This window comes from Streptomyces sp. NPDC058534 (genome assembly GCF_042717365.1).
Lineage (GTDB): Bacteria > Actinomycetota > Actinomycetes > Streptomycetales > Streptomycetaceae > Streptomyces.
This window is the reverse complement of record NZ_JBHXNW010000020.1, coordinates 1-111,662: the sequence shown is the minus strand read 5'-3', so window position 1 is coordinate 111,662 and position 111,662 is coordinate 1. Positions and strand designations below refer to the sequence as shown.

The following is a 111,662-nucleotide window of genomic DNA, read 5'->3' as shown; positions in this document are numbered from 1 at the left end:
CGTCGGGGACCGGCGGTACCTCCCACCCGGTGACCTCGCGGGCCAGCGACTCCGGGTCCGGCACCCCGTCGAGCAGCACGGTCCGCGCCCCCGGTACGACCTCCGTCACCGGCGGCAGGGTCCCGGCGGCGCGCCGGCGCAGCACTTCGGCGTGGAAGGCCGCTGTGTGTTCGGCGTCGGGCAGTTCGACGAGGAGTGCGTGACGGCCGGCGGGGCGCGCCGCGCGGGCCCGGCCGCCCGTCATGCGAACGCCCCGATCCCTGCCCCGGCCGCTTCCAGGGCCTCGCGGACGTGCGCCGCGATCCGGGCCGCGCCCGGGGTGTCGCCGTGCACGCACAGCGAACGGGCGGCGACCGCGACGGTCGTGCCGTCCACCGCCGCGACCTCGCCCCGCACCGCGAATCCCAGCGCGCGGCTGACCACCGCGTCCGCGTCGGTCACCACGGAGTCCGCCTCGCCGCGGGGGACGAGGGTGCCCCGCGCGGTGTAGGCGCGGTCCGCGAAGGCCTCCGGGACACCGGTGAGACCCGCCTCCCCGGCGGCGTCGAGCAGTCGCGAGCCCGGCAGACCCAGCACGGGCAGCGCGCCGCCCGCCAGCCGTACCCCCGCCACGACGGCACGGGCCTGCTCGGCGTCGTGGACGGTGCGGTTGTAGAGGGCGCCGTGCGGCTTCACGTAGGCCACCTCGGACCCGGCGGCCTCGGCGAACACCCTGAGCGCGCCGATCTGGTAGGCGACCTCGGCCGCCAGCTCGCCCGCCGGTACGTCCATGGCGCGCCGTCCGAAGCCCGCGAGGTCGCGGTAGGACACCTGCGCCCCGATCCGGACCCCGCGCTCGGCGGCGAGGGCGCAGACGCGCCGCATCACGGAGGGGTCGCCCGCGTGGAAGCCGCAGGCGACGTTGGCGCTGGTGACGACGGAGAGCAGGGCGTCGTCGTCGGTGAGGGTCCAGCGGCCGAAGCCCTCGCCGAGGTCTGCGTTGAGGTCGATCACACGTCGAACGTAGACGATCGTTGAACGATCCGACAAGAGAGCGATGCTGGCGTCCGGGTGGCGGGAGAAATCCGCCCCTTGTTAGATCGTTGAACGATCGCTAGTGTCCGTGCATCTGCCACGTATCTGGAGCTATGGTCCGGGGACCGCTGAAGCCACGGCCCCGGAGGCTCCGGATCCGTGCTGCCCCGCCCCCTCATGCCTGAAGAAGGCCACCGAATGATCGTTCTCCTCGGTGTGGTCGTGGTGATCCTCGGATTCGTCACGCGCCGCAACCCCGTCCTCGTGGTGGGCGTCGCCGGAATCGTCACCGGACTGCTCGGCAAGATGGACCCGCTGGAGGTCCTCGCGGCCTTCGGCCGGTCCTTCGCCGACAGCCGCTCGGTCACCGTCTACGCCATCGTGCTCCCGGTGATCGGCCTGCTGGAGCGCTACGGCCTGCGCGAACAGGCCCGCAACCTCATCGGGCGCCTGGGCAGGCTCAGCGCCGGCCGGTTCCTCACCGTCTACCTGCTGGTCCGGCAGGTCACCGCGGCGTTCGGGCTCAATAGCATCGGCGGCCCGGCACAGACCGTGCGGCCCCTGGTCGCGCCCATGGCCGAGGCCGCCGCCGAACGCTCCACGGGGGCGAAACTGCCCGACCGGTGGCGCGAGAAGGTGCGCTCCTACTCGGCCTCGGCCGACACCGTGGGTGTCTTCTTCGGCGAGGACTGCTTCATCGCGATCGGCTCGATCCTCCTGATCACCGGCTTCGTGAACTCGACGTACCACCAGGACATCGAACCGACCCAGCTGGCCCTGTGGGCGATCCCGCTCGCCGTCTGCGCCTTCGTCATCCACGGTGCCCGGCTGCTGCTCATGGACAGGCAGTTGGAGCGCGAGATGGCGGTCGCCGCCGCCGAACACGACCTGCCGCTTCCCGAGGGGGCCGACAAGTGATCAAGGTCGAATGGCTGTACTGGCTGATAGGCCTCGTCTTCGTCGTCATGGCCGTGCAGATGGCCGCCGACCGCAGCAACCCCAAGCGGTGGACGTCCGCCGCGTTCTGGGGACTGCTCGGCCTCACCTTCCCCTACGGCACCGGCGTCGCCAACGCCACCGCGAAGAACGGCGACTGGACGCTGCCCGCCGAACCGCTCGGCGTCGCGGTCCTCGCCCTGATCGTGCTCGCCGGCTTCAACTTCCTCGGCAAGGGCGTCCCGGTCACCACCACCGGTGAGCAGCGTGAGGCCTCCGCCGGCCGGCTCGGCAACAAGATCTTCGTCCCGGCGCTGACCATCCCGCTCGTCGCCATCGTCTGCGCCTCGGTGCTGGACGAGTCCGGGCTGTTCGAGACCGGCAAGGCCACCCTGCTCGGACTCGGCCTCGGCTGCATCGCCGCGCTCGTCGTCGGCATGCTGGTGACCGGCGAGAGGAAGCTCTCCGTCCCGGTCCACTCCGGCCGCTCCATGCTGGAGGCGATGGGCTCCGCCCTGCTGCTGCCCCAACTGCTGGCCGTGCTCGGCTCGATCTTCGCCGCCGCCGGGGTCGGCACCCAGGTCGGCAAGATCGTCGACGACGTGCTGCCGGACAACTCCAAGTACCTCGCCGTCATCGCGTACTGCGTGGGCATGTTCCTGTTCACGGTCATCATGGGCAACGCGTTCGCCGCGTTCCCCGTCATGACGGCGGCGATCGGCTGGCCCGTACTGATCCAGCAGATGCACGGCAACGAGCCGGCCGTCCTCTCGATCGGCATGCTGGCCGGGTTCGCCGGCACCCTGTGCACCCCGATGGCCGCCAACTTCAACATCGTCCCGGCCACGCTGCTCGAACTGAAGGACCAGTACGGCCCGATCAAGGCACAGCTCCCCACGGGCATCGCTCTGCTCGGCTGCTGCACCGCCATCATGGCGCTCTTCGCCTTCTGATCCCGGCCCACCCGACCGCACGGCAAGGAACGCCCATGACCCGTGTCCTCATCACCGGCTTCGCCCCCTTCGGCGGAGCGCGCGTGAACCCGTCCTGGCAGGCGGCGTCCCTGGTGGCCGCCGAACCACCCGCCGGGCTCACGGTCACCGCCGCCGAACTGCCCTGCGTCTTCGGCGAGTCCCTCGACGCCCTGCGCGACGCCGTCCGGGTGGCGGCCCCCGACCTGGTGCTCTGCCTGGGCCAGGCGGGCGGACGCCCGGGCGTCACCGTCGAACGCGTCGGCATCAACGTCGACGACGCGCGCATCCCCGACAACGCCGGCGGGCAGCCCATCGACGAACCGGTGGTCCCGGGCGGTCCCGCCGCCTACTTCTCCACCCTTCCCGTCAAGGCGTGCGTCGCCGCGATGCGCGAGGCGGGCGTGCCGGCCGCCGTCTCCAACACGGCCGGCACCTTCGTCTGCAACCACGTGGCCTACGGCCTGGGGCACCTCATAGCCACCGAGTTCCCGCATGTTCGGGGCGGGTTCGCGCATGTGCCCTGGGCGCCGGAACAGGTCGCCGACGGCAGTGCCCCGTCCCTGCCGCCCGCCACTGTCGCCCACGGTCTGCGCGCCCTGCTGGCCACCGCCGCCAGCACCCCGGCCGAACACGACCTGCGAGTCACCGAAGGAGCCACCCACTGATGCCGCTCGGCGCCCACGCGGCCCCGTTCGCCAGGATCGCCCTGGCCAACATCACCCGCGAGTACCCCAACTTCCCGGCCCACCTGATCACTTCCGCGCAGGAGAACTCCGCGCCCAGCTCCCTGCACCCCGCCTTCTACGGCGCCTACGACTGGCACTCCTCGGTGCACATGCACTGGTTGCTCGTCCGCGTGCTCCGCCGCCACGGCGGCACCCCCGAGCTACCGGACACCGCCCCGGCCCTCGACGCACTGGACCGCCACCTCACCCCCGACAACCTGGCCGCCGAGGCCGCCTACCTCAGTGACCATCCCTCCTTCGAGCGGCCCTACGGCTGGGCGTGGCTGCTCGCTCTGGCTGCGGAGTGCCGCGCCCACGACGCCGCGGCGGGCACCCGCTGGACCGCGGCCCTGACCCCCGCCGTCTCCGCCGTCGACCGGCTGCTGGCCGACTGGCTGCCCAAGGCCACCTATCCCGTACGCCACGGCAACCACCCCAACAGCGCCTTCGCGCTGAGCCTCGCGCTCGACTCGGGGGAACTGCCCGCCGAGACCGACCGGGCCGTACGGGAACGTCTGCTCACCTGGTTCGCCGACGACCACGACGCGCCCGCGCACTGGGAACCGTCCGGCCAGGACTTCCTCTCCCCGGCGCTGAGCGAGGCCGACGCGATGCGCAGGGTGCTCCCGCCGGACCGGTTCGCGGCATGGCTGGACCGCTTCCTGCCCTCGCTCACCTCCGGTGCGCCCTGCCCGCTGCTTGAGGTACCGGTGGTCTCCGACCACGCCGACCCGCAGATCGGCCACCTGCTCGGCCTGACGCTCAGCCGGGCGGCCGCGCTGCGCGCTCTCGCGGACGCCCTGCCCGACGGTCCGGTCCGCGCCCGCCTGGACGCGGCGGCTGCGGCACACCTCGCGGCGGGCATGCCGGCGGTGGAGCGCGGCGACTTCACCACCGACCACTGGCTGGCGACGTTCGCCGCCCTGGCCCTCGACCCGGTCGCCCGGCCCTGACGCCGGGTCACCCGCTGCGGCGGCGGATCGGCATCATCGTCTCGACCGCCGCCTCCTGCGCGAGGTGGTCCAGGACCAGCCCGTTGACCAGGGCCGGCTTCTCCAGCGGCACCAGGTGGGAGGCGCCGGGCAGCACGGCCAGCCGCGCGTCGGGAAGCGCGCGGTAGAGGGCGGTCGTGTGCTCCAGCGTCATCAGGTCGTCGTCGCCGGCCACGACCAGGGTGGGCGCGGTGACCCGGCCCAGCTCCCGCGCGGTGAGGGTGGGCTGGGTGCGCCACATGTCGATCACCTTCACCGCCACCACCGGCCAGTGGTCCGCACCGTCCGGTGAGGCGGCCTCGTACATCTCGCGGAAGAACTCCATGTCCGGGCTGCCGGGTGTCATCGCGTCCAGCATCTCCGGCTCGACGAAGCACTCTCCGGCGGGCCGGAAGTTGGCCCCGATCAGCACGACCCGGCGCACCATGTCCGGCCGGGCGAGGGCGACGACAAGCGCGACGACGGCCCCGTCGCTCCAGCCGACCAGGTGCGCGGGTCCGCCCACCACCGTCTCCAGGAACGCCACCGTGTCGTCGGCCATGTCCTGGTACGTCAGCGGCCCGTCGACGTCGGGGGTGTGCCCGTGCGCGCGCCGCTCGGGCAGCAGGACGCGGTACGCGGCGGCGAGATCGGCGCGCTGTGCTCCCCAGGTGTCGTTGGTGCAGAAGCCGCCGTGCAGCAGGATCAGCGGATCGCCGGTCCCCTCGCTCTCGTACCAGGTCCTCACACCAGGAAGGTCCGCGTAGTCACCCATCGTCCAGGCCCTCTCCGGCCGGCTGCCAGTCCCGGCCAGTGTCCGCCGGGGCATGGGCGGCTGCAACGCGGGGACCTGGCGGCGGCGCGATGCGCCCCTGGGCCTCGCTCAGTCCTCCGGCCGCAGCAGGCCCCGACGGTAGGCCGGCACCAGGTGCGGGACCAGGTGGGTCAACCCGTCCGCCGTCACAGGCACCAGGGCGGGCGTGCTCTCCTTCCACCCCGACGCTACATAAAAACCATGTTCATTGGGAATCGGGTGCGATCCGCCGCACCGCCCGCACCAGCGCCTCGACCCCCGCCTCCGCCTTGGACCGGGGGCACCCGACGTTGAGCCGCACCAGCCCCGGGGAGCCGTAGGCGGCCCCCGGCATGACGGCCACCTTCTCCACCTCCACCAATTCGCGCTGGAGCGCGTCGTCGTCGACCCCGAGGGGCCGCAGGTCGATCCAGGCCAGGTATCCGGCCTGCGGGGGCTCCCAGCCCAGCCGCGGGAACGCCGCGCGCAGCCGGCCGGCGACCATCGCGAGGTTGCCCGCGAGATACCCGCGCAGGGCGTCCAGCCAGGGTGCCCCGCTCCGGTACGCGGCGATGTGACCGACCAGCGACAGTACGGCAGGGGAGGAGAGACCGTCGGCGTCCTTGAGCTGCCGCAGGTACGCGTCGCGGGAGGGCGCGTCGCCGATGATCCCGTAACTTCCGGTCAGCGCCGGGATGTTGAAGGACTTGGACGCTGAGCTGAGCACGGCCCAGCGGCCCTCGCCGCCGTGCCGGACCCAGGGGCGGTGGACGTGCGGGGCGTACGCCAGGTCGGAGTGGATCTCGTCGCTGATGACCGCGACGCCGTGCCGCGCGCACAGCCGCGCCATCCGGTCCAGCTCCGCCGCGTGCCACACCCGGCCCGTGGGATTGTGCGGCGAGCACAACAGCAGCACGGCCGTGTCGGGCAGCGCCAGGAGCCGTTCGAACTCCGCCCAGTCGTCCAGGGGGCACTCCCGCAGCCGGCGCCCGTTGGCCGCCACCGTCCTGGGGAACGCGTCGTACATCGGGGTGTGGGCGACCACGCCGTCACCAGGCCGCGACCACAGGCGCAGCAACTGCGAGATCTGGTAGACGACGGAGGGGGCGTACAGGATGGACCCGGGGTCCACCTCCGTGGCGTGCCGCGTGCCGTACCAGTGCACGATCGCGGAGAGGAAGTCGCTCTGGCGCCAACGCGAGTAACCGAGCACCCCGTGGTCCAGGCGGTCCCGGAGCGCGGTAAGGATCTCCGGGGCCGTCTCGAAGTCCATGTCGGAGATCGTGAAGGGCAGCAGGTCAGGCACGCCGAACCGGTCCTGGACGTAGTCCCACTGCGTGCACCAGGTGCCGCGCCGGTCCACCGGCGTGTCGAAGTCGTAGGGCGGTGACGAGGCCATGGTCAGCCCACCGGGATCATCGTGGCGATGGCGTCCTTCACGGACTGGACCTGCGGGCCGATGATGACCTGCACGTTGTGGCCGTCGAGCTTGATGACCCCCACGGCGCCCAGCTTCTTCAGCCGTGTCTCGTCGACCCGTTCGGCGTCCTCGACCGTCATGCGCAGGCGGGTGATGCAGTTGTCCAGCGACCGGATGTTGTCGGCGCCGCCGATCGCGTCGAGGATGGCGACGGCGTCGTACTTCCCCGCGACCAGCTCACGCGGGGGCGCGGCCTTCTCGGCGGAGCCGGTGGACGCCGCACCGTCCTTCTCGTCCCGCTGCTCGGCGCCTTCCTCCGCGCCCTCGTCCGGGTCGTCCTCGCGGCCGGGAGTCCTGAGGTCGAAGCGCCTGATGGCCCAGCGGAAGAGGAAGTAGTACACGGCGAACCACACCGCCGCGATGACCGGCACCAGGTACCACTTGGTCGTCGAGCCCTGCAGCACGCCGAAGACCAGCCAGTCGATGACGTTGCCGTCGGTGTTCCCGATGTAGACGCCGAGCACGGCCGCCGTGAGGAACCCGAGACCGACGAGGACCGCGTGGATGGCGTACAGCCACGGGGCGACGAAGAGGAACAGGAACTCCAGCGGCTCGGTGATGCCGCCCACGACGCAGGCGACGACGCCGGACACGAGCAGGGCCTTGATCTCCGGGCGCATCCGTCGCTTCGCGCAGTGGTACATCGCCAGCGCGGCGCCCGGCAGACCGCCCAGGTAGGCCGCCATCTTGCCCTGCGAGAGGAAGTGCGTCGCGTCCGTGACCGCGGAGTTGGGTGCGGCCGAGCAGTCCAGCTGGGCGTAGAACATGTTCAGGGCGCCGGAGACGTGGTCGCCGCACACGGCTCCGGCACCGCCGACGTCGGTGAAGCGGAACATGGCCACGAGGATGTGGTGCAGCCCGATCGGCCGCAGCAGGACCTCGCCCATGCCGAAGAAGAACGGCCCGAAGACCCCCGTGTGTCCGATGCCCCGGCCCACCGCGGTGATCCAGCCGTTGAACGTCGGCCAGACCAGCGGGATGAGGAGACCGAGCACGCTCAGGACCAGGGCCGAGACGATCGGGACGAAGCGCAGCCCGCCGAAGAAGGCGAGCGCGTCAGGCATCCGCTGGGTACGAAAGCGCCGGTGGAGCAGGCTGACAACGATGCCAACGGCCACGGCGCCGAGCAGTCCCGTGTCGATGGACTGCACGCCCAGCACGTCGGCTATGCCGTAGTGCTCGATCGCCTTCTCGTCCTCGAAGTCGACGCCTTTCGCGGTGAGGTAGAAGTTCACCGCGAGGTTCATGGCGGCGAACCCGACGAAGCCCGAGAAGGCCGCCACCCCCTTGTCCTCACGCGCGAGGCCGAGCGGAATCGCCATCGCGAAGAGAACCGGGAGGAACGTGAAGGCGACCAGGCCGGTGTTGGCCATCCAGGTGAAGACGAGGTGCCAGCCCTCGCCCTTCAGAAAGGCAACGTTGTCAGTGACGGCCTCGCTGGACAGGGAGGAGCCGATGCCGAGCATGATGCCGCAGAACGCGAGCAGGGCCACCGGGAGCATGAACGTCTTGCCGAGCCCCTGGAGGAATTCCCAGAGTGCGGCCTTGGTCTTCTGCATGTGTACGGAACTTTCGAGCCTGGGGGGACGGACCCGTCCGTCCGCCGGACGGATCACATCACAGCAGGTTGGCGACTGTCCATGGACCCGATCAGCCCGAGGTCTCCACGCGCACCCCGGCGAGCCAGCCGCCCCAGCCGTCCTCGGGCAGGCTGTCGGAGAAGCGGAGGTACAGCCCGTTGCCGTCGCCGCCTGCCTGTTCGCGCAGCTCGGCGACGTCCAGGCTTCGTTGCTCACGGTTGGACTGGAACATCACGGGATCCGGCTCCCGCAGGACGCTCGTCCAGTCCGTGCCGTCGGTGGACGCCTCGACCAGGAACTGGTTGGCGATGTCCAGGGTCACTGTGCCCCGGCTGTCCCCGGGCACGGGGAGCCGGTAGGTGAAGGAGCGGTCCGCGTCGGCGTAGCGCGCCCACGCGTCGGCGCCGTCGCCGGTGACCTGCGAACGGTCGTCCGCCACTAGGACGCCGGCCTCCGAGTCGGTGCCGGGTTCGATCTCGGTGACGTCGCCCACCACCCGCGCCGTCCCCCGCCCGGTAACGGTCCAGCCGTCCCAGGTCGCCGTGGCCCGGATCGACGCGGTGCCCGGAGTGGCGTCGGCCGGGGCCGTGACGCGGACGGGGACCGTGACGGACCCGCCCGGCGCCAGCTCGTCGACGGCGGTGCGCTCGGGGTCGGCGGTCCAGCCGGCGGGCGCATCGAACGCGAGCCGGGGCGACAGAGGCGTGTCACCGCCGTTGGTCACCTTGACGTCGACGGACCCCGTCGCCCCGGCGCGCAGGGCGACATCCCCGACGGCCACCACGACCGGCGTGACGGGAACCGTGTCCCGTGTCAGCAGCTCGGCCTCCGCGAGGGACACCGTCCGCTGTTCCCCGCCGGTGATGATCCGCAGCCGGTACTCCCGCATGCTCGCGGGGTGTTCGACCTTGAAGGGCCGGGTCTGCCCCCGCCACCGGAACTCCTCCCCGCGGCGGCGGTCCAGCTCCTTCCAGTGCTCGCCGTCGTCGGAGCCCTCCAGCACCCACCGGTCCGGATCCTGTCCGGCGGACGCGTCCGAGGAGGTGAGCGTGTAGTAGGTGACCCGGGTGTCGTCGCCCCCGTTGACGCGGTAGCGGATCTCCGGGTCCACGCCGTCGAGGGCGACGGAGGTCCGGGAGGTGTCGTCGAACGGAGCGGACACGTCCTGACCGGTCGACGACGAGGCGGCGCCGCGGTCCTCGCCCGTCACGTCGTGCGGCGGGCGGGGTCGCTCGCCGGCGGAGGTCGGGGAGTCCGGTACGTCGTTCCGGCCGGTGCCCCAGGCCGACGGCTTGCGCTCATGGTGAAGCGCAGCCTGCCGCCGTCGGCGAGTTCGTCGTGCGTGACGGTGGTGGACGTGTGGCGCTTCCCGTCGACGGTCAGACCCCGCACGTAGATGTCGCCCTCGTCGGTCCCGGGCGCCTCGATGACGAGCCTGCCGCCCGGCAGGTGGAGCGTCGCCTTCTCGAAGAGCGGGGAGCCGACGACGTACTCGCCGCTCGACGTCTGGAGCGGGTACAGGCCGAGCGCGCTCAGCACCCACCACGCGGACGTCGCGCCGTTGTCCTCGTCGCCGGGGTAGCCCTGCCCGATGTCGGAGCCGAGCCAGCCGCGGTCCAGCGCCTGCCGTACCAGCCGCTGGCCCTTCCAGGGCTGCTGCGTGTACGCGTACATCCACGGGATGTGGTGGGACACCTGGTTGGGGATGCTCCACTGCCCCAGCCTCAGGTCACGCGTCTCCCGCATCTCGTGGATCGTGCCGCCGTAGGAACCCGGACGGTCGGCCTTCTCCGGCGTGGCGAAGAACGCGTCGAGCTTGTCGGCGAGCGCGTCACGCCCGCCGTACAGCTCCGCCAGCCCTTGACCGTCGTGCGGGGCCGGGAAGGCCTCGTTCCACCCGTTGGCCTCGGTGTAGTCGTGGTCGTTGCCCCATGTGCCGGGGTCGTAGCGGTCCGCCGGGGTGGTCCACTCGCCGTCCTCGGACCTGCCCTGGAAGAAGCCGGTGGCCGGGTCGTACAGGTCTGCGTAGCCGGCCGAGCGGTCGCGGAAGTACTCCGCCTCCTCCCGCAGCCGGTCCCGTTCCTTCGCCGGAGTACCGCGCCGCCCGGCCATCTTCTCGGCCATGGCCGCGATCGCGGAGTCGTTGACGTAGCCGTCCAGGGACCAGGAGAAGCCGGCGGGCACGTCGCCCGGCACGTAGCCGCGGAAGGTGGAGCGCTCCAGGTTGTCCCGGCCGACGCTGCTGTCCGGGGGACGCACTGTGGCGTTCTTGAGCGCGGCGTCGTAGGTGTCCTCGGCGTCGATTCCCGGCACGCCCTTGGTGTAGGCGTCGGCGAAGGCCGACACCCAGCCGCCGTCCCGGTACTGCTGGACGAAGCCGTCGACCAGTTCGCCCGCTGTCTCGGGCCACAGCAGGGAGTAGGCGGGCCAGGCGGCACGGAAGGTGTCCCAGAAACCGGTGTTGACGAAGACCTTGCCGTCGGCGATCTCCGCCCCGGTGCGCGTGGGAGTGCTCGCCGGGGGAGTCCAGGATCCGCTCGACTGCACGGCGTGCCGGTAACGGGGCCTGGCCTTGGTGCCGGTGTTCTCGTACCCCGAGTTGGGATACAGGTTCATGCGGTACAGGTTCGAGTAGAGCGTGGTGAGCTGGTCGTCCGTGCCGCCCTTGTCGATCTCCACGACCTTGAGCCGTTCGTTCCACGCGTGCTCGGCCCGTGCCGCGACCTGCTCCAGGCTGTCCCGCGCGCCCGTCTCCAGCTCCAGGTTCCGCTTCGCCTGGTCGACGCCGATGAGGGAGGTGGCCATGCGCAGGGTGACGGTCCGCGACGCGCCGCCGTCGAACGACACGTAGCCGGTCGAGGGCCGGTTGCCCTCCGGCAGCATGCCGCTGCCGGTCACGGGCTGGTCGAAGGTGCCGTACATGAACATCCGGCTCATGCCGGTGGAGATGGTGCGGCTCTCCGACCAGCCGGAGACCGTGCCCTTCGCGGCGTCGATCGTCAGTCCGGACCGGTCGTCGACGTTGTCGAGGACCAGCTTGCGTCCGCCGCCCTCGGGGAAGGTGAAGCGGAGCACGGCCGAGTGGTCGGTCGGTGCCATGTCGGCGCGCAGACCGTTGGTGAACGTGACCCCGTAGTGGTGGGGCAGCGCCGTCTCGTCCTCGTGCCGGAAGGCCAGCGCACGCTCCTCGCGGCCGGCGTCCGGAACGCCCTCGGCGGTGGACGGCATGACCTGGAACGTCTGCCGGTCGCCCATCCAGATGCTGGTCTCGTGACTGGCCGCGAACGCCTGGATCTCGGGCAGGTTCTCGGCGTTGTTCTGCTGGTGGTAGCTGTACAGGGTGCCCAGCGACCCGGCGTCGGTCACGGGGGTCCAGAAGTTGAAGCCGTTGGGGACGGCCGTCGCGGGGAAGTTGTTGCCGCGCGAATAGTCGCCGCTCGACTGCGTGCCGCGCGTGGTGACGACCCAGTCGGCGGGGGAGTCGCGGCGTGCCCGCTCGGCCTGGTCGCCGAGCGAAAGGGCGGATTTCTGGGGCCAGTTGGGCCATGGCTCTGGGCCGCGGCGTGGTTCCGGGGGCCGGGTGGTGGTGTCTACGATGCGGAAGGCGTCGGAGCGTCGCGAGTGGCGGAAGGTACCTCAGCAGCTACGGAAAGAGCAGCGTCGGAAAGAGCAGCTACGGAAAGGCAGGCACGCATGCACCGTCTCCTTGCCCGAATACTCGGCCCCGCCCGGACTCGGCCGGCCAGAGGCGTCGCGGTCGCCATGGCGGCCACGCTGGCCTCGACGGTCCTCGCCGCGTCCGCGACGACCGCGGCGGCTCCGGCCTCCGCCGACGCCGCTGCGGGCCGGCACCCCGGGAACAATGCCTGGTTCACCTCGTGGGCCGCCTCCCAGCAGAGCCTCGCCCCCACACCGCTGCGCGACCAGTCCGTCCGCATGATCACCCACCTGAGCCAGGGAGGCGACGCGGTCCGCGTCCGCGTCCAGAACACGTTCGGCGAGACCCCCCTCACCGTCGACGCGGCGACGGTGGCCCGCAGCGGCGGCGATGACGCCGCGACCCAAGGCCGCCCGCGCCCCGTCACGTTCGACGGCCGGCGCCAGGTCGTCGTCCCGCCGGGCGGCGAGGTGTGGAGCGACAGCGCCGCACTCAGGACCACGGCCCAGGACGACGTCGCGGTCTCGCTCTCGGTCTCCGGCACCGTGACTCCGGGCCGGCACGACAGCGCCTTCCGCACCAACTACCTGACCCCGCCCGGTTCCGGCGACCACACCGCCGACGCCACCGGCGCCGCCTTCACCGAAACGACCGGCTCCACCTACCTGGTCAGCGCCGTCGACGTACACAATCCGCGGCTCCGGGGCACTCTCGTCGGCTACGGCAGCTCGGTGGTCGACGGCACCGGGTCGACGGACTGCGGACCGGGCTGCAGCCGACCGGGCGCCGACCTGCGCTGGACGGACGTCCTCGCCCGGCGCGTCACGTCGGAGCTGCCTGCCGCACGGCAGTTCGCCGTCGCCAACGCGGGCATCGGCGGCACCACGAGCGCCGGCACCTGCCCGAACACCGGCGAGGCCGTCCGCGGCCTGGACGCGGCGACCCGGCTGGAACGGGACGTCCTGTCCCTGCACGGCGTCACGGGAGTCCTCTACTACTACGGCACCAACGACCTCGCCGCCGGATGCGACGCCGCGCAGATCCTGACGAGCTACCGCGAGGTCTTCCAGCGGCTGCGGGCGGCGGGGATCAAGGTGTACGTCACGCCCATCACGCCCCGCCCGGGCTACAGCGACCAGAACAACCGCGACCGGCACACCGTCGGCACGTTCGTGTCGAAGTGGAACAACTGCGGTGGCACCTGCGACGGCGTCCTCCCCTTCGACCAGGTGCTCAAGGACCCGGTGAAACCGAACAGCATCAACCCGCCGTACGACACGGGCGACGGCGTCCACGCGAACATCGCCGGCCAGCAGGCACTCGCCGACATCGTCTCGCTGCCGATGCTCACACGGTCACGGGCACGGTGACGGTGCCGCCGGACGCGGGCGTCGACCACGAGCGCGGGCAGGCGGCTCCGGTTCGCACGCGAGGCCGCGTACTAGGCGCGGGCGGTGTCCGACCGCAGGAAGGCCAGGACGAGGGAGACCACCTCGTCGGGGAACTGGTCGTGCGGGTAGTGTCCGGCGCCCTCGATCGTCTCCAGGCGCCCGAGGCCGGACGGCAGGGCGTCGACGATCGCCGTGCCCTCGGCGTGCGGGTCGGCCCAGTCGGGGTCGAGCGTGCCCATCACCACCAGCACGGGGCAGCGCACGTTGGCCAGTTGGGCGCCGGCGTCGGTCGGGGCACTGCGGCCCATGCCCTGCAGCGCCTTCATCCGGCCCGGCTCGCGCAGCAACGCGTCGATACGGCCCAGGCGTTCCGCCCAGTCGGCCGGCTTCACCCCGGGGTAGGCCACGTCGAGGTACGAGCGCCACAGCGGCAGGCTGCCGAGAACGCCGGCACCGAGCAGCCGCGGCATGCCCCGCCGTACGCGCCGCACGCGCAGGTCGCCGAGGCGGATCGACTGCTTTCGGGTGAACGGCGCCAGCTCGACGACCGAGGTGACCATCGATGGCTCCCGGGCGGCCGCGATCGTGGCCGCGCCGCCGGAGACCGAGTGGCCGACCAGCACGGCCGGGCCGCCCAGGTGCCGTACCACGGCGAGCAGGTCGCCGGCGATGTCGGTGCGGCTCCAGGCCGGCCAGTCGACGCTGGACTCGCCGCAGCCGCGCAGATCGACCGCGGCGACCCGGAAGCCCGCCTCCACCAGGGACGGGACCATCGAACGGTACGCGGCGCGGCTGTCGCCCATGCCGTGCGCGAGGACGATCAGCGGGCCGGATCCCGACACCTCGTACGCGATCGTGCCGCCTTCGACGGCCAGGTACTCGGTCATGACACTTCCTTTGGTGACCAGCAATGGCTAACGGTGTTAGCTTCAAGCTATTCCTGTTAGCCATGCCCTGTCAACGGCGCGCGGTGGGGGTATGGGCCCGCGTTGCTATCCGTCGCTCTCCGCGGCGTGTCGGCCACGTTTCGCGCCCTCGGGGCGGGGGGCCGGTGTCAGGGCCGGGGCCAGGGGCCGTGCGGCGCGTTCCACGGCCAGTTCCAGCTCCCGGCGCGGTACACCCGTCTCGTCGGAGAGGGCGGTGATGCCCCGGGCCAGTGCGGCGGTGGCGTCGGACCAGACGGCCAGGGCGATCGTGGCGTTGTCTCCGGAGTTGTTGCGATAACGATTCTCTGCCGCCTCGACGGCCAGCTTGAGTTCGATGAGGCGTCTCGGGATGTCCATGGTCGCAGAGCCTAGGAGCACAAGTCGTGGCGCTCAGTGTCTCGTCGAGCGCCCTTGCTCAGCGGTGAGGGCAATGATTTCTGCCCTCACGACCATTCGGACGGCTCAGGCGCGGACCGCGTGACACCCACCCAGTGTGGACTCCCTGGCCTCCAGCCAGTGCGGCGCCACGTGAACCTCGAACGGCAGCGGTGCCTGTGACCGTATCCGCGCCGCCAGGCACTTGACGGCCAGTGCGGCGATGGCCGCCTTGTCGGGGACCACGGAGGTGAGGGAGGGGGTGCTGTACCGCGCCTCCTCGGAGCCGTCGATGCCGGCCACCGCCACGTCGCCGGGGATGTCCAGGCCCGCCTCGTGCAGCGCGCGTTGGGCGCCGACCGCGAGCAGGTCGCTGAAACAGAAGACCGCGTCGGGCCGTTCGGCGGCGGGCAGGGAGGCGAGAGAGCGCATCGTCAGCAGTCCGTTGCGGCGGTCGAACTCGTCCACCCGGGGCGCCAGCCGGGGGTCGAAGGGCAGCCCGGCGGCGTGCAGGGCCTGCTGGAATCCCTCCAGGCGCTGCCGGCTGGTCGCCGAGCCCTGGTGGTCCACCCCGATCGCGGCGATCCGGCCACGCCCCAGCCCGATCAGGTGGGCGGTGATGTCACGGGCCGCGGCGACGTTGTCGATGAGGACGTGGTCGGCGACCACCCGGTCCCGTCCGTAGGTGCGCTCACCGAGCAGGACCAGCGGGAACTCGTCCGTGACGGCGGCGAGTTCGTCGGGGGTGACACGCAGCGGGGAGAGGATCACGCCGTCGAGCAGCGACGCGCCGACCCCGTTGGCCGGCCGCAGCTCCTCCGCGGTGTCCCCCAGCGACTCCTCCGTCAGGACGGTCAGGCCCAGTAGGGTGGCCTCCCTGCGCACGTGGTGGGCGAGTTCGGCGAAGTACGGAGTGGCCAGCTCGGGGACGACGAGGGCGATCAGGCCGCTGCGCCCCGTACGGAGCCTGCGGGCCGAGGGATTGGGTCGGTAGCCGAGTTCGTCCACCGCCCGCAGCACCCGCGAGCGGGTCGTGTCCGACACCCGCGGGACGCCGCGTACAACGTTGGACACCGTCTTGATCGATACCCCCGCGCGCTCCGCCACGTCCTTGAGTGTCGCCGCGGCCACTGTCCGTCCCCCTCACAAGTTTTCGCAGATTATGCCCCCGCGGGCCCCCTTGTCAGTACGCGGGAAACGACGTCGAGTCTTTTCCGGACAGAGGGTTGACCTTGCGGACGCACGCCGGTTACAACGTTGGAACACGATAGCAAGCGGTTGCTACGAGGTGCTTCGGCAGCGCCGACGCGCCCGGTGACCCGAAACCGGCGCCGCCCCACATCAGCACATCACCCCTGTGCCCGCAGTGCCCCGCCCGTCCGGCTCACGAGAGGGTCCGCATGTCTTCGCACGTTTCGCCCGCACCACTGCGTACGGCGGTGGTCGGTACGGGATCCATCGCGCGGTCCAGTCATCTGCCCGCCCTGCGGAAACTGGCCGCCGACGGCGAGGTGGAGATCGTGGCCGCGGTGGACGTGGACGGCGGCGCGGTGCGCGCGTTCGCCGACGAGTACGGGATCGCGCTCGCGTCCACGGACCTCGACGCGATGCTGACCGAGGTACGTCCGGACCTCGTCGTGCTGTGCACCCCGCCCTCCGTGCACCGGGACCAGTCCGTGTCCGCGCTCCGGGCCGGCGCCTGGGTGTGGTGCGAGAAGCCGCCCTGCCCCTCACTGGCCGACTACGACGCCGTCGAGGCGGCCGAAGGGGGAGACGGCGCGGCGCCGTACGCCTCCATCGTCTTCCAGCACCGCTTCGGTTCGGCGGCACGGCACGTCCGCGCGCTGCTGCGCGGCGGTGCGCTGGGCCGGCCCCTGGTGGCCCACTGCCAGACCACCTGGTACCGGGACAAGGCCTACTACGCGGTGCCGTGGCGGGGCCGGTGGGCCACCGAGGGCGGCGGCCCGGCCATGGGCCACGGCATCCACCAGACCGACCTGCTCCTCGACCTGATGGGCCCGTGGACCGAGCTGCGCGGCATGGCGGCCCGGCTCGTGCACGACGTGGAGACCGAGGACGTCTCCACCGCCCTGGTCCGCTTCGCCGGCGGAGCCGTCGCCACCCTCGTCAACAGCGTGCTGAGCCCCGACGAGGTCAGCCGGATACGCATCGACTGCGAACTGGCCACGATCGAGGTGACCCACCTGTACGGCTACCGCAACGCCGACTGGCGCATCATCCCCGCACCCGGCGTCCCCGAGGAGACCGTGGCGGCCTGGCGCGACTTCGGCGCCGACGAACCCAGTTCGCACCTGGCCCAACTGCGCGCCCTGGTCGACGACATCAGGAACGGCCGGCGCCACGCGACCAGCGGCGCGGGCGGCCGTCGCACGCTGGAACTCATCACCGCCCTCTACAAGTCGGCCTTCACCGACACGACCGTGCGCGCGGGCGACATCGGCCCCGGCGACCCGTACTACACCGAACTGCACGGCGGCGCCCCGGGCTGGGCGCCGACCGGTACCCGCGAGGAAGAGGACCACGCATGACGCTCTCACTCACCCACGTCCACGGCGACCGCATCACCGTGGCCCACGGGACGGCCGGCACCGAGCTGTTCTCTTACGTGTACCGGCCCGAGGCCGACTGGGAGGCGCCGAAGCCGTACCTGCACCCGGTCCGCACCCTCTCCGGCGGCCTCGTCACCGACTACCGGCCCAACGACCACCGTTGGCACAAGGGACTCCAGCTGACCGCCTCCCACCTGTCGGGCCAGAACCTGTGGGGCGGCAACACCTACGTGCACGGCGACGGGTACCTCGCCCTGCCCGAGAAGGTCGGCTCGATGGCCCACGTGTCCTTCGAGGAGGTCAGCGCGGCGGGCGACCGCGCCGTCATCGCCGAGCGGCTGACCTGGCACCCGCACGACGGCGACCTGTGGGCCGAGGAGGAGCGCCGGGTCGAGGTGCGCGACGTCGACCCCGAGACCGGCAGCTGGACGCTCACCTGGACGTCGGCGGTGACCAACCGGCGTGACGAGGACCTGCGGTTCGGCAGCCCCACCACCCACGGCCGCCCCGCCGCCGGATACACCGGCCTCTTCTGGCGCGGCCCCCGCGCCTTCCGCGACGGCCGGGTCTTCACCGCCGAGTCCGCCGAGTCCGCCGAGCCCGCCGAATCCGCTGATTCGTCCGAGGGCGACCTGATGGGCACCCAGGCTCCGTGGCTCGCCTACGTCGGCGAGCACGACGGACGGGACGGCCATGCCACGGTCGTCTTCGAACACGCGTCCTCCAACGACCACTTGGGAGAGAAGGGCACGCACCCGGCGCACTGGTTCGTGCGCAGCGACCCGTTCGCCGCGGTCGCCCCGTCCTGGGCGTTCCACGAGGAGCTGGTCCTGCCGCCCGGCGAGACGCTCGCCCGTGCCTACCGCGTGGTCGTCGCCGACGGCGCCTGGGACCGCGCACAGGTCGCCGCACACCTGGAGGGACTCACGTGGTGAGCACGGCGTACGACGGTTTCCCCGGCGCGGTGGGCGTGTCCCGCCTGACCGTGTACGACTGGCCGACCGTCGAGGGACTGCCCGGCGGCGGTACCCCGCACCTGCACCTCACGTGCAGCGAGGGGTACGTGGTCACGGCGGGCCGGGGCGCCGTGCAGACCCTCACCACCTCGGGTTTCCGGGAGACCCCGCTGGAGCCCGGCACGGTCGCCTGGTTCACGCCCGGCACGATCCACCGCCTGGTCAACGACGGCGGTCTCGAAATCACCGTCGTGATGCAGAACAGCGGCCTGCCCGAGGCGGGCGACGCGGTGCTCACCCTGCCCCAGGACCGGCTCACCGACCCCGACACCTACGCCGACGCCGTCCGCATCCCCACCGACGTCCCCGAGGCCGAGCAGGCGCGGATCGCCCGCGCCCGCCGTGACCTGGCGACGCGGCGCTTCCTGGAGTTGCGCGAGGCGACGGAGAACGGCGACCCGGAGCCCCTGGCCGCGTTCCAGCGGGCGGCGGCCGACCTGGTGCGGCCCCGCCTGGACGACTGGGAACAGCGCTGGCTCGACGGCGCGCACGCCGCCGCCGAGGCCACCCGGGCCCAACTCGACGCACTGCGCGGCAAGGACGACGGGCATCTGGCCGAGGCCAAGGTGTCCGCCACCGGCCCCAAGGCGACCGGACACTTCGGCATGTGCGGCCGGCTGGCCGTCTACCCCGGCATCTGACCGGCCGTCCACCTCGGCATCCGACTGGCCGTCCACTTCGGCATCCGACCGGCCGCGTTATGGCACCCCGACGGGCCCGGCCCCGCGCCACCCCGTCCTCCGCCCTCGTCCCGCCCTCGTCCACCCGTCCTCGCAACCCAGGGAAGGCCCTCATGCCCGAGCCCCGAAGCGGCCGGCGCCGACCTCTGAGCCGCCGGGCCGTCCTGGCCGCGGCCGCCGTCGGTCTCAGCACCGCACTCACGGCATCGCTCAGCGCGTGCTCCTCTTCCTCCGGCGACGTGTCGTCCGGCGGCATCACCCTCACGTTCTCCTGGTGGGGCAACGACGAGCGCGCCGAACGCACCAAGAAGGCCGTGGAGCTCTTCGAGAAGGAACACCCCGGCGTCACCGTCCGCACCTCCAACGCGGACTTCGGCTCGTACATGCAGAAGCTGGCCACCCAGGCGGCGGGCGGCGGCATCCCGGACGTGGCCCAGCTCGACTACCGGCAGATCTCCCAGTACGCGGGCGGTGGCGCGCTCCTGCCGCTGGGCGAGGTCGTCGAGAACGGCACGATCCGGACCTCCGACATGGACGAGGAATTCGTCCGCACGGGCATGTTCGAGGGCAAGCAGTACGCCCTGCCGATGGGCCGCGGCATCACCGGCTACGCCTACGACTCCACCGTCTACAAGAAGGCCGGCATCCCCACCCCCCAGCCCGACTGGACCTGGGAGGAGTGGGCGCAGGCCAACCGGAAGATCGCCGCCCTGGGGCTGAAGTCCCCCGACGGACGCGACATGGTGGGCGCCAACGACAACGGTGTCAACGAGGACATCTTCGAGGACTGGCTGCGCAGCCGCGGCGGAAAGCTCTACAAGAGCCAGACCGAACTCGGCTTCACCGAGGACGACCTCACCGAGTTCTGGACGTTCTGCGACAAGCTGCGCAGGGAAGGTGTCGTCGCCCAGGCCGAGGACACCTCTCAGGCGAACACCACCGAGACCGCACCCATGGGCCGAGGGCTTGCCGCCGCCGACTTCACCTGGGACGCACCGTTCCCCGGGTACACCGGGCTGCTCGGCGACCAGGTCCACTTCGCGCCGGTCCCCACCACCGACGGGCGCCAGGGCGCGTACTTCAAGCCCTCCATGCTCCTCGGCGTCGGAGCGAACAGCGAACACCCCAAGGAGGCGGCCGCGCTGGTCGACTTCCTGCTCAACGACGAGCGGGCCGGCGACATCCTCGGCTTCACCCGTTCCACGCCCCCGAACCGGAAGATCGCGGCCCGCGTCGCCAAGACCCTCGAAGGCGCGGAGAAGGAGATCTACGAGTACGCGCAGAAGATGGAGAAGTACGGACTGGACGCCCCGCCGTCCGCCCCGCCACGGGGAGACGTCGCCATCCAGACCGCCTTCAACCGCGCCTACCAGCGCGTGATGTACGAACTGACCTCCCCGCGTGAGGCGGCGCGCGAACTCATCGACGAGGCCGAACGGGAGCTGCGGTCATGAGCACAGTGTCGACCAGGGCGCCCGCACGCGCCGACCGCCCGGCGGAGTCACGGCCGCCGGCCAAACGCCGGCGCCCCCGGCGCCGCGAACAGCAGTGGCCCGCCTACGTGTTCCTGACACCGTGGATGCTCGGCGCGGCCGTGCTGACCCTGGTGCCGATGGCCGTGTCGCTGTACCTGTCATTCACGGACTACAACCTGTTCGACCCGCCGCAGTGGGTGGGTCTGCGCAACTACAAGGAGATGCTCACCGAGGACCCCCGGTTCTGGCGGTCGGTCGGCACCACCCTGCTGTACGTCGTGGTCGCCGTACCGCTCAAGCTGCTCCTCGCACTCGGCGCGGCGATGCTCCTGAAGAACCTCGGCCGAGGCCGCGCGTTCTACCGCTCCGCCTTCTACGCGCCCTCGCTGCTCGGGGCGAGCATGACGATCGCCCTGGTGTGGCGCGCGCTGTTCAACGACGGCGGCTCGGTCGTCGACATCCTCGGCACCATCGGCATCGACACCGGCGGCTGGGTCGGCAACCCCGACCTCGCGGTGTTCGTCATCGTCCTGCTGACGGTGTGGCAGTTCGGCGCACCCATGGTGATCTTCCTCGCCGGGCTCCAGCAGATCTCGCCCGAGCTGTACGAGGCCGCGGCGCTGGACGGCGCGGGACGCTGGCGGCAGTTCGTCTCCGTCACCGTGCCGATGCTGTCCCCGGTGGTCTTCTTCAACCTGGTCCTGGAGATGATCCAGTCCTTCCAGGTGTTCACCCCCGCCTTCGCGGTCAGCGGTGGCAGCGGCGGCCCAGCCGACTCGACCATGTTCTACACGCTCTACCTCTACGAACGCGGCTTCACCGCCTCCCACATGGGCTACGCCGCGGCCATGGCCTGGCTGCTGCTCGTCGCCATCGGCATCATCACCCTGATCCTGTTCAGGACGTCCAGGTCCTGGGTCTTCTACGCGGACGAGGAGGGACGATGAACCTCACCACCAGGCGATGGCTCCCGCACACGATCGCCGTCGTGGGCCTGCTCGTCCTGCTGTACCCCCTGGCCTGGCTGCTCGCCACGTCGCTCAAGCCGGCCGACGAGGTGGTGACCAGCCTCGACCTGTGGCCCAGCCACCTGGAGTGGTCGAACTACACGACCGCCCTCGACGGTGTGTCCGGGGTCCCCGTGACCCGGCTGCTCTGGAACACCGTGCTGATCGCGGGCGGCGCGGTGATCGGCAACGTGCTCTCCTGCTCCCTCGCCGCCTACGCCTTCGCCCGGCTGCGCTTCCGGATGAGCAAGGTGATGTTCGCCTTCATGGTGGCGACGCTGATGCTCCCGCACCACGTCGTGCTCATCCCGCAGTACATCATCTTCAACCGGCTCGGCATGGTGGACACCTACTGGCCGCTGATCCTGCCGAAGTTCCTGGCCACCGAGGCGTTCTTCGTCTTCCTCATCGTCCAGTTCATGCGCGGACTGCCGCGCGAGCTGGAGGAGTCCGCCCGCATCGACGGCGCCGGCGCCTTCCGCACGTACTGGTCGGTGACGCTGCCGCTGAGCCGGCCGGCGCTGATCACCACGGCGATCTTCACCTTTATCTGGACGTGGAACGACTTCTTCACGCAGATGATCTATCTGTTCGCTCCGGAGAAGTTCACCATCACCCTGGCCCTGCGCAGCTTCGTCGACCAGTCCAGCACCTCGGCGTACGGACCCATGTTCGCGATGTCGGTGATCTCCGTGCTGCCGATCGTGCTGTTCTTCTTCGTCTTCCAGCGCTACCTGGTGCAGGGCATGGCCACCTCCGGACTGAAGGGCTGACACCATGACCCAGGCACCGACCCTGCCGCCGAGCGACCGCCGCGAACCCGGGGAGGTCTTCTCGGCCGGCTTCACCCTCTTCGCGGACGTGCTGCTGGTGGGTGTGGTCACCAGCGTCGCCTGCCTCCCCGTCGTCACCGCGCCGGCCGCCTTCGCCGCCGCGTCCGCGACCCTGCGCCGGGCCGCGGAAGACGGCACGCCCGTCGGGGCCGGCGGCTACCTGGGACACCTGCGCGCCCACCTGACACCGGGCTCGCTCGCCGGCGGTCTGGCCGTACCGCTGCTCGTCGTCGCCCTGCTGGTCGACTCGGCGCTGACCCGCAGCAGCCTGCCCGGGGCGGACCTCATGGCCCCCGCGCTGGTCCTGCTCACCCTCGGCCTGGCGGTGGTCGCCCTGCGCACCACCGCACTGCCGGCCCCGCACCGGCTCTCGCCACGTGAGGGCTTCCTGCGCTCCGTCGCCGGCCCCCGCGGCACGCTGCTGCTCGCCGCGGCGGTGGTGCTGGCCGCGCTGCTCGCCTGGTCGATACCCGTACTGATCCCGCTGCTCCCCGGCCCGCTGGCCTTCGCGGCCACCGTCGTCGACATGCGCGGCACGGGGGAGGGAGGGACGGACTGACCCGTACGTCAGGCCGGCGCGCCGTCCACCTGGAGGTCGACCTGTTCGCCGTAGAACGCGACCAGGCCGGCGATCCGGTGGACCTGCGCGGTCGGGAAGTCGTACGCCCAGACGATGTCCGGGTGGGCCTCGGGATCGGAGCGCAGCGACCAGTAGCCGCTCGTCGTCCCCTTGTACGGGCAGCGGGTGACCGTGTCCGAGGGCAGGAGCCGCGTCCAGTCGACGTACGCGCGGTCGAGGTAGTAACGCGTGGGCAGGCCCGTCTCGAACAGGGTCACGCAGTGCGGTGCGTCCGCCAGCACCTCCCCGTTCAGCTCCACGCGGACGCTGCTGGAGGAGCGCAACGCGTCCACACGCGAGTAGGGGCTCCGCGGATGTACGAAGACCGTTTCGTCCTCCTCGAACCAGTCGTCCAGCGCCTCCCACTCGAAGCGGACGGTGCCGCGCACCCGCTCGGGCGCCTCGTCGTCCCAGACCCAGACCGCCGCCTCGCGGACCTCGGACCCGAAGCGCAGGGAGTGCCGCCGGGCGGTCCAGGCGCCCAGGGTCCGGGTCTCCCCGTCGGCGGTCAGCACCACCCCCTCGGCCAGGTCGTCGAGCGGGATGCCGAACTGCGGATACGGGGGCCACTCCCACACGTACAGCGCACGCCGGGTGTCGAAGACGGCACGGCCGCCGATCAGCCCACGGACACGGCGCGGCACGGGCTCCACGTGCCCCACGGGCACGATCGCACTCGGGTACCGCACGGACTCGGTCGTCAACGGTCCTCACCTCGGCTCGTTCGATTCGGTTTCGGGCGTCCCGGGCCGGTCGGCCGGCCCTCGCGCCGCCACCCTTCCGATGGTGTGATCTCATCCGGGTCGGGCGCCACTCGGCGGACCGGCGGCATGAGGCGAGAGGAGCCCGGACCGATGGGCGGAGCGACGGGGACCGGCGTGGTCCTTTCGGGATACGGCCCGGTCGGCCGGGCGTTCGTCGACCATCTCGTGCGGCACGGGGACGGACTCGCCCGCCTGCACGGCGTACGGCCGGTGGTCCGCGCCGTTCGCGCGAGCTCGGGCCAGTGCCTGCTGGGTGACGACGGGCAGCCGGTGCCACCGCGCGCGGCCTGGGATCCGCCGGAGCCGCTGGACGAGACGCTCGGCCGGACCGGCGCCACCGTGTTCGTGCAGGCGCTTCCCTCCTCGCCCGAGCTGCGCGCGCTCGCCGCGGACGAGGCGGTCACCGCGCTGCGCCGGGGCGTCCACGTCGTGACGGCCACCAAGAGCCACCTGCTCACCCACTGGGGAGACCTCGACGCGGCGGCCCGCGCCGGGCGGAGCATGATCAGGATCTCCGGGGCGACCGGAGCGGCGCTGCCCGCGGGCGACCTGTCGCGGACCGCCCTGCGCGGCATGGGCTGCCGGACGATCCGGGCCTGCCCCAACGGCACCGTGACCTTCGTGCTCGACCGCCTCGCCGAGGGCCACTCGTTGCGCGACGCGGTCCGCGAGGCGCGCCGGCGCGGGATCGCGGAGGCGGACCCGTCGGCCGACCTGTCCGGCGCGGACGCCGCCACGAAGGTGCGGCTGCTGGCCGCACTGGCCTGGGGCTGGGACCCGGCGTCGGTGCGCGTGCGCGCACAGCCCGTGGACGAGGACACCGCCGGCGCGGCCCTGAGCGCGGCCTCCCGCTCGCGTCGCCTGCGGGCGGTCGTCGTCGCCTCCGTGGACCGGTCCCTCCTCGTGGACGTACGCCTGGAGGAGACGGAGCCCGGGGACCCGCTGCACGCGCTCACGGGGCCGGAGAAGGCCGTGGTCTTCGGCTGCCCGGACGCGGGCGACGTGACCGTGAGCGGCGGGCGGTCGAGTCCGGCGGGTGCGGCCCTGGCGATGGTGAAGGACACCATCGAGGTCACGGCGGACCGGACGGGGTTCCACTGACGCCGCCGGGCACGGTGATCACGGTCTTGCCGCGGGCGTGGCCCTCCTCCACGTGGCGCACGCCGTCGGCCGTGTCGGCCGGCGAGCAGGTCCGCGTGCGCCGGACCGGCCGGGGTCGCCGGGAGGATCGGGCCCAGCCGCTGCCGGGTGAAGGCGTTGGCCGCCGTCACTCTCAGCATGGAGCCGATCGCGCCGAACACCCGGCCGGGCGAGCCGCCCCCGTTGGCCACCAGGACCCCGGTGGGGGTGAGTGCCCGGCGCAGTCGGCCGGGCGGGTGGTTGCCCACGTTGTCCAGGATCACGTCGTAGCGCACGCGTCCCTCGGTGAAGTCCTGTCGGGCGTGGTCGACGACGTGCGCGGCGCCCAGGGAACGCACCAGATCGCCGTTGCCGGCGCCGCAGACTCCGGTGACCTCGGCGCCCAGCACCGCGGCGATCTGCACGGCGAAGGTGCCCACGCCGCCGCCCGCGCCGTTGACCAGTACCCGCTGCCCGGACCGGGCCCGGCCCACGGTCCGGATGCCGCGCAGGGCGGTCACCGCGGCCATCGGTACGGCGGCGGCCTGCTCGAAGGTGAGGGCGGCCGGCTTGGGCACCAGCAGCCCGGCGCCGGCGCACCCGTACCCGGCGAAGGCACCGGGGCAGAAGCCCAGCACCTCGGTGCCCGGCACGAGCCCCTCCACGCCGGCGCCGGCACTCTCCACCACTCCGGCGACGTCGATGCCGGCCACCCGGCAATTCGGACGCCTGAACCCCATGCCACCCGTCAGCCGCGCCGCGTACGGGTCGCCGCGCATCATGTGCCAGTCGTACGGGTTCACCGAGGCGGCACGCACCCGTATCAGCACCTGGCCGTTCCCCGGCCGGGGCCGGTCGATCTCCTCGACCCGCAGCACCTCGGGCGGGCCGAAGCGTTCCTGGACCACCGCCTACATCGGCCCGCCCCTTCCCCCTGGCGCCCGTCAGCCGCCGAAGCGACCGCGCGCGTCCTCGATGTGGCCGAGGTACTGGTGGGTCCAGCCGCACATGGCGTCGACCGTGGTGCGCAGCGCCCGCCCCGGCTCGGTGAGGGTGTACTCGACCCGCGGCGGCACGGTGGGGTACACCGTCCGCTCGACCAGGCCGTTGCGCTCCAGCATGCGGAGGTTCTGCGTGAGCATCTTGTGGCTGACGCCCTCGACCTCGTTCCGCAACTCGCTGAAGCGCAGGGTGCGTTCACCGAGCGCCTCGATGATCAGGAGCGCCCACTTGTTGGCGATGTCGGAGAAGATCTCCCGGGCCAGGGAGTCCGCGCGCCTCAGATCGGCGTCCTCGGGCAGTCCCTTGAGTAGCTGTTTGGCGCTCATTTGCCCATACTCTCCTACGGTTTCCGAGTAACCACAACGTCGCGACCGCGTTCGCGTGCTTCGACGCGGCCACTGCGACGTGGCTCGAGGGCGACGGGCAGGGCGACATTCTCGACCTGTACGACCAGGGCCTGGCCGCCGTGCGCGGCTAGCGTTCTCACGAACGGTCCGTTGCCCGAGCGCCCCCTTGCCCGCGCTGCGGCGCCGAGCCCGGATCGCCTTGCTGCTCGCGCGGCGGCGCGTATCAGCGCCCCTCGGCGGCGACCGGCGCCAGCCGGTAGGCGTCCCCGTGCGTCCGGACGCGGCCCGCGGTGGGCGGTGCGAAGTGGGTGCCGAGCAGGAGCGTGTCCGTGTCGGCGAGGCCGCCCAGCAGCCGGCGGCGCGTGGCCTCGGCCTGCTCAGGGTCGATGTCGACGCAGGCGCCGATCCCGGGGCGGGCGAGCTGGACCGGGTGGTGGACGCAGTCGCCGCTGATCAGTGCCGTCCGCCCCCGCGATGTCAGCTCGACGGCGACGTGGCCGGGGGTGTGACCCGGGGTGGGGACCAGGCGCAGGCTCGGCGTGATCCCGACGCCCTCGCCCGGCACGTCGACGAGGTCGAGCAGGCCCGCCTCCTCGACGGGGACCACGGAGTCGCGGAACATCTGCCGGCGCGCCTCATCCATGTCGTACGTGGCCCAGAACTCCCGTTCGGTGCGTGAGGTGAGATGGCGGGCGTTGGGGAAGGTGGGAACCCACGCGCCGTTCAACTCCCGCGTGTTCCAGCCGACGTGGTCGGCGTGCAGGTGGGTGAGGACCACCAGGTCGACGGAGTCCGGGGGGAATCCGGCGGCGGTGAGACGGTCGACGAAGTCCGTCCGCAGGTTGTGCCAGGCGGGGTTGGCCCGATCCTTGCCGTTGCCGATGCCCGTGTCGACCAGGACCCGCAGCCCGTCCACGACGAACGCGAAGCTGTGACTGTCGAGGCGCAGGGTGCCGTCCTGGGCGGCGAAGTCGGGTCGCAGCCAGGCATGTTGTGAAACGACCTCCGTGGTCGCGCCGGGCAGTAGCCAAGGGCCGGTCGCGGGCGGCAGGGGGATCTCGTCGACGCGGTGGACGGTGACGTCGCCCAGGGTCCAGGAGGGAGTCGGCATGGTCGATGGGTTCCTTCGTTCGGCGTCGGACTGGACTGGCAGGCTAAAGGCAATCGGTTTGCGTTAAAGAATCGTAGGCCCTAGAGTCGACTAAAGCAAACAGTTAGCTTTTGTCGCGGTGATGCCTCCGTTGCGCTCGTCCGCCGTCCGATCAGGAGAAACGTCTGTGTCCGCCGACCAACTCACGCCGTCCGAGGCGAACCGCTGGGCCGCCCGCGCCGGGCTGTCGCTTCCGGCCGACCGCCTCGACGCGGTCGCCGCCACCGCCGATCACATCCACTCCGTAGTCGCCGCCCTCCGGGAGATCGACTTCGGGGACACCCCGCCCGCACCCGCCTACCGTGCGGGGGAGGAGCAGGCCGATGCAGCCGTATGAACTGACCCTGACCGCCGCCGCCGACGCGATCCGGTCGCGGCGGCTGTCCCCGGTCGAGCTCGTGGACTCCGTACTCCACCGGATCGACGAGGTGGAACCGCACCTCCACGCCTACGCCACCGTCACGGCCGTCCGGGCCCGCCGCGCGGCCCACGAGGCGGCGAACGACATCGCGGCCGGCCGCCACCGTGGACCGCTGCACGGGATACCGCTGGGGCTGAAGGACCTGATCGACGTCGCCGGCACGGCGACCTCGGCCGGCTCCCGGGTCCGCGCGGACCACCGTGCGCCGGGCGACAGCACCGTGGCCGCGCGCCTGTCGGCGGCCGGCGCGGTCCTGGTCGGCAAGACCCACACCCACGAGTTCGCCTACGGCCTGACCACCCCGCAGACCAGCAACGCCTGGGACCCCGACCGGATCGCCGGCGGCTCCAGCGGCGGGTCGGCCGTCGCCGTCGCCGCCGGTGCCGCCACCTTCGCCCTGGGAACCGACACCGGCGGATCGATCCGGGTACCCGTCGCGCTCAACGGGGTCGTCGGGCTCAAGCCGACCTACGGCCTGGTCCCCCGCACCGGCGTCACGTCACTGTCCTGGTCCCTGGACCATGTCGGCCCCGTCACCCGGACCGTGGAGGACGCGGCCCTGGCCCTGCCGGCCCTCGCCGGACACGACCCCCGCGACCCAGCCTCGGTGCACGCGCCCCGAGCGGAGCACCGGCCGGGCACGGGCAGGGGGACAGACACGGGCACGGACCTGACCGGGCTGCGCGTCGGCGTGCCGCGCAACTACTACTTCGACCACGTCGACCCGGAGGTGGAGGCGGCCGTCCGGCACGCCATCGGCCGGCTCCAGGACCTCGGCGCGCTTCTCGTCGACGTGGAGATCCCGATGGCACGCCACGTCCAGGCCACTCACTGGGGGCTGATGGTGCCGGAGGCCACCGCCTACCACGAACAGACCCTGCGCACGGTCCCCGAGCTGTACCAGGCGGACGTCCGCGTCCTCCTCGAAGCCGGCGAACTCATGCCCGCTGGTGACTACCTGCGCGCCCAACGCGCCCGCACGCTGATGCGACAGGCCTGGGCCCGCTTGCTGGACGAGGTCGACATCATCGCCGCCCCGACGGTCCCGGCCACCGCCGTGACGGCCGGCAGCGAGACCGTCACCTGGCCCGACGGCACCGTCGAGAGCGTCTCCGACGCCTATGTGCGGCTGTCCTCCCCGGCCAACATCACCGGGCTGCCGTCCCTGTCCGTGCCGGTCGGCCACGACACGGCGGGCCTGCCCATGGGCATGCAGCTGATGGGCCGGCCCTTCGGGGAGAGCGTGCTGCTGCGGGCCGGTCACGCCTACGAGACGACCCGGCCCGTCCGCGAGCCCGCGCCGGTGGCATGAGCGACGGGATTCCGGAACCGGTAGACGCAACGCGTTTGCTTTAGGGTGGAGGCATGAGCCGCCAGATGGTGCGCCCCGGCGGGCGCAGCGCCCGAGTCCAGGCCTCGGTCCACGCCGCCGTACGCGAACTCGCGTCGGAGGTGGGCCGCGACGCCCTGACCGTACCGATGGTCGCCCAGCGCGCCGGTGTGACGCCCTCGACGATCTACCGGCGCTGGGGTGACCTCCAGGAACTGCTCTCCGACGTGGCGGTCGAGCGCCTGCGCCCCGACACGGCGCCCAAGGAAGTCGGCGACCTGAGTGCCGACCTGACCGCGTGGGCCGAGCAGTTCCTGGACGAGATGGCCTCTCCCTCCGGCCGCGCCTACATCCGCGACGCCCTGCTCGGCGATCCGGACGGCGGCAACGCCGGGCAGTGCTCCGCCTACGCCGCCGAGCAGATCGACGTCATCCTCACCCGCGCGACCGCGCGCGGCGAACGGGCACCCGACACCGAGACGGTCGTCGACCACGTCGTGGCCCCGCTGATGTACCGCATCCTCTTCCGCCCGGACGGTCTCGACGCCGCCCACGCCCGCCGACTCGTGGCGACGGTGCTGTAGCCACGGGGGACGGCGTACCGTCCCGGTCAGGGCCACCGGGGACCCAGCCCCGAGGAGGCCACGACGGTCCGTCCGTGCCGGGCGACGCGGTAGCGCAGCCGTCCGTCCGCCACCCACACGGTCATCCGCAGCCGGCCGTTCGGCGAGGCGATGGTGACCCGCCCGTGCTCGTGATCCCGGACCTGGTGGTCGCCCCGACGGCGCGCGCTGCCGAGTAGCCCTGAACGCCGGCCCGGACGGCGGAGTGCCGATGCCCGGATACACCGCGCTGACGCCGTCGTCCGCCTGGTCGCCGGAGGCCGGCTTCGGCTGGGTGGGCGACCGGCCCAACGGCCGGGATCGCGGCGGCGAGCCGCTGATCCGCGACATGCTGTACCACGACCGACGACGCACGCGGCTTCGGCTGGACCAAGGAGCGCCCCGACACCCGGGACCGGGGCACGGGCGACGCCCTGCGACGGGACTTCGTCACCCAGAAGGTCAAGGACTCCGCGAACCGGCTGCGTCTGCCCGCCGGCCGGCACACCGTGTGGATCCTGACGGGCGACATGATCGCCGAGTCCGCCATCACCACGATCTCCGAGAACGGCACCGTCCTCGCCCGCTCCGGAGAGGACACCCTGCCGGCCCGCTCCTTCGCCTGGTTCTCCTTCGAACTGGACGGCGGCGCGTCCGGCCGTACCGCCGAACTGGACATCAAAGGCTCCGAGTTGAACGGCCTCTGGCGGATCGGCGCCCTGGCCGTCCGCTGACGCCCGGCCCGCCCCGCCCCGCACTCCGCACGACTCCGCACCTCCTCACCGGCCGCCCCTGGCGGCCCGACCCCGACTGGGAGACCACCTCAGATGGCACGATCGAAGACGATCACGGGGACGAGGGCACGGCGGGCCCGGGGACCGCCCCGGCACGCACACGAACCACATCATGGACGACATCGCCGACGCCTACTCCGACCCGTCGGTCATCCGCGGAAAGGACGGCTACTGGTACGCCTACGCGACCCAGACCTCCATGACCCGGGAGAACGCCGGCGGACCGTGGGAGTCCCAGCATTTCATGCCGATCACCCGCTCGTCCGACCTGGTCAACTGGACCTACGTCGGCGACGTGTTCGGCCCGGACAACCACCCGACGTGGCGCGACTTCGAGAGCACCTACTACTGGGCGCCCGACATCCGCTACAGCAACGGCAAGTACTACCTGTGTACTACTCGGTCGCCGGGAACGACGACAACACCATCGCGCTCGCCACCGCCGACCACCCCGCCGGGCCCTGGCGGGACATCGGCCGCCCGGTGCTGCCGTACGGCAAGAAGGTCAACCAGATCGCCCCGGCGGTCTTCGTCGACACCGACGGGGAGAAGTACCTCTACTACGGCTCCTTCCGCGACGGCGGCATCGAAGCCGTGCGGCTCGACGCCGAGGGCACGGCGCCCGTCGGGGACCCGGTGCAGGTGGTCGGCGCACGCCGCGGTGAGGCTACGTCGGCCGGTCGAAGGACCCGATGGGACCGTTCGTCGACGCGGAGGGCGTCGGCCTGGCGGACCGCCACCCGGGCGGCACGATCGTCAACTCGCCCAACGGCAACAAGTGGGTGGCCACCGGGCACTCGGCCAACGTGGTGGACAAGTCCGGTCAGGACTGGATCCTCACCAACGGCTTCGACCGCTACGAGAAGGACCCCGGCCGGGGCGGTCGCCCCACGGTCATGGACCGCCTCGACTGGATCGACGGCTGGCCGACCGTCCGCGCCGGTGCCTGGACCGGCGTGGACGCCCAGAAGGCGCCGGTCGCGCGGTCGGACGCCGGCAGCGACTTCGGGTCCGGGCTCGGCGGCTTCCGGATGCTGGGCCCGGGCGCCTGGAGGGAGGGAACCGACCCGGACGCGGGCGGCTACGCACGAGCGGCCGCCGACGGCCCCGCCCCGCAGTTGCTGCTTCCGGACCACGCCCCGCGAGGCGACGTGCGGCTGGAGGCGGACGTACGGCTGCGCGACGACCGCGGCCGGGTGGGCCTGGTGCTGGCCGCGGGGAGCGCCTCCGACCACCTGATCGCCTGGGTCGGGGCCGACCGGACCCTCACGGTCGAACTGACCCGGGCGGCAAGGTGCGGAAGTCCCGGACGGAACGACTGCACTCCGCCGCCGACACCGGGAGCCGGCACGCGCTGAGCGCCGAGATCCGCGACGGCCGCGCCCGGGTGGAGCTGAGTTCGGCGATGCTCGGCATGCTCCTGGCCGAGTTCGAGGTGGACGTCCCCGACTCGTGGCGGCGTGGCGGCGCGGCGTCGGCCCACGGCACGGGCGAGGTCGACAACGTCGGCGTCACCCGGCTCTACACCCCGGTGACGAGGAAGCGGCCCGACCCGAAAGTCGGCAGGGAGCTGCGGGCCTACCGCGAGGAGTTCACCGACGACCGGCTCGACGGCTGGGAGTGGTTCGGACCGTCCGACGGGCGGGTGGCCGACGGGAAGTACGCGTGGCCCACCCAGGACGCCGACTTCTCCGGCGAGGGGACGATGGCCTCCGCCCTGCTCCGTGACGCCCCGAAGGGCACCTACACCGTCGAGGCCAAGCTGCACCTCCCGATCACCGACGCCCCCGACGGCCGGAGCCAGGCCGGCCTCATCGCCTTCCGCAGCCCGGAGGACTCCATTCACCTGGCACCGGACCCGCACCGGTCCCACCCGTGATCCAGGTCCTCCGCCCTCCGGCGGCGGCTGGGGAAGCTGAGGTGGCTTCGTGTCGCCGCGATTTGTTCCGGCCGCGGTGGGAGTCTGTATCTGGTGAGCGTCGTAGCCCCACGCGCGACGCCGCCAGGCACGAGACACCACGGAGGATGTCATGACGCACACGCCGAGTGACCAGACCACCGCGCCGTCCGGCCGTCCGCCCGTGGTGGACCAGGCCACCTGGCAGGCCGCCCGTGACGAGCTGCTGGTCCGCGAGAAGGCGCACACCCGCGCCGGTGACGCCCTCGCGGCGGCCCGTCGCCGGCTGCCGATGGTCGAGTTCGACGGGACGGTCGAGGTCGTCGGACCCGACGGCCCCGTCCCGTTCCTGGACCTCTTCCAGGGCCGCGACGAACTCGTGGTCTACAAGCACATGTGGTACGACGGCGCGCCGCACCAGGGGCAGTGCGAGGGCTGCACCACCACCGTCTGGCACCTGAAGGACGCCGTCTACCTCAACGCGCGCGGCGTGTCCTTCGCCGTCGTGACCACGGGCCGCTGGGAGGAGGTCGCCGCCTACGTCGAGTTCATGGGCTACACCCAGCCCTGGTACTCGATCCGCGGCGTGGAGGGGCCGGCCGGCGGCGAGACCGGATACCTCACCTCCTACCTGCGCGAAGGCGACCGCGTCTTCCTCACCTACTCCACGACGGGCCGCGGCACCGAGCGGGTCAACGGATCCATCGCCCTGCTCGACCTCACGCCGTACGGCCGCGGCGAGGCCTGGGAGGACAACCCCGAGGGCCGGCCGGAGGGCGGCGAGCCGTGCTATTCCTGGCGCTCGGACGTGGACGGCAACGCCACGTGGGGCCCGACCAGCCGCCCCGTCCCCCAGTGGACGCGCCCCGGCGCGACCCCGGAGGAAACCCTGGGCCGGCTCGGCCCCTACGGCTGAGGCGAGGCCGTCGCCACGGCGTCAGTGCTCCAGGCCCCCGGTGACCGCTCGCGCCCGCGCGGGGTGGCTCAGTACGTCGGTGCTGTCGGCGAACTGGTCGACGGCACCGGTCGGCGGCAGCGCCCTGACGGACGGGTCGGCGACGCGGGCGGTCAGCGCCTCGGCGAAGCGTTCGGCGCGCAGGACCCGGAACGGCCGCCCGTGATAGGGGCGCGTGGCGGGGTCGACGGGGTCGGTCAGCCCGAGCTGGTTGTGCGCGTCGGCCACGACCTCGTAGGCGCGGGCGAGGCGGTCCTCGCGGGTCTGCGGGTCGGTGGCGGCGAGAGCGGCCGTGAGGACCGGCGTGAGGGACGCCGCCTGTGGGGTGCGGGCGAAAGCACTTCCGAGCCACTTGCCGTACGGCGGATAGCGACGGTCCATCAGCAGGCACAGCCGCATCAGGTCGCGGACCAGCCGCGCGGCGACGACGGCGGAACCCAGCTCGTCGCCCACTTCGCCGCACCTGCCGACGAAGGCCTCCTCCTGCGAGACGCGCCGCCACTGGCAGGCGAGCAGGTACAGCCAGAGGTCGTGCGGATACCAGTCGAGCGTCGCCCGGGCCGGGACGAGCTGTCCCAGCCCGTCATGGAACACGGCGCCGGCGGTGACCTCGGCGAGCCGCTGAGTGGGAGCGGACAGCCAGTCCGCCACGGTGACGCCCCGACCGGGATCGAACCCCAGCCGTTCGGTGAACCACCCGCCCGCATCCGTGATGTCGACACGGTGATGGACCGGCCCGTCGGTCGCCCGCATCACCCGGATCCCCTCCTCGGCGGTGGCGGCGAAGTGGGTCGGATACCCGTGGAACGCATTCGGCAGACGCTCCGCGAGCACGTCCCAGATCCTCGCACCGTGCCGGTCGACGTCCCCCGGCCGCAGGAAGAGCTCCAGCCGAGGCCCCCATTCGTGATCCGCCGAGCGCGGGGTGTCGAACCCCAGCACCTCCGAACCACCACCCACCCGCGCGGCCGAGTGGACGACCCCGGGGGCCTCCGCGTCCAACAGGGGCCGGACGGCTTCGGAATAGAAACGGCGGGCCAGCTCCAGCCCGGGCACGAAAGGCGGTGTGGTCATGCCCGGGAGACTGCCGGACGGGGAGACTTCGGGCGAAGCGTTTTCCGGGTTCACCGTCCGTCCGCGTGACCGTGCCGGTCGGACACCGGCTGCGTCAGGCATGCCCCACAGCATGACGGAAGCCGGTCGGACTTCGAGGGCGGTGGCGGTGAAGGTAGGTTCAGGTGATGGCTGATGACTGGCGGGCGGACCGGATCGGGGCCGCGCTGAGAGGGGAGAACCCGACCGTGATGCGGCGGCCGGCCGCGGGATTCGCGGTGATCGGGGACGTCCAGTTCCTGCCGGGCTACTCGGTTCTCCTCGTGGACGAACCGGATGTGCAGCGGCTGTCCGACCTGCCGAGGGCGAAACGGCTGTCGTTCCTGTCCGACATGGACCGGCTCGGCGAAGCGGTGGAGCGTGCCTGCCGACTGCTGGACCCCGCCTTCCGCCGGGTCAACCTGGAGATCCTCGGCAACACGGACCCCTTCCTGCACGCGCACGTCTGGCCGCGCTTCGACTGGGAGCCGGCCGACTTGGTCGGTGGCCCCGTCTGGCTCCATCCGCGAGAACGGTGGAGCGACGACCAGTTCCGGCTGGGTCCCCGACATGACGTACTGCGAGCCTCGATCGTCCGCGAACTGGACGAGTTGGGAGCGGTCGTCGGGTGCGAGTGAGCGGGCGGTGGCCTGCGGCTAGCGGTACGGATCGACACCACGGACGCCGCGAGCATCGCGGCCGCCGCCAAGCAGGTGCTCGCAGCCCATCCGGACCTCAACGTCCTCGTCACGATGGCCGGCGTGATGCACGCCGAGGACTGGCACGATCCCGCCACGTTCCTCGCCACCGCGGAGTCCACGGTGACGACCAACGTGCTCGGCCCGATCCGGCTCATCGCCGCCTTCGTCGAGCACCTGCGGACCCGTCCGGACGCCACGATCATGACCGTCTCCTCGGGCCTGGCGTTCACGCCGCTGAAGGTCACGCCCAGCTACAACGCGTCCAAGGCCGCGATCCACATGCTCAGCGAGTCCGTCCGGCTCCAGCTCGCCGACACCTCCGTGAAGGTCGTGGAACTCGTACCGCCGTCCGTGCGCACCGCGCTGCTGCCCGGACAGGAGGACAACGAGCACGCCATGCCCCTCGACGAGTTCGTCACGGAGGTCGTCGGCCTGATCGAGGCCGAGCCCGACGCCCGGGAGATCCAGGTCGAGCGCGTGAAGTTCCTGCGCTACGGGGAGGCCCGCGGCGACTACGACCAGGTCGTGGCCGCACTCAACGCGACCGACCCGCACGGGAAGTAGGAGCGGAGCGGGAGTCGCACCCACGGTGGTGCCGGGCGGCCTCAGCCGATCTTCTTCGCGAATGGCCGTAAAAAGTCGTCAACGGCGTACAACCACCGAACAGGCGCAAAGGTCTCAACGGGTGGCTTCAGCAACACCATGGGGAGGCCAGTCCGATTCACGGATCGAGGGTGCCATGAAGCGTTCCATGCAAGCCGTGGGTGCGTCGTTGATCGCTGTCGGGGCCATCGGAGCGGGGCTGATGGTGACCGCCCCCGCCGCCGGCGCGGCCACCAACGGCGCGACCGCCTCGTACAACGGGGTCTGCGGCTCCGGCTACAAGGTGGTGAACTCCATGCCGATCGGGAAGACCGGCACGGTCTACCTCACCTACAACTCGGCAACCGGCAAGAACTGTACGGTCACCATCCGCAACAGCACCGGCGCACCGAAGTACATGGTGGCCTACGTGCGCAACGTCGACAGCAGCGAGGACATGTACGACGCGGGCGAGTACCGCTCGTACGCGGGGCCGGTGTACGCCTTCGCGCGAGGTGCCTGCGTGGAGTGGGGCGGCGTCATCGACAACCTCCAGGCCTGGAACTACGGCTCCAACTGCGGCGCCCTCGCGGCCAAGACCCCGCAGAAGGACTGGTTCGCCGGGGACCGGTGAGGCAGGCCGGCGAACGACCGGTGACGATCAGGGGCTCCGCCGGCGGGCGGAGTCCCTCACCGTGTGCCGGTGGCGCCCGGGGTCAGGCGCCCACCGCCACAGGCTGCACGTCCCTGTTCGCCTTGGCACTGATCACCGGCGGCGTCGGGCCCTGGATGCCGTACGCGATGTTCGGCTGCGTGTTCGTGGGCACGCTCGCCGGACTCCTGCCACGGGCGAAAGGCCGGTGCGCGGTGCTGATGCCGGCGGGCCCAGCCGTGCTCACCTTCCGGCGCGCGGCGCGCCGGGCCCGCTTCCGGGCACCGGTCCGCTTCGCCGCTCCCCGGCGGGACGCGGCGGAACCCCGCTGAAGGGCGGGCCCCGACCCACCACGCCCGGACGGCAGACCCGGCGAGTACGGTGTCGAGATGAACGGCACCGAGGCACCCGTCCTCCTGCACACCACCGGCCGGGCCGCCCACATCACCCTCAACCGGCCCAGGGCCCTGAACTCCCTCACCCACGAGATGGTGCTCCGCGTCGACGAGGCGCTGACCGCCTGGGAGCGGGACCCGGCCGTCGAGACCGTCGTCATCACCGGCGCGGGGGAGCGCGGCCTGTGCGCGGGCGGCGACATCCGGACCATCCACGACGACGCCCGCGACGGGGACGGCACCGCCTCGGCCGCCTTCTGGCGCGACGAGTACCGCCTCAACGCCCGCATCGCCCGCTACCCCAAGCCCTACGTCGCCGTCATGGACGGCATCGTCATGGGCGGCGGCGTCGGCATCTCCGCGCACGGCAGTGTCCGGATCGTCACCGAGCGGTCCAGGATCGCCATGCCCGAGACCGGCATCGGCTTCGTGCCCGACGTCGGCGGCACCCACCTGCTCGCCGTCGCCCCCGGCGAACTCGGCACCCACCTCGCCCTGACCGGCACGCAGATCGGTGCCGCCGACGCCCTGTTGTGTGGACTCGCCGACCACTACGTGCCCTCCGCCGCGCTGCGGGACCTCGTCGACGAACTGGCCGAACTGCCCGTCCCCGATGCCCTGGCCCGGCACACACAGGCGCCCCCGCAGGGCGTCATGGCCGCGCACCGGGCCTGGATCGACGCCTGCTACGCCACGGACAGCGTCGAGGAGGCCGTACGGCGGCTGTACGACCACGGCGATCCGGCCGCAAAGGAGGCCGCCGAGACCCTGCTCGCCAAGTCGCCTACCTCTTTGCAAGTCACCCTGGCCGCCATACGCCGCGCCCGCGGGCTCGGCTCGCTGGAGCGGGTGCTGGACCAGGAGTACCGCGTCTCCTGCGCGGCGCTCGGCGCACCCGACCTGGTCGAGGGCATCCGCGCCCAGATCATCGACAAGGACCGCAACCCCCGCTGGTCACCGGCCGCCCTCGCCGACGTCGGCGACGCGGACGTCGAGCGCTTCTTCACCCCCCTCGGCGAGCGCGAACTCGGGCTCGCCACCACGGCCGACGCCGCGCCGGAACCCGGCCGTCAGCCCCGGTCGTAGGTGTGGAAGCCCCGGCCGGTCTTCCGGCCGAGGAGTCCCGCCTCCGCCATCCGCTGGAGCAGCGGCGGCGGGGCGTACAACAGCTCGCGGAACTCGTCGTACAGCGACTCCGCGATCGAGGCGACGGTGTCCAGACCGATGCAGGACGAGAGGGCGGTGGCGCAGCCGATCACGCCCCACCCGATGATCGGCAGTCCGTTCGCGCCCACGACGGTCGACGTCTCACCGCATCGCTCTGTTCTGACCCGCCCGCGTCGACAGAGGCACACCGGCGGCAGTCTTTGGGCCAATTCCGGGCCATGCCGGGGTGATCGGCGCCCCGTCGCGGCGGTGATCGCGCAGAGTACTCCCCATGACGACACCCGCAGAACAGCTCCGCGCCCTCGCCCGCACCCGTGCCTCGCTGGACGGCGAGGAGGTCACGTACTGGTGGACCGGTGACGTGTATGCCTGGGGTCCCGACGAGCCTTACCAGCGTGTCTTCGGCTTCGAAGGGGTCAACGTCGCCCGCCTCGTCCAGGACGCCGACGGCGGCCCGGACGCCTGTCGGCTGCTCACCCGCGAGGCCGCCTTCTACCTCGATCCCGTCAGCCGCGAGATCCTGGAGACCTGGCAGGACCTGCCGGTCGTGCACGTCTGGAACGACCCGGCGAACCAGAAGTGGCGCCCCTTCCCCGTCCCGACGACCGAACTCGGCGGACAGGTCTGCTTCAGCCTGGAGATCCCGCTCGCCTACCCCTCGCCGCTGCCGGTGGCCCAGTACCCGGTCCACTCGGCCGGCGACACGTACAAGGCCCTGGAGCTCTTCCAGTTCTTCGCCGACCGCGCCGACCTGGCGGGCCCCGCGCCCAGTGTCCCGGCGACCATGTCGTGGTCCCGGATGTCCCCGTGGCTCCCGTGGATGGCGCGCGGACAGCGCCCCGGCGGCCTCACCTTCCACTGCCGGGGCCGCAAGCTCGGCGCGTACACGGAGGTTCCCGAGCGCACCCGCGCGTACATCGCCGACCACCATCCGGAGTTCGCCCACGCCCCCGAGAAGTGGAGCGAGCCGAACGAGACCAGCTGGACCTACTTCCGCAAGCTCAACCCACCGCAGTAGCCGCCCGGCCACGGGCCGACCGCCGGTCCCGCCGGCACCAACCAGGCGCGACAGCGCAGCATCTCCAGCGGAGGGTTGGCGTCGAAGTCCGCCCAGTACTCCGCGCCGAACTCGCGCAGGCCGGCCTCGGACACCGTCAGCGGCACCCAGGTCACCTCGCTGAACCCGGCCGCCCGCAGCCACTTCTCGTAGACCTCGCGGCGCGGGAGGTTGGCGACGAAGGAGACCGGCGGGTCCAGCAGCGCCGTGATCCGCACCTGCGGTCCCGGCTCGGCCTGCTCGCCGGTCAGCTCGCTGCGGAAGCCGTACCTGTCCGGGGGCGGCCCGTCGAAGCGGAAGTCGGGCGACTGGTTGAGTACGAAGAACTCACCGCCGGGTTCGAGGCTCCGGTACGCGTTGCGGCACATCCGCTCCGCGGTGGCGATGTCCGTCGCGTAGTTGAGCAACTGCACCGCCGTCGCGATGTCGAAGCGCCGCCCGAGAGGCCGCAGCTCGGCCACGTCACCGACCTCGTAGCGCGCACCGAGCGGCTCGCTCTCCTCCAACTGCCGTGCCACGGAGAGCATCTCACCGGAGACATCGATGCCGAGCACCTCCGCCGCACCGCGCCGCATGAACTCCCTGCTGTAGAAGCCGGTCCCGGAGGCCAGGTCGAGCACCGACCTGCCGCGCACGTCCCCGACCATGGCCAGGAAGCCGGGCACCACCACGTACCGTTCCAGATCCCGGCGACGGCCCGGCAATGTTCACGTCCCGGCGGCCCGGCACGCCGGTGCCGGGCCGCCAGTAGCAAGGGGGGCAGGCTCAGTAGATGTTGGCCTCCACCTGCGGGCCCTCCTCGCGTCCCGCGTCGATCTGCGCGCGGAGCGAGATCTCGTCGTAGACGCGGACCTCCTTCACGATCCGGCCGTCCTGGATCAGGAACTGCGACACCCCGAGCACCGTCACCGGCCGGCCGGTGAGGGGGCCGAAGGCGGGGGTGCCGCGGTAGGTGCCGTGCATGGTCCACAGGACGGCCACGCGCAGGCCCGCGTAGCGCGTGAGTGGTTGGTCTGGATGCCCCGGACGGCGAACCGCGCGTCGGGGAAGGGGCCGACCATGGCGAGGAGGTCGCTCTGGTAGCGCTCGGGGCGGATGACGGTACGGTCGCCGACCGTCTGCACCGACTCCCGTCTGCCCGCACAGCTGGAGCGGCGCGGCATGCCCTACGTCTTCCTCAACCGGGACACCGGCCGGGCCGGCGACTCCGCCTCCGTCGTCGACAACGAGGGCGGCGGGCGCCTCGTCGCCCGGGAACTCGTCGCCCTCGGGCACCGGCACATCGCGGGCGTCTTCGGCGCGGCCAACACCACCACGGGGCGCGAGCGCGAGCTGGGGTTCCGACTGGCCCTCGCCGAGGCGGGCGTCGGGCTGCCGGAGGACCGGGTGGTGCGCGGTGCGTTCGAGTACGACACCGGCTACCGGGCGCTGCCCGCCCTGCTCGACGCGGACCGGGCACCCACCGCCGTGTTCTGCGGCAACGACGTCGTGGCCATCGGGGTCCTGAACGCGGCCCTCGCGGCGGGCGTCAGGGTCCCCGAGGACCTCACCGTCATCGGCTTCGACGACCTCCCGAGGCCGCGTGGGAGGCATTCCGGCTCACCACCGTCCGGCACGACCTGCGGGAGCTGTCGTGCCAGGCCGCACGCCTGCTGGTCCGGCGGATCGCCAAGGAGGTCGACCCGGCCGGCGAACGGCTGGTCCTGCCGACCGAGTTCGTGCCCCGCGCCACGCACGCCCGCGCCACGCACGCCCGCGCCCGCTGATCCGTCAGCGCCCGCGGACCGTGTGGTGCGCAGCCCGCTCCGTCTCCAGGACCGAGGACGCCGGGGTGTCTCCCGCGCCGCCCGCCGGACGCCGCTGTCGCAGCACACCCAGGCCGACCAGGACCGCGGTCAGTCCGAGCGAGAGCCACAGCTCCAGCCGGTGTCCCGGCAGTACGGCCATGACCACCAGCACCCCGGCGATGAAGGCGACCGTGGCGAGAGTCAGGTAGGGGAACCCCCACATCCGCACCTCGGCCGGCTGCCCTCCCTTGCGCCGGTTCGCGTACTGGGTCAGGGCGATGACCATGTACATGATCAGGGCGATCGCTCCGCTGGAAGCGATGAGGTACGAGAAGACGTCCGGCAGCAGATAATTGGCGATGACCGCGGCCACGCCGATGACGGTGGAGGCCGCGACCGCGTTGCGGGGGACGCCCTGCCGTGAGGTGCGGGCGAAGAGAGCGGGGGCGTCGCCGCGCCCGGCCAGCGAGAACATCATGCGGGACGCGGTGTACACGGCGGAGTTGAGGCAGCTGCCCACGGCGACGATGAGTACGACGTCCATGATCCGCGCGGCGCCCGGGATGTTCATCCGGTCCAGAACGGCCTGGTAGGAGCCGGCCGCCAGATCGTCGGCGTTCCACGGGACCAGACACACCACGATCAGGATCGAGCCGACGTAGAAGAGGCCGAGCCGCCAGACCACCGCGCGCACGGCCTTCCTGATGTTCTTGCGCGGTTCCTCGGACTCGGCGGCGGCGATGGTGACGATCTCGCTGCCCTGGAAGCTGAACATCGCGGTGAGCAGACCGGCGAGGACGGCCGTGCCGCCCTGCGGTGCGAAACCACCGTGACTCCACAGGTTCGACACCCCCTGGGTGTCCGACCCCGGCAGCAGACCGAGGATGGCCAGCGCCCCCAGGACCAGGAACGCGAGGATCGCGACGACCTTCAGCAGGGCGAACCAGTACTCGAACTCCCCGTAGTTGCGCACCGCGAGAAGGTTGCTGCCCGCCAGCAGCGCGATCACCACGAGCGCCGGGATCCAGCTGGGCACCGAGGTGAGCCCCGCGACCACCTCGCCGGCGGCGATGGCCTCGATGGGGATGACGAGAATGTAGAACCACCAGTACAGCCACCCGATCGAGAAGCCCGCCCAGCGGCCCAGCGCACGGTCGGCGTAGGTGGAGAAGGAACCGGTGTCGGGCTGGGCCACGGCCATCTCGCCCAGCATCTGCATGACCAGCACCACCAGCCCCGCGGCCAGCAGGAACGAGACCAGGGCGGCCGGCCCGGCGGCGGTCACGGAGGCGGACGAGCCGACGAACAGCCCGGCGCCTATCACCCCGCCGATGGAGATCATGGTGATCTGGCGGCCCTTCAGGCCCTGGGTGAGAGCGGTGCCGCTCCCTGTTCCGGCGGGCGCCGGTGGCGCGGACGGGCGGTGTGGCATGGCAGAACCTCGGGTGGGGACAGGGCGCGGGGGCCGGGCGTGGCAGGGGGTGGCTTCGGCACCGGAGCGGCGGTGGGGGGGGGGCGGGGGGGCGCGGGGGGGGCTGTCGCCCCGGTGGGGCGGTGCGGGGCCCCCCCCCCGCGGGGGGGCCCCCCGCGCGGGGTCACAGCTGGTCGCGCAGGGGGGCCGGAACGTCGTCGAACGCGCCGGACTTCCGCCCGATCCGGTCGATGCGGAGCGTCGCCGTCGCACCGTGCGCCGCCAGCCCCTCGAACGCCGAGACGCGCTCGACGGCCGGTGCCAGGGACGCGGTCCCCTCCTTCGAGGCGCGCTGGTACGTCAGCGGCTTCAGGAAGCGGGACACGGAGAGCCCCGCGTTGTAGCGGGCGGTCTTGCCGGTGGGCAGTACGTGGTTGGTGCCGGCGATGCCCTTGTCGGAGTAGGCGACCGTCGACCACGACCCGATGAACAGCGAGCCGTAGTTGGAGAGGTTCTCCAGGTAGTAGTCGTCGTCCTCGGTCTGGATCTCCAGGTGCTCGGGGGCGATCACGTCGGCCACCGCGACGGCGGCGGCCGGGTCGTCCACCACGACGACGGAGCCGAAGTCGCGCCACGCCGGTCCGGCGATGTTCCGGGTGGTCAGGGACTCCAGCCGGCGCTCGACCTCCGCGATCACGGCGCGCCCCAGCTCGGCGGACGTGGTGACCAGGGCGGCCGGTGAGTTGGGCCCGTGCTCGGCCTGGCCCAGCAGGTCCGCCGCGACCCACACCGGATCGGCGCTGTCGTCCGCGATGACGGCGACCTCCGAGGGGCCGGCCAGCAGGTCGATGCCGACCCGCCCGAACAGTTGCCGCTTCGCCTCGGTGACGTACGCGTTCCCCGCGCCGACCAGCATGTCGACCGGTGCCTCACCGAGCAGGCCGAAGGCCATCGCGCCGAGCGCCTGGACGCCACCGAGCGCGAACACCCGGTCGGCTCGCGACAGGTAGGCTCCGTACAGCACGGCGGGGTGGGCGCCGTGCTCCCCGGACGGGGGAGTGCAGGCGAGGACGGTGGGGACGCCGGCCGTCTTGGCCACGTTCACCGTCATGAACGCGCTGGCGAGCAGCGGGAACCGGCCGGCGGGCAGGTAGGCGCCGACGCGGGAGACGGGGACGTAGCGCTGACCGCCGGCGACACCGGGAGCGACCTCGATCTCGAAGTCCGTCAGGTGCTCGCGCTGCGCGGCGGCGAAACGGTGGGTGCGCTCGTAGCCCATCTCCAGCGCGGTACGGACGTCCGGGGGAAGCGCGTCCCCCGACTTCCTCAGCTCGGCGGCCTCGATCTCCAGGTCGCCGGACCAGCCGTCCAGCTCCTGGGCGTAACCGCGTACCGCGTCCATGCCCTTGCGCTCGATCTCGCTCAGCATCTGTGAGACGCGCTCGACGACCGAGGGGTCGCGCTGGGCGGGCGGTCCGTCCACGGACGGCTTCTTGAGCCACTGGAACGGGGGGAGGGACTGTGCTTCGTCGTGCGTGATCTGCATGGCAGGGACGCTAGACGGCACACTGCCACAGGACCAGAGGGGCGATTCCTGTCCGAAGCGCAGGGTTTCCCTGTGGGTCCAGTGGCCGGTACTCAGAGGCCGAGATCGTCCCGGATCTCGCGCAAGGTGTCCTCGGCGATCCTGACCAGCTCCCGGGTGGCCCGCGACAGCGGATGTCCCCGCCGTTTGACCAGCGCGATCGTGTCGTAGAGGGGGTCGGCGAACGGGACGGTGCGCAGCCCCGCGGGAAACGTCGCCCCGGCGACCACGGCCCGGCTGGCGATCGTGTCGCCCACCCCGGCGGCCACCAGACCCAGCGCGGCCTCGACATGTTCCAGCTCGATCAGCGGATCGACGCTCACCCCGGCCAGCTGGGCCCGTTCCGCGAGCTGGCGCCGGGTCGGGTCCTGCCAGCCGTAGTGGGCGTCGTAGAGGACCAGCGGGGTGCGGGAGAAGGCCTCCATCGTCATGGGCGTCCGGGTGCGCTCCTCGCTCGCGCTGACGAAGAACACCTCGTCCCGCAGCAGCGGCGTCACCACCAGCCCCTCGTCCTCGATCGGCAGGACCACGAGACCGGCCTCGATCCGTCCCGCCGCCACGGCCGCAGCGGTCTCGGCCGAGTTCTGCCCCACCAGCCTGACCCGGACGGACGGATAACGGGCGTGGAACAGCTGTACGAGGTTGGACAGCAGGTAGTAGTCGGCGTTGCGCAGCACACCGAACGTGGCCGTCCCGCCGCCCAGCGAACCCAGGGAGCGCACCGCCCGGGTCCCGCTCTCGGCGGCCTCCACCGCCTGCTGGGCGTACGGCAGCAGTTCCTGGCCGGCCGAGGTCAGAGCCAGGGTGCGGCTGCCGCGCGCGAACAGCTCGGCGTCCAGCTCCGTCTCCAGGCGGCGCACCAGTTCGGAGGCGGAGGCCTGGGCGATGTCCATGGCCCGCGCCGCTGCGGTGAACGACCCGAGCCGCTCCGCCTCGACGAAGGCCCTCAGCTGGTTGAGGGTCATACGCGGTCCGTGTCCTGTCGGGTCGGGGGCGCGCGTCGTCGTGACACTGACGCGGGGGTCCTCGTTCTACCACGGTCCCTGGGCGGCGCGGGACGCCCGGCCGCCGCGCGGGCCACAGGTTCTTCCTGTGGATCGCACTGGAGGAAGGGATCTTTTCCCATGGGTGGCCCGGTGATTGGCTCGACCCCGTCCCCCGTCCCCCGTCCCCCGGACGCCAACGACCGCGGAAGGCTGCCCAGCGATGACGACTCCCTTGCCGATCGGCCTCGTCCAGGCGGCCGCACGGCACCACGCCGCCGACGACGCGGACGCGTTCGCCGAGGACGTGCGCCGCGTCACGGCGGCGCACCCCGGCGTCCGGCTGCTCGCCTACCCGGAACTGCATCTGTGCGGGCACGAGCCCGGCGAGGACCCGGAGCGGGTCATGACCGCGGCGGCCCAGCCCCTGGACGGCCCGCGGGGCGTTCGGCTGGCCGCCCTCGCCCGCGAACTGGACATCTGGCTGGTGCCCGGCACCGTCCACGAGCAGGGTGCCGACGGCCGGATCTACAACACCGCGCCCGTCTACTCGCCCACGGGTGAACGGGTCGCGGCGTACCGCAAGATCTTCCCGTGGCGCCCCCACGAGACCACGGCGGCCGGCTGCGACTTCGTGGTGTTCGACATGGCGGGCCATGGCCGGGTGGGCCTGACGATCTGCTACGACGCCTGGTTTCCGGAGGTCACCCGCCACCTGGCCTGGCAGGGCGCCGACGTCGTACTGAACCTGGTGCGCACGCCCACCGTCGACCGTGCCCAGGAAGTCGTGCTCGCGCAGGCCAACGCGATCGTGAACCAGGTCTTCATGGCCGGCCTCAACGCGGCTGCCCCGGACGGTCTGGGGCGCAGCGTCGTGGTGGACCCCGAGGGGCGGATGCGCGCCGAGGCCGGGCCCGGACCCGAGGAGGTCCTGACGGACGTACTCGACCTGGCCGAGGCCCGGCGGGTGCGAGCGCGGGGCACCGCGGGGCTCACCCGGGTGTGGGACCCGTTGGAGGACGGGGACGGCGGGCCACCGCTGGAGCTGCCCCTGTACGCGGGCCCTATCGAGCCGGAGCGCTGGCGTCGCGGCGCCGGTGTGGGCGAAGCCGCCCGGCGTGTTATTGAATGAGGTGTGCGGTCGGAGATCTCGGGGCACTGCCCGCACGGGTGCGAGTACGGCCCGGCGCTGTGCCGGGGCCGGCGAGCGAGCTGAGAGAGCCGTATGGACACACCCTCTCCTTCGTCCTCTTCGTCCTCGTCGCCGTTCGACCTGGTCAGCAGCGCCTTGGGCAAGTACATCCCGCGCGGCGGAGCGTCGGCGGCAGCCGGTGCCTCCGGAGCGCCGGGTGAGGACACCGCCCGCGTACGCGTCCACCCCAACCCGGCAGCCGGCCTCCAGGAGCAGATCCTCGGCGCGGTCAACCTGGACCGGGAGCTGCGCATCACGCGCAGCAACCTGGACGCCCCCGTCTTCGCCGGTCTGGAAGTCGTGACCGGCAGCCCGTTCGTCGATCTGCTGCCACCCTGGGACATACCGACGGTCACCCGCCGGCTGCGGCAGGTCCTGGAGACCGGCGAGGCACACGTCGCCCGGGTACAGCGGCTGCGCCGCGCCGACGGCTCGGAGCTGGTCGTCTCGATGAGCATCCTGTCCGCCGCGGCGCCGCAGGAGGGCCTGACCGTCTCCCTGATCGCCATGGCCAGGAGACTGCACCTGTACGCCGCCGAGACCGCGATCGGCACCTCGCTGGACATCGGCGAGACCGCGCAGTCGCTGGCGGAGTCGCTGCTGGCCTGGGGAGACGTGGCCGCCATCGACCTCGACTTCGCCGTGTGGACGGGCGAGGGGGTCACCGAGCACGGCCAGGGGCGTATCCGGCTGCGACGGGCGGCCCTGGTGCCGGACCGGGTCTGGCCCGAGGGGTACGTGACTCCGGGTGACGATCTGCCCAAGGACGCGAGTCATCTGCTGTCGCAGGCGATCCGGCGGGACGACGCCGCGCAGGCCATCGTCATCCCCGACCGGAAGTCGATCGAGCGGGTCCTCGGCAGCCCGAAGCTCGTACGCGCCCTGGTACCCAGCGACCGGTCCGCCGGTGTGGCCTGCATACCGCTCGTCCTCGACGGGTCGCCGCCCGTCGTCCTGGGCGTGGCGGAGGTCTGGCGACGGGCGGACCGCCCCTTCAACGACAGCGAGCTGCTCGACCTCCAGGAACTGGTGGCCAGAACCTCGCACCACGTCGACCTGGCCCGGCAGCACCAGCGCGAGCACACACAGGTCCTCGCGCTGCAACGCCGGCTGCTGCCACGCACCGGCGGCGACACCGTCGAGACCGCCAGCGTCTACCAGCCCGCCACCCCCGACAGCGCGGGCGTCGGCGGTGACTGGTTCAACAGCTTCCCGCTGCCGGACGGCCGCACCGCCCTCGTCGTCGGGGACGTGGTCGGACACGGCCTGGGAGCCGCGGCGACCATGGGCCAGCTGAGCATGGAGGCCCGCGCGCTGCTCTCCGCGGGACTGGCGCCCGACGAGGTGCTGGAACACCTGGACAAGACCGTGACGATGCTGGACGACGCGGAGTCTGGGCTGGCCGCCGGCTACAGCGCCCTCGGGTCGACCTGCTGCATCGCCGTCTACGACCCGGTCAGCCACCGCGTGGCCCTGTCCAGCGCGGGCCACCTCCCCCCGATCCTGGTGCTCCCGGACGGCCGCGCCGGGCCGCTCGCGGTCCGCCCGCACCCCGGCCTCGGCGCGGAGTTCGCCCTGCGGGAGCCGTTCGGGGTGCACACCTTCGCCGCACCCCCGGGCTCCCTGCTCGCCCTCTACACCGACGGGCTGGTGGAGGATCCCGCCGTGCCGATCGACGAGGGCATCGGCAGGCTCGCGGACGCCGTGTCCACGGTGCACCCCTGGGACGTCCTGGAGGAGGCCGCGAGATGGGTCGTCTCCGGACTGTCGCCGCTGCGCGGGCGCGACGACGTGACCCTGCTGCTGGCCCGCATGATCGGCTACCGCAAGGGGGACACCGCCACCTGGCGGCTGCCCGCCCGCGACGACGCCGCCGCCCGGGCCCGCACGCTGGTCTCCGCGCTGCTGCGCGAGTGGCATACCAGGGACGACACCCGGGACAGGGTGCTGCTCCTGGTCAGCGAGCTGGTCACCAACGCGGTCCGGTTCGCCGGCGGACCCATCACGGTACGGCTGATCAGGGCCGGTCACGGGCTGCTCTGCGAGGTGGGCGACACCGGCAACGGCCGGCCCCGCCTCGGCCGCGGCGAGCTCCTCGACGACGGCGGGCGCGGACTGCACGTCGTGCACCGGCTCACCGCCCGGTGGGGGGTCCGGTGGACGGACACCGGCAAGGTGGTCTGGGCGGTGGTGGGCAGGTGACGGCGCGGCCGGGCTACAGCCACTCTCCTTCGAGGGCGGTCGCCGTGAGGCCGGGGGCCGCCGCGTACAGCACGGCGCGACTGCCCGGCCGCTGCCCGGCGTCGTGCGCCCGGCGCAGGATGTCGAACACGGCGGCGCCGCCGCGGTTGCCGCTGGTGTAGCTGTCCCGGCTGTGGTCGAGCAGCCCCGACGGCCACGCCTCGGGCATGGTCTGCTCCATGTACTCCAGCACCCGCGTCCCGCCGGGGTGCGCGAGCAGCACGTCGGGGTGCCAGGAGTTCGGGTCGTCCTGGTAGCGGTCGTGCAGCCAGTCCCACATGGCGGTGACGGTGTTCTGCACGGCGCGCGGGCCGCGCCGGTCCATCACGAAGTGGGTGCCGTCCGCCCGCGTCTCCAGGCGGTGCAGGTCCTGGGTGTCCGGCACGGTGTGGTGCCAGGAGGCGTCCAGCCGCAGCACCGACTGGGGCCTCGGGCGGCCCGTGACCACCGCGGCGACCGCGGTGTCCGCGAACAGCAGCCGGACGATCAGGGACTCCAGGGTGTCGTCCGCGGGCTGGTAGGTCGTACTCAGGGCCTCGGAGATCACGACCAGGACCACCCGGTCGGGGTCGGCCGCCACGAGGTCGGCCGCGAGTGCCAGGGAGCGGGTCCCTGCGACACAGGCCCACTGCGAGGCGGGCAGCAGCATCGCGTCGCCGCGGAGCGGGAGCCTGTTGGCCAGGGCGACGTCCAGACCCGGCAGCGCCGGGGTGGTGGAGTTGCTGGTGATCAGGCAGTCGACGTCCGAGACGTCCAGCCCGGCGATCTGCAGGGCCCCGCGCGCCGCCCGCTCCCCGTACGCCTGCACGGCCTCCCAGGCCGGTGCCGTGCGCTCCTGCACGGTCTGCGGTGCCGGCGCCGCTTCGAGGGCGGCGACCACGCGGTCCGCGTCCTGCTCGGTGAACCCGTCGCGGGCCAGCGCCTCCCGCGCGGGCCCGGAGCCGGTCGCCGACAGAACGCCCGAGGCGCCGGGCGCGACGGCGGACTCCAGAGGCAGCATCCAGCCACGGCTCTCGATGCCGGTACTGGCCGCGATGCCGTCGATCCGGGGCGCCCACGCCGCGTCCGGGTGCCGCTCGCGGACCTCCTCCACGATCTGGCTGGTCTTGACGGCGTGCTCGCCGTGTATGACGGCGGGCGGGCACAGGTAAGCGGCCACGATTCGCACCTTTCTCCGGTGAACAAGAGAGGGAACGTCCCGAGTGCTGTGGCATGGCTCACTCCAGCACCCGACGTCCAAGTCCATGCCGGCGCACGTCACTTCGGGCGCCGGCATCCGACCCGAGCATGGCGGCTAAAGGGACATTTACGCTGTGACTCAGACAACTTGGACCGCTCTTGTCGTGCGTGACGCTGCACACACACCACTGCCTGGACCCCGGTGCGTTCGCCGCGAGCGTCCGTCTCAGACCAGTTCGCCGTTCCGAGCCACCACCCGCCCGCCGTGCACGACCATGTCCCGCCGGGGCATGTCGACCACGACCTGCGGCAGGCACTCGCCGCGCACCAGCACGAAGTCCGCCGGTGCGCCCGGCTTCAGGTCGGCCCGTGGCAGGCCCATCACGTCCGCGCCGCCGTGCGCGCCGACGTCGTAGCAGGAGGCCAGCTCGTCGTCGAGGCGTACGTCCGTGATCCAGCCCAGCAGATGGGCGCGGTGCAGCATGTCCGCGTCGCCGAACGGGCTCCACGAGTCGCGCACACCGTCCGAGCCGAGCCCGACCCGTACGCCGTACTCGCGCAGCGTGGACACGGGCAGCACCAGGGACTCGTTCGGCGCGACCGTCGTCAGGGCGATGTCCAGCTCCGCCAAGTGCTCGGCCATGGCCCGCAGTTCGCGCTCGGCGAGGAACGGCAGGCAGAAGACGTGGCTGACCGTCACCCGGCCCCGCAGGGAAAGGGACCGGGTGCGGTCGATGATGCCGCGCATGACCCGGGTCCCCTTCTCGTCGCGGTCGTGCAGGTGGATGTCGACGCCGATCCCGTGCCGGTCGGCCAGGTCGAAGACCAGGTCGAGCTGTTCCTCCGGAGCCTGGTCGAAGCTGATCGGGTCGATGCCGCCGATCATGTCGACCAGGCCCTCGCGCGCCGCCCTGGCCAGGAGTTCGGCCGTGCCGGGCGTACGGACCACGCCGTGCTGGGGGAACGCCACGATCTGCACGTCCAGCGCGTCCGCCAGGCGGTCCCGAGCCTCGGCGATGCCTTCCACACCGGCGAGGCCGTAGGCGGGGGCGACGTCCGCGTGGGCCCGCATGGCCCGGGTGCCGCGGGTCACGGCGTGCGCCATCAGACCGTACGCCCGTTCGCCGACGGGGCGCCGCTGGGAGTGGTACAGCTCGACGTCCTGCTCGCAGTACTCGGCGATGCCGCTCGCGGGCCTGCGCGACACCCACGGGCCACCCCAACTGGTCTTGTCGGGATGGATGTGCGCGTCGACGAGCGCCGGCAACGCCAGCCGCCCACCGCCGTCGACCACCTTGGCGCCCCTGGGGGCCGGCCGGTCCGAGACCCGGCCGTCGAGGACGGTCAGCTCCACCGCCCCGGACCTGCCCGGCAGACGCACGTCGCGGAACACGACGGCGTCGCGGCCGTGACGTGCCGGGTCGGGTGAGGCGTGCGCCGTCGTGGAGGCCAGGCCGGCGGCGCTGCCCAGCGAGGCGGCGCCGGCGAGGACGTTGCGCCGGGACAGGGGCGGAGGAGTCATGCCGTTCTCCTACGGATGAGGGGTGTGGTGCGGATAGTGGGTACGGGCAGTGGTCAGACGGGGATGCCCGAACGCACCACCCGGGACGGCTTCGAGAGCAGTGACACGTCGGCCAGCGGGTCGCCCGGCACCAGCACCAGGTCGCCCGCGTGGCCCCGGGTCGGCCGGCCCGCCGTCCCCTCCAGGCCGAGCAGCCGCGCGGCCTGCGTCGTCGCCGTGCGGATCGCGTCGAGCGGTGAGAGTCCGGCGGCGTGCATCAACCGCACCTCGCGCCCGATGGGGTCCACCGTGCCGCCGGAGGAGTCGGTGCCCGCCGCCAGCGGCACGCCCAGCTCGTGCGCCGCCAGTACCGCCTGCTTCAGGACGGGCAGGTAGGCGCGGCCCCGCTCGGCGAGCACCGGGTCCGAGGACTCGGCGAGACCCGCGATGGCGGTGAGGGTGGGCGTGAAGTAAGTGTCGCGGCGGCGCATTTCGTGCAGGGTGCGCTCGCCGACGAACACGCCGTGTTCCAGGGAGCGGATGCCCGCGGTCACCGCGTCGTGGCAGCCCTTCTCGCTGTAGCTGTGGCAGAGCACGCCCTTCCCGCCGCGCCGTGCCGCCGCCACCACCTCGCTGAGCTGGGCGTGCGAGTAGACCTGGGCCAGCGGGTCCTGCTCGGGCAGACCGGCCCGTTCGTTCACCCGCGTCTTGACCACGTCGGCGCCGCGCGCCAGGTTGACCCGCACGACGTGGCGCAGGGCCTCGGCGGACCGGACCCCGTCCTTCAGGCCGGCCAGCGTGGCGAGTTCCGGGTCGGCGAGCAGGGTGTCGCCCAGGTCCGGCGTGACGAAGACGCCGGCCGCCCGCAGTCGGGGCGCCATGCCGGGGACCTGGCGGGCCAGCTCGCGCACGGCGATGTCCTGGTAGAAGTTGGTGGATCCGCTGCGCGCGCTCGTCGCGCCCTTGCCGACGGCGTCACGTGCCTCGGCCACGGTGTTGAGGTGGATGTGCGCGTCGATCAGGCCGGGCAGGACCCACTGGCCGTGCGCGTCGAGGCGCGGGACGCCTGTCGGGGCCGCGGTCCTGCCACGGGCGCCGGCCGCGCGCACCACACCGTCCCGGATCACCACGACGGCATCCTCGGTGACGTCACCGCTCGCGGGGTCGAGGAGGGTGCCGCCCTCGACGACCAGGTCGCCGGTGCGAGGGCGACGGCCCGGCGTGGTCGCCGCCGCCGGACCGGCGGAACCGAGGGCCGCCGCGGTACCGGCGAGGGCCGCGGAGGCGGCGAGCACGCCTCGGCGGGTCAGTCGAGGGGACGGGGGCTCGGACGGCTCGATGCACATCGCTGGGCTCCTGGTGGGGAACGGGGGAGTCGAGGCAGGGGGAGACCTGCCTGGCGCCATTTTGTATACCAGGCCGGGAGGACGGGACAAGGGGGTGCCGGATGTGCCCCGATGATTCCCACCGGTGCTGCACATTTGAGAATCACCCGGTGTACAAAGAATCACTTGGTATACAAAGCCCTGTCCCCGAAGAGGGACCGAAGTGCCACGGCCCGGCTGTCCCGGACGTGCAGGAGGGTGCTCGCGGCGGCCGGCTCCTCGTCGCCCGCGGCGATGTGCCGGAAGATGTCCGCGTGCTGGGCCCGCATGTGCGCGGGCTCGGCCCGCATGCCGAACAGCAGCTGCAACTGCCAGCCGAGCTGCTCCATGGTGCGGGCCAGCAGCGGGTTGCCGGACAGCGCGACGATCCGCTCGTGGAACTCCGTGTGCGCCGCGACCTCCAGCGCGCCCTCGTCCTCCTCGGCGGCGTCCTCGGCCCGCGCCAGGGAAGCGCGCAGCGCCTCCAGTTCCGGCAGCCGCCCGTCCGCCGCCGCCACCTGCCTGGCCGCGAGCCGCGACGCCTGGACGGCCAGGGGCTCCCACACCTCGTACAGGTACCGGACGTCGGCCCGCTCCAGCCGCCGCACCCGTACTCCGCTGTGCGGCAGCAGTTCCAGCAGCCCCTCGGCGACCAGGGCGCGCAGCGCCTCGCGGACCGGCACCCGGGACATCCGCAGCTCTTCCGCGACCTCTCGCTCCACCAGCCGCGTTCCCATGGGATACCGGCGGTCCACGATGCGCTCGCGCACGGCCTCGCGGGCCCGCGCGCTCAGCGACGTCCGGGTCTGTCCCGCTTGCGGTGTGCTGGCTGCCACGTGCACCGTCCCTCGCCCTCGTGCTCAGAGCGAGGATACGTTTCCGGCGATCACCGGGCCCGCCCGCGGGCGCGACCGCCCGTGGATCGCCATACTGGCCGGGTGGCGGACGCGGAGGAGCGGACGGGCCGGAGCCTGGAGCGAGCCATTCTGGAACTCCTGGGGCGCCGCCGCCCGGAGGCGACGATCTGCCCCTCGGACGCCGCACGCGCGGTCCACGAAGGGGACGCCGACGGCTGGCGCGCCCTCATGGAGCCGGCCCGCCGTGCGGCCGGGCGACTGGCAGCGGCCGGAGAGGTCACGGTCACCCAGGGCGGTCACCCGGTCGACCCGGCCCGGGCGCGCGGCCCCATCCGAATCGGCCGCGCCCGTTGACCGGCATCAGCCGAAGACGTCGTACGTACGGCGGTAAAGCGCGTAGGTGTGTTCGCGGACGTCCCGGTACACCGTCTCCAGCCGGCGGTAGAGGGCGTCGGTGTGTTCGCGGACGTCCCGGTACACCGTCTCCAGCCGGCGGTAGAGGGCGTGGTTCTCCGGGTCCGGGTGGAAGACCTCACCGCCGCGGACCATCCTGGCCGTGGCCTCCTCGAACTCCGCGTGCACGCCGAGACCCAACGCCGCGCAGATCGCTGCTCCCAGCCCGGTCAGGTCGGATCGTGAGCCGCCACCGGAGACGATGACCTCGCGGTGGGTCGTGCCCAGTTCGCGTGCCATGCGTTCCGTCGTGTCGTGGACCGTCATCGCGAGGGCTTCCAGGATGGACCGGTAGACGTGGAAGCGGCCGTGGCGTCCGTCGAAGCCCGGCATCGTGCCCTTGCGGAAGGGGGCGTCGCCCGGGGCGAGTCAGTCGAGGACGGTCATCAGCCCGTCGGCCCCCGGCGGCACCTTCGCCGCCTCGTCGTTGAGGTAGTCCTCCGCGTCCAGCCCGGCGGCGCGCGTCCGCGCGGACGCCTCCTCGCCGAGCAGGTCGCGGTACCAGCTGACCGTCCACATGCCGCGGTGATCCACCTCTTGGTGTGCGGTGCGTGGGGGAGGGCGCGGCGTGGGGGTTCAGCGGACCAGGTAGCCCCCGTCCACCGGGAGAACGAGCCTGTTGACGTAGTCGGACGCCCGGGAGGCGAGGAAAACGGTCGCGCCCATCAGATCCGTGACGTCGCCCCAGCGGCCAGCCGGGATGTGGTCCAGGACGCGCTGGTCGGTCTCGGGGTTCGCCCGCGTAGCCTCGGTGATCTTCGTGGCGAAGTAGCCGGGCGCGATGGCGTTGACCTGGATGCTGGGCCGGCTCGTCGCAGTACGCCTTGGTGAAGCCGACGATGCCGTGCTTTGTGGCCGCGTAGGCGGGCGACCACTGGCCGCCGAGGAAGGAGAACATCGACGCGATGTTGATGATCTTCCCGGAACGCTGCGGAATCATTGAGCGGACCGCCTCGTGGCTCAGCTCGAACGGCGCCGTGAGGTTGATGTCGAGCATGGGGGTCCCACTGCTCGCGGCCGGACTCCTCGACGTCCGCGATGTTGCAGATGCCCGCCGAGTTCACCACGATGTCCACCGGTCCGAAGGCGTCCGCGCAGCCCTCGCCGATCCGCCGCGGCACGCCGGGCTCGGTCAGGTCCGCCTTCATGAGCTCCATGCGGCGGCCCTCGGCCTCGGTCAGCTCCTGGGTGGTGCCGTCGTCCTCGGTGACGGACGGTACGAACACGTCGGCGCCCGCCTCGGCGAGGGCCGGCGAGAACGCCCCGCCGAGGCCCGTCCTGCCGCCGGTGACGATCCTTGCCGCCGGTGACGATGGCGCCGCGGCCGTCGAGGGAGAAGAAGTCCCGGTTCCGGTCTCCCGCCGCCGTAGGTCACCGTCCTTGACGCGGGCTCCCGACCCTCCCATACTGGCGGCCAAATCGATTTGGCCAAATCGATTTGGCTCTCCGTCCAGGGCCGGATCGCTGTTCCACCCCGAGCGTGCTGTAGGCCCGAACGGAGTCCAACGTGACCAGTGCCCACCAGAGCCGGCCGCCCCAGGCCGGAAGTACCGATCAACCCCCGCAGCCCAAACCCCCGGAGCCCGCCACCGCGTCGGAGTCCACGGCCGACGCCGGTGAACGGTCCGGCACCCACCCCGTGGACGAATCGCGCCCGGTTCTCCGCATCCTGCTCTTCGGAGTCCAGCACGTCCTCGTGATGGCGGCCACGCCCATCTCCGCGATCTTCCTGATGAGCGCCACCCTCGGACTGGACGCCGGTCTCACCGTGGACCTGCTCTCCGCGGCCTTCGTGCTCTCGGGTGTCGGATCCCTCATCCAGTCGCTCGGCCCGTGGAAGTTCGGGCCCCGGCTGCCGTTCGTGATGCTGCCGGGCGGCGCTCCGCTCATCCTCTTCCTGGCCATCGCCGAGCAGCACGGCCTGCCCACGGCCGGTGGTGCCGTCATCCTCACCGCGCTGTTCTGCTTCGTCGTACTGCCGGTGTTCTCGCGGCTGCTGGCCTTCTTCCCCGCGCTCGTCATCGGCACGATGATCGTGATCGTGGGCGTCAACCTGGTGAAGGTCGGCGCGGTCCTGGTCACCGGCCCGCCCGGCTCGCCGGGCTTCGCCGATCCGGGCAACCTCGGCCTGGGTATGGCGACGATCGGGTTCACCGTCGTCTTCTACCTGCTCTTCACCGGCGTCCTGCGCCAACTGGCCGTCATGCTCGGCCTGCTGGCCGGCACCGCCCTCGCGGCGGCGACCGGCGCGATCCACACCGGGTCCCTCGCCGGCGGACAACTGGTGACCCTGCCGCACCTGATGCCCTTCGGCACACCCGAGTTCAACCTCGTCGCCGCGCTGCCGCTGATGCTCTACAGCCTGGCCTCGATGGCCGAGGCCACCGGCCAGACCGTCATCAACGCCGAAGCGGTCGGCAAGACGATCGACAAGCGCACCGACGTCCCGAAGACCGTCCGCGGCGACGCTCTCACCTCGCTCCTCGGCGGCTTCTTCGGCCTGCCCCTCATGGTCACCAGCGGGGAGAACATCGGCATCGTCCGCGTCACCGGCGTCCGCAGCCGCTTCGTCACCGCCGTGGCCGGCATCGTGCTCGTCGTCATCGGGCTGCTGGCGCCCGTCACCCACGCCATCAGCGCGATCCCGTCCCCGGTCGTCGGCGGCACCGCCATGATCGTCTTCGGCGTCATCACCGTACTCGGCATCCAGATGCTCGGCCGGTCCGACCTCGACCGGCACACCAGCACCTTCGTCGTCGCCGTCGCCCTCGCCCTGGGGCTGCTCCCGATCCTGGTCCCCGGCGTCTACGGCGGCTTCCCGCCGAACGTCCGCATCCTGCTCGAAAGCGGCGTCGCCGTCGGCGCGTGCGTCGCCGCCGTGCTCAACATCCTCTTCCACCACGTCAGGCCGGGCATCGCCGCGCGGCTGACCAACACCCGCACAGAAAGCGACCGATGAACCGACTCGACCGCGCCCCCCTCACCGGCCACGGGCCCCTGCTGCTCGCGCCGGACGCCGTCCTGTTGCCCGAAGGCCCCACCGACGGGTATGCCGTACTGGTCGACGACGGACTCTTCCAGGCCGTCGGACCGGCGGCGGAGCTGGCGGGGGCCCATCCGGGACTGGACACCGTACGCCTCCCCGGACACCTGCTGATGCCCGGATTCGTCGACGCCCACCACCACCTCACGCAGAGCTTCGGCGCCGCGCTCGCCTTCGGGGAGCCGTCGGAGATCTTCCGCCGGGTCTGGGTGCCGCTGGAGGGAGCACTGGACGAGGAGTCGGCGTACACGGCGGCCAAACTGGCCTCCTTCGAGGCCCTGCGCGGCGGTTTCACGACCGTCACCGACGCCGGCACCCGCGCCGACGTCGACGTCGACGTGGTCGCGTCGGCCACGCGGGACGCGGGAATCCGCTGCGTCCTGGGCCTCGTGTGCAACGACACCGACCGCGAGCCCGGGAGCGACCCCCGGGCCGTCCTCGACGACGCCGAGAAGCATCTCGCCCGCTACGACGGCGATCCGCTCGTCCATCCCTCCCTCGCCGTCTCCATCCCCGAGGCGGCCACCGAACGAACCCTGCGCGACACCGCCCGCCTGGCGGCCGAGGCCGGCGCCGTCGTGCAGATCCACGTCAACGAACATCTCGCCGGCGTCGAACGGTCGCTGCTGCGCCACGGGCTGCGCCCCCTCGAACACCTGCACCGCGTCGGCGCCCTCGGCCCGCAACTGCTCGCCGCGCACGCCACGCTGCTCACCCCGCGCGAGCTGTCCCTGCTCGCCGACACGGGTGCCGCCGTCAGCTACAACCCGGTCGCCAGCGCCTGGAAGGGCAACGCGGTCGCGGCCGCGACCGACATGACCGAGCGCGGTGTCCGCGTCGGCCTCGGCACCGACGGCACCCGCGGCGACGGCTTCCGGCTCGCGGAGGCCGCCGAGTTCGCCCAGCGCCTGGCGTACGGGCTCGCCACCGGTGACTCGTCGTGCGGGGCCGGCTGGACCTGGCTGGAGCACGCCACACGCGGGGGAGCGGACGCCGTAGGTCTCGGCGGCCGCACGGGGGCCGTCGCGCCGGGCAGGGCGGCCGACTTCCTCCTCGTCGACGTCGAGACACCCGAGCTGGCGCTCTCCTGGGACCTGCCGTGGGAGCTGGTCCGGCGCGGCAACCGCGACCAGATCACCGCCGTCTTCGTCGCCGGGCGTCTGCGCATGTGGCACGGCCGCCCCACCGACTGGGACGGAGCCGCGCTGGTGCGACGCGCGGCCGAACTGGCGCGAGCGGCGGTGACCAGGGCGCGCGTGGTGCGGGCCCACCCCACCTCCACGGAGGCCCGGGCACGGCACGAGCGGACGGTGATCCTGTGAGCTGGCCCTCGCTGGTCACCCTGGCCGTGACGGTGGCCGTAGCCGCCTTCGTCCAGGGCAGCAGCGGACTCGGCTTCGCGCTGGTCGTCGCGCCCGTGGCCGGCATCCTCGCCCCCGGTCTTGTCCCGGTCTTCGTCCTGGCCGCGATGATCCCGCTCAACCTGTACGTCGCCTGGCGCGAACGGGCGTCGCTCGACCTGCGGGGCGCGGGCTGGATCACCGGGGCACGGCTCGCCGCCACCCCCGGGGGACTGGCACTCCTCTGGCTGATCCCGGAGCACAGCCTCGGCGTGTTCGTCGGGGTCGCGACCGTGCTCGCGGCCGTGGTGAGCCTGGCCGCACCCGTGTTCACTCCCGGCCGGGTCGCCTACCTGGGCGCGGGCGTGGTGACCGGACTGACGGAGACGGCCACCGGCGTCGGCGGGCCGCCGCTCGCCCTGGTCTACCAGCACCGGTCACCGGCCGAACTCCGCTCCACCGTCGCCGCCTGCTTCCTCGTGGGAGAGGTCGCCTCCCTGGCGTTGCTGTTCGCCACGGGGAAGGCGGAGGTCTCCCAGCTCGGGTGGGCGGTGGCGGCCGTGCCGGCGATCGCGCTGGGCGCCGGGCTCAGCCGCCTGGTGCACCACCGGCTGGACGCCCGCAGGATGCGGCTGTGCGTGCTGGTGTTCGCGCTGGTGTCAGGGGTCGTGCTGCTGCTGGGCTTCTGAACGGGCCGGGACGGGACGGAGGGGTGACGGAGGGCGTCAGCCCTTCCGGCCCCGGTCCCGTACCGATGAGGCCTTCCGCTCCCGACCCCGGTCCCGTACCGATGAGGCGCGGGCGATCACCGCCGGCTCCGGGGACACGGCCACCGCCGGCGTGGTGGTGTCCCCGCGCAGCCTCCGCAGCAGCAGCTCGACGGCGTCCGACGCCGCCTGCTCCAGGTGCAGGTCGACCGCCGTCAGGGGCGGTTCACAGGTGCGGGCGCGCAGGCCGTCGTAGCGGGTGGCCACCATGACGTCGTCCGGTACGGCCCGCCCGCTGTCCCGGACGGCCCGGACCGCGCCCACGGCGAAGGCGTCGACCATCGCGCACACCGCGTCGGTGCCGGGGTGTTCGGCGAGGAGCGTGGCGCAGGCCTCGTAGCCCGCCTGTTCACCGCCCGACTCGGCGACCCGCGCCACGACCGGGGGCCAGCCCCGCTCCCGCGCCACGCGCTCGTAGGCGGCGACCGCGTCGACGGACGAGTGCCGGGAGCCCGAGCCCACGATCAGCGCCGGCCGGGTGGCGCCCTGGTCGTGCAGGTGCCGCAACAGCAGCTCGGTCACCCGCCCACCGCGCAGGTCCACGTACGGGACGTCCTCGTCCGGCGCCGTGGGTCTGCCGAGGGCCACGTACGGCAGCCCGCGCTCGCGCAACTGCGCCGCAGCGGCGTCCCCGGCGTCCGGCTCCACCACGATGGCCCCGTCGATGTCCACGGAGTACAGCGCCGAACCCGACTGGACGGGCGGTACGAGAACGAGCGCGAAGCCGTGCGAGAGGGCACTCTCCGCGGCCGCCGCCGCGACCTCCATGTAGAAGCCGAGCCGGGACGGGCCGCCCGCCACGGCGAACGGCATCGAGGACGCCAGCGCGATCGCCTTCGCCTCTCCGCGGCGCAGCCGCTGAGCCCGGAGGTTGGGGCGGTAACCCAGTTCCGCGGCCGCCTGCCTGACGCGTTCCCGGGTCCGGGGGTCGACCTTCCCCAGCCCGTTGAGGGCGTGGGACACGGTCGTCCGGGAAACCCCCGCGACGCGGGCGACGTCGGCGATGGTGGGCTGTCTCGGGCCGGGGGCGGAAGCGGTCATCCGCGCGGACTCTCCTCGCTGGCGGGGAAGGGCGTACCCGACCATCTTCCCCGACGAGGCCGCTCACCGGGAGCTCGGCCGCTCAGCCCTGCTGTCCGGCGCCCTGGAGGGCCTTGTCGGTCATGTCGGTCACCTCGGCGGCGGGCGGGGCCTCGGCGTCGACCTCGGTGCCGAAGTCCGAGAAGTTCATGACCGTGCTCATCTTGAGCTCCTTGGGCGACGAGCCGCCGTCGGGCTTCGCGGAGGCGGAGGCCGGCGCCTTGACGGTCATGTCGATCTGCTGGCGCCGCAGCCGCCCGTCGTCGTCGAGCCAGACCTGCATCGGCAGCGTCGGGCCGAGCTGCTGGCGCATCAGGTCGCCGCCGGGCAGCTTGCCGACGTCGACCGACACCCGGTAGTGGGTGGTGTCGGCGCCGTCGACCTTCTCGGTGCCGACCTTCTTGACGTCCTTGTCGGTGATCGCCTTGGCGTAGGCGGCGGTCTGGGCCGGGTCGCCGAGCTGCTGACTGCCCATGCCCTGCTGCTGGGCGACCTTCTTGAGGTCGATCTTGATCCAGGGCTTGCCGCCCGCGTTCTGACCGGGCACCTTCTGGTACAGGACCTGGTCGACGACGCGCTGCTCGATCTTCTTGTTCTGTGCCATGACGGTCATCAAGCTGTTGCCCTCGGCGAGGTCGATCGTGCCCTCGCCGTCGGTGGTGATCCGCTCGTCCCCGGCGGTGAGTTCCATGTCGATCGTCATGCGCGCGGACCCGGCTTCGGCCGTCTTGTCGTAGGCCGCCCGGACCGCCTTGGTGTCCTGCCCCTGGCCGCCGTCGTCGGAGCCGCTGTCGCTCGCGCTCGAACTCGCGCTCGCCGACGCGCCCTTGTCCTTGTCCTTGTCCTCGGCCTTCGAGTCGCCGTCGCTCCCGCATCCCGCCAGCACCACGCTCGCCATGACGGCGGCGGTCCCGATCGCGCCGGCCTTCATCCCCCTGCTACGCATGTGAATCCCCATCTCCTCAACGGCTCTCGGCCGCCGTCACCCGACGTCCGGCTTTCGAGCCGAATGCCCGCGACGTTGCTCAACACGCCTATTGCTGCGTCGTTTTGCGGATGGGACACGCCGGCAACCTCCGCGGCCGCCCGGCGGTCTTGTCGAAAGGGACCGGTGGAGAGAAGAAAGCCGGCCTGACGACGGCCACGAGTGAGGGTGGAGATGACGGATCTGCACACCACGGTGACCTGGGTCGACGTACGCGAGCGGCTGCCGCGGGTCGGTCACCCCGTAGCGGCGGCGATCACCGGACGGTATCCGGCCGAGGCCACCGCCGATCCAGGCACAGCGCGGCGCCAGGAATTCTGGCTCGTGAGGACCATGTACTTCACGGACCGGCACCACGCCGAGGACGGAGAGGTGCACAGTGACTGCTTCGTCGACTCCGACGGTGTCGTGCGCCTCCCCCACGACCCGGACAGCGACGACAGCGTGACCCACTGGGCCGAGCTGCCCACCCTGCCCGGCGAGGCGACGCACCTCCTGCTCGGGGACGACGTGCGGCCGGCGCTGCGGAAGGCGTGGAACATGCGGTGATGCGTCTGATCCAGCGGTTCGGCACGGGCGCCCGGGGGTGAGGCGTGTCTCATCCGGACCTGCCGCCTTGTCTATGCAACAAGTTGCATAGAAGGATCGGGGCATGGCGCTCGAACACGCGATCCTCGTCTCGCTGCTGGAGAAGCCGGGCTCGGGTTACGAACTCGCGCGCCGGTTCGAACGGTCCATCGGGTACTTCTGGACCGCGACCCACCAGCAGATCTACCGCGTCCTGGGACGCATGGAGGGCGGCGGCCTCCTGCACGTCCGCGAAGTGCCCCAGCAGGGGCGGCCGGACAAGAAGGAGTACTCCGTGGCGGCCCCCGGCCGCGCGGCGCTCTCGGCATGGCTGCACGAGCCGATCGAACCGGAGAGCGTACGGCACGAGCTTGCCGTGAAGATCCGAGGAGCGGCCTTCGACGACCCGACGGCGCTGCTCTCCGAGGTCGAGCGCCACCGAAAGGCCCACGACGACCGGCTCGGGCGCTACCTCACCGGGGAGCAGCGGGACTTCACCGGCCCCGAAGCACCCGACCCCCTGGATGTCGGCCAGGAACTCCAGCACGTCGTCCTGCGCGGCGGCATCGCCTACGAGCGCATGACCATCGCCTGGCTCGACGACGTCCTCGACACCCTCCACCGGCTCCACGCCACGAAGCCCCGCACCTGAACACCCGGCGCCCCCGCCACACCAGTACCACGTCCGCTCGTCCGACCCGCTCCGGAAGGCACCCCTCATGGCCGACCAGTTCCTGTTCAACCCGCGCACCTACGACCCGGCACACTTCGACCCGGAGACGCGCCGGCTGCTGCGCGCCACGGTCGACTGGTTCGAGGCGCGCGGCAAGCGCAGGCTGGACGAGGACTACCGCTCGCGCGTCTGGCTGGAGGACTTCCTCGCCTTCGCCGCGAAGGAGGGCCTGTTCGCCACCTTCCTCACCCCGGCGGCGGACGGCGACCGGCCGGACCAGCGCTGGGACACCGCCCGGATCGCCGCCCTCAACGAGATCTTCGGCTTCTACGGCCTCGACTACTGGTACGCCTGGCAGGTCACCATCCTCGGCCTCGGCCCGGTCTGGCAGAGCGACAACGCCGCCGCCCGCGCCCGAGCGGCCGAACTCCTCGCCCAGGGTGAGGTGTTCGCCTTCGGCCTCTCCGAGAAGAGCCACGGCGCCGACATCTACTCCACGGACATGCTGCTGGAACCCGACGGCAGGGGAGGCTTCCGGGCGACCGGCTCCAAGTACTACATCGGCAACGGCAACGCCGCCGGACTCGTCTCGGTGTTCGGCCGCCGCACGGACGTCGAAGGCCCGGACGGCTACGTCTTCTTCGCCGCCGACAGCCGCCACCCCGCGTACCACCTGGTCAAGAACGTGGTCGACTCCTCCAAGTACGTCAGCGAGTTCCGGCTCACCGACTACCCCGTCGGCCCCGAGGACGTCCTGCACACCGGACGCGCCGCCTTCGACGCCGCCCTCAACACCGTCAACGTCGGCAAGTTCAACCTGTGCACCGCCTCCATCGGCATCTGCGAACACGCCATGTACGAGGCCGTCACCCACGCCCACAACCGCATCCTGTACGGCCGTCCGGTCACCGCGTTCCCGCACGTGCGGCGCGAACTGGTCGACGCCTACGTACGCCTCGTCGGCATGAAGCTGTTCAGTGACCGTGCCGTCGACTACTTCCGCACCGCCGGCCCGGACGACCGCCGCTACCTGCTGTTCAACCCGATGACCAAGATGAAGGTCACCACCGAGGGCGAGAAGGTCATCGACCTGATGTGGGACGTCATCGCCGCCAAGGGCTTCGAGGAGGACACCTACTTCGCCCAGGCAGCGGTCGAGATCCGGGGTCTGCCGAAGCTCGAAGGAACGGTGCACGTCAACCTCGCGCTGATCCTCAAGTTCATGCGCAACCACCTGCTCGACCCGGTCGACCGTCCGCGGGTGCCGACCCGCCTCGACGCGGCCGACGACTCCTTCCTCTTCCGCCAGGGCCCGGCCCGCGGACTCGGCGCCATCCGTTTCCACGACTGGCGCACGGCGTTCGACGCCTACGCCGGGGTGCCCAACGTGGCCCGGTTCCGCGAGCAGGCCGACGCGCTGTGCACGTTCGTGACGACGGCCGCTCCCGACGAGCGGCAGAGCCGGGACCTGGACCTGCTGCTCGCGGTCGGCCAGTTGTTCGCCCTGGTGGTGCACGGCCAGCTCATCCTGGAGCAGGCGGAATCGGCCGGCCTCGACGAGGACGTGCTCGACGAGCTGTTCGCCGTGCTCGTGCGCGACTTCTCGGGTCACGCCGTGGAGCTCCACGGCAAGGACTCCGCCACGGAGGAGCAGCAGAGCTGGGCCCTCGGGGCCGTTCGCCGCCCGGTCGTGGACGAGGCCCGCTCGGCCCGCGTCTGGGAGCGGGTGGAGGCGCTGTCCGGCGCCTACTCCTGACGCGCGCACGTCGGGGACCGGGCCGGTGGTGGTGGCCCGCGCCTGGTGATGAACACTGGGCGCATGGAGTTCTTCTGCTACCACCGCGACCGGCCCGGCTCCCTGACGCTGCGTCATGAGCTGCTGGAGGAGCACTGGTCCTACATGGACGGGTACGCGGAGGAGATGATCGCCCGCGGTCCGACCCTCTCCGGCGACGGCGGCGCTCCCACCGGCAGCGTGCACATCCTCGACCTGCCGGACCTCGCCGCGGCCCGCGCGTTCGCCTTCGACGAGCCCGGCTATCAGGCAGGTGTGTACCGGGACGTGATGCTGCGCCGGTGGCGGAACCTGCTGGGGCGCACCATGTGGGACTTCCCCGGTGGGCCGACCGCCGGCAACCGGTACCTCGTGCTCGGCCTCGGCACCGGGCAGGCGGCCGACCTCGCCGTGCCGACCGCCGAGGACGAGCTGATCGCGTACGGCCCCCTGCTCTCCGACGACGGCGCCACCTGGCTGGGCACCGCGGCGCTGGTGCGGGCGGTGGACGCGGACACGGCCCGGGCCTGCCTCACACCGGACCGGTACGCCGGCATCGAGGTGCACGACTGGCAGTTCGGCGGACGACCGTCCTGACCCGAGGCCCACCTGTGCCGACCTGTGCCCGCCGGGTCGGCCTAGTGCAGCCGCCCGAGCGCGTCCCGAAGGCGCCGCGCGTCACGCAGCCGCTGCTCGTAGGTGGCGCCCAGCACGAGCAGTACCAGCCCGGCGAGGGCCGGAGGCACCCAACGGGGCAGCGCGCCGACGGCCTGGGCGATGTACGGGGCGAGTTCGTGCAACGCCACCAGCGCGAGTGCGCCCCCGCCGAGGAGCAGCGGCGCCTGGAGCCGGTGCCGGGCACCCACCAGAGTCACCGCCAGGGCGCCGGCGCCGAGCAGGAGCGGGCGCATCCAGTGCTGGTCGCCCCAGGCCGCGAGCAGGCTCGGCACCAGAGTGACGGCCAACCCGGCACCGTACGCCGTCCACGAGGAGACCGTCGGCTCGCGGCGCCGGCGCAGCAGGCCGACGACGAGCGCGGGCACGGTCACCGGCAGGGTGTAGGCCTCCGGCGTGGTCACGTCCCAGGCAACCAGTCGGACCCATGTCGCCAGCAGGAACATCGCGGCGGCCGCGTGACCGGCCGGGCGTCGGTCGGGGCGCAGCGCGGTGCCGGCGGCGACGACCCCGCCGAGGGCGAGCACCAGGGCCAGCGTCGGCGGATCCGTCACGGCGAGCGCGAGGGCGAGTACTCCCGCCGCCGCACCTGCTCCCTCGACCGGGACGGTCGTCCGCGAACCTCCCCCGAGCCGCGCCGCGATGAGGGCGGCGAGGGCGGGCACGACGAAGACCAGCAGTGCCGTGTGGTGCGGCTGCCAGCCGGCGGACGCGCCGACCGCGCACGCCAGAGCCGCGGCGTACCCGAGTGCGGCAGGGGCGGCGAGCGGACCGAGCGCCGGGCGGAAGCCCGCAGCACCCAACACGACCGTCAGCGCCACGAGCACACCGATCGTCGCGGACTCGGAGGCCAGCGAGAGGAAGGCGAGGTGGACCGAGGTGACGAGGGCCAGCAGGAGGGCCGTGAGCGGCAACGGCGACGCCTCGGCGGCGGGACGCCGTGCCCACTCCGCGTACCCCAGGGCGGCCAGGACCACTGCCCCCTGCGCCACCAGACCTGCCTCGTAGGGCGGTTCGAGCACCACCGGCAGCACGAACACGGCCGCCCACCCCAGGACCAGCGCACCCACCGCGGTCGCCGGGCGCTGGACCGCGCGCCGCTCGGCCACCACCAGCACAACGGCCGGCGCGGCGAGCACGAGCGGCACGGTGCTCGCGTACGGGGGCCAGGGCACGTGAGTGAACACGGCGTCCCGCGCGTCCCCCGGCACGCCGGACCACGGCCGCTCGACCCCCGCGACCGGACCGAGGAGGGTCCCGGCGAGCAGCGGGAGAGTCCACAGCACCGCGAAGCCCTGGACCGTCACCGAGGCCCACACCAGCCCCTGACGCAGCGGCCGGGGGAGCGGCGTGCGGACGACCGCCAGCAGGGCCAGTGCGCAGGCCAGGCACCCGGGCACCGTCCACTCACCGGGCACCGAGACCCGCAGCACCCCGCCCGCCCCGGCGACCACGCACAGCCCCGCGGCCAGTGCCGCGCCCAGCCCGACGTCCGGCCTCGGGGCGAACCTGCCGGCGAGCAGCGCGACCACCGCGGCGAAGACCAGCAGTGCCGCCGCCCGCGCCGCCTCGCCCGGGTCTGCCGCGCTCCAGCAGAGCCAGCCGGCGGCCAGGACACCGACGGCACCCGTACTCAGCGCGCCGGCGACCGCGACGAAGCGCACCGGCACGAGGGCCGTGCGCAGAGCGAGCGCGGTGCCACCCGAGGCGGTCACCAGCAGCACGGCCGTGAGCGTGTGCGCCCCCGCGCCGACGGCGGCCGCCCACAGCAGCAGGGGCAGGTGCGCGGTCCCCACGGCGAGGGGGAGGGGCAGCCGGAGCGTGAGGCGCACGCCCTTCGTCGCCGAGCCGTCCTCCGCCGAGGGGCGACCCGCGACCGGCGGCACGAGCCCGCCCGTCCCCACTCCATAGGCGGCCCACGCCGCGGCCAGTACCGCGGCGGCGACAGCCGTGTACTCGAGACCGTCCGTGCCGGTGAACGCCACCTCGTACAGCGCGTACGCGTCCAGCAAGGTCAGCGCCAGCCCCAGACCCGCCACGGACTCGGCGGTCGACCTCAGTCCGCGCCGCAGCAACACCAGCGGCGCACCCAGCGCCCCCAGCGTCAGCGCACCGAGCACCAGGCCCCGCCCGGTGATCCCCATGTGGCCCCAACTGACCAGGGTGAACGCGATCGCGGCGATCGTCAGGAGGACTCCGCCGAGGACCAGCAGCACGTTCTGCACGCCGGGTGTCGTGGCCTCCGGCCTGGGGGGCGGGACGGCGCCGGAGCCGGTGGGCCCCCACCCCGCCGGTGCGGCGGTCGCCCGCAGCGTGTGGATCAGCCACTCGCGGCGGCGCAGCAGGACGGCACGTCGGGCGTCGAGTTGCCGCAGCTCCGCATCGAGAAACCGCAGTTCCTCGGCCGGGGGCGGAAGGTTCGTCATGCCTCGGAGTGTGGCCGCCGTCACGTGGCCGGACATGAGCGCTGATACTCAGTCCGTACTCAGGTAGCGTCCGGAGCGTGCAGCGACGGGAGGGTCCGCGGACCTGTGCGGAAGCACTTCCGACCGGTCTTCGCGGGCAGAGTGTGCCGCCCCGGCTTGCTGTACTTCGAGTAACAAGATCAATCTTGGTTTCCGCGTCCCAAGTCTCCAGTGACAGGAAGCCCGATGACCCCGCCGTACGAGCGCCTTGAGCAGGCGCGCCAGAATTACGAACAGCACCTGCGAAGCTGCCGTCAGTGTGAGGCGGACGGTGCGAAGTGCCCCGCGGCCAAACACCTGAGACGCCTGTACAACAACGAGCTCAGAGCCGGCTGACGCCTCGCCGGAATACGCGGTCCTGGCCATTCGGGGCGGGCGGCTGCCCGGCCAGGGATCGAGCGCCTGGCGCATGCCGGCGATGCGCTCGGCGAGCACCGTGGGGTCCGACGCCGATGAGGACGTCGACCAGGACGAAGGACGCGAGCATGACGTAGGAGCCGTAGTACAGGTGGGCGGGATCGCTGGAGCCGAAGCAGAGCCGGCCGATCATCACGTAGTCGTAGAGGATGACGGCCACGACGAAGAGAAAGCTGACGGTGCCGGGCAGAGCAAGTGGCGTTCTCCCGCACCAGGGGGACGTAGGCCGAGGCGACGACCACGAGGTCGAACACGTTCCATCCACTTCGGCGAAAGCCCGCCCCTCAGGCCTCTCGTCCGGGTCGGCCGAGGGCTTCGGTCATCCAGGGCTGGAAGGGCAGGTGTCCGTCGACCACCTGCCAGTCGTTCACGGTCCAGACAAGACGCCAGTACCGCTCCACGAGCGGGTCGTGTCCCGCCTCGAACTCCCGGGCCATCCACTCCCGCAGCTCGGGCCCCGCCGGGCGGCCGAGTACCGCCGCGAAACGTGCGACCACGGAGTCGACGACGGGCACGGCCTCGGCACTGTGCGGCTCCATGCCCGCACCCCGCGCGGCGGCGACGGTCTCCCTGACGAAGGACACCAGCCCGGCCGCCTTCTCGGGAGCCACCCGCGGCAGGGCCGCTTCGTCGGCGGCGGCGAACGCCCCGTGTGCCAGGCGGGCACGGAAGCCGTCGTCGGCCATGAGCTCGGCGATCTCCACCCATGCGGCCAGCTGTGCGTCGGACGGGTCGTCGGGCAGGACGGGCAGAGCGGTGCCCAGCACCGCCGCCGCACCGCGGGCCTGCGGTGCGGCGGGGTCGATGCCGGCGACGAAGTCGGCCACCAGGTGCCTGCGTTCCTCGGCGGTGAGGTGGGTGAGGCGGTGCATGAGTACGGTCTCCTCCGGGCTGGAGCCACGCTCGGCGACGAGCCGCAGAATGCTCTGACGCAGGCGCAGCGTGCGAATCTGGAGCGCGGTGGCTTCCATGTGCGCGGCCGCGACCTCCGCGACGGAGAGGCCGTCGTCCAGGACGCGGCGGATGGTGGCGAGATCGACGTCCAGGTCCCGCAGGACGCAGATGAGGTGCAGTCGCCCGACGGACGCATCGCTGTAGCGGCGGTAGCCGGCCGGGGTGCGATGAGTCGGGGGCAGCAGTCCGGTGTCCGAGTAGAACCTGATCGTCCGTACCGGAACGCCGGTACGGACGGACAGGTCACCGATCGAGTGCGGGAGCGTCGCGCCGTTCATGACGCCCACTCTCCGGTCTCCAGCCACTGGAGAGTCAAGCCGCGTGCGGGAGGCGGTCAGCGGCCGGTTTCGATCCTCAGGTCACCCGCGGTCACCCTGCGGATGTGGTCACTGGCGAGCATGTCGTGCGGGAAGCCCAGCTCGATCCGGCTGGCCTCGTCGAGACGGGCCAGCTGGGAGGCGGTGAAGTCGACCTCCAGCGCGCCCAGGTTGCCCTCCAGCTGTGCGGGGGTGCGGGCGCCGATGATCGGTGCCGTCACGCCCGGGTTCCGCAGGGTCCAGGCCAGCCCGACCTGGGCGGGTGTGCGGCCCAGTTCCGCGGCGACCTCCTTCACGACATCCGCGATGGCGAGGTTCCGCTCGGTGACCGTGCCCAGGGCGATGTTGTAGCTCTTGCGGCTGCTGCCCTCGTCGGACGCGCCGTCCGTCGTGTTGAGGTCGTCACGGCTGTACTTTCCGGTGAGTATCCCGCCGCCAAGGGGCGAGTACGGGACGACACCCAACCCCATCTCACGTGCCATGGGGATCAGGTCACGTTCCCCGGCCCGCTCGATCAGGCTGTACTCGATCTCCAGCGCGACCAGCGGCGCCCAGCCGCGCAGGTCGGCGATCGCCTGCATGCGCGACACCTGCCAGGCCGGGGCGTTGGAGATCGCCACGTGAAGGACCTTGCCCTGCCGGACCAGGTCGTCCATGCCGCGCAGGATCTCCTCGACCGGAGTGGTGAAGTCCCACACGTGCAGGTAGAGCAGATCGATGTAGTCCGTGCCGAGCTGCCGCAGGCTGGATTCCACCGACGCGAACAGACTCTTGCGGTGAGAGCCCCCGGAGTTCGGGTCACCGGGCCTGCGCAGCGTCGTGTACTTGGTCGCCAGCACCAGGCTTTCGCGGCTGTCGCGGGCGAATTCGCCCAGCAGACGCTCGGAGCTGCCGTCGGTGTAGGTGTTGGCGGTGTCGATGAAGTTGCCGCCGCGCTCGACGTAGAGGTCGAACAGCTTGCGCGCCTCGTCCCGCCCGGCGCCCCAGCCCCACTCGGTGCCGAAGGTCGCCGCACCGAGCGCCAGCGGTGAGACCCGCAGCCCGGAGCGGCCCAGCAGTCGGTAGGTGTCGAGGGTGAGCGACATCATGTCCTCCTGTGCTCGTGATCCTGTGATCGTGCGATCCGTCGTCGAGCACAAGCCTGCGACCGCCGTGAGCAGGGGGTAAGGGAAGGAGGTTCCTGGGAACACGAGTCCCACCCTCGCTGTTGCACCGTGCATGCTGACCCGGACCGTGGACACGACACAGGAGTTGGCCGCGTTCCTGCGGACCCGACGCGAGCGCCTGGACCCGCACGACTTCGGCCTGCCGTCACGGCGGCAGTCCCGGCGGACCCCGGGGCTGCGCCGCGAAGAGGTCGCCGAACTGGCCGGGGTCAGTATCGACTACATCGTGCGGCTGGAACAGGCCCGCGGGCTGCGTCCCTCCGGGGACGTGGTGGAAGCCCTGGCCCGGGCGCTGCGGCTGACCCCCGACGAACGCGCCTACCTCTTCGACCTGACCCGGCAGCGCCGCCGCGGCGGAGAGGGAATCGCCAGCACCGCGGCACCACAGCTGGCCCGGCTGGTCGCGGACCTGTCGCCCCTGCCGGCCATGCTGATGAACCACCGCTACGACATCCTGGCCTGGAACGGTGCCATGGCGAGGCTGCTGCTGGACTTCGACACCCTGCCGCCGTCGCGCCGCAACGCGATGTGGCTGTGCCTGCTGCATCCGCGGATCAGCGAGTTCTACGTCGACCGTGACCGCGTCGTGCGCGAGGGCGTCGCCCACCTGCGCGCCGCGTGGGCCGCGCATCCCGAGGACCAGGCGTTGACCGACCTCATCAACGAGTTCATCACCCACGACGAGGAGTTCGCGCGCCTGTGGGCCGAGCGTGACGTCAAGGTGAACGGCCGGGGGCACAAGGTGATGCGACATCCGGACGCCGGTGAGCTCGCGGTGCATTTCGAGGTACTCATGCCACTCCAGGACACGGACCAGCGTCTGATGATCTGCCGGGCCGCGGACGACGCGAGTCAGTCGGCCCTGGACCGGTTGCGGTAGAACCCGGCCACCGGCAGCGGGCTCGGTCGGTCGCGGGGGCGAACGGCCGTACTCGCCCGCGTGGCGCCGTCTACGGGGACGCCGCGCGGGCGAGCATGTGCTGACCCACCCCTCTCCCGCACCGAGGCGATGCGATGGCCGACCACACCAACCCCGTCCCCGCCGGTGGTGCCGCCTCGTGGATGTCGCGGCACCAGCAGGAGCGGTGGCTGTTCCGGGGCATCTACGGTTTGGTGCTCGCCAGCGCCCTGGTGGCCGCGCTGGACGTTCCGGGCGAGTCGGCGGAACCAGGCCAGGACGCGCTGTGGGTGCTTCTCACCGCGCTGGCGTCGGGTGCGGCCCACGGGTACGCGCATGTCATCGCCCAGCGCGCGGCCGTCCAGGGAGCGGCCGGGTCCAGCAGGCTGCGAGCGGTGCTGGCGGAGTGGCCGCTGGTCGCGGCGGTGCTGCCCACCGTCTGCCTGCTGCTCGGCGCGGTGGCGGAGTGGTGGACGGAGGAAACGGCCGCCGAGGTGGCCCTGCTGTTCAACACCGCGGCCCTGTTCGCCCTGGGGACGTGGGCGGCCCGCACCGCCGGGCTCGGCCGGCTGTCCTCGTTGCGGTCGGGAGCACTGGACATGCTGATCGGCCTGCTGATCATCGCCGCGGACGCGCTGATCGAGTGACGGGGCGGACCCGGTACCACTCCCCGGTACTACTCGGTCACTTGGCGGAACGCCGCCGCGTACGAGTAGTCGCGCCGAGGCCCGGCACCGGGCGGCGGGTCGGCCCAGATGGGCTGCGTGTCGCCGCCCCCGGGCACGATCAGGCGGCCCACCTTGGTACAGAGCGTGTACTGCCCGGTGGGACGGCTGCCGGGAGCGGCGCCGGCGCGGCGTTCGGAGCGGCCGTAGCCGTGGACGGGAGCCGTGTCGAAGAGCCTGACGCCGACGTCCCGGGCGCGGTCGATGATGCGCGCCGCGTCGCCGTCGGAGACGGGGACGAACAGCCCTCCCAGGGACGCGAGTCCCAGTCCCAGGCGGGTCAGCCGCAGATCGGTACGGCCCATGGCGCCGACGTCCGCTCTCATCGGCGGCTCCCGCGAGACGAAAGGTGCAACTGCCAGCGGAGCTTGTCGTCGTGGAGCTCGCCGGTGCAGGTGAACCCCGACCGGGCGGCGGCCCCCGCGGAGGCGTGGTTGTCCGGGTGTATGTCGGCCACGACGGTGTCGACGCCTTGGCTCCGGAGACGGCCGAGCATGCCCACAACCGCCTCCCCGCCGATGCCCCGGCCCTGCCAGGGCCGCCCCGTCACCATGGAGATGACCGCGGTCGAGCCCTGGTCGGAACGTGTGACGATGGCCTGCGCGAAGCCCGTGAGGCAGTCGGCCTCGCGGAGGCGGACGACCCAGTTGCACCACGAGACAGCAGGGTCCGGCGAACCGGCCACCAGGTACTCGTAGCGCGTGCGCATGACGTCACGGACGTCGGTCCGCCAGCCCTCACCCGGCACCAACTCGTCGCGGAGGCGGGCGAGGATGCCCCGATAGGCGTGGTCGTCACCGACCGGGCCGTCAAGAGGGACCAGATCGTCACGGGGGACCAGATCGTCAAGGGGGCCCAGATCCATTCCGCACCTCATTCCAAAGGTCACGTTCAGTCTGGGTTCACCGGATATGCGCCGAGCATCCGCGTGATATCCGATACGCCCTCGTGGGGAGTTGTGTGCGGCACATCCGGCACGTCACCCGCCCGATGTTGTGTACATTCTGTAAGGGCGGGTGAGGTCGTCGTGGGAGAGACGGCCCCGGGTGTGCTGAACCCCGTACTCAGAGCCATGATCCCGTGAACAACGGGGCGGAAGGTGGAGGCAGGGTGGCGGCGCCACAGTCATGGGCCGGCGGCATGCCCGCGTCCGCGAGGACCTCCGCCGCGGAGGCCTGGCAATGGCGGGAACCGTCGGTGCTCCTGATCGAAGACGACCCGGGCGACGCCCTGCTGGTCGAGGAACTCGTCGCCGACAGCGCCTTGAAGATGCGCCTGACTTGGGCCCGGTCCATGGCCGAGGCCCGCGAGGTGCTGCTCGTCGAGGCGCCGGACTGCGTACTCCTCGACCTCCACCTGCCGGACGCCCGAGGGCTCGAGGCCGTGTCGATGGTCCACGCCCTGGCCGACCAGGTCGCCGTCGTGGTGCTCACCGGTCTCGCCGAGGACGAGACCGGCCTCGCCGCCCTCATGGCGGGCGCGCAGGACTACCTGGTCAAGGGCCGCGTAGAGCCCGAACTGTTCGGCAGGGCCGTGCGGTACGCGATGCAGCGCAAGGAGGCCGAGCAGGCCGCGGTGGCCCTGCAGGCCAGCCAGATGCACGCCCGGGAGAACGCCCGGCTGGAGCGGGGCCTGCTGCCCCGCCCGCTGCTGCACGGCACCGGCGTGGACGTCGTGGCCCGCTACCGCCCCGGCCGCGCCCAGGCGCTGCTCGGCGGCGACTTCTACGACATCGTCCAGAGCCCCGACGGAACCGTGCACGCCGTCATCGGTGACGTCTCCGGGCACGGGCCCGACGAGGCCGCCCTCGGTGTCGCTCTGCGCATAGCCTGGCGCACCCTGGTGCTCAGCGGTGTCACCGGCCCCGAGCAGATCGGCCGGCTGGAGGAGATCCTCGTGGCCGAACGAGCCCGTACCGAGGTCTTCGCCACGCTGACCAGCCTCATCCTTCCGCCGGGCGCACCCTGCGCGCGGATGGTGCGCGCCGGGCACCCGGGCCTGCTGCTGCGTACCGACGACGGCGGCGTGCGGTGGGTCGAGGTCGCCGGGGGACCGGCCTTGGGCGTGGTGCCGGGCGGCCTGGCCCACTGGCCGGTCCAGCAACTCCCCCTCCCCCCGGAGGCGGCACTGGTGCTCTTCACCGACGGACTCTTCGAGGGGTACGTCGGCCAGGGCAGGGAGCGGCTCGGCGAGGAAGGGCTGCTCCGGCTCGCGAAGGAGGTGGCCCGGCTGGCCCCGGAGGCGTTCGTCGACGGCCTGATCCACCGGGCCGAAGACCTCGCCGAGGAGCAGGGCGGCCTGGCCGACGACGTGGCCGTGCTGCACCTGCGCTGGAACGCGCGGCAGGAGAACGAGAACAAGGACAAGGGTGGAGACGAAAGCAGTGGCTGACGAGACACGGCGGCCGCGGGTCGGCGGCCGGCTGACGGTGCAGGGCTGGCTTCAGCTCGTACTGGCCCTCATGGTCCTCATCGTGGTGGTGGGCACCGTGGTCGGAGCCCGGGTGCAGGGACGCACCACGGAGCTCACCGACCAGCTCACCGACCGCGTCCAGCCCGCCCAGACCGAGGCGTACCGGCTACAAGCGGCCCTGGTCAACCAGGAGACGGGCGTACGCGGCTACGCCATCGCCGCCGACCGACAGTTCCTCGCCCCCTACGAGCAGGGCAGGAAGGACGAGGCCCGGGCCGCCGCCCGGCTGCGCACGCTCATCGGGGACCAGCCCACGCTCCTGGCGGACCTGGAGGAGGTGCAGCGGCAGGCGGCGGAGTGGCGACGTACCTACGCCAACCCCCTCGTGGACGGCGTCACGCCCGGTGAACCCCGGACCGTCGACCAGACGACCGCCGGGCGGGGCAAGAAGGTCTTCGACGCGATGCGCGCCGGCTGGACCCAGCAGAACCGCGACCTCGCCGACGTCGTCGAGGACGGCAAGGCCGAACTGGCCGACGCCCGCACGCTGCGCAACCTGACCTTCGGCGTCATGGTGGCGGCCTTCCTGCTGGCCGGTGTGGCGCTGGCGATCGTGGTGCGCCTGCTGGTGGCGCGCCCTCTACAGAAGCTGCGCGAGGCCTCGCGGAAGGTGGCGAACGGTGAGTTCGAGCACTCCATCCCCGCCGAGGGGCCGACGGACCTCACCGCCGTCGCCCGGGACGTCGAGGACATGCGGCAGCGGATCGTGTCCGAACTCGCCGCGTCCAGGCGGCAGCAGGGCGACCTGAGCCGGCAGGCCGCCGACCTGGACGCACAGGCCGTCGAACTCCGCCGTTCGAACGCCGAACTGGAGCAGTTCGCCTACGTCGCCTCCCACGACCTCCAGGAGCCCCTGCGCAAGGTCGCCTCCTTCTGCCAGCTCCTGGAGAAGCGGTACGGCGACAAACTCGACGACCGGGGCCTCCAGTACATCGACTTCGCCGTCGACGGCGCCAAGCGCATGCAGGTCCTCATCAACGACCTGCTCACCTTCTCCCGCGTGGGCCGGCTCAACGACGCCGCTGTGGAGTGCGGCCTCGACGAGTTCCTGTCCAAGGCCCTGACCAACATCGACACGGTTATCACCGAGACAGGTGCACAGGTCGAACGTCCTGAGCAACTGCCCCGGGTCGTCGGCGATCCGACCCTGTTGGTCATGCTCTGGCAGAACCTGCTCGGCAACGCCGTCAAGTTCCGCGACCCCGACCGCGCCCCACGGATCCGGATCACCTGCGACGAGGACCCCGACACTCCCGCGGCCTGGCGGTTCCGCGTCACCGACAACGGCATCGGCATCCCGCAGGAGTTCGCCGAGAAGGTGTTCGTCATCTTCCAGCGGCTGCACAGCCGCGACTCGTACGGTGGCACGGGCATCGGCCTGGCGCTGTGCAAGAAGATCGTCGAACATCACGGCGGGCATATCTGGATCGACACCGCCCACACGGGCGGCACCCGCTTCTGCTTCACTCTGCCGTCCGTCGAGAACGACACCGGCGACATCGACTCCCGTACCGAGGAAAAGGCCCTGGCATGACGACACCCGCCACCCCCATCGACGTCCTCCTCGTCGAGGACGACCCGGGCGACGAGCTGATGACGCGCGAGGCGTTCGAGGACAACAAGATCGGCAACACCCTGCACGTGGTCCGGGACGGCGAGGAGGCACTCGACTTCCTCTACCGCCGCGCCGGCCACACCGGCGCCCCACGGCCGGACCTCATCCTGCTCGACCTCAACCTGCCCAAGTACGACGGCCGTCAGGTCCTGGAGAAGATCAAGTCCGACCCCGAGCTGAGCGACATCCCGGTCGTCGTCCTGACCACCTCGGCGGCCGAGGAGGACATCCTGCGCAGCTACAAGCTGCACGCCAACGCCTACGTCACCAAGCCGGTCGACCTGGACCAGTTCATCGCCGCGGTCCGCCAGATCGACGACTTCTTCGTCCAGGTGGTACGCCTGCCCCGACGAGGCCTCTGAGCGAGCGGGCGGGGGACAGCCTCTGGTCATGCCGAGCTTCGAGATCACACCGATGGGTACGGGCCTCGACGTCAGGCGGCCCAGTGCGACGGGCGCTCCAGGGCGTGGGGGACCTTCGTGCGGGCGTCGCCCCGCGCGGCGTTCAGCTGGGGCTGGGTGAGGAACAGCGCGCCGCGCAGATCCGCCCCGCACAGGTTGGTGTCCCGCATGTCCGCGCCGATCAGGTCGGCGTCGCGCAGGTCGGCGTCGGACAGGTCGGCCGCGATGAGGAGGGCGCCGCGCATGCTGGAGCCGCGCAGCTTCGCGCCGCGCAGCCGTGAGCCCATGAGGTTGGCGCCCCGGTGGTTCTTCTTGCGCCCCGGGACCGCCGCGCGGGCCAGTTCGCTGGCGCGCAGGAGCAGCGGGTTGACCTCGCCGCGCAGCGCGTCCACGTCGACGGCGAGCAAGGTCTCGACCGTGTCCCGAGTGAGCGCGTCGATGCGCTCGTACGCGCGGCGTAGGTCCCGGTGGACGGGCCGGGCCGCGGGCAGGTCCAAGGCCTGCGCGGTGTACTTCAGGAGCTCCTGGAGCTGGCGTACGACGGGGAAGACTTCGTACATCGCGCGAGCCGAGTCGGGCTCCTCGCGCCAGCTGACGCCCTTGAAGGTGACCTGGGAGACCTTCTGGCCCGCGCCGAAGCAGTCGAACACCGTGCAGCCGTTGTAGCCCTTGTCGCGCAGCCGCTCGTGGATGCCGCAGCGGAAGTCCTCCTGCAGGTTTCCGCAGGGCGAGCCGGCGGACTTGTTCACCGGGAAGTCCGACGAGCGCGAGAAGGGCAGCGCCACGCAGCACAGACCGAAGCAGCTTCCGCAGTCGGCTTGCAGGTCGGGCTGGGCGGCGTGCGAGGTGGGCTCGGACAAGACGGTGACTCCTGATTCGGCGTGCGTGAGGCGGCGGCGTGCATGGCCGTACGCCTCCATTGTCCCTCGTAAGCCCTCCTCGGACGGGGAACCGGGCTCGGCGGCGTAGATGGTCAGGGTCCTCCCGGTGCCGTGCTGCTGCACACCAACGCCGGGAGGCCGGGTCGAGGACGGGAACCGTGCGAGATTCGCCTCATTACCGGGTGTGACGAGAATGTCACGGTGGAAGGCACGCACGAGCTGCCGGTCCGCCTGTGATGGCGTCCAGCGACTCTGGTCGCCACCGACGAGGTGACGGCGCGGTCGTTGGAACACACTGCCCTGTGGGGGCCGCAGCGGCCAGTAGCGGCTCCCGTCAGTGCTGTTACGACCTTTCGGCGCCGAACAGCCGTTTCGCGAGGGGGTCTTCGCCCAGGAACGCCGTCAGTTCGGCCCGGCCGGGCGCGGTGGCCGGGCCCCGGCGGCCCACCGCGTAGGCTGCCGCCGCGTTGGCGCCGTGCGCGGCTGTCAGCGGGTCGTGGCCCTGTGCGAGCAGGGCCAGGAACGAACCGACGTGGGCGTCTCCCGCACCGTTGCTGTCGACCGCGTCGACAGGGAATCCCGGCACATGGGTCGGTGCCTGGCCGGGTAGCGCCAGCCGGCAGCCGTCCTTGTCGGCCCGCACGAGCACGCCCGCCGTCGGCGCCAGCCGCTCCCGCAGCGCCGCCACCGCGGCCCGCGGATCCTCGTGGCCGGAGAGCAGGCGGGCCTCGCGCGCGTTGAGGCTGAGCCAGTCCGTGCGGGCGAGGACCGGCGCGAGGACGGCCTCGGGAATGTCGGCCACCAGGGGCGCCGGGTCGAGACAGAGCGTGATGTCCGCCGGGAGCCCGGATACGAAGGCGGACAGCAGGGGACCGTTGACCGGCAGCACCAGACCGTAGCCGGAGAGCTGAAGCAGGTCACCGGGGCGCAGTTGCCCGGCGACCGCGTCGATGTCCGAGGGACGCAGCGTGGCCTCGACCCCGAAGCTGGTGACGAAGGTGCGTTCGCCGCCGCTGTCGATCAGAGCGACGGTGAAGCCGGTGTCGGCGTCCGTACGGGCGGGGAGCAGCGTGCCGATGTCCTCGGCAGCGAGCGCCTCGCGTACGAGATCGCCGTACGGTCCGCTGCCGTGGAGCCCGGCGAATGCCGCCTCCGTGCCGAGCCGGCGGGCCGCGACCAGGGTGTTGAAACCGCCGCCGACGGTCGTTTCGCTGCGGGTGCCGATGACGTCTCCGCCGCGTTCCGGCAGCGCGGGGACCTCGATCACGAGGTCGGCGATCACGTTCCCGGCGAGGACCAGGCGGCCGCTCATCGTCCGGCCTCCTGAAGGGCGGAGGGCACGGTCCGGTCCCCGCTGCCCGCGACGGATCGGTTGCCGCGGTCGAACAGCGCGTACACGGCGGCGCCGACCGCCATGGCGATCGCCCAGCCGAGGCCGTTGCGGCCTAGCCAGGTGTCGGAGAGCGGCCCCGCGAACCAGATGTCCGTCTCACTCGTCGCGGCCTTGGTGAAGAGCAGGCCGGCCACGATGGCGGCGGCCCAGCCCAGGACGGCGGGCAGCCGGAAACCGCCCGAGTACCAGTAGCGACTGGTCGATGTGGTGTCCATCAGCGCCTCCGGGTCGTAGGCGCGTCCGCGCAGCGAGTCCACCGCGATCACTCCGATCCAGGCCGAGATGGGAACGGCCAGCAGGGTCAGGAACGTCGAGAAGGGCCCGTAGAAGTCGTCGGCGATCAGCATGAAGTAGATGCCGCCGGCGAACATCAGCACCACGTCGAGGGCGACGGCGGCGGCGCGCGGCACCCGGAGCCCCAGGGTGATCATCGTCAGGCCGGCGGAGTAGGTGGAGAGGTGGTTCGACATCAGCAGCCCGCCGAAGGCCGCGACGAGATAGGGGATCGCCATCCAGGAGGGCAGCATCGCGTTGATGGCCGCCACCGGGTCGGAGGAGGTGGCGAGCGTGGGATCGCCCGCCGAGAGCAGCGAACCCAGCGAGATCAGCAGGACGAGGGGGATGCCCGCGCCGAAGGCGGAGGCCCCGATGAGCCGGCGGCCGGGGACGGCCCGGGGGAGGTAACGGGCGTAGTCGGCACCGGCGTTGGCCCAGCCGATGCCGGTACCCGCCGCGATGAAGCCGATGCCCGCGATCACCCCGCTGGCCGGCCCAGCCGGGGTGTCGAGAACCTTGGACCAGTCGACGGTGGCGACCAGGAAACCCATCACGACCAGGTTGAGCGCACCGAAGACGACCGTGGCCCACTTGTTGATCCACATGATGGTGGCATGACCGAGGCCGCTGATCAGCAGCGTGCAACTGATGAAGACCAGCAGGCAGACCAGCGTGAGCACGGTGTTCCGGCCCACACCGAAGGCGGTGTGCAACATGGCCAGCAGCGCGTACGCCGCGGTCGTGGTGGTGATGGTCTCCCAGCCGACCCGGCTGAGCCACGTGATGAGGGTCGGACCGGCGTTGCCCCGCTGTCCGAAGACCGCGCGGGACAGGGTGAGCGCGGGCGCCCCGCCCTTCTTGCCGGCCAGACTCAGAGCTCCCACCAGCGCGAAGGAGCCGAAGGAACCGACAGCGGCGACGAGAGCCGCCTGCCAGATGTTCAGGCCGCGGAAGGCGACGAGAGTCGCGCCGAGAGGGAGCCCGAGGATGCTGATGTTGGCGGCGAACCAGGTCCAGAACATCTGACCGGCCTGGCCGTGCCGCTCGTGGTCGGGGACCGGCTCGATCCCACGGGTCTCAATGGCGCCGACGCGATCGTTCGTCTTCGAAGCGGTCATGACGGAACCTCCTTGCATGGTGGGGAGGGGCGGGGCGTTCTCGGCGGCTCAGCGGAGTGCGAGCAGCCGTGTGGTCAGGGGTTCGAGTTCGAGGGAGTTGACGGACCGCAGCGTGTCCACGGCCTCGGCGGGCAGCCCGGAGAGCCCGGCGACGGACCCGGCGACGGCACCGGCGATCGCGCCGATGGTGTCACTGTCACCGCCGAGGTTGGCCGCGAGCAGGGCGGCCTGCCAGGGATCTCCGTCGGCCACCGCCAGTACCGCGAACGCGGCGGGCACCGACTCCTGGCTCGCGACGCTGGTGCCGACGAGCGCGACGATCCGGTCCAGCGCCTCGGCCTCCGGTAGATCCCGTACGAGATCCCGCGCCCAGGTGATCCGGCCGGCGATGTCGGCCCCGGCGACCCAGTGCCCGCGCCGCGCACCGGCCCGGGCCGCGACCACCGCGGCGGCGACGGCCTCGTCCAGCGAGCCGCCGCCGACACCCGTGCTGACGGCGGCGGCGACGGCGGCCGCGCCCGCGATCCCGAGGCCGGTGTCGTGGGTGACCTGACAGGACTCCACGACATGGTCCAGGAAGACGTCCAGCGGCTGGACGTCGAAGGCGATGCCGACCGGCGTGACCCGCATGGCCGCGCCGTTCGTCGTGCCGTTCCTGCCCGCCTCCCGCGCCGGAACACCGCCGGCCACCGCGTCCAGGGCGGCCTTGGTGGAGGGGCCGAGGAGATCGAAGGAGCCCTTGGCCTTCATCTCCTTCTCCCAGTCGAGCAGGTCGTGGGCCAGGCGCAGGGGATCGATCCGGCCGCGTCCCTCGGCGATGAGCCGGCCGACGATGACGGCCTGGTCGGTGTCGTCGGTGACGGAGCCGGCCGGCATGCCGGCGCTGACCGGATTGTCGGGGAGCGCGGGCCGGAAGCCGGTGAGCCTGCCGTAGACCCGGACGACGTCCTCCCTGGACATCACCTGGGTGGGCATGCCCAGAGCGTCGCCGAGGGCGAGGCCGTAGTAGGCACCGAGGGCGCGGTCGAGCAGGTCGGTCACGGACGGCCTCCTTGGCCCGAGCGCACGTGCAGTTCGAATTTGGCGGGGTCCAGCAGGCTGGTGACCTGCTCGACGACCGAGCCGTCGCCCGCTCGGTACACCTGGGTGAGCCGCAGGAAGGACTCGCCGGGCGATCGGTGCAGCAGGGCGGCCTCCGCCGCGTCGAGCCCGCGCACCGACACCACACCCTCACCGGAGACGGTGACCCGGCCCGCGGCGATCAGCGCCCGGCTCAGCGAGCCGTCGACGAGGCCGCGCTCGGGCAGCCCGGCCAGGTCTCCGGTGGCCGGGACCCTGCTGCGCTCCAGCGACAGGCCCCGCCCGTCGGCGAGCCGTCTCACCCGGTCCAGCGCGATGAACGTACTCGAATCCATCCCGAGTTCGACGGCCAGATCGTGGTCGCTGATCTCCTCGAAGCGCAGGGTCTCCGACGTCAGCTCCGTGCCCTGTTCGGCGAGGGCCTTGGTCCAGCCGAGCCGGTTGTCGATCGGCGTCCCCTCGAAGGTGACGAAGGAGCCGATCCCGGCATGGGTGGCGATGAGCCCTTCCTCCCCGAGGGCTTGCAGCGCCTGCCGCAGAGTGGTGCGACTGACCCCGAAGCGCTGGGTGAGCGCGTGCTCCCCGGGGAGTCTGCTGCCGTCGGAGTGGACTCCGGCCCTGATCTCGTCGGAGAGAACACGGACGATGCGATGGTGCTTGTGTACCTGTCCAGGCATGTCCAAACAGTAAATGAACAAGTCTGGTCAGGTCCATAGCCGGCTGAGGATTTCCCGAACCGCACGGGCATGCGGCGTCGGGCGTGCTAGATTCCGCACCTGAACATGGTTCCCATTATCGAAAGAAAGTGTAGGTAGGCCACGTGCCTCCGCCCCCGACATCCATACCGACGGCGCACGCGGACGCGTTCGCCGCGGCCGAGGCACCATCGGCCGCACCCGCCGCGGAAGGGAGAGGCCGACTCGCCTCCCGCACGGGACTGCTGCTCGCCTGCGGCGCGTTGACCGCCTTCCTGCTCGCTTCGGTCGTCGTGGCCATCGGCCTGGGACCCGCGGTCATCACCCCGGGGGAGACCGCCCGTCACCTGTGGGCGGCGCTCAGCGGCGGGCGCATCGGCGCGGACGAGGTGACGACGTACCAGATCATCTGGCAGATCCGCACACCACGCGTCCTGTTGGCGGCCTTGGTCGGGGCCGGGCTCAGCGCGGTCGGCGTGGCGATCCAGGCCATGGTGCGCAACGCGTTGGCCGACCCCTTCGTCCTCGGCGTCTCGTCGGGCGCCTCCGTCGGCGCCGTCGCCGTCACGGTCACGGGCGGGCTCGCGGCCCTCGGCATCTACGCCGTCTCCGCCGGAGCCTTCGTCGGCGCGCTCGCCGCCTCGCTGCTGGTGTACGCCGCGTCCTCCAGCCGAGGCGCGCTCTCCCCGCTGCGACTCGTCCTGACCGGCGTGGCCATGTCGCTCGGTTTCCAGGCCGTGATGAGCCTGATCGTCTACTTCGCGCCGGACGGTGAGGCGACCAGCATGGTCCTGTACTGGACCATGGGCAGCTTCGGCGCCGCGACCTGGGGCGCTTTGCCCGTCGTTGCGGTGGTGGTCACGACCGGGACCCTGGTCCTCCAGCGGTACGGGCGGGTGATGGACGTCCTCGCCCTCGGCGACGAGACCGCCGCGAGTCTCGGCGTCGGTGCCGACCGGCACCGCAAGGGGCTGCTGGTGCTCGTCTCCCTCGTCACCGGCGTCATGGTCGCCGTCAGCGGTGCCATCGCCTTCATCGGACTCGTCATGCCACACGTGGTGCGCATGCTCGTCGGCGCCACGCACGCCCGTGTCCTCGCCGTGGCACCACTGGCCGGAGCGATCTTCATGGTGTGGGTCGACCTGGCGGCCCGAACCGTGGTCGCCCCGCGTGAGCTGCCGCTCGGCGTCATCACCGCGCTCGTGGGCGTGCCCGTCTTCATCGCCCTGATGCGCCGCAAGGGCTATACGTTCGGGGGGCGTTGACATGAATCTGAGGCTCGACGGACTCTCCGTCGTGACCGACGGCAAGAGCCTCGTGCGCGGCCTGTCCCTGGAAGTGCCGGACGGGCAGGTCGTCGGTCTGGTCGGCCCGAACGGCAGTGGCAAGTCCACCGCGCTGCGGTGCGTGTACCGAGCCCTGCGCCCCAGCTCCGGAACCATCTGGGTGGGCGAGCGGGAGCTGACACGGCTGCCGCTCCGCCACAGCGCACGAACCATCGCGGCGATGACCCAGGACGGCGCCATCGACTTCGACTTCACGGTCGAGGAGGTCGTCGCACTCGGTCGCGCCCCCCATCTCCGGGGGAACCAGGCCCTCAGCGGCCGGGAGCGCGAACTGTGCGAGCGTGCGATGGACCAGCTCGACATAGGCCACCTCGCACACCGGGGAGTCCTGACACTGTCGGGTGGCGAACGCCAGCGAGTCCTGCTGGCCCGCGCCCTCGTCCAGGAGCCGAGGATCCTCATCCTGGACGAACCGACCAACCACCTCGACGTCCGCCACCAGGTCGAGCTGCTCTCGCTGCTGCGCGGGTCCGGCCGCACCGTCCTCGTCGTCCTGCACGACCTCAACCTGGCCGCGGCGGCCTGCGACCGTCTCGGCGTGCTGGCGCAGGGCCGCCTCGTCGCCTCGGGCACGCCCGCGGACGTCCTCACGACCGAGCTGGTCGGCGACGTCTTCGGAGTAACGGCCAGCGTCGTCCCGCACCCGCTCACGGGCGGTCCCCAACTCCTGTACTCGCTCGGCTCATCCCGGTGAAAGGCGCCTCACGACATGCGTAGAACTCCATTCCTCGTTCCGGCACGCCGGCCTGCGGCTCTCGGATCCGCCCTGGTGGCGGCACTGGTGCTCAGCGGCTGCGGCGCCGAGGTCGAACCGGATGCCAAGACGTCCACCGAGGTCACCGTCAAGCGTTGTGGTGAGCCGGTGCGGTACAAGGTCCCCGAGCGGGCCGTCGCCTACGAAGCCGGCAGCGCCGACAAGCTGTTCGCCCTCGGCCTGACCGATCACGTGCACGGCTACGTGATGCCGCCGGCCAACCCACCGGTGAGCGAGTCCCCGTACGCGTCCGAGTACGCCAAGGTGAAGATGCTCAGCGACGACCTCCTCAACAAGGAGGTCGTCGTCGAGGCCAAGTCCGACTTCGTCGTCGCGGGCTGGAACTCCGGATTCAAGGACGAGCGGGGCATCACGCCGGCCATCCTCGACAAGCTCGGCATCCAGAGCTTCATGCACACCGAGAGCTGCTTCAACTATCCCGGGTATCCGGAGAAGGTCACCCCCTTCGAAGCCCTCTACACCGACCTCGAACGGCTGGGCAGGATCTTCCGGGTCGAGGAGAAGGCCGAGGCGGTGGTCGACGGGCTCAAGGAGCGCGTCGAGGCCGTCGAGGCCAAGGCTCCGGCGGGTGATCCCGTTCCCGTCTTCCTCTACGACTCCGGAACCGACCAGCCCTTCACCGCGGGCAATCAGGTCCCGCCCAACGACATCATCAAGTCGGCAGGCGGCAAGAACGTCTTCGACGGACTCGACGAGCGCTGGACCCAGGTCAACTGGGAGTCGGTCGCCGAGTCCGAGCCGGAGGTCGTCGTCATCCTCGACTACGGCGACCTGCCCGCCGAGAAGAAGATCGACTTCCTGAAGAAGTTCCCCCACACCAAGGGACTCCCCGCCGTGAAGAAGGACAACTTCTTCGTCCTCGACTACAACGAGGGCATCAGCGGACCCCGCAACATCGACGGTCTGGAGAAGTTCGGCGCGTACGTGCGCGAACTCGCGGGCTGAGCCGAGTCAACTCGTCGTCGACGAACAGGTCATCCGCGTCACGCATGGCGGCGAGCATGCCCGGGACTTCCCGTCCCGCGTCGGCGAAGACCGAGGCGACCAGTCCGAGTAGGGCCGGGGCGGGGCGCTTTGGGCGATGCCATACGGCACCGGCGAGGTGCCGTATGGGCAGTCGCGCGTCGGTCAGTCGCGCACCAGGACGGGTATCCGCGCCGGAGCGTGCGACGGCGAGGCGGTCGCATTGCCGAAGTTGCCCTCGACCTCGGACTTCTCCGCCGCGTTCGGGTACGGGTTCGTGCAGGCGACACCCGCCGTGGAGCCCGACATCAAGCTGGAGCAGGGCCCGGGTTTGCGGTCCGGCAGACCCAGGATGTGGCCGAGCTCGTGGGACGAGATGCGTACCGTGTCGTAGCCCTGGTTCACCGCTTGGCGTCCGATCCAGACCGTGCCGTTGCCCAGTGAGGCGGTCAGGGCACGCGGCCAGCCGTTGTCGGCCAGGATGCGGATGTTGGCTCGCTGCCCGGACGCGGCCGGACGCATTTCCACGCCCCCGACACTCTCGTTCCAGATCGCCGCACCCCGGTCGACCGCGGACCTGAACTCGGCGGAACCGCTCGCGTCGTAGGTCAGCACCCGGGCCGCGGCCAGGGAGCGCGCGCTGTCGCTCGTCGGATCGGCGGCCATGGCCTGGCCGCTCAGCAGGGGCATGGACATCAGCAGGGCTGCGGCGAGACCGCCGGTCAGCGTACGGACGTGCATGTTCGACCTCCTTATGGGGGTAGGAGTCGTGCTCATGACACCATCTGCCTCCCTGCCCGCTGGACCCGGCCGTCAATCCGCTATTCCGCCCGGTGCCGGCACCCGACGGGCGGAGAGAGCTGTGGTGTGACCAACTCCGCTGTTAACGTGTCGCCTTGAGCGATGGGGAGAATTCAGCACGTGACTTCGACTGAGTTTCTGATCGGCGGGGATCTGAGGGTACGGCGGCTCGGATTCGGGGCCATGCACTTGCCGACGGACCCGGACCCGGCCCGCAAGACCTCTCTGGCGGTCGCCCGGCGGGCCGTCGAGCTGGGCGTCACGCTGATCGACACCGCGTACATGTACGGCGGCGGAGCCAACGAGGAACTCCTGGCTGAGGCCCTCTACCCCTATCCGGACGGGCTGCTGATCACCACCAAGGTCGGTGTCGCCCGATCGGGCCCCGAGGGCGAGTGGCGGCTCGACGGTCGGCCGGCGGTTCTGCGTGATCAGGTCGAGCAGGCTCTGCGCCGGCTGCGGGTGGAGCGGATCGAGCTGCTACAGCTCCACCGGATCGATCCGGAGACCCCGCTCGCCGACCAGCTCGGCACGCTCCGGGAGCTGCGGGACGAGGGCAAGATCGGCCGGATCGGGCTGTCCGAGGTCACCGTCGACGAACTCCACCAGGCGCGGCAGATCGTGGACGTAGTGAGCGTGCAAAACCGCTACAACCTGCTCGATCGGGAGCACGAGCCGGTGCTCGCGGCGTGCGAAGCGGCGGGGATCGCGTTCCTGCCCTGGCGTCCTGTCGCCTGGGGGGAGTCGGGACAGCGGGCCGAGGTCGCCGCCGTGGCGGCGGAAGCCGACGCCACTCCCTCGCAGCTTGCTCTGGCTTGGCTCCTCGGCCACTCGCCGGTCGTCCTCCCGATCCCGGGCACCGCCCGGATCGGCCACCTGGAGGAGAACCTCGCCGTCGAAGACCTCCACCTGTCCCAGGCCCACCGCGATCGCCTCGACCGCCTCGGAGATGCTCGGAGCCAGGGAACAACCCGGTAGCGCCGCCGCGAGTACCTTCGCGGGTCAGCGCGACTGCAGCGCGTCGAGTGCCACGGCCTGTGCGATGGCGAGGCGGCGGTCGAGGCCGGGGCCGCGATGTCGAGCACGTAACGGTCGCGCAGCCCGAACTTCTTGTCGACTGCCATAGTGGTACGGCACAAAGAGGAGGCCAGGCGCCGCCTCGACGGGCTCACCGCGCGGGAACGCGAAGTGCTCGCCCTCCTCGGAGAAGGTCTGTCCCACGCCGACGCGGGCCGGCGGTTGCACATGAGCGAGGCCACCGTGAAGATCTACGTCGGCCGGATCCTCACCAAGCTCGGATGCGACAACCGGGTACAGGCGGCACTACTCGCCCGCGACGCCGGCCTGCACCCGGACGGAGTGTGACCGACCGAGCAGGCGCCGGTCGGAAGGCAAGTGACAGAAGAGGCGTGCATTGGTCTAGGCCGGAGCGCTCCGGCCTCGTATTCTCGGCGGTGGCCGGCGGCACGACCTTTCCCCCCACTCGAGTTGCGAGCCGGCTCGGACGACGCCCCACGACCGCGACCCGAGCAGCCGGGTGAACTCCCCCCACTCACCGCCTCCGGGAGGCCATGGTGAAAGTTCGCACCAGATTGTCGGCGATCATCGGCACGCTCGGTCTCGTCGGATCCCTGGCCCTGGCCACGGCGTACGCCGACGAGCCCGCCACCAACGAGGGCGCGGCGCAGGTCGCGCTGACGGAGGTGGCCCAGGCCAAGAACCCGACCGCCGGTGCCGCGGGACCCGGCGACACGGTCTGGATCGCCGAACGGGCGGGAACGGTCCGGGTCCTGAACGACGCAGGACTCGGCGAACCCGTCCTCGACATCTCCGACGAGACCACCACCGACGGCGAACGCGGCCTGCTCGGAGTGACGTTCGACAACGACTTCGCGCACTTCTACATCTCCTACACCGACCTTCAGGGCACCAGCACCATCGACGAGTTCGCCGTCCAGGACGGCACGATCCAGGAGGACACCCGGCGCACCGTCCTGACCCAGGAGCAGCCCGAGTCGAACCACAACGGCGGCGACATCAAGTTCGGTCCCGACGGCTACCTCTACATCGCTTTCGGTGACGGAGGAGGCGGCGGCGACCCCGACGGCAACGGCCAGAAGCTCGACACCCTGCTCGGCAAGCTGCTCCGGATCGACCCGCAGGGCGGCGAACCGTACGCCGTCCCGCAGGACAACCCCTTCGTCGACGACCCGGACGCCAAGGACGAGATCTGGTCCTACGGGCTGCGCAACCCGTGGCGGTTCTCCTTCGACGCCGGCTCCGGCGACCTGCTGATCGCCGATGTCGGCCAGAGCGACTGGGAGGAGATCGACTGGGCGCCCGCGAACAGCAAGGGCGGCGAGAACTACGGCTGGTCGCAGATGGAGGGCACGCACCCCTTCCGCGGCGGCACCGAGCCCGCGAACCACGTCCCGCCCATCCACGAGTACGACCGCACCGGCCTCGGCTGCTCGGTCACCGGCGGCTACGTCTACCGCGGCCGGGCGATCGCGGATCTCGCGGGCCAGTACGTCTACAGCGACTACTGCGACGGCACACTGCGCTCCCTGGAGATCGAGAACGGCAAGGTGACCGCCGAGCACGACCTCGGTGTCAACGGCGGAGAGGTCGTGTCCTTCGCCCAGGACACCGACGGCGAGCTGTACGCCCTCGCCATCGGCGGCACCGTCTGGCGAGTCGACCCGGCGTGACCTCGCCGCCCGCCCGGCCGTCAGCCGTCGTATAGCCCTGGAAGCTGCTCCGGGCGAGGGAGGAGACGGGGAGGTGGCGGGCGATAGCGGTCTTTGGTGGCCCGGACCAGCACGCCTCCGCGTGCCCGCCCGTGGACGGGAGCGTCATGAAACTCCCCTGACAGTTTGATCGGAAGCGGGCGAAAGGCGGGGCCCGCGGGAGGAGTCCAGGGATCAGCAACTCACGATCAGCAATTGCTGAACAGAGAACCGAGCAAGGACGGGGGAGTGACATCATGTCGCATCAGGCACGGCCACCGAGGTGGACAGCGCAGGAGATGAACGACTTCGAGCATGCCCGCGCGTTACTGAGCGCGGTGATAGCCGCGTACAGCGCGCTCGTCGGAGAGGCGACGAGCAGGGAGGTCACTCGGGCTCTACATGCCGAACGCGCCCCATTGCTCCACGACAGGGAAAAGCTGACGGCCGACGACCGGGATCGTGTCGCGGAGATCATCCGGGAGATGCCGGGCCGTCTCGCAGCGGTCCGCGCGGGTGGCAGCAGTGGCTGAAGAGGGCCATACCGCCCCCTCTCCTGACGGCCAAGCAGGCGCAAGGCCTCGCGTACACCCCGTCCAGGCGTACCGCGGCCTGGTCGGGGCCCAGTTGCTACTCGCTGAACCCATACAGCCGACCACCGAGGTTGCGGTGGTGACGATGCATGGCTTCGTCCGGGACGATCGCGCGATGGTCGCAGCATCCGTCCAATGTGACGTTGATGGAGTACCGGAGGGGGCGCATTTCGCAAGGGTAGGGTAGGACGGTGACCTTCATGATGAGGCCCGACCATCACGTCCGACGCCCACGCTGAGTGGGCGCGTCTGTGACCGGCGCGCGGGAGCGCACGGTGCTTCCGACGGGGCCGCGCGTGTGGTTGGGGGCGGTCGCGGTCCTCGCCGCACTGGTGGTCGTCGCGCTCGGGATTCTGTACGCCGGCAGCAGCGGTCCCGGCGTGGTGGACGTGCGGGCCGGGGCGGCGGTGGAGAGTGCGGGGTCGTCGTGGCGGCACGTCGCTCTGGCCACGGACTTCCTGGGGGAGCTCGGGGGAGCGGCGATGCTGGTCGTGGCCGCGGCGGCGGGTGCTCTGGTGCTTCGGCGTCGTCGTGCGGCGGTGTTCATCGTGGCCGGCCCCGGCCTCACCGTGGCGGCGACGAAACTCCTCAAGCCCCTGGTGGGACGCACCATCCACGACGGTCACCTGTCCTACCCGAGCGGGCACACCGCCTTCCTCACCGCGTTCGCCCTCACGGTGGCACTGCTCGCGACCGGCCGGCTCGGTCTCGGCAGCGCGGCCGGCACGTCGCTCGTGCTCGCCGCGGCGACGGCGGCCGGCGCCGCGATGGGCTGGGCGCAGGTCGCCCTGGGCGCGCACTACCCGACCGACGCGCTGGGCGGCTGGTGCACCGCGCTGGCGGTGACACCGGCGACCGCGTGGATGGTCGACCGGACGGCTGACCGCCTGGTCGGTCGGGTACCCGACGTCCGTCAGCCGGACCCTCGCTGACGACACGTCACGCCAAGAGTCACGCCAAGAGTCACGCCAAGCCTCACGTCACACCGAACGGCGGAAGACCGGCTTCACCGGTCGTCCCCCCATCCACGGCGTGGGGTCACCGGCGTCCAGTGCCTTCCGGTACACGGCGCATGCCTGCGCCACCACGTCGACCGTGTGATCGATGTCGGCGTCACCGAGCGCGCCGCTCACCACGAACGACGGGGCCAGCACCCCGCCCGCGAGGAGCCGGCGCAGGAACAGGGTGCGGTACTGTTGTGACGGCTCACGGTTCTCGTCGAGGGTGGCGAAGACCAGGTTGCTGGCCCGGCCCCGGACGACGACGTGGTCGCCCACGCCCATGCCGGCCGCGGCGTCGCGGACCCCGGCGGCCAGCCGCTCGCCGAGCGCGTGCAGCCGCGCGGTGACGCCCTCCTCGACGTAGGTGGCCTGCACGGCCATCGCGGCTGCCAGCGAGTGCGTTTCGGCGCCGTGTGTGGTGGACAGCAGGAACACCCGGTCGCCGGAGTGACGCAGCCCGCCCCACTCCATCAGATCGCGGCGCCCGGCCAGCGCGGAGACGGCGCATCCGTTGCCCAGCGCCTTGCCGAACGTGGAGAGGTCGGGGACGACGCCGTACAGGCCCTGGGCGCCCGCCTCGGACCAGCGGAAGCCGGTGATCATCTCATCGAAGATCAGCACGCAGCCGTGCCGGTCGGCCAGCTCGCGCAGGCCGGCGAGGTACCCGGGCGGCGGCTCGGTGTGGGTGGCGGGTTCGAGGATCAGGCAGGCTACCTCGTCCTGGTACCGGGTGAGCAGTTCCTCGGTGGCGGCCAGGTCGCCGTAGGGGAACGCCACAGTGAGGTCGGTGGTCGCCGCCGGAACGCCGGCGGACATGGGCGTGGTGCCGATGAACCAGTCATCGACGGAGTAGAACGGATGGTCGCCGCAGAGGGCCACCCGTGCGCGCCCGGTGACGGCGCGGGCGAGACGCACCGCGGCGGTGGTGACGTCGGAGCCGTTCTTCGCGAACTTGACCATCTCGGCGGTCGGCACGGTGGCCAGGAAGCGCTCCGCGGCCTCGACCTCCACGACGGACGGCCGGACGAAGTTGCTGCCGCGGTCGAGTTCGCGCCGCACCGCCTCGATCACGCGCGGATGGGCGTGGCCGAGGCTCACCGACCGCAGGCCGGAACCGAACTCGACGTAGCGGTTGCCGTCGATGTCCCACACGTGGGCACCGCGGCCGTGGCTGATGACCGGGGCCAGGTCGTCGGGGTACTGGTCGTCGCCTTTGGCGTAGGTGTGCGCGCCCCCGGGGATCATGGCGCGCAGCCGCTCGTTGGCCAGCCGCGACCGGGGCAGGAGGAACTCTTCTGACGCTTCGGACTCTTCGGTGTCCACGCCGACTTCAGCTCTCTCTCTGCTTCAGGACCTCGGCGAGGCTGGGCGCCTCCCGGTCCCGCCGGGACATCGATATGGGCGGCAGCGGCCAGGGGATGGCGAGTTCGGGGTCGTCGAAGGCGATCGTCACGTCCTCGGCCGGATCGTGCGGGCGGTCGATCCGGTACGACGTGTCGGCGGTCTCGGTCAACGCCTGGAAGCCGTGCGCGCATCCCGCCGGGATGTACAGGGTCGCCTGCGTCTCGCCGGACAGTTCGAAGGTGGCCCGGTTGCGGTACGTCGGTGAGTCCGGCCGCAGGTCCACGACCACGTCGAAGATCCTCCCGTACGAGCACCGCACCAGCTTGGCCTCGCCGGCACCCGAGCGCAGGTGCAGGCCGCGCAGCACGCCCCGGACCGAGCGGGACAGGCTGTCCTGGACGAAGGTGTTCGGTTCGAGGCCCACCGAGCGGACCACGTCGGCGTCGAAGGTGCGGCAGAAGAAGCCGCGTTCGTCGGTGTGCGGCACCGGCTCGAAGAGATACGCGTCGGCGATCTCCGGGACTGCGGTCGCCTTCATGAAGTCTCCTGTCGGGCGCGGGCGCGGGCGCGGGCGCGGGCGTTGGCGTTGCCGGTCGAGGGGAACAGGGTCGCGGTCAGGACGGTGAACTGCTGCTCCAACCGCCGGACGGCGACCTGTTTTCGCTCGGCGAGGGTCAGCCGCAGCTCCGCCGAGCGCTTCTCCAGCTCCCGGAACTGCTCCAGCAGATGCTCGGCGTCGACCTCACGAGCCGGGTGGCAGTACGGGGCCAGCCCCATCCGAGCCATCAGCGCGTCACTCTTGGCCGAATAGCTGAGCGCGAGCGTCGGCGTGCCGACCTTCAGCGCGCAGACCAGATTGTGGTACCGGGTCGCCACCACGGTGCCGGCGGCCGCCGTCTCCTTCATCAGGTCGGCCAGCGAGGCCGTCTCGGCGGCGGTGACCAGCGGCGAGTCCACCGCGTCGACGATCGCGGCGGCCACCGGCCGGTCGAGCTCGTCGCCGGTGAGCAGCCGGACCGGTCTGCCGTCCTCGACCAGCGCGCGGACGAACCGGGTCGTCCCGTCGAGGTAGCGCCGGTGGATCTCCTCGGCCCGGGCGCGGTCGTCGTTGCCGCCGTAGAAGGCCATGACGCCGACGCAGACCGTGCCCGGCGGCCCCGAGGGCGCGCTCGTCCGTGGCGCCGGCAGGGCGAACGCGAGGTCTTCGTAGACCTCGTCGCGCGCCGTGTCCACGCCCATGGCCCGCATCGCGTCGCGGGACATGTCGTCCCGGTACGACCGGTACGTGGCCAGCCGCGCCGACCAGCGCGTCAGGACCCGGGTCGGCCGCTTGGCGATCTTGGCGGCGCCCACACTGACCAGCGCGACCCGGGTGCCGAGCAGCCGCCCGCTCGCGCAGAGCAGGAACAGCGAGTACGGGAAACCCCACGGCCGCAGCGGCAGCGTGGCCTCCAGGACGCCCGTGCCCGGCACGATCACCACGTCGTGTCGGCGCACCCAGACGGCGGTGCGGACGGCGTCGACGAGTTTGCCCAGCCCTTTGGCCAGGATCGCGCCCGCCCGCGACGCGGTCCGGTACTCGCCGCTGTACCAGTTCAGCCGCGTCGCGGGGATCCCGTACCGGGTCTCGACGTCCTCGGGTCCGCCGCACAGTGCGTCCACGACGGCCTTCGGGTGCTCTGCGCGGAGGTACCCGAGCACGGCCTCCAGCGATCCGTTGTTGCCGACGTTGCCGGAGCCGAGCAGCCCGAACACCCCGACGCGCACCGGCGTTTCGCGCCGGGCGGTCATGCCTGCCTCCCTTCGCGGCCGGCGACGAGCGCGTCGACGGAGACGGTGAGCCGGTCCGGGTCGACCGGGGTGCGGTCCTCGACCCGCTCGCCGGCCCCGGGCCGGACCCGGCTGGTCATCCACGCGGCGAGGTGGCGGTAGCACGCGCGCCGGTCCGCGGCCGACAACGGCGCCCGCCGGATCGCCGCGACGAAGCCCCAGACGTACTCGGCGAGCAGCCGGGGCGTCGGGTGCAGCGGGCCTGCCCGGCGTGGGTCCAGGTTGACGCACCGGGAGCGCTTGCCCGGGTTGGCCCGCTCGGCGCGGGTGGGGTGGTCGCGGCGGAAGTAGAGCAGCTCCGGCACCTGGTGGAAGGGCCCGTGCAGGGTGATCTCGGCGACGAACGTGCGGTCCGCGTGGTGGTAGCTGTCGTGCGGCTTCACCCGGCGCAGCACGTCGGCCCGCATCACCCCGTAGAAGTCGTCGCCGCCGGGCTCGAACAGCAGACTGCGGAACCGCTCCGGCGCGTGCGGCGAATCGGTCGCGAGCCCGTACTCGTACGGGACCTTCACCTTGCCGTCGCCGTCGATGACCGCCTGGCCGCTGTGCGCGAGGATAAGGTCCGGCCGCTCGTCAAGGGCCGACACACAGCGCCGCAGCAGGTCCCGGGCGTACAGGTCGTCGTGCGAGGCCCACTTGAACAGCTCGCCGCGGCACTCGGTGAACACGTAATTGTGGTTGGGCGCGGCGCCGACGTTCCGTGGCAGCCGGAGGTACCGGATGCGTGAGTCCCGCACGGCGTACCGGCGGCAGATGTCCTGGGTCCCGTCGGTCGAGGCGTTGTCGGAGACGACCAGCTCGAAATCCTCGTAGGTCTGGCCGAGCAGGGCGTCGAAGGCCTCGGCGAGGTACTCCTCGCCGTTGTACACGGGCAGGCCGATGCTCAAGCGGGGTGGGGCGGTCATGACGTCCTCACTTCACGGATGGGAGGGTGGTGGCGCTCGCGCAGGGCGGCCCGTAGTTGCAGCCACCAGGCGGCGGAGCCGCAGGCGGCGGCGGTGGCGACGCCCCAGGCGGATCCGACCGTGCCGGCCGCGAACGCTCCACCGAGCCCTCCGACGACGTAGCAGGCGGAGGCGAAGAGCTGGCAGCGCAGGCTGCGCCGGGCAGCGGCGAGCGCGCGCAGCCCGGCCGCCGCGCCGGTGCCGAGGCCGGCGCCCGCGACGCCGAGCGTGACCGGCACGATGAGCGCCGAGGCGGCGTACCAGACGTCACCGAGTACCAGCTCGCCGAGCCGGTCCGGCACCAGCAGCAGCGCCGCGCCCCAGAGCAGAGCGGCGACGGCCTGCCCGCCGCCCAGGAGGAGGCAGAACCTGCCCAGCCGGTGCGGGGCCTGCCGCAGTACGCGGGCCGCCTCCGCCACGGTGACCAGCGACAGCCCCATCAGTACGGCGAGGAAGGGGCCGAGCAGCAGTTCGGCGCCCCGGATCACTCCCACCGCGCCGACCCCGACGATCACGCCGAGCCCGTACGCCCGCAGCTGGCTCGCGCCGCTGACGCCGACGTTCTCGACCAGGTACCGGTAGCCGAGGTCGCGGTGGTCGCGCAGCCAGTCGCGTGCGCCGGTCAGCCTGGGCCGGATGCCGGACTGGACGCAGCCGTACACGGCGGCCACCGTGGCGGACGTGCCCCAGGCGAGCACGAAAGCCGTCACGCTGCCCACGCGGGCCGCCACCACCATGGCGGGGACGAGCGCGACACCCCAGACGACGTCGTTCACGAACGCCTTGCGCCCCTGGCCGGCGGCGAAGAACGAGTACCGCCAGGCGTCCTGCAGCAGCAGCCCCGGCAGCATGAGGCCGAGGCCGGCGAACGCGGGCCCCACGCGGCCGCCCAGACCCAGGCCGACCACCAGACACACCGCGCCGACGGCGGCACCGACACCGAGCGCGGTGCCCGACGACCGGGCCACCGCCCCGCGCCAGGACGCCTCCGGCACGCCGCTGAAGCGCACCACGAGCGGGTCGGTGGCCAGCCCGCGCGAGACGCTGAGCACCACGCCGTACGTCACCCAGGCCAGGCTGAACACGCCGAACGCGGTCAGCCCCAGCGAGCGTGCCACGTAGATCCCCACCGCGAAGTTGGACATGCTGGAGGCCGCCTGGTCGGCCAGTCCCCAGGACAGCCGGCCGGCCATGCCGGCCATGGCCCGCGTGCCGGTCCGCCGGGCGGGTCCGGCCCCGTCCGCCGGGGCCGTCGTCGTCTTCTCTCCTTCGGTGGTCATGGGCGTCACGCCTTGAGCAGCCCTGCGCCGTGCAGGGCGTCGGCCGCGTCGGCGACGGTGTCGAACGGCAGCCCGGACCGCTCGGCGACGTCCAGCAGACCGTGCTCGCCGTCGGAGAGGCTGAGCACCCACAGCATGGCCATCTGCGCCTGCTTGGCGTCGCTGCGGCCCCCGAGCGAGTCGTACAACCCGCGCCGTCCCAGCTGCGGTTCGCCGTAGGGGCTGAGGTTGACGTACCGCCGGTCGCGGTCCAGCACCGCGAACGCCTCGCGGCAGACGGCGAGCGTGTCCTCCATCGCCCGGGGGGAGACGAAGTCCAGGTTGTCCGCCGAGGTGTGGTACTCGGGGTAGCCGGCGTACGGAGTGCGGGTGAGCGAGCCCACGCCGAGATCGAAGCCCGGCGAGCAGAACTGCCGCTCGTCGTAGCCGTACGGGGTGAACTCCGTGACGTGGTGCGGGCGTTCCGAGGTGGACAGCACGTGCCGCATCACCCGGTCGATGCCCGCGTCGCCGCGCCTGCTCCGCTTGTACGTCAGCCGGCCCCGGTCACCGGTGCAGGCCAGGACCAGGCCGTGCTTGACCCGTGCCACACGCTCCGCGTTGCGGGCCAGCCACGTGATCGCCCCGATGGTGCCGGGCGCGAACAGGAACCGGTACGTGTAGTACGGCGTCCGTTCCGCCAGTTCCCGGGCCAGGAACGTCGCCACCGCGATGCCGGCCAGGTTGTCGTTGGCCAGCGACGGGTGGCAGACGTGGCAGGAGACGATCACCTCTTCGGGGACCTGCCCGGGGACCACGTGCTCGGCGTAGGTGAGGTGGCCGTCCGCGAGGGTGGAGTCGATACGGACCTCGTACTCGCCGTCCGGCAGCGCGTCCAGGGTGTCCTGGGCCAGGCAGAAACCCCAGTCCGGCTTGTAGTAACTGGTGCGGTACGGCACCCAGGCCGGGTGGTCCGGCAGGGTGTGCAGGTGCGCACGGAGTTCGGCGAGCGGCATCCTCGTCGACACCGGCACGCTGTAGCCGAGCACGTGCAGGCTGGACGCGGCGAAGTCGACGACCCGGTTGCCGTGGGCGTCGGCGATGTACGCGTCGCGGATGTTCCACTCCTGCGGCACCGTCCAGTCGAGCACCTGCGTCCCGGTCGGCACCTCGTGCACCCGCAGCGGAACGTACTCGTCCACGATTTCCAAGGTGGCACGCACCCCGTCGCCGGTGATGCTCCGGCACAGCGGGTACAGCCGTTCCACCATCGCGTGCATCCGCTCGCCGGCCGCCGTCACCGGCTGTTCGCCGGCCGCCGTCATCCGCGCCACCGCAGGGTGTCGTCGACGGAGCCGGCGTCGGAGGCCGCACGCAGCACGGCCAGCCGGGTGAAGCGGCGCTCGAAGTCCTCCCGGGTCAGCCCGTGTTTCCGGTAGGCGTCGGCGAGTTCGAGCGCGCCCTGCTTCACGGTCCACTCGCAGTCGAAGCCGGGCACCGCGGCGCGGAACCGGGAGAAGTCCACCCGGTACGACCGTGGATCGGCACCGGTCTCCCCGGTGATCACCACCTTCGAACCGGACACCGCCGCCGCGACCTGCTCGGCGATCTCGGCGACCGTGACGTTGTTGACCTCGCTGCCGATGTTGAACGCCCGGTCGTGCACCGCCTCCCGAGGCGCGGTCAGCGCGGCCGTGAAGGCCCGGGCGATGTCCACGGCGTGCACCAGCGGACGCCAGGGGGTGCCGTCGGAGAGCACCAGCACCTCGCCGGACAGGAGCGCGTGGCCCACCAGGTTGTTCAGCACGATGTCGGCGCGCAGCCGGGGCGAGAAGCCGAAGGCGGTGGCGTTGCGCATGTACACCGGGCTGAAGTCGCCGTCGGACAGCGCGTGCAGGTCGTCCTCCACCCGCACCTTGGACTCCGCGTACGGCGTCACCGGGCGCAGCGGGGCGTCCTCGGCCACCAAGTTCGACAAGTCGGGGTCGCCCGCGGCGCCGTAGACCGAGCAGGTCGACGCGTACAGGAAGCGCCGCACCCCGGCGTCGCGGGCCAGCCGGGCCAGCCGCACGGACGCGTGGTGGTTGATGTCGTAGGTCAGCTCCGGCGCCAGGGAGCCCAGCGGGTCGTTGGAGAGCGCGGCCAGGTGGATCACGGCGTCCACCCCGGCCACGTGTTCCGCCGTGACGTCACGCAGGTCGACCCGATGCCCTGGCGGGTCCTCGGGCGACGGGCCCAGCACGCAGTCGGCGAACAGGCCGGCGTCGAGACCGACGACCTCGTGCCCGGCGGCCGTGAGTACGGGCGCCATCACGGTGCCCAGATAGCCCTGGTGTCCGGTCAGCAGTACGCGCAAGGTTCAACCCCCCAGGTTGAGAGTGAGTTTGGTGACGGCGAACGCCTCGGCATAGCGCGCGTGGCATTCGATGCCGCGGATCCGGGCGAGACCGAGGAAGGCCTCCCGGTCGTACCAGGGCCGGTGCCGCTGCGAGGGGTAGTGCTCCTGGAGCAGCCGTACCTTCCGCTCCGCGATCTCCGGCGACAGCGGCTGGTACGCCACCGGACGCCCTAGATCGCCGTCCCACTTGGCGATCTCGTAGCGGAGTACGAGGTGGTCGCGGAACGCGGTGGTCATCAGCTCCGCCAGGCCGCGGTGATCCTGGTGCGCGTCGTCGGTACGCGGCGCCAGCACGAGATCCGGTTCGGTCCGCTCGCGCAGCTCCTCGACCGCGGCCTTGGCCTCCTCCCAGTGCGCGGGAATCCGGCCGTCCGGCAGCTTGAGCACGGTCAGCCGCAGGTCGGCGCCCGGGCAGAAGGCGTCGAGCGCGGCCAGCTCCTCCTGCTCCCGCTCGCCGCCACCGCCGGACAGCACCAGCGCGTCGACGCGGACACCCGGCCGCGCGAGGCACAGCGTGAGCAGGGTGCCGCCGGCACCGATGGCGATGTCGTCGCAGTGCGCGCCCACCGCGACGATCCGGTCCAGGGGTCCGGCCCCGAGCCGGATCACGCCCGCGCTCCGACGCCGGCCCGCTCCCACACGGCCCACGGGCGGTCGCCCTGGGCGTAGGCGGCGTCGAGGGCGGCCCGCTCCTTCACGGTGTCGGTGGGCTTCCAGAAACCGCGGTGCTGATGCGCCACCAGGCGTCCCTGCTTGGCGAGTTGGGCGCATCCGTCGGCGACCAGGTCGCCGTTCTCGGGTATGTGGTCGAAGACTTCCTGGCGGAGCACGAAGTAACCGCCGTTCTCCCACAGCGGCAGTTCGCCGACCGCCGTGATGCCGCCCACCAGGCCGTCCTCGCCCAGCTCCACGCAGTGGAACGACGACTGCGGCGGGACGACCATCATCGACGCCCCGGCGTCGCGCGCGGCGAACCGGTCGATCATCTCCGGCAGCGGGGCGTCGGTGAGCACGTCGGCGTAGTTGGCGAGGAACATCTCGTCGCCGTCCAGGTGGTGCCGCACCCGGCGCAGGCGTTCCCCGATCGGCGACTCGATGCCGGTCTGCGCGAACGTGATCGTCCAGTCGGATATGTCCGTGGACAGCAGCTCGGTGCGTCCGCCGCGCAGGACGAAGTCGTTGGACGTCGTCTCCTCGTAGTTGAGGAAGAAGTCCTTGATGTGGTGCGCGCCGTACCCGAGGCACAGGATGAACTCGGTGTGCCCGAAGTGCGCGTAGTAGCGCATGACGTGCCAGATCAGCGGGCGCGGGCCGACCATCGCCATCGGCTTGGGCACGTCGTCACAGGCGCCGCTGCGCATCCGCATGCCGTAACCGCCGCAGAACAGGACGACCTTCATCGCATGACCTCGACAATGCTCAGTTCCGGAATGGGGAAGACCAGCCGGCCGCCCCAGTCGTGTACGAAGGACAGCTGCTCGACCAGCTCGTCCCGCAGGTTCCAGGGCAGGACGAGGACGTAGTCGGGCCGGTCGGTGGGGATCTGCTCGGGCGGCAGGATCGGGATGCGGGTGCCGGGGGTGAATCTGCCGTGCTTGTAGGGGTTGCGGTCGACCGTGTACGGCAGCAGGTCGGGCCGGATGCCGCAGTGGTTGAGCAGGGTGTTGCCCTTGCCCGGCGCGCCGTAGCCGACCACGGTCTCGCCGCGTTCGGCCGCCTCGACGAGGAAGCGCAGCAGGTCCCGGCGCACCTTGGCCACCCGGGCGGAGAATTCGGTGTACCCCGACAGCTCCTGGAGCCCGGCGGCCTTCTCCCGGGCCAGCACGTCGGCCACCCGCGGGGTCGGCTCGCCGGCCGCGTCCTCCGGCCGTGCCCACAGCCGGATGGATCCGCCGTGCGTGGGCAGCAGTTCGACGTCCACGAGGGCGAGCCCGCCGCTCGCCAGCGCCCGGATGGCGGACGCGACCGTGTAGTACTGGAAGTGCTCGTGGTAGATGGTGTCGTACTGGTTCTCCTCGATCAGGGTCAGCAGGTGCTGCACCTCGATGGAGACCCAGCCGTCGTCGGCGACCAGGGCGCGCAGCCCCTGGGTGAACCCGACCACGTCGGGGATGTGCGCGTACACGTTGTTGGCCACGACCAGGTCCGCCGGGCCGTGCTCGGCGCGGACGGCGGTACCGGTCGCCGGGTCCAGGAACGCCGTGAGCGTGGGCACACCCGCGTCCCGCGCAGTGGCGCCGACGTTCACCGAGGGCTCGATGCCCAGGCAGCGGATCCCACGGTCCGTCACGTGCCTCAGCAGGTACCCGTCGTTGCTGGCGACCTCGACCACGAACGCGTCGGCGCCGAGTTCCAGCCTGGAGGCGGCGTCGGCGACGAACGTGCGCGCGTGCTCCACCCAGGAGGTCGAGTAGGAGGAGAAGTACGCGTACTGCGTGAACGTCTCCTCCGGCGTGATCAGCGGAGGTATCTGCGCGAGCCAGCAGCCGGTGCAGACCCGCAGGTGCAGCGGGTAAGCGGGCTCGGGCTGGTCGAGCTGGTCCGCGGCCAGAAAGCTCTCGCACGGAGGCGTCGCCCCCAGATCGACGACGCTCTCCATCGCCGTCGAGCCGCAGAGTCGGCACCGTGTCATCTCCTGCCCCCATCCCCGCCCGCGCGGGTGCCCCGCCGCGAGCCAGTGTTGGTGTTCCCTTCCGCCGGCGGGCCGTCCCCGCCGACGGACCGACCCGCGACCGCGGTGCGGTATCCCTCCATCAGGCGTTCCAGCCCGACGGCCGGGCTGAAGCCCTGCTCGTATCGGCGCCGGGCCGCCCGTCCCATCTCCCGGTTGCGGGACGCCTCGGCCGTGATCCGGCGCAGGCAGGACGCGAGCGAGGCGGGCTCGCCCGGCCGGTGCAGCAGCCCGCTCACCCCGTCCTCGACGAGTTCGACGAAGGCGCCGTGACCGGCGGCGACGGCCGGGACTCCCGCCGCCATCGCCTCCACGACCACCAGACCGAACGCCTCCAGCCACGTGGACGGCGCCACCACGGCGACCGACCGCGCGACGGCCTCCCGGCACTGAGCCGGGTCGTACAGCCCGACGTACCGCACGTCCTCCCGGCCCGCCGCCCAGGCGGCCACCTCTCGCTCCAGTGGCCCCGCGCCGGCGATCACGAGCGGCACGCCCACGCCACCACCGGCGGCGATCTCGTCCCACGCGGTCATGAGCAGCCGCACGCCCTTGGCCTCCGCGAGCCGGCCGAGGAAGAGCAGATGCTCGCCGGGGCCGGTCCGGCGGGCGCCCGGGTCGGGCACGAAGTTGTGCTTCACCGACAGCCGTTCGGCCGGCATGCCCGCTCCCACCAGCACGTCGCGCTGCGCCGCGGAGATGCAGAAGAACCGCTCCACGCCGGACCACCAGCGCCGCCGGTTGACCGACATGCTGACCGCGAGCGGCACCGTCGCCAGCCGGGAGTTCCGGTAGCAGCCGTGCCGGACGGCGGGCAGCGGACCGGACCCGACGCATTCGGTACACGGCCTGCCGTCCCGCTGCAGCGTGCCGGGCGGGCACACCTGGGTGTAGTTGTGCAGCGTGGCGACGGCGGGCACACCCGCGTCGGCACAGGCGGCCAGCACCGCAGGCGACAGGAGCGGGAAGACGTTGTGGATGTGCACCACGTCCGGCCGTTCGGCACGGAGCCGCGCGGTGAACTCCGCCCGCACCGCCGGGTTCCACGGCACGAGGAGCGGCACCGCGACCTTGCCCAGCAGCGAACGGGCGGCGATGTCGTCGCTGCGCCGCTCGAACGACTCGACCCGGTGGCCGGCCCCGCGCAGCAGCGCCACCTCCTGGTCGACGACCTTGTTCTCCCCGCTCGGCTGCGCCGAGGCGTAGCGGTTGTGCGCCACGAGGACATGCATCTCAGGTCACCTCCGGTGTGCTGCGGGCCCAACCTGGGACGTGGCGTCCAGGGGCTTCGGGCGTCGAAAGGGGAGTGGCCGCCGAGGCGGGAGCCGCCAGCAGCGACGCGGCCACGGCCAGATGCAGCAGATACGGCGAGGCGTCGCCCAGCCCGGCCTCGGTGTACGACGCGATCGCGCAGTAGCTGATCAGGAAGATCGCGCAGGCCCTCGACAGCGACGGCGGCCGCAGCAGCGCGACGCCGCCCAGGACGACGATCATCCCCGCCACGAGGGCCACGCCGGTCACCCCCTGTTCGTGGTAGACGGCCAGCCAGCTGTTGTCGATCGGCAGCCCGCCGAACGACTTGTCGCCCAGGCCCGCGCCGAACAGGTACTCCGAAGTCGTCCGGGGCGCCGCCAGCAGGGCGTCCCAGACCTTGGCCCGACCCGTGAGGCTGGTGAAGTTCTCCTCGCTCTGTCCGCGCAGGAACCACGCGTGCAGCGCGGAGCCGAACGCCACCGCCGCCACCGCGGCGCACAGCACCGCCCAGGCGAAGAACCGGCGGGCGGCGGCGCTGGTCAGGACGAGCGAGCCGATCGCCAGGGTCAGCCCGACGAGCAGACCGAGCGTGGCCGTCCGGGTATGGGTCAGCACGAGCAGGACGAGTGCGGGCACGACGACCACCGCCGCACTGGTCCGGTCGGTCCGGCTGCCCAGCACGAGCAGCACGGTGAGCCCGATGACCACCGCGGCGTACTGTCCGATCTGCGGCGGGGTGAGCGGCCACAAGGCGCCGACCAGCCGCCCGCCGTACAGCTCGGGCAGGGCCGTGCCCGGTGAGACGACCGCGCCGGCGGCCACCGACCCGAGGACCGCCAAGTACATCCGGATGTGGTGCCGGACGAACGTCGTGCCGCCGTCCCACCAGCGGCTGAGCAGCCACAGGGTGGCGAGGAAGAGCGCCAGCCGGGCGCAGCGGAACAACGCGCCGAACCCGGACTCCAGGCTCACGCTGGAGATCACGCTCGGCACCAGCAGCAGGGTGAGCAGGAGGAGGAAGGCGCTCGCCCGGATGCGCAGCCGGAGATTGACCGCTAGCGCCAGCGCGAACGCGGCGGCCAGCGCGCCCATGGTGACCATCTGGATGAGGGAGCGGGGCAGCGGCACGATGGTCTCCGCCCCCGCGGAACCCAGCGTGTTGAGGACCAGCAGCCCCCAGACCGTCCCCACGGTCCTCGACGTGCCCTCGGCGGCCATCTCAACCACCGTCCCGGGCGCGGAAGGTACTGCCCTCGTCCTGCCGGTACGGCATGCCCTGCCACTGTCCGGAGTCGAGGGTGCGGCTCGGGTCGTGGGCGACGAACGTCCACGCGCCGACGTAGACGTTGTCGTGCCAGCGGTTGTGCTGCTCGCTGGTGATCGCCTCCGCCACGCGCTCGCCCTGGTACGGCGACCAGTCCGGATAGGTGCCGTAGTTGGCCAGCACCGCCATCCGGTCGCAGTGCGCCGTGCAGCCGACGACGGAGTTGTCCAGCACGAAGCGGTTGTCGTGGATGTCCACCCGCTGGGTCTTCCACCGGCAGTCGGCGTAGAGCGGTGCGGTGGCGATCCCCGGCTGGGCGCACCGGTCGGTGTCCTTCACCAGGAGCGTGCACTCACCGGACGAGGTGTTGGCCGGGCTGTTGCAGAACCGGTCGGCGTTCTCCCACAGGGTGATCCCGGACCAGTTGTTCTCCAGCGTGTTGCCGTAGATCTCGATCTTGTCCGTGCGGGCCCGGATCCGCGGTTCGCCGCCGGACTCGGACACGTAGACGGTCGCGAACGGGAAGGTGTCGCCGCGGTCGGCGTACCTGCGGCCCTCGACCCAGTTGTTGCGCCGGATCGTGTTCTCGCGGACGACCGCGTTGTAGCTGGTCTCGTAGATCAGCGCGGCACCGTCGTTGGCCTCCAGCACGTTGCCCTCGATGCGGAAGTCGTTGTTGTTGGTGTCCGCCCACAGTCCGGCTCCGCGGTTGTCGTGCACCCAGTTGCCGCGGATGTCGGCGCCGTCGACGGCCCAGAACTTGACGCCTCCGGTGCAGCCGCAGCCCGGCCGCCGACGTTCCCAGTCGTCCGTGTTGTTGCCCACGATCTCGTTGCCCTCGACCACCAGGTCGCTGATGCCGCCGCCGGCCTTGTAGGCGTTCATGCCGTACTGGCCGTTGCCGCGCAGACAGCTGGCGCGGACCCGCTGGCGCGCGCCGGCCATCAGCCCGGCACCGGAGTTGTTCTGGATCGTCGCGTGCTCGATCACCCACCCGTCGGCCGAGTCGTGGTTGACCACGCCCTCGTCGTGCGGCGCGACGAAGCCCTGCACGGTCAGGTGGCGGATGGTCACGTCGCGGGCGGAGCCGCCGAACGCGTACTGGTTGGTCTTCCGGCCGTCGAGCACCGCGCCCGGGGCACCCAGGTAGCTGTTCCCCTCCTTGGGGACGACCTGGGCGTAGCGGTCCGGCTGGAGCCTGTGGGTACCCGGCCGCAGCCAGAACGTGGTGTTCGGGGGACTGCTCCTGGTCTTCGCGGCCAGATCTCCGGCAACCGCGGGGTCGACCGTCACCGCGCCCGCGGGCGCCGTCGCGGGACCGGCCGCGGGTTCGGCGCACACCCGGGCCACGGACGCGGTCGGCGTGGCGCTCGGCTTCGGCCGCGCGCCCTGCGTGCTCTCACAGCCGGTCGCCGCCAGCAGGGTCAGCGCCAGCGGTGCGGCAGGCAACGCCCAGCGCCGCCACTTGATCCCCACGCGGCCCCCTAGCCGTGGAACCTGAGTACGGTGGTGAACCCCTCGGCGCCGTCGGCGAAGCCGGTGCCGACCAGCGTCGTGGCGGGTTCCTTGCGCCCGAAACCCGCGGAGTACCAGCCCAGCGGCGGGTCGGTCTCGCCGCGATGCGCCCGCCAGCTCAGCTCGCCGGGCAGGTCGAGCGCGGCGGAGCGCTCCTCGCCGTCCCGGGTCCAGGTGAGGGCGGCCCGGTTCCCCGCCAGGTCCGCCGTGATCGCCGGACCGAGGTGGAAGGCCAGTCGCACGGTCCGGCGCGGGCCGCGCACCTCGTCGACCACCGTCAGCTCCCGGCTCGCGGCCGTCAGCTCCACCCGGCGGCGGTGCACGGAGCGCTGGTATCCGTCGTGCTCGGCGCTCCAGCGGGCCGTCCCCCCGTCCCGGGCCCCGGACGGGTCCGCGACCAGGACCCGGCTGCGGGCGTGCCGGGTCCACAGGAACGGGCCGCCGGAGACGGACTGGTCGGCGTCGTCCAGTTGCAGGGTGTTGTGTCCGAGGGTCGACCGGAAGTACCGCCGCCACACGGGTTGCCCGTGGTAGCAGAACGTCCCCGGGTCGGCGAGCACGTCGACGCCGTCCTGCCGGACCTCCACGGACAGCGCGTCCGCGTGCGCGTGCGCGGCGATGGACAGGAAACCGTGCGGACCACCGTCGCAGCGGCACCAGATCCCGGCCGGACCGCGCAGGATGGTGAGCCCCGCGTCGGCGAAATGGGCCGGCCGGCTCGCCGGGCGGGCCACCGCCGCCCCGGCTCCGCCGTCCGGGTACGGCCGGATGAGCGCGGCCAGCATCGGGGTGCGTACGTCGGTTCCGGTCACGGCCGGCCACCAGGCGCGCCGGCCGAACACCGCGTCCCCGGTCGCCAGCAGCGAGCCCCAGCGGTCCGTGCCCGCGCCGTCCACCACCAGACCGTGCCCGTCGTCCGCGTCTCCTTGGCGCGGTGGCCGCAACCGGTTGTCGACGATCGCCGCGAGCGCGTCGGTCATCCGCAGCAGCACCAGCCGGACCGACGGCGGGACCGGCACGTCGGCGAGGTCCGCCTCCGCCAGTGCGGCCAGGCCGAGTTCCAGCACGAGTCCGTGGTACTCGGTGGCCAGCTCGCGGTTGAGGCCGGAGAGGAAGGTGTTGCCGCGCAGATGCCGTTCAAGGGACCGCAGCGCGTCGGCCCGCAGGCGCGCCGAGGAGGGGAACCACCCGAAGGCGCAGGACGCCGCGAACTGTCCGGCGGACTCGGCGACGACGTGGTTGTTCGCCGAAGACCCCCGGCTGGGGAAGGCGGCCAGCCAGCGCTGGTGGTGCCAGATCTGGTTCAGCGCCACCGGGTTGCCCTCGAACAGCCCGGCCGCGCCCGGCCAGCCGTCGAGCAGCCGGCGGACCCACACCCAGGACAGCAGCCGGATCCCCAGCTCGATGCCGCTGGTCCAGTGCACCCCGCGCAGCGGCGCGTTGGCCGCCCACCACGACCGCAGGTGGTCGGCCACGCGCTCCGCGTACCGCTCGTCCCCGGTGATCGAATAGGCGGTGGCGAGCACGGTGAGGTACTGGTGCCGGGACAGCTCCCAGATCTGCTTGATGTCGCCGACCACGTCCTCGTCCCGGTACGGCACACCGAAGGCGTAACCCCACGGAGCCCGGCGCCCGGTCTTCGGGTCGTACCACCAGTCCGGGTCGGCCAGGTCGTCGCGGACCACCCCGAAGTACTCGACGTGCCCGGCCATCAGCCGGTCGGCCTCGGCGACGAGACGCTTCGCGGCGTCCGGCGGCACCGAGGCGACCGTCCCCGCGGGCAGGACAGCGGTGAACCGGGCGCCGGTCACGGTCGGGCAGTCCGGCGGCGCCGACCGCCAGCGCCGCCGGCGCAGGGCGTCGCCCGCCCGGCCGCCGACCTCCCGCGGCCCCATCCGGGACAGCCGCCGCAGGTACCAGCTCGGACTCCCCGAGTTCACAGTCATCGCGCCGCCGCCAACGTGACCGGCGCGCCGCCGGCCAGACTGGTCTGTACGGCGAGGGTGGCCGTGGTGGTGGCGACCAGCGACTCCAGCGGCACGGGCATCGGGCGTCCGGTCCGCACGGCCCTGATGAACGCGGCCAGTTCGGCGGACTGGCCCTTGTCCCGCGCCTTGGGCAGCCGGGAACTGACCCACCGCTTCCGGCGGCCGTCGTAAACAGAGGCACGGACGAAGTCGTCGAGCCGCAGCGCGCGGCCGTCGGCGACCAGGTCCAGGGTCTCCTTGGGGAAGCCGGCCGGGCCGGTGGTGAGGTAGCTGATGGTGGCGGTCGAGCCGCCCGGGTAGCCCAGCACCACCTGGAGGTCCTCGTTGCCAGGTGTGGCCATCGCGTACACCGAGACCGGGTCGGCGTCGAGCAGCCGGCTCGCCGTGTCGATGAAGTGCCCGCCCTCCCCGGCGAACCGCGAGCCCTGGGTGCCCTGTTGGAGATACCAGCTGCCGTGCTCCAGTCGGCCCGTGTTGACCAGGTAGCGCAGACTGGCCGGCCCGGTCCGCGCGCCGAACCGCTGCCGGGCCTCCTGCAGCAGCGGCGCGAACCGGCGGTTGAAGCCCACCTGCAGCCGGTCGTTGCCGGACTCCTCCACCGCCGCGAGCACGTCGGCCAGCTCGTCCTCGGTCAGCGCCAACGGCTTCTCCACGAACACCGCCTTGCCGGCCAGCAGCGCCCTTCGGGTCAGCTCGGCGTGCGAGCTGTGCCGGGTGACCACGAACACCGCGTCGATGGACGGGTCGTCGAGCACGGCGTCGAGTTCCGTGGTCGCCTCGGCGAAGCCGAACCTGCGCTTCGCGTTGGCCGCGGACAGTGCCGTCGTGGTGACGACCGTGGACAACTCGACGCCCTCGCGCTGCGCCAGGTGCGGCAACAGCATCGACGTCGCGTAGTTTCCGGCGCCGACGAACGCCAGCTGCACCGACCCCTTGCCGGACCGGGCCGGTGCGGGGGCCCCGCCACCGCGCCGCACCGCGGGCACGGTCACCTCCGGGGCCACCGCCTCCTCCGCGTGTCCGGGATACCGGAACAGCACGGCCACGGCCTTCAGATCGCCGTCCTTGAGGCCCTGGTACGTCTCGACGGCGTCATCGAAGTCGGCCGTGTGGGAGACCAGGGGCTCCACGTCGACGCGACCGCGGGCGACGAGATCGAGGAAGCACGCCAGGTTGCGACGCTCGGTCCAGCGCACATAGCCGATCGGGTAGTCGCGCCCCTCCAGCTCGTACTCCGGGTCGTAGCGCCCGGGACCGTACGAGCGGGAGAACCGGACGTCGAGCTCCTTCTCGTAGTACGCGTTCCAGGGCAGGTCCAGGCTGCACTTGCCGATGTCGACGACCCGGCCGCGGTCCCGGCTCAGCCGGGCGGCCAGCTCGACGGGCTCGTTGCTGCCGCCGCCGGCCGCCAGGTACACCTGGTCCACACCGTGACCACCGGTGAGTTCGGCGACGGAGTTCTCCACGGCCGTTGAGGAGGGATCGCCGCAGACCGCCGCGCCCAGACGCTCGGCGAGTTCGCAGCGCACCGGGTCGGGGTCGACCCCGACCACGCGCACCCCCGAAGCCGCCAGCAACTGCACCACCAACTGACCGATCAACCCGAGGCCGATGACCAGTGCCACTTCGCCGAGCTGAGGTTCCCCGCGGCGTACGCCCTGCAACGCGATCGACCCGACGGTGCCGAACGCGGCGTGCCGCGGCGCGAGGCCGTCCGGCACCCGGGTGTAGAGGTTCTTCGGTACCCAGTTCAACTCGGCGTGCAGCGCGTGCTCGTTACCGGCGCAGGCCACGACGTCACCGACCGACACGTCCTCGATGCCGGTGCCGACCTGCTCGACCACCCCGCACAGCGAGTAGCCGAGCGGCGTGTAGGAGTCCAGCTTGCCCATCACCTTGCGGTAGGTGGCGGGCACTCCGTTGGTGGCCACGCTCTGCACCACCTTGGCGACCTGGTCCGGCCGCGACCGGGCCTTGCCCACCATCGACATGCCGGCCTCGGACACCTTCATCAGCTCGGTCCCGGTGGAGATCAGCGAGTAGGCGCTCCGCACCAGCACACCGCCCGGCTTGCACCCCGGCACCGGGACGTCAAGCAGCGCCAGCTCGCCACTCCTGTAGTTCTGCACAACCTGTTTCACCGAAGTCCTCTTGTCTCTACGCCGTCGAGGGAGAGTTCTGGCCGGCCCCGGAGAGCGCGCCGCGATACCAGTACTCGAGAGTCAGCACGTGCCACAGATGCTTGGAGTAGTCCCGGTGCCCGGCGGCGTCCTCGGCGACGAGCCGGGCCAGCGCGTCGCGGCGCAGGAGGCCGGAACGGACCAGCTCGCCGTCGTGCACGACCTCGCGGACCAGCGGTGCCAGGTCCCGGCTCATCCAGGCCCGCAAGGGGGCGCTGAACAGGCCCTTGGGCCGGTACACGATCTCCCGGGGCAGGACCGAGGCGGCCGCCTCCTTGAGTACGGCCTTGCCCTGGCGCCCGGCGATCTTGCGGTCGCCGGGGACGGCGAAGGCCGCCTTGACCACCTCGACGTCCACGTACGGCACCCGCACCTCGGTCGACGCGGCCATGCTCGACCGGTCCGTGTAGGCGAGGTTGAGGCCCGGCAGGAACATCCGGGCGTCACCCAGGCACATGCGGTTGACGAAGTCGTCGAGGTCGTTGTCCTGGTAGACGTCGGCGTGTTCGGTCAGCACGTCCTCCACCGTCCCGGCCAGGTCGGGATCGACCAGGGCGAGCAGCTCGTCCCGGTCGTACATGGTGTAGCTGCGCCGGAACGCGGTCTCCTCCGGCAGTTCGGCGAACGAGAGGAACCGCTTCGCGAAGCGCACCGACCGGTACCCGCGGCGGGCCGTGGCGACCGGCAGCCGGTCCACGGCAGCGGACACGCCCCGCCGCAGCGGCCGCGGGACGCGCTGGTAGCGCAGCGCGAGCAGGTTGGCCAGGTGCTTGCGGTACCCGGCGAACAGTTCGTCGGCGCCCATCCCCGAGAGCATCACCTTGACCCCGGCTTCCCGGGCGGCCTCGCAGATCAGGAACGTGTTGATCGCGGCGGGGTCGCCGATCGGCTCGTCCAGGTGGTACGTCATCCGCGGCAGCAGGTCGAGCACGTTCGGAGCGATCTCGATCTCGTGCAGGTCGACGCCGAACCGCTCGGCCACGTGCCGGGCGTGCCGCAGGTCGTCCGGCATCGCCTCGAACCTGGCGTCCTCGGCGCGGAACCCGATCGTGTAGGCGGAGATCCCGGGCCGGTCGCGGGCCGCCAGCGCGGTCAGGTAGCTGGAGTCCAGCCCGCCGGAGAGGAAGGTCGCCACGGGCACGTCGGAGAGCAGGTGCCGCCGGGTCGACTCCTCGACGACGGCGGCGACATCCGGCCGCTCGCCGCTCAGGGCCCGCTCCCGCCCCTCGGCGGCGACGTCCTTCAGGTTCCAGAACCGGCCGCGCTCCACCCGGCCGTCGGGCCGGCACCGCAGCCAGCTCCCCGGCGGCAGCTTCTCCGCCCCGCGCAACGCGCAGCGCGAGTCCGGCACCCAGTAGTACAGCAGCGAGGCGACCAGCGCCCCGTGGTCTACTTCCAGCGACCCGCCGGTCACGGCCGCGAGCGCCTTCAGCTCGGAGGCGAACACCAGGCCCTCACCGCGCCGGAGGAGGAACAGCGGCTTGACGCCGAGCTGGTCGCGGGCGAGGACCAGATCACCGGTCCGTTCGTCGAAGATCCCGAACGCGAACATGCCGCGCAGCCGGGGAAGGCAGTCGGTGCCCCAGCGCCGCCACGCCTCCAGCAGCACCTCGGTGTCGGACGTACCGCGGAAGCGCACCCCGGCGGCGGCCAGCTCGGCACGCAGCTCGGGCGCGTTGTACAGCTCGCCGTTGTACGTCAGGACGAGGCCCCGCGAGACCATCGGCTGGGCGCCCGTCCCGGTCAGGTCGATGATGGCCAGCCGGCGGTGCCCGAGGTGCACTTCGCCCTCACCGACGGGGTGGCTGTACCGGCCGGCCCCGTCCGGACCGCGGTGGGCGAGGACATCGGTGAGCCGGTCGGCCACGGCCTTCCCGTCCGGCCATCGGTATGCGCCTGCGATGCCACACATGTCCTACCGCACCTCCTGGTCGCTGTCCGGGACCCGCGCCGCCCGCATCGGCAGCCGCTCCGTCCGTGGCTGTTCCGTCCCGTTCCGCCCGGCGGGCCGCTCGCTCCGGCCGCGCAGCGCGTGGTGCTGCCCGTCCCACAGCGTGCCGTCGGTCCGGTCCCGCGGATCGGGGTCGATCAGCACCACACCGATCACCGCAACGCGCTGGTCCGCGAGCTGCCGTGCCACGGTGTGCAGCCAGGCGGCACTACCGTGCCCCGCACGGACGACGAGCACGGTACGGCTGCCGAGGTGGGGCAGATCGGTCCACGCCGTGCCGGGCGCCACCGAGCCGACGCCGAGCCGGCGCTCCTGATCCGACCCGGCCGCGGCGGTACCTTCGCCGCCGACCACGGTCGGGTCTCCCGGCTTCGGGCGGCGGCGGGCGAGCGGGAGGCCGGGCAGGGCGTCGACGACGACCACCGACTCCTGTGCTTCCCTCGCCGCCAGTGCCGCCGCGAGGTCGAGGGCGATCACGCCCGTGCTGCGCGCGCACCCCAGCTCCAGCAGCGACACCGGTTCCGCGGAGCCGCGCACGGTCCGGGCCAGCGACGTGGTGAGCCGTTCGTGCGCCGCCCGGATCCGTCGGCGCCGCCAGAGCCTGGGCGACCCGCGGCGGGGCAGCTCCGCGATGACCGAGGCCCCGAGGTGCGCCGCGATCTCCCGGCGCAGCACGGGGCGGTCCGCCGCCACGGCGCCGACCGCCGCCATCACGAGCCCGAGGACCAGCCCGAGGACGAGTCCGATCCCGGCGTTGGTGACGGCGGCCTTGGGCAGGGAGTGCCGCACCGCGCGGGGGGCGTCCACGATCTGCGTGCCGGCGACGACCCGGGGCGTGCCGGTACGCGCCTCCGCGGCCCGCTGGTCGAAGTCGGCGACGCGTGAACTGAGTTCGGCGCGGCGGGCGAAGAGCGATTCGAGGCTCGCCGACGCCTTCGGGTCGCTCTCCGGTGATCGGTCTCCGATCGCCTTGTTGACCTCGGCGAGTTCGTCCCGCGTGCGCTCACGCTGGTCGAGCAGGGCCTTGGACTCGGCGTCCGCGGTCTCGCGCATCCGCCGGACATGGTCCGTGACGAACGCGTCGGCGAGCGCCTTGGCCCGGGCCACGGCCTGAGCGTCGCTGTCGCCCGTCACGGTGATCTCGAGCAGGTTGGTGGTGAGGCCGGTGCCCCGGTAGTCCTGCATGAAGTCCTCCGGTTTCTCGGGGGACTTGAGGTCCAGCAGGGCGGCCTCGGCGATCCGCGTCGTCCTCAGCAGCTCGACGTCGGTGCGGATCAGCGTTCCGGTGTCGTTCGGCTGGTCCTCCTTGTGGGCGACCAGCACCTTCGTCACCGCGGTCGGCGAGGGCGGCAGCAGGACCGCGAGCGCCCCGCCGGCCAGCAGCCCCAGCAACGCCAGGGAGCACCAGAGGCGGGGGGGGGGGGGGGCCCCCCACCCCCCCCCCAGCGAGGGCGACACACGGGGCGCGGGCGGGCC

At 72.0% G+C, this 111,662-nt stretch carries 102 protein-coding genes and 12 pseudogenes (1 of these 114 running past the window's edge); 52 read left to right on the top strand and 62 right to left on the bottom strand.

From position 1 onward, the window contains the following. Together ACFWR9_RS15350 and ACFWR9_RS15345 are read right to left on the bottom strand one after the other, a co-directional pair. Positions 1–244 carry the 5' end (the start) of an allophanate hydrolase subunit 1 gene (locus ACFWR9_RS15350; protein ID WP_383841266.1) on the bottom strand. It extends 419 nt beyond the left edge of the window, so the window shows 244 of its 663 coding nt (coding positions 1–244); it begins with the start codon at positions 242–244; its stop codon lies off the left edge, out of view. Then, entirely contained in the window at positions 241–993 is a 753-nt protein-coding gene (locus ACFWR9_RS15345) for a LamB/YcsF family protein (protein ID WP_383841263.1), read from the bottom strand. Before ACFWR9_RS15345 ends, ACFWR9_RS15350 begins: the two co-directional genes overlap by 4 nt. A gap of 219 nt (positions 994–1,212) precedes the next feature. On the opposite strand from ACFWR9_RS15345, the gene ACFWR9_RS15340 reads away from it, so the two are divergent. The 4 genes from ACFWR9_RS15340 to ACFWR9_RS15325 are packed head-to-tail and all read left to right on the top strand — an operon-like array spanning position 1,213 to position 4,602. Further along, on the top strand, positions 1,213–1,932 hold the full coding sequence (locus ACFWR9_RS15340; protein WP_383841260.1) for a DUF969 domain-containing protein: 720 nt from the start codon (positions 1,213–1,215) through the stop codon (positions 1,930–1,932). After that, on the top strand, positions 1,929–2,903 hold the full coding sequence (locus tag ACFWR9_RS15335) for a DUF979 domain-containing protein (protein WP_383841257.1): 975 nt from the start codon (positions 1,929–1,931) through the stop codon (positions 2,901–2,903). Before ACFWR9_RS15340 ends, ACFWR9_RS15335 begins: the two co-directional genes overlap by 4 nt. Positions 2,904–2,938: 35 nt before the next feature. Then, positions 2,939–3,589 carry a pyroglutamyl-peptidase I gene (gene pcp, locus ACFWR9_RS15330; RefSeq protein WP_383841254.1) on the top strand — a complete coding sequence of 217 codons (651 nt, stop codon included), beginning with the start codon at positions 2,939–2,941 and terminating at the stop codon, positions 3,587–3,589. After that, positions 3,589–4,602 (top strand): DUF2891 domain-containing protein, encoded by a 1,014-nt coding sequence (locus ACFWR9_RS15325; protein ID WP_383841252.1) that lies wholly within the window; start codon positions 3,589–3,591, stop codon positions 4,600–4,602. The genes pcp and ACFWR9_RS15325 overlap by 1 nt, the downstream gene beginning before the upstream one ends. A gap of 7 nt (positions 4,603–4,609) precedes the next feature. Here the strand turns inward: ACFWR9_RS15325 and ACFWR9_RS15320 are convergent, their stop codons facing one another. From ACFWR9_RS15320 to ACFWR9_RS15295, 6 genes and pseudogenes are all read right to left on the bottom strand, one after another. Next, positions 4,610–5,395, bottom strand: coding sequence for an alpha/beta fold hydrolase (locus ACFWR9_RS15320; protein ID WP_383841249.1), 786 nt, complete (start codon positions 5,393–5,395; stop codon positions 4,610–4,612). Between the two features lie 108 nt (positions 5,396–5,503). Then, positions 5,504–5,614, bottom strand: a pseudogene (locus ACFWR9_RS15315) (50S ribosomal protein L32); the annotation flags it as partial. A gap of 25 nt (positions 5,615–5,639) precedes the next feature. Continuing rightward, positions 5,640–6,812 (bottom strand): MalY/PatB family protein, encoded by a 1,173-nt coding sequence (locus tag ACFWR9_RS15310; RefSeq protein ID WP_383841246.1) that lies wholly within the window; start codon positions 6,810–6,812, stop codon positions 5,640–5,642. A gap of 2 nt (positions 6,813–6,814) precedes the next feature. After that, positions 6,815–8,452 carry a maltose/glucose-specific PTS transporter subunit IIBC gene (gene malX, locus ACFWR9_RS15305; RefSeq protein ID WP_383841243.1) on the bottom strand — a complete coding sequence of 546 codons (1,638 nt, stop codon included), beginning with the start codon at positions 8,450–8,452 and terminating at the stop codon, positions 6,815–6,817. 91 nt (positions 8,453–8,543) lie between these two features. Next, positions 8,544–9,683 carry an NEW3 domain-containing protein gene (locus tag ACFWR9_RS15300; protein WP_383841240.1) on the bottom strand — a complete coding sequence of 380 codons (1,140 nt, stop codon included), beginning with the start codon at positions 9,681–9,683 and terminating at the stop codon, positions 8,544–8,546. After that, positions 9,680–12,070 carry a GH92 family glycosyl hydrolase gene (locus tag ACFWR9_RS15295; RefSeq protein WP_383841311.1) on the bottom strand — a complete coding sequence of 797 codons (2,391 nt, stop codon included), beginning with the start codon at positions 12,068–12,070 and terminating at the stop codon, positions 9,680–9,682. Before ACFWR9_RS15295 ends, ACFWR9_RS15300 begins: the two co-directional genes overlap by 4 nt. A gap of 165 nt (positions 12,071–12,235) precedes the next feature. Between ACFWR9_RS15295 and ACFWR9_RS15290 the strand changes: the two genes are divergently transcribed. Continuing rightward, positions 12,236–13,501 (top strand): SGNH/GDSL hydrolase family protein, encoded by a 1,266-nt coding sequence (locus ACFWR9_RS15290; protein ID WP_383841238.1) that lies wholly within the window; start codon positions 12,236–12,238, stop codon positions 13,499–13,501. A gap of 71 nt (positions 13,502–13,572) precedes the next feature. Here ACFWR9_RS15290 and ACFWR9_RS15285 read toward each other — a convergent pair whose 3' ends face one another. The 3 genes from ACFWR9_RS15285 to ACFWR9_RS15275 form a co-directional block, all read right to left on the bottom strand. Then, positions 13,573–14,409 carry an alpha/beta fold hydrolase gene (locus tag ACFWR9_RS15285; protein ID WP_383841235.1) on the bottom strand — a complete coding sequence of 279 codons (837 nt, stop codon included), beginning with the start codon at positions 14,407–14,409 and terminating at the stop codon, positions 13,573–13,575. 105 nt (positions 14,410–14,514) lie between these two features. Continuing rightward, positions 14,515–14,805, bottom strand: coding sequence for a hypothetical protein (locus tag ACFWR9_RS15280; RefSeq protein ID WP_383841232.1), 291 nt, complete (start codon positions 14,803–14,805; stop codon positions 14,515–14,517). Between the two features lie 105 nt (positions 14,806–14,910). Beyond that, positions 14,911–15,954, bottom strand: coding sequence for a LacI family DNA-binding transcriptional regulator (locus ACFWR9_RS15275; RefSeq protein WP_383841229.1), 1,044 nt, complete (start codon positions 15,952–15,954; stop codon positions 14,911–14,913). 269 nt (positions 15,955–16,223) lie between these two features. Here ACFWR9_RS15275 and ACFWR9_RS15270 point away from each other — a divergent pair, with 269 nt between their 5' ends. The 7 genes from ACFWR9_RS15270 (at position 16,224) to ACFWR9_RS15240 (ending at position 22,963) form a co-directional block, all read left to right on the top strand. Next, positions 16,224–17,372: a Gfo/Idh/MocA family protein gene (locus ACFWR9_RS15270; RefSeq protein ID WP_383841226.1), complete on the top strand. Its 1,149-nt coding sequence runs from the start codon at positions 16,224–16,226 to the stop codon at positions 17,370–17,372. Next, positions 17,369–18,328: a PmoA family protein gene (locus tag ACFWR9_RS15265; protein WP_383841223.1), complete on the top strand. Its 960-nt coding sequence runs from the start codon at positions 17,369–17,371 to the stop codon at positions 18,326–18,328. The genes ACFWR9_RS15270 and ACFWR9_RS15265 overlap by 4 nt, the downstream gene beginning before the upstream one ends. Beyond that, positions 18,325–19,050 carry a cupin domain-containing protein gene (locus tag ACFWR9_RS15260; RefSeq protein ID WP_383841220.1) on the top strand — a complete coding sequence of 242 codons (726 nt, stop codon included), beginning with the start codon at positions 18,325–18,327 and terminating at the stop codon, positions 19,048–19,050. Before ACFWR9_RS15265 ends, ACFWR9_RS15260 begins: the two co-directional genes overlap by 4 nt. Before the next feature lie 152 nt (positions 19,051–19,202). Then, positions 19,203–20,543 carry an ABC transporter substrate-binding protein gene (locus ACFWR9_RS15255; RefSeq protein ID WP_383841217.1) on the top strand — a complete coding sequence of 447 codons (1,341 nt, stop codon included), beginning with the start codon at positions 19,203–19,205 and terminating at the stop codon, positions 20,541–20,543. Beyond that, positions 20,540–21,511, top strand: coding sequence for a carbohydrate ABC transporter permease (locus tag ACFWR9_RS15250; RefSeq protein ID WP_383841214.1), 972 nt, complete (start codon positions 20,540–20,542; stop codon positions 21,509–21,511). Before ACFWR9_RS15255 ends, ACFWR9_RS15250 begins: the two co-directional genes overlap by 4 nt. Then, a complete protein-coding gene (locus tag ACFWR9_RS15245; protein ID WP_383841211.1) occupies positions 21,508–22,344 on the top strand; it encodes a carbohydrate ABC transporter permease in 837 nt (278 codons plus the stop codon). Before ACFWR9_RS15250 ends, ACFWR9_RS15245 begins: the two co-directional genes overlap by 4 nt. A gap of 4 nt (positions 22,345–22,348) precedes the next feature. Continuing rightward, entirely contained in the window at positions 22,349–22,963 is a 615-nt protein-coding gene (locus tag ACFWR9_RS15240) for a hypothetical protein (RefSeq protein WP_383841208.1), read from the top strand. Between the two features lie 8 nt (positions 22,964–22,971). Here ACFWR9_RS15240 and ACFWR9_RS15235 read toward each other — a convergent pair whose 3' ends face one another. Further along, positions 22,972–23,727, bottom strand: coding sequence for a DUF427 domain-containing protein (locus ACFWR9_RS15235; protein ID WP_383841205.1), 756 nt, complete (start codon positions 23,725–23,727; stop codon positions 22,972–22,974). 150 nt (positions 23,728–23,877) lie between these two features. Here ACFWR9_RS15235 and ACFWR9_RS15230 point away from each other — a divergent pair, with 150 nt between their 5' ends. Further along, the gene (locus ACFWR9_RS15230) at positions 23,878–24,888 is read left to right on the top strand and encodes a homoserine dehydrogenase (RefSeq protein ID WP_383841202.1); all 1,011 of its coding nucleotides are present in this window, start codon (positions 23,878–23,880) and stop codon (positions 24,886–24,888) included. Here the strand turns inward: ACFWR9_RS15230 and ACFWR9_RS15225 are convergent. From ACFWR9_RS15225 to ACFWR9_RS15215, 3 genes and pseudogenes are all read right to left on the bottom strand, one after another. Next, positions 24,860–25,814: pseudogene (locus ACFWR9_RS15225) on the bottom strand (NAD(P)-dependent alcohol dehydrogenase). The gene ACFWR9_RS15230 and the pseudogene ACFWR9_RS15225 sit on opposite strands and share 29 nt — an antisense overlap. A gap of 36 nt (positions 25,815–25,850) precedes the next feature. Next, on the bottom strand, positions 25,851–26,234 hold the full coding sequence (locus tag ACFWR9_RS15220; protein WP_383841199.1) for a winged helix-turn-helix transcriptional regulator: 384 nt from the start codon (positions 26,232–26,234) through the stop codon (positions 25,851–25,853). A gap of 244 nt (positions 26,235–26,478) precedes the next feature. Continuing rightward, complete coding sequence (locus ACFWR9_RS15215; protein WP_383841196.1) at positions 26,479–27,366, bottom strand: MBL fold metallo-hydrolase; 888 nt, start codon at positions 27,364–27,366, stop codon at positions 26,479–26,481. 166 nt (positions 27,367–27,532) lie between these two features. Between ACFWR9_RS15215 and ACFWR9_RS15210 the strand changes: the two genes are divergently transcribed. From ACFWR9_RS15210 to ACFWR9_RS15170, 9 genes and pseudogenes are all read left to right on the top strand, one after another. Beyond that, positions 27,533–27,742: a hypothetical protein gene (locus tag ACFWR9_RS15210; protein WP_383841193.1), complete on the top strand. Its 210-nt coding sequence runs from the start codon at positions 27,533–27,535 to the stop codon at positions 27,740–27,742. Next, entirely contained in the window at positions 27,729–29,138 is a 1,410-nt protein-coding gene (locus tag ACFWR9_RS15205) for an amidase (protein ID WP_383841190.1), read from the top strand. Before ACFWR9_RS15210 ends, ACFWR9_RS15205 begins: the two co-directional genes overlap by 14 nt. 53 nt (positions 29,139–29,191) lie before the next feature. Continuing rightward, positions 29,192–29,740 carry a TetR/AcrR family transcriptional regulator gene (locus ACFWR9_RS15200; protein ID WP_383841187.1) on the top strand — a complete coding sequence of 183 codons (549 nt, stop codon included), beginning with the start codon at positions 29,192–29,194 and terminating at the stop codon, positions 29,738–29,740. 548 nt (positions 29,741–30,288) lie between these two features. Beyond that, on the top strand, positions 30,289–30,492 hold the full coding sequence (locus ACFWR9_RS15195; protein ID WP_383841183.1) for a hypothetical protein: 204 nt from the start codon (positions 30,289–30,291) through the stop codon (positions 30,490–30,492). Positions 30,493–30,664: 172 nt separating this feature from the next. Further along, positions 30,665–30,946: pseudogene (locus ACFWR9_RS15190) on the top strand (family 43 glycosylhydrolase); the annotation flags it as partial. Then, positions 30,874–31,188 (top strand): annotated as a pseudogene (locus ACFWR9_RS15185) (family 43 glycosylhydrolase); the annotation flags it as partial. The pseudogenes ACFWR9_RS15190 and ACFWR9_RS15185, both read left to right, overlap by 73 nt. A 56-nt stretch (positions 31,189–31,244) precedes the next feature. Beyond that, entirely contained in the window at positions 31,245–31,910 is a 666-nt protein-coding gene (locus tag ACFWR9_RS15180) for a hypothetical protein (RefSeq protein ID WP_383841180.1), read from the top strand. Further along, positions 31,847–32,431 (top strand): hypothetical protein, encoded by a 585-nt coding sequence (locus tag ACFWR9_RS15175; protein ID WP_383841317.1) that lies wholly within the window; start codon positions 31,847–31,849, stop codon positions 32,429–32,431. Before ACFWR9_RS15180 ends, ACFWR9_RS15175 begins: the two co-directional genes overlap by 64 nt. A 151-nt stretch (positions 32,432–32,582) precedes the next feature. Continuing rightward, positions 32,583–33,365 (top strand): DUF899 family protein, encoded by a 783-nt coding sequence (locus ACFWR9_RS15170; RefSeq protein WP_383841177.1) that lies wholly within the window; start codon positions 32,583–32,585, stop codon positions 33,363–33,365. 21 nt (positions 33,366–33,386) lie between these two features. On the opposite strand, the gene ACFWR9_RS15165 is transcribed toward ACFWR9_RS15170, so the two are convergent. Continuing rightward, positions 33,387–34,478 (bottom strand): DUF4037 domain-containing protein, encoded by a 1,092-nt coding sequence (locus ACFWR9_RS15165; protein WP_383841174.1) that lies wholly within the window; start codon positions 34,476–34,478, stop codon positions 33,387–33,389. A gap of 167 nt (positions 34,479–34,645) precedes the next feature. Here ACFWR9_RS15165 and ACFWR9_RS15160 point away from each other — a divergent pair, with 167 nt between their 5' ends. From ACFWR9_RS15160 to ACFWR9_RS15140, 5 genes and pseudogenes are all read left to right on the top strand, one after another. Beyond that, positions 34,646–35,134 (top strand): diadenosine tetraphosphate hydrolase, encoded by a 489-nt coding sequence (locus ACFWR9_RS15160; RefSeq protein WP_383841171.1) that lies wholly within the window; start codon positions 34,646–34,648, stop codon positions 35,132–35,134. A gap of 12 nt (positions 35,135–35,146) precedes the next feature. Beyond that, positions 35,147–35,761: an SDR family oxidoreductase gene (locus ACFWR9_RS15155; RefSeq protein ID WP_383841308.1), complete on the top strand. Its 615-nt coding sequence runs from the start codon at positions 35,147–35,149 to the stop codon at positions 35,759–35,761. A gap of 187 nt (positions 35,762–35,948) precedes the next feature. Continuing rightward, positions 35,949–36,413 carry a spore-associated protein A gene (locus tag ACFWR9_RS15150; RefSeq protein WP_383841305.1) on the top strand — a complete coding sequence of 155 codons (465 nt, stop codon included), beginning with the start codon at positions 35,949–35,951 and terminating at the stop codon, positions 36,411–36,413. A 101-nt stretch (positions 36,414–36,514) separates the two neighbouring features. Then, a pseudogene (locus tag ACFWR9_RS15145) lies at positions 36,515–36,763 on the top strand (hypothetical protein); the annotation flags it as partial. Between the two features lie 57 nt (positions 36,764–36,820). Beyond that, the gene (locus ACFWR9_RS15140) at positions 36,821–37,912 is read left to right on the top strand and encodes an enoyl-CoA hydratase/isomerase family protein (protein WP_383841168.1); all 1,092 of its coding nucleotides are present in this window, start codon (positions 36,821–36,823) and stop codon (positions 37,910–37,912) included. Here ACFWR9_RS15140 and ACFWR9_RS15135 read toward each other — a convergent pair. Next, a pseudogene (locus tag ACFWR9_RS15135) lies at positions 37,897–38,058 on the bottom strand (3-hydroxyacyl-CoA dehydrogenase family protein); the annotation flags it as partial. The gene ACFWR9_RS15140 and the pseudogene ACFWR9_RS15135 overlap by 16 nt on opposite strands. A gap of 206 nt (positions 38,059–38,264) precedes the next feature. On the opposite strand from ACFWR9_RS15135, the gene ACFWR9_RS15130 reads away from it, so the two are divergent. Further along, positions 38,265–39,011, top strand: a complete 747-nt coding sequence (locus ACFWR9_RS15130) for a DUF1838 family protein (RefSeq protein ID WP_383841165.1) — start codon at positions 38,265–38,267, stop codon at positions 39,009–39,011. Here the strand turns inward: ACFWR9_RS15130 and ACFWR9_RS15125 are convergent. Both ACFWR9_RS15125 and ACFWR9_RS15120 read right to left on the bottom strand, forming a co-directional pair. Continuing rightward, positions 38,981–39,721, bottom strand: coding sequence for a class I SAM-dependent methyltransferase (locus ACFWR9_RS15125; protein ID WP_383841162.1), 741 nt, complete (start codon positions 39,719–39,721; stop codon positions 38,981–38,983). The two genes, ACFWR9_RS15130 and ACFWR9_RS15125, sit on opposite strands and share 31 nt — an antisense overlap. A 94-nt stretch (positions 39,722–39,815) precedes the next feature. Continuing rightward, positions 39,816–40,013, bottom strand: coding sequence for a hypothetical protein (locus ACFWR9_RS15120; protein ID WP_383841159.1), 198 nt, complete (start codon positions 40,011–40,013; stop codon positions 39,816–39,818). Positions 40,014–40,145: 132 nt separating this feature from the next. On the opposite strand from ACFWR9_RS15120, the pseudogene ACFWR9_RS15115 reads away from it, so the two are divergent. Continuing rightward, a pseudogene (locus tag ACFWR9_RS15115) lies at positions 40,146–40,616 on the top strand (substrate-binding domain-containing protein); the annotation flags it as partial. A 204-nt stretch (positions 40,617–40,820) separates the two neighbouring features. On the opposite strand, the gene ACFWR9_RS15110 reads toward ACFWR9_RS15115, so the two are convergent. The 3 genes from ACFWR9_RS15110 to ACFWR9_RS15100 all read right to left on the bottom strand — a co-directional run bounded on the left by ACFWR9_RS15110 (position 40,821) and on the right by ACFWR9_RS15100 (position 44,798). Further along, positions 40,821–42,269: an amino acid permease gene (locus ACFWR9_RS15110; protein WP_383841156.1), complete on the bottom strand. Its 1,449-nt coding sequence runs from the start codon at positions 42,267–42,269 to the stop codon at positions 40,821–40,823. A 163-nt stretch (positions 42,270–42,432) separates the two neighbouring features. Continuing rightward, a complete protein-coding gene (hisD, locus tag ACFWR9_RS15105; protein WP_383841153.1) occupies positions 42,433–43,794 on the bottom strand; it encodes a histidinol dehydrogenase in 1,362 nt (453 codons plus the stop codon). 92 nt (positions 43,795–43,886) lie between these two features. After that, on the bottom strand, positions 43,887–44,798 hold the full coding sequence (locus ACFWR9_RS15100; RefSeq protein ID WP_383841149.1) for a LysR family transcriptional regulator: 912 nt from the start codon (positions 44,796–44,798) through the stop codon (positions 43,887–43,889). Positions 44,799–45,039: 241 nt separating this feature from the next. Here ACFWR9_RS15100 and ACFWR9_RS15095 point away from each other — a divergent pair, with 241 nt between their 5' ends. Both ACFWR9_RS15095 and ACFWR9_RS15090 read left to right on the top strand, forming a co-directional pair. Continuing rightward, entirely contained in the window at positions 45,040–45,948 is a 909-nt protein-coding gene (locus ACFWR9_RS15095) for a carbon-nitrogen hydrolase family protein (RefSeq protein ID WP_383841146.1), read from the top strand. Positions 45,949–46,041: 93 nt separating this feature from the next. Then, positions 46,042–48,210: a SpoIIE family protein phosphatase gene (locus ACFWR9_RS15090; protein ID WP_383841143.1), complete on the top strand. Its 2,169-nt coding sequence runs from the start codon at positions 46,042–46,044 to the stop codon at positions 48,208–48,210. A gap of 13 nt (positions 48,211–48,223) precedes the next feature. Here the strand turns inward: ACFWR9_RS15090 and ACFWR9_RS15085 are convergent, their stop codons facing one another. From ACFWR9_RS15085 to ACFWR9_RS15070, 4 genes are all read right to left on the bottom strand, one after another. After that, positions 48,224–49,408, bottom strand: a complete 1,185-nt coding sequence (locus ACFWR9_RS15085) for a type III polyketide synthase (RefSeq protein ID WP_383841140.1) — start codon at positions 49,406–49,408, stop codon at positions 48,224–48,226. 246 nt (positions 49,409–49,654) lie between these two features. Beyond that, on the bottom strand, positions 49,655–50,950 hold the full coding sequence (locus tag ACFWR9_RS15080) for an amidohydrolase family protein (protein ID WP_383841137.1): 1,296 nt from the start codon (positions 50,948–50,950) through the stop codon (positions 49,655–49,657). A 53-nt stretch (positions 50,951–51,003) separates the two neighbouring features. Then, positions 51,004–52,275, bottom strand: a complete 1,272-nt coding sequence (locus tag ACFWR9_RS15075; protein ID WP_383841134.1) for an amidohydrolase family protein — start codon at positions 52,273–52,275, stop codon at positions 51,004–51,006. 161 nt (positions 52,276–52,436) lie between these two features. Beyond that, on the bottom strand, positions 52,437–53,129 hold the full coding sequence (locus tag ACFWR9_RS15070) for a GntR family transcriptional regulator (RefSeq protein WP_383841131.1): 693 nt from the start codon (positions 53,127–53,129) through the stop codon (positions 52,437–52,439). Positions 53,130–53,231: 102 nt separating this feature from the next. On the opposite strand from ACFWR9_RS15070, the gene ACFWR9_RS15065 reads away from it, so the two are divergent. Beyond that, positions 53,232–53,504 (top strand): DUF3253 domain-containing protein, encoded by a 273-nt coding sequence (locus tag ACFWR9_RS15065; RefSeq protein ID WP_383841128.1) that lies wholly within the window; start codon positions 53,232–53,234, stop codon positions 53,502–53,504. 6 nt (positions 53,505–53,510) lie between these two features. On the opposite strand, the pseudogene ACFWR9_RS15060 reads toward ACFWR9_RS15065, so the two are convergent. The 5 genes and pseudogenes from ACFWR9_RS15060 to ACFWR9_RS15040 form a co-directional block, all read right to left on the bottom strand. Then, positions 53,511–53,957: pseudogene (locus ACFWR9_RS15060) on the bottom strand (FGGY-family carbohydrate kinase); the annotation flags it as partial. 15 nt (positions 53,958–53,972) lie between these two features. Next, complete coding sequence (locus tag ACFWR9_RS15055) at positions 53,973–54,122, bottom strand: hypothetical protein (RefSeq protein ID WP_383841125.1); 150 nt, start codon at positions 54,120–54,122, stop codon at positions 53,973–53,975. Positions 54,123–54,179: 57 nt separating this feature from the next. Further along, positions 54,180–54,359, bottom strand: a complete 180-nt coding sequence (locus ACFWR9_RS15050) for an SDR family oxidoreductase (protein WP_383841302.1) — start codon at positions 54,357–54,359, stop codon at positions 54,180–54,182. A 100-nt stretch (positions 54,360–54,459) separates the two neighbouring features. Then, positions 54,460–54,543: pseudogene (locus ACFWR9_RS15045) on the bottom strand (oxidoreductase); the annotation flags it as partial. 112 nt (positions 54,544–54,655) lie between these two features. Next, positions 54,656–55,009: pseudogene (locus ACFWR9_RS15040) on the bottom strand (SDR family NAD(P)-dependent oxidoreductase); the annotation flags it as partial. 233 nt (positions 55,010–55,242) lie between these two features. On the opposite strand from ACFWR9_RS15040, the gene ACFWR9_RS15035 reads away from it, so the two are divergent. Genes ACFWR9_RS15035 through ACFWR9_RS15025 form a run of 3 tightly spaced genes read left to right on the top strand, consistent with a single transcriptional unit; the run spans position 55,243 to position 58,675 of the window. Then, on the top strand, positions 55,243–56,562 hold the full coding sequence (locus tag ACFWR9_RS15035) for a uracil-xanthine permease family protein (protein WP_383841299.1): 1,320 nt from the start codon (positions 55,243–55,245) through the stop codon (positions 56,560–56,562). Then, the gene (locus tag ACFWR9_RS15030) at positions 56,559–57,968 is read left to right on the top strand and encodes an amidohydrolase family protein (RefSeq protein WP_383841122.1); all 1,410 of its coding nucleotides are present in this window, start codon (positions 56,559–56,561) and stop codon (positions 57,966–57,968) included. The genes ACFWR9_RS15035 and ACFWR9_RS15030 overlap by 4 nt, the downstream gene beginning before the upstream one ends. Continuing rightward, complete coding sequence (locus tag ACFWR9_RS15025) at positions 57,965–58,675, top strand: sulfite exporter TauE/SafE family protein (protein WP_383841119.1); 711 nt, start codon at positions 57,965–57,967, stop codon at positions 58,673–58,675. The genes ACFWR9_RS15030 and ACFWR9_RS15025 overlap by 4 nt, the downstream gene beginning before the upstream one ends. Before the next feature lie 36 nt (positions 58,676–58,711). Here ACFWR9_RS15025 and ACFWR9_RS15020 read toward each other — a convergent pair whose 3' ends face one another. Together ACFWR9_RS15020 and ACFWR9_RS15015 are read right to left on the bottom strand one after the other, a co-directional pair. Then, a complete protein-coding gene (locus ACFWR9_RS15020) occupies positions 58,712–59,794 on the bottom strand; it encodes a substrate-binding domain-containing protein (RefSeq protein WP_383841116.1) in 1,083 nt (360 codons plus the stop codon). 82 nt (positions 59,795–59,876) lie between these two features. After that, positions 59,877–60,779: a hypothetical protein gene (locus ACFWR9_RS15015; RefSeq protein WP_383841114.1), complete on the bottom strand. Its 903-nt coding sequence runs from the start codon at positions 60,777–60,779 to the stop codon at positions 59,877–59,879. 213 nt (positions 60,780–60,992) lie between these two features. Here ACFWR9_RS15015 and ACFWR9_RS15010 point away from each other — a divergent pair, with 213 nt between their 5' ends. The 4 genes from ACFWR9_RS15010 (at position 60,993) to ACFWR9_RS14995 (ending at position 64,429) form a co-directional block, all read left to right on the top strand. Continuing rightward, complete coding sequence (locus ACFWR9_RS15010; RefSeq protein WP_383841111.1) at positions 60,993–61,367, top strand: AQJ64_40280 family protein; 375 nt, start codon at positions 60,993–60,995, stop codon at positions 61,365–61,367. Positions 61,368–61,470: 103 nt separating this feature from the next. After that, complete coding sequence (locus tag ACFWR9_RS15005) at positions 61,471–62,037, top strand: PadR family transcriptional regulator (RefSeq protein WP_383841108.1); 567 nt, start codon at positions 61,471–61,473, stop codon at positions 62,035–62,037. A 67-nt stretch (positions 62,038–62,104) separates the two neighbouring features. Further along, positions 62,105–63,814, top strand: a complete 1,710-nt coding sequence (locus tag ACFWR9_RS15000; protein ID WP_383841105.1) for an acyl-CoA dehydrogenase family protein — start codon at positions 62,105–62,107, stop codon at positions 63,812–63,814. 63 nt (positions 63,815–63,877) lie between these two features. Next, a complete protein-coding gene (locus ACFWR9_RS14995; RefSeq protein ID WP_383841102.1) occupies positions 63,878–64,429 on the top strand; it encodes a YciI family protein in 552 nt (183 codons plus the stop codon). Positions 64,430–64,470: 41 nt separating this feature from the next. Here the strand turns inward: ACFWR9_RS14995 and ACFWR9_RS14990 are convergent, their stop codons facing one another. From ACFWR9_RS14990 to ACFWR9_RS14975, 4 genes are all read right to left on the bottom strand, one after another. Further along, a complete protein-coding gene (locus tag ACFWR9_RS14990; protein WP_383841098.1) occupies positions 64,471–66,933 on the bottom strand; it encodes an SCO7613 C-terminal domain-containing membrane protein in 2,463 nt (820 codons plus the stop codon). Positions 66,934–67,294: 361 nt separating this feature from the next. Beyond that, on the bottom strand, positions 67,295–67,549 hold the full coding sequence (locus ACFWR9_RS14985; RefSeq protein ID WP_383841095.1) for a hypothetical protein: 255 nt from the start codon (positions 67,547–67,549) through the stop codon (positions 67,295–67,297). Positions 67,550–67,673: 124 nt separating this feature from the next. Beyond that, positions 67,674–68,621, bottom strand: coding sequence for a MerR family transcriptional regulator (locus tag ACFWR9_RS14980; protein WP_383841092.1), 948 nt, complete (start codon positions 68,619–68,621; stop codon positions 67,674–67,676). A 56-nt stretch (positions 68,622–68,677) separates the two neighbouring features. Next, entirely contained in the window at positions 68,678–69,745 is a 1,068-nt protein-coding gene (locus ACFWR9_RS14975) for an aldo/keto reductase (RefSeq protein ID WP_383841297.1), read from the bottom strand. A 148-nt stretch (positions 69,746–69,893) separates the two neighbouring features. Here ACFWR9_RS14975 and ACFWR9_RS14970 point away from each other — a divergent pair, with 148 nt between their 5' ends. Further along, positions 69,894–70,706 carry a helix-turn-helix transcriptional regulator gene (locus tag ACFWR9_RS14970; RefSeq protein ID WP_383841088.1) on the top strand — a complete coding sequence of 271 codons (813 nt, stop codon included), beginning with the start codon at positions 69,894–69,896 and terminating at the stop codon, positions 70,704–70,706. A gap of 134 nt (positions 70,707–70,840) precedes the next feature. Further along, positions 70,841–71,371 carry a hypothetical protein gene (locus tag ACFWR9_RS14965; protein ID WP_383841085.1) on the top strand — a complete coding sequence of 177 codons (531 nt, stop codon included), beginning with the start codon at positions 70,841–70,843 and terminating at the stop codon, positions 71,369–71,371. A gap of 29 nt (positions 71,372–71,400) precedes the next feature. Here the strand turns inward: ACFWR9_RS14965 and ACFWR9_RS14960 are convergent, their stop codons facing one another. Then, the gene (locus ACFWR9_RS14960; RefSeq protein ID WP_383841082.1) at positions 71,401–71,775 is read right to left on the bottom strand and encodes an aldo/keto reductase; all 375 of its coding nucleotides are present in this window, start codon (positions 71,773–71,775) and stop codon (positions 71,401–71,403) included. Further along, complete coding sequence (locus tag ACFWR9_RS14955) at positions 71,772–72,314, bottom strand: GNAT family N-acetyltransferase (RefSeq protein WP_383841079.1); 543 nt, start codon at positions 72,312–72,314, stop codon at positions 71,772–71,774. Before ACFWR9_RS14955 ends, ACFWR9_RS14960 begins: the two co-directional genes overlap by 4 nt. Positions 72,315–72,589: 275 nt before the next feature. Between ACFWR9_RS14955 and ACFWR9_RS14950 the strand changes: the two genes are divergently transcribed. The 3 genes from ACFWR9_RS14950 to ACFWR9_RS14940 all read left to right on the top strand — a co-directional run bounded on the left by ACFWR9_RS14950 (position 72,590) and on the right by ACFWR9_RS14940 (position 75,898). Next, positions 72,590–73,840: a PP2C family protein-serine/threonine phosphatase gene (locus ACFWR9_RS14950; protein ID WP_383841294.1), complete on the top strand. Its 1,251-nt coding sequence runs from the start codon at positions 72,590–72,592 to the stop codon at positions 73,838–73,840. A gap of 70 nt (positions 73,841–73,910) precedes the next feature. Further along, complete coding sequence (locus tag ACFWR9_RS14945) at positions 73,911–75,455, top strand: ATP-binding protein (protein WP_383841291.1); 1,545 nt, start codon at positions 73,911–73,913, stop codon at positions 75,453–75,455. After that, a complete protein-coding gene (locus ACFWR9_RS14940; RefSeq protein ID WP_383841076.1) occupies positions 75,452–75,898 on the top strand; it encodes a response regulator in 447 nt (148 codons plus the stop codon). The genes ACFWR9_RS14945 and ACFWR9_RS14940 overlap by 4 nt, the downstream gene beginning before the upstream one ends. Positions 75,899–75,969: 71 nt before the next feature. On the opposite strand, the gene ACFWR9_RS14935 is transcribed toward ACFWR9_RS14940, so the two are convergent. From ACFWR9_RS14935 to ACFWR9_RS14915, 5 genes are all read right to left on the bottom strand, one after another. Continuing rightward, on the bottom strand, positions 75,970–76,797 hold the full coding sequence (locus ACFWR9_RS14935; RefSeq protein ID WP_383841073.1) for a pentapeptide repeat-containing protein: 828 nt from the start codon (positions 76,795–76,797) through the stop codon (positions 75,970–75,972). Positions 76,798–77,161: 364 nt separating this feature from the next. Further along, positions 77,162–78,130, bottom strand: a complete 969-nt coding sequence (locus ACFWR9_RS14930) for a PfkB family carbohydrate kinase (RefSeq protein WP_383841070.1) — start codon at positions 78,128–78,130, stop codon at positions 77,162–77,164. Beyond that, positions 78,127–79,605 carry a purine-cytosine permease family protein gene (locus ACFWR9_RS14925; RefSeq protein WP_383841067.1) on the bottom strand — a complete coding sequence of 493 codons (1,479 nt, stop codon included), beginning with the start codon at positions 79,603–79,605 and terminating at the stop codon, positions 78,127–78,129. The genes ACFWR9_RS14930 and ACFWR9_RS14925 overlap by 4 nt, the downstream gene beginning before the upstream one ends. A gap of 48 nt (positions 79,606–79,653) precedes the next feature. After that, on the bottom strand, positions 79,654–80,646 hold the full coding sequence (locus ACFWR9_RS14920) for an ADP-ribosylglycohydrolase family protein (protein WP_383841064.1): 993 nt from the start codon (positions 80,644–80,646) through the stop codon (positions 79,654–79,656). Then, positions 80,643–81,362: a GntR family transcriptional regulator gene (locus ACFWR9_RS14915; protein WP_383841062.1), complete on the bottom strand. Its 720-nt coding sequence runs from the start codon at positions 81,360–81,362 to the stop codon at positions 80,643–80,645. Before ACFWR9_RS14915 ends, ACFWR9_RS14920 begins: the two co-directional genes overlap by 4 nt. 263 nt (positions 81,363–81,625) lie before the next feature. On the opposite strand from ACFWR9_RS14915, the gene ACFWR9_RS14910 reads away from it, so the two are divergent. Genes ACFWR9_RS14910 through ACFWR9_RS14900 form a run of 3 tightly spaced genes read left to right on the top strand, consistent with a single transcriptional unit; the run spans position 81,626 to position 84,446 of the window. Further along, entirely contained in the window at positions 81,626–82,645 is a 1,020-nt protein-coding gene (locus tag ACFWR9_RS14910; RefSeq protein WP_383841287.1) for a FecCD family ABC transporter permease, read from the top strand. A 1-nt stretch (position 82,646) separates the two neighbouring features. Beyond that, positions 82,647–83,420 carry an ABC transporter ATP-binding protein gene (locus tag ACFWR9_RS14905; RefSeq protein ID WP_383841059.1) on the top strand — a complete coding sequence of 258 codons (774 nt, stop codon included), beginning with the start codon at positions 82,647–82,649 and terminating at the stop codon, positions 83,418–83,420. A gap of 15 nt (positions 83,421–83,435) precedes the next feature. Continuing rightward, positions 83,436–84,446 carry an ABC transporter substrate-binding protein gene (locus ACFWR9_RS14900; RefSeq protein ID WP_383841056.1) on the top strand — a complete coding sequence of 337 codons (1,011 nt, stop codon included), beginning with the start codon at positions 83,436–83,438 and terminating at the stop codon, positions 84,444–84,446. 183 nt (positions 84,447–84,629) lie between these two features. Here ACFWR9_RS14900 and ACFWR9_RS14895 read toward each other — a convergent pair whose 3' ends face one another. After that, on the bottom strand, positions 84,630–85,205 hold the full coding sequence (locus ACFWR9_RS14895) for a snapalysin family zinc-dependent metalloprotease (RefSeq protein WP_383841052.1): 576 nt from the start codon (positions 85,203–85,205) through the stop codon (positions 84,630–84,632). A 162-nt stretch (positions 85,206–85,367) separates the two neighbouring features. Between ACFWR9_RS14895 and ACFWR9_RS14890 the strand changes: the two genes are divergently transcribed. The 5 genes and pseudogenes from ACFWR9_RS14890 to ACFWR9_RS14870 all read left to right on the top strand — a co-directional run bounded on the left by ACFWR9_RS14890 (position 85,368) and on the right by ACFWR9_RS14870 (position 89,519). After that, positions 85,368–86,243: an aldo/keto reductase gene (locus ACFWR9_RS14890; protein WP_383841049.1), complete on the top strand. Its 876-nt coding sequence runs from the start codon at positions 85,368–85,370 to the stop codon at positions 86,241–86,243. Positions 86,244–86,405: 162 nt separating this feature from the next. Then, a pseudogene (locus ACFWR9_RS14885) lies at positions 86,406–86,630 on the top strand (response regulator transcription factor); the annotation flags it as partial. 209 nt (positions 86,631–86,839) lie between these two features. Further along, complete coding sequence (locus ACFWR9_RS14880) at positions 86,840–87,976, top strand: PQQ-dependent sugar dehydrogenase (protein ID WP_383841284.1); 1,137 nt, start codon at positions 86,840–86,842, stop codon at positions 87,974–87,976. 317 nt (positions 87,977–88,293) lie between these two features. Next, a complete protein-coding gene (locus ACFWR9_RS14875; RefSeq protein WP_383841046.1) occupies positions 88,294–88,527 on the top strand; it encodes a hypothetical protein in 234 nt (77 codons plus the stop codon). Between the two features lie 335 nt (positions 88,528–88,862). Continuing rightward, positions 88,863–89,519 (top strand): phosphatase PAP2 family protein, encoded by a 657-nt coding sequence (locus ACFWR9_RS14870; protein WP_383841043.1) that lies wholly within the window; start codon positions 88,863–88,865, stop codon positions 89,517–89,519. Between the two features lie 48 nt (positions 89,520–89,567). On the opposite strand, the gene ACFWR9_RS14865 is transcribed toward ACFWR9_RS14870, so the two are convergent. The 17 genes and pseudogenes from ACFWR9_RS14865 to ACFWR9_RS14785 form a co-directional block, all read right to left on the bottom strand. Continuing rightward, entirely contained in the window at positions 89,568–90,911 is a 1,344-nt protein-coding gene (locus tag ACFWR9_RS14865) for a glutamate-1-semialdehyde 2,1-aminomutase (protein WP_383841040.1), read from the bottom strand. A 7-nt stretch (positions 90,912–90,918) separates the two neighbouring features. Continuing rightward, positions 90,919–91,470, bottom strand: coding sequence for a dTDP-4-dehydrorhamnose 3,5-epimerase (rfbC, locus tag ACFWR9_RS14860; RefSeq protein ID WP_383841037.1), 552 nt, complete (start codon positions 91,468–91,470; stop codon positions 90,919–90,921). Then, positions 91,467–92,723 carry a polysaccharide pyruvyl transferase family protein gene (locus ACFWR9_RS14855; RefSeq protein WP_383841034.1) on the bottom strand — a complete coding sequence of 419 codons (1,257 nt, stop codon included), beginning with the start codon at positions 92,721–92,723 and terminating at the stop codon, positions 91,467–91,469. The genes rfbC and ACFWR9_RS14855 overlap by 4 nt, the downstream gene beginning before the upstream one ends. Then, complete coding sequence (locus ACFWR9_RS14850) at positions 92,720–93,667, bottom strand: glycosyltransferase family 2 protein (RefSeq protein ID WP_383841031.1); 948 nt, start codon at positions 93,665–93,667, stop codon at positions 92,720–92,722. Before ACFWR9_RS14850 ends, ACFWR9_RS14855 begins: the two co-directional genes overlap by 4 nt. After that, positions 93,664–94,986 (bottom strand): hypothetical protein, encoded by a 1,323-nt coding sequence (locus tag ACFWR9_RS14845; RefSeq protein ID WP_383841028.1) that lies wholly within the window; start codon positions 94,984–94,986, stop codon positions 93,664–93,666. The genes ACFWR9_RS14850 and ACFWR9_RS14845 overlap by 4 nt, the downstream gene beginning before the upstream one ends. Before the next feature lie 5 nt (positions 94,987–94,991). Further along, a complete protein-coding gene (locus tag ACFWR9_RS14840) occupies positions 94,992–96,290 on the bottom strand; it encodes a DUF4910 domain-containing protein (RefSeq protein WP_383841025.1) in 1,299 nt (432 codons plus the stop codon). Beyond that, positions 96,287–97,321, bottom strand: a complete 1,035-nt coding sequence (locus ACFWR9_RS14835) for an NAD-dependent epimerase/dehydratase family protein (RefSeq protein ID WP_383841022.1) — start codon at positions 97,319–97,321, stop codon at positions 96,287–96,289. Before ACFWR9_RS14835 ends, ACFWR9_RS14840 begins: the two co-directional genes overlap by 4 nt. 3 nt (positions 97,322–97,324) lie before the next feature. Continuing rightward, positions 97,325–97,972: a PIG-L deacetylase family protein gene (locus ACFWR9_RS14830; RefSeq protein ID WP_383841019.1), complete on the bottom strand. Its 648-nt coding sequence runs from the start codon at positions 97,970–97,972 to the stop codon at positions 97,325–97,327. Beyond that, positions 97,969–98,763 (bottom strand): glucose-1-phosphate cytidylyltransferase, encoded by a 795-nt coding sequence (locus ACFWR9_RS14825; protein ID WP_383841016.1) that lies wholly within the window; start codon positions 98,761–98,763, stop codon positions 97,969–97,971. Before ACFWR9_RS14825 ends, ACFWR9_RS14830 begins: the two co-directional genes overlap by 4 nt. Then, positions 98,760–99,995: a class I SAM-dependent methyltransferase gene (locus tag ACFWR9_RS14820; RefSeq protein ID WP_383841012.1), complete on the bottom strand. Its 1,236-nt coding sequence runs from the start codon at positions 99,993–99,995 to the stop codon at positions 98,760–98,762. The genes ACFWR9_RS14825 and ACFWR9_RS14820 overlap by 4 nt, the downstream gene beginning before the upstream one ends. Then, a complete protein-coding gene (locus tag ACFWR9_RS14815) occupies positions 99,992–101,266 on the bottom strand; it encodes a glycosyltransferase (protein WP_383841009.1) in 1,275 nt (424 codons plus the stop codon). Before ACFWR9_RS14815 ends, ACFWR9_RS14820 begins: the two co-directional genes overlap by 4 nt. A gap of 1 nt (position 101,267) precedes the next feature. Beyond that, positions 101,268–102,506: an O-antigen ligase domain-containing protein gene (locus tag ACFWR9_RS14810; RefSeq protein ID WP_383841006.1), complete on the bottom strand. Its 1,239-nt coding sequence runs from the start codon at positions 102,504–102,506 to the stop codon at positions 101,268–101,270. Between the two features lies 1 nt (position 102,507). Then, entirely contained in the window at positions 102,508–104,028 is a 1,521-nt protein-coding gene (locus tag ACFWR9_RS14805) for a right-handed parallel beta-helix repeat-containing protein (RefSeq protein ID WP_383841003.1), read from the bottom strand. 8 nt (positions 104,029–104,036) lie between these two features. Then, positions 104,037–106,013 (bottom strand): alginate lyase family protein, encoded by a 1,977-nt coding sequence (locus ACFWR9_RS14800; protein ID WP_383841000.1) that lies wholly within the window; start codon positions 106,011–106,013, stop codon positions 104,037–104,039. Beyond that, positions 106,010–108,196, bottom strand: a complete 2,187-nt coding sequence (locus ACFWR9_RS14795) for a bi-domain-containing oxidoreductase (protein WP_383840997.1) — start codon at positions 108,194–108,196, stop codon at positions 106,010–106,012. Before ACFWR9_RS14795 ends, ACFWR9_RS14800 begins: the two co-directional genes overlap by 4 nt. 16 nt (positions 108,197–108,212) lie before the next feature. Next, positions 108,213–110,147, bottom strand: a complete 1,935-nt coding sequence (gene asnB, locus ACFWR9_RS14790; protein ID WP_383840994.1) for an asparagine synthase (glutamine-hydrolyzing) — start codon at positions 110,145–110,147, stop codon at positions 108,213–108,215. A gap of 3 nt (positions 110,148–110,150) precedes the next feature. Further along, a pseudogene (locus ACFWR9_RS14785) lies at positions 110,151–111,599 on the bottom strand (polysaccharide biosynthesis protein); the annotation flags it as partial. Positions 111,600–111,662: the final 63 nt, after the last annotated feature.

Coding starts and splice junctions, on each gene's coding strand:
- ACFWR9_RS15340 (WP_383841260.1), top strand. CDS start 1,213: ATGATCGTTCTCCTCGGTGTGGTCGTGGTGATCCTCGGATTCGTCACG.
- pcp (WP_383841254.1), top strand. CDS start 2,939: ATGACCCGTGTCCTCATCACCGGCTTCGCCCCCTTCGGCGGAGCGCGC.
- ACFWR9_RS15325 (WP_383841252.1), top strand. CDS start 3,589: ATGCCGCTCGGCGCCCACGCGGCCCCGTTCGCCAGGATCGCCCTGGCC.
- ACFWR9_RS15320 (WP_383841249.1), bottom strand. CDS start 5,395: ATGGGTGACTACGCGGACCTTCCTGGTGTGAGGACCTGGTACGAGAGC.
- ACFWR9_RS15310 (WP_383841246.1), bottom strand. CDS start 6,812: ATGGCCTCGTCACCGCCCTACGACTTCGACACGCCGGTGGACCGGCGC.
- malX (WP_383841243.1), bottom strand. CDS start 8,452: ATGCAGAAGACCAAGGCCGCACTCTGGGAATTCCTCCAGGGGCTCGGC.
- ACFWR9_RS15290 (WP_383841238.1), top strand. CDS start 12,236: ATGGCGGCCACGCTGGCCTCGACGGTCCTCGCCGCGTCCGCGACGACC.
- ACFWR9_RS15285 (WP_383841235.1), bottom strand. CDS start 14,409: ATGACCGAGTACCTGGCCGTCGAAGGCGGCACGATCGCGTACGAGGTG.
- ACFWR9_RS15280 (WP_383841232.1), bottom strand. CDS start 14,805: ATGGACATCCCGAGACGCCTCATCGAACTCAAGCTGGCCGTCGAGGCG.
- ACFWR9_RS15270 (WP_383841226.1), top strand. CDS start 16,224: ATGTCTTCGCACGTTTCGCCCGCACCACTGCGTACGGCGGTGGTCGGT.
- ACFWR9_RS15265 (WP_383841223.1), top strand. CDS start 17,369: ATGACGCTCTCACTCACCCACGTCCACGGCGACCGCATCACCGTGGCC.
- ACFWR9_RS15255 (WP_383841217.1), top strand. CDS start 19,203: ATGCCCGAGCCCCGAAGCGGCCGGCGCCGACCTCTGAGCCGCCGGGCC.
- ACFWR9_RS15250 (WP_383841214.1), top strand. CDS start 20,540: ATGAGCACAGTGTCGACCAGGGCGCCCGCACGCGCCGACCGCCCGGCG.
- ACFWR9_RS15245 (WP_383841211.1), top strand. CDS start 21,508: ATGAACCTCACCACCAGGCGATGGCTCCCGCACACGATCGCCGTCGTG.
- ACFWR9_RS15240 (WP_383841208.1), top strand. CDS start 22,349: ATGACCCAGGCACCGACCCTGCCGCCGAGCGACCGCCGCGAACCCGGG.
- ACFWR9_RS15230 (WP_383841202.1), top strand. CDS start 23,878: ATGGGCGGAGCGACGGGGACCGGCGTGGTCCTTTCGGGATACGGCCCG.
- ACFWR9_RS15220 (WP_383841199.1), bottom strand. CDS start 26,234: ATGAGCGCCAAACAGCTACTCAAGGGACTGCCCGAGGACGCCGATCTG.
- ACFWR9_RS15215 (WP_383841196.1), bottom strand. CDS start 27,366: ATGCCGACTCCCTCCTGGACCCTGGGCGACGTCACCGTCCACCGCGTC.
- ACFWR9_RS15205 (WP_383841190.1), top strand. CDS start 27,729: ATGCAGCCGTATGAACTGACCCTGACCGCCGCCGCCGACGCGATCCGG.
- ACFWR9_RS15200 (WP_383841187.1), top strand. CDS start 29,192: ATGAGCCGCCAGATGGTGCGCCCCGGCGGGCGCAGCGCCCGAGTCCAG.
- ACFWR9_RS15195 (WP_383841183.1), top strand. CDS start 30,289: ATGATCGCCGAGTCCGCCATCACCACGATCTCCGAGAACGGCACCGTC.
- ACFWR9_RS15180 (WP_383841180.1), top strand. CDS start 31,245: ATGGGACCGTTCGTCGACGCGGAGGGCGTCGGCCTGGCGGACCGCCAC.
- ACFWR9_RS15170 (WP_383841177.1), top strand. CDS start 32,583: ATGACGCACACGCCGAGTGACCAGACCACCGCGCCGTCCGGCCGTCCG.
- ACFWR9_RS15165 (WP_383841174.1), bottom strand. CDS start 34,478: ATGACCACACCGCCTTTCGTGCCCGGGCTGGAGCTGGCCCGCCGTTTC.
- ACFWR9_RS15160 (WP_383841171.1), top strand. CDS start 34,646: ATGGCTGATGACTGGCGGGCGGACCGGATCGGGGCCGCGCTGAGAGGG.
- ACFWR9_RS15150 (WP_383841305.1), top strand. CDS start 35,949: ATGCAAGCCGTGGGTGCGTCGTTGATCGCTGTCGGGGCCATCGGAGCG.
- ACFWR9_RS15140 (WP_383841168.1), top strand. CDS start 36,821: ATGAACGGCACCGAGGCACCCGTCCTCCTGCACACCACCGGCCGGGCC.
- ACFWR9_RS15130 (WP_383841165.1), top strand. CDS start 38,265: ATGACGACACCCGCAGAACAGCTCCGCGCCCTCGCCCGCACCCGTGCC.
- ACFWR9_RS15120 (WP_383841159.1), bottom strand. CDS start 40,013: ATGCACGGCACCTACCGCGGCACCCCCGCCTTCGGCCCCCTCACCGGC.
- ACFWR9_RS15110 (WP_383841156.1), bottom strand. CDS start 42,269: ATGCCACACCGCCCGTCCGCGCCACCGGCGCCCGCCGGAACAGGGAGC.
- hisD (WP_383841153.1), bottom strand. CDS start 43,794: ATGCAGATCACGCACGACGAAGCACAGTCCCTCCCCCCGTTCCAGTGG.
- ACFWR9_RS15100 (WP_383841149.1), bottom strand. CDS start 44,798: ATGACCCTCAACCAGCTGAGGGCCTTCGTCGAGGCGGAGCGGCTCGGG.
- ACFWR9_RS15095 (WP_383841146.1), top strand. CDS start 45,040: ATGACGACTCCCTTGCCGATCGGCCTCGTCCAGGCGGCCGCACGGCAC.
- ACFWR9_RS15090 (WP_383841143.1), top strand. CDS start 46,042: ATGGACACACCCTCTCCTTCGTCCTCTTCGTCCTCGTCGCCGTTCGAC.
- ACFWR9_RS15080 (WP_383841137.1), bottom strand. CDS start 50,950: ATGACTCCTCCGCCCCTGTCCCGGCGCAACGTCCTCGCCGGCGCCGCC.
- ACFWR9_RS15075 (WP_383841134.1), bottom strand. CDS start 52,275: ATGTGCATCGAGCCGTCCGAGCCCCCGTCCCCTCGACTGACCCGCCGA.
- ACFWR9_RS15055 (WP_383841125.1), bottom strand. CDS start 54,122: ATGTGGACGGTCAGCTGGTACCGCGACCTGCTCGGCGAGGAGGCGTCC.
- ACFWR9_RS15030 (WP_383841122.1), top strand. CDS start 56,559: ATGAACCGACTCGACCGCGCCCCCCTCACCGGCCACGGGCCCCTGCTG.
- ACFWR9_RS15020 (WP_383841116.1), bottom strand. CDS start 59,794: ATGACCGCTTCCGCCCCCGGCCCGAGACAGCCCACCATCGCCGACGTC.
- ACFWR9_RS15015 (WP_383841114.1), bottom strand. CDS start 60,779: ATGCGTAGCAGGGGGATGAAGGCCGGCGCGATCGGGACCGCCGCCGTC.
- ACFWR9_RS15010 (WP_383841111.1), top strand. CDS start 60,993: ATGACGGATCTGCACACCACGGTGACCTGGGTCGACGTACGCGAGCGG.
- ACFWR9_RS15005 (WP_383841108.1), top strand. CDS start 61,471: ATGGCGCTCGAACACGCGATCCTCGTCTCGCTGCTGGAGAAGCCGGGC.
- ACFWR9_RS15000 (WP_383841105.1), top strand. CDS start 62,105: ATGGCCGACCAGTTCCTGTTCAACCCGCGCACCTACGACCCGGCACAC.
- ACFWR9_RS14995 (WP_383841102.1), top strand. CDS start 63,878: ATGGAGTTCTTCTGCTACCACCGCGACCGGCCCGGCTCCCTGACGCTG.
- ACFWR9_RS14990 (WP_383841098.1), bottom strand. CDS start 66,933: ATGACGAACCTTCCGCCCCCGGCCGAGGAACTGCGGTTTCTCGATGCG.
- ACFWR9_RS14980 (WP_383841092.1), bottom strand. CDS start 68,621: ATGAACGGCGCGACGCTCCCGCACTCGATCGGTGACCTGTCCGTCCGT.
- ACFWR9_RS14975 (WP_383841297.1), bottom strand. CDS start 69,745: ATGTCGCTCACCCTCGACACCTACCGACTGCTGGGCCGCTCCGGGCTG.
- ACFWR9_RS14965 (WP_383841085.1), top strand. CDS start 70,841: ATGGCCGACCACACCAACCCCGTCCCCGCCGGTGGTGCCGCCTCGTGG.
- ACFWR9_RS14960 (WP_383841082.1), bottom strand. CDS start 71,775: ATGAGAGCGGACGTCGGCGCCATGGGCCGTACCGATCTGCGGCTGACC.
- ACFWR9_RS14955 (WP_383841079.1), bottom strand. CDS start 72,314: ATGGATCTGGGCCCCCTTGACGATCTGGTCCCCCGTGACGATCTGGTC.
- ACFWR9_RS14950 (WP_383841294.1), top strand. CDS start 72,590: ATGCCCGCGTCCGCGAGGACCTCCGCCGCGGAGGCCTGGCAATGGCGG.
- ACFWR9_RS14945 (WP_383841291.1), top strand. CDS start 73,911: ATGGTCCTCATCGTGGTGGTGGGCACCGTGGTCGGAGCCCGGGTGCAG.
- ACFWR9_RS14940 (WP_383841076.1), top strand. CDS start 75,452: ATGACGACACCCGCCACCCCCATCGACGTCCTCCTCGTCGAGGACGAC.
- ACFWR9_RS14930 (WP_383841070.1), bottom strand. CDS start 78,130: ATGAGCGGCCGCCTGGTCCTCGCCGGGAACGTGATCGCCGACCTCGTG.
- ACFWR9_RS14925 (WP_383841067.1), bottom strand. CDS start 79,605: ATGACCGCTTCGAAGACGAACGATCGCGTCGGCGCCATTGAGACCCGT.
- ACFWR9_RS14915 (WP_383841062.1), bottom strand. CDS start 81,362: ATGCCTGGACAGGTACACAAGCACCATCGCATCGTCCGTGTTCTCTCC.
- ACFWR9_RS14905 (WP_383841059.1), top strand. CDS start 82,647: ATGAATCTGAGGCTCGACGGACTCTCCGTCGTGACCGACGGCAAGAGC.
- ACFWR9_RS14900 (WP_383841056.1), top strand. CDS start 83,436: ATGCGTAGAACTCCATTCCTCGTTCCGGCACGCCGGCCTGCGGCTCTC.
- ACFWR9_RS14895 (WP_383841052.1), bottom strand. CDS start 85,205: ATGCACGTCCGTACGCTGACCGGCGGTCTCGCCGCAGCCCTGCTGATG.
- ACFWR9_RS14890 (WP_383841049.1), top strand. CDS start 85,368: ATGGGGAGAATTCAGCACGTGACTTCGACTGAGTTTCTGATCGGCGGG.
- ACFWR9_RS14875 (WP_383841046.1), top strand. CDS start 88,294: ATGAACGACTTCGAGCATGCCCGCGCGTTACTGAGCGCGGTGATAGCC.
- rfbC (WP_383841037.1), bottom strand. CDS start 91,470: ATGAAGGCGACCGCAGTCCCGGAGATCGCCGACGCGTATCTCTTCGAG.
- ACFWR9_RS14855 (WP_383841034.1), bottom strand. CDS start 92,723: ATGACCGCCCGGCGCGAAACGCCGGTGCGCGTCGGGGTGTTCGGGCTG.
- ACFWR9_RS14850 (WP_383841031.1), bottom strand. CDS start 93,667: ATGACCGCCCCACCCCGCTTGAGCATCGGCCTGCCCGTGTACAACGGC.
- ACFWR9_RS14845 (WP_383841028.1), bottom strand. CDS start 94,986: ATGACCACCGAAGGAGAGAAGACGACGACGGCCCCGGCGGACGGGGCC.
- ACFWR9_RS14840 (WP_383841025.1), bottom strand. CDS start 96,290: ATGACGGCGGCCGGCGAACAGCCGGTGACGGCGGCCGGCGAGCGGATG.
- ACFWR9_RS14825 (WP_383841016.1), bottom strand. CDS start 98,763: ATGAAGGTCGTCCTGTTCTGCGGCGGTTACGGCATGCGGATGCGCAGC.
- ACFWR9_RS14820 (WP_383841012.1), bottom strand. CDS start 99,995: ATGACACGGTGCCGACTCTGCGGCTCGACGGCGATGGAGAGCGTCGTC.
- ACFWR9_RS14815 (WP_383841009.1), bottom strand. CDS start 101,266: ATGCATGTCCTCGTGGCGCACAACCGCTACGCCTCGGCGCAGCCGAGC.
- ACFWR9_RS14810 (WP_383841006.1), bottom strand. CDS start 102,506: ATGGCCGCCGAGGGCACGTCGAGGACCGTGGGGACGGTCTGGGGGCTG.
- ACFWR9_RS14800 (WP_383841000.1), bottom strand. CDS start 106,013: ATGACTGTGAACTCGGGGAGTCCGAGCTGGTACCTGCGGCGGCTGTCC.
- asnB (WP_383840994.1), bottom strand. CDS start 110,147: ATGTGTGGCATCGCAGGCGCATACCGATGGCCGGACGGGAAGGCCGTG.